Annotated in this window: 109 protein-coding genes (1 of these 109 only partly in view); 50 read left to right on the forward strand and 59 right to left on the reverse strand. The window is 71.6% G+C overall.

The window, feature by feature from the left end:
- Positions 1-14: 14 nt before the first annotated feature.
- Both ABH940_RS06840 and ABH940_RS06845 read right to left on the reverse strand, forming a co-directional pair.
- Positions 15-1172, reverse strand: coding sequence for a sigma 54 modulation/S30EA ribosomal C-terminal domain-containing protein (locus tag ABH940_RS06840; RefSeq protein WP_370104704.1), 1158 nt, complete (start codon positions 1170-1172; stop codon positions 15-17).
- A gap of 166 nt (positions 1173-1338) precedes the next feature.
- Positions 1339-1662, reverse strand: coding sequence for a hypothetical protein (locus tag ABH940_RS06845; protein WP_370104705.1), 324 nt, complete (start codon positions 1660-1662; stop codon positions 1339-1341).
- Positions 1663-1805: 143 nt separating this feature from the next.
- Between ABH940_RS06845 and ABH940_RS06850 the strand changes: the two genes are divergently transcribed.
- The 8 genes from ABH940_RS06850 (at position 1806) to ABH940_RS06885 (ending at position 8679) form a co-directional block, all read left to right on the forward strand.
- Entirely contained in the window at positions 1806-2600 is a 795-nt protein-coding gene (locus ABH940_RS06850) for a response regulator transcription factor (protein ID WP_370104707.1), read from the forward strand.
- On the forward strand, positions 2597-4027 hold the full coding sequence (locus ABH940_RS06855; RefSeq protein WP_370104709.1) for an ATP-binding protein: 1431 nt from the start codon (positions 2597-2599) through the stop codon (positions 4025-4027). Before ABH940_RS06850 ends, ABH940_RS06855 begins: the two co-directional genes overlap by 4 nt.
- Positions 4028-4174: 147 nt before the next feature.
- Positions 4175-4651: a hypothetical protein gene (locus ABH940_RS06860; RefSeq protein WP_370069307.1), complete on the forward strand. Its 477-nt coding sequence runs from the start codon at positions 4175-4177 to the stop codon at positions 4649-4651.
- The gene (locus ABH940_RS06865) at positions 4648-5598 is read left to right on the forward strand and encodes an FAD:protein FMN transferase (RefSeq protein ID WP_370069305.1); all 951 of its coding nucleotides are present in this window, start codon (positions 4648-4650) and stop codon (positions 5596-5598) included. The genes ABH940_RS06860 and ABH940_RS06865 overlap by 4 nt, the downstream gene beginning before the upstream one ends.
- The gene (locus tag ABH940_RS06870) at positions 5595-6341 is read left to right on the forward strand and encodes a ferric reductase-like transmembrane domain-containing protein (protein WP_370104711.1); all 747 of its coding nucleotides are present in this window, start codon (positions 5595-5597) and stop codon (positions 6339-6341) included. Before ABH940_RS06865 ends, ABH940_RS06870 begins: the two co-directional genes overlap by 4 nt.
- Entirely contained in the window at positions 6338-7717 is a 1380-nt protein-coding gene (locus ABH940_RS06875) for an NADH-ubiquinone oxidoreductase-F iron-sulfur binding region domain-containing protein (RefSeq protein ID WP_370104713.1), read from the forward strand. Before ABH940_RS06870 ends, ABH940_RS06875 begins: the two co-directional genes overlap by 4 nt.
- A gap of 5 nt (positions 7718-7722) precedes the next feature.
- A complete protein-coding gene (locus ABH940_RS06880) occupies positions 7723-7947 on the forward strand; it encodes a ferredoxin (protein ID WP_370104877.1) in 225 nt (74 codons plus the stop codon).
- 126 nt (positions 7948-8073) lie between these two features.
- Entirely contained in the window at positions 8074-8679 is a 606-nt protein-coding gene (locus ABH940_RS06885; RefSeq protein ID WP_370104714.1) for a hypothetical protein, read from the forward strand.
- 61 nt (positions 8680-8740) lie between these two features.
- On the opposite strand, the gene ABH940_RS06890 is transcribed toward ABH940_RS06885, so the two are convergent.
- On the reverse strand, positions 8741-11266 hold the full coding sequence (locus tag ABH940_RS06890) for a glycoside hydrolase family 3 N-terminal domain-containing protein (RefSeq protein ID WP_370104717.1): 2526 nt from the start codon (positions 11264-11266) through the stop codon (positions 8741-8743).
- Between the two features lie 314 nt (positions 11267-11580).
- On the opposite strand from ABH940_RS06890, the gene ABH940_RS06895 reads away from it, so the two are divergent.
- Positions 11581-12177, forward strand: coding sequence for a GNAT family N-acetyltransferase (locus tag ABH940_RS06895; protein ID WP_370104719.1), 597 nt, complete (start codon positions 11581-11583; stop codon positions 12175-12177).
- Positions 12178-12218: 41 nt separating this feature from the next.
- Here ABH940_RS06895 and ABH940_RS06900 read toward each other — a convergent pair whose 3' ends face one another.
- From ABH940_RS06900 to ABH940_RS06910, 3 genes are read right to left on the reverse strand one after another with little or no spacing between them, the layout of a single operon-like run.
- Positions 12219-12410: a hypothetical protein gene (locus tag ABH940_RS06900; RefSeq protein ID WP_370104720.1), complete on the reverse strand. Its 192-nt coding sequence runs from the start codon at positions 12408-12410 to the stop codon at positions 12219-12221.
- 30 nt (positions 12411-12440) lie between these two features.
- Positions 12441-13616, reverse strand: a complete 1176-nt coding sequence (locus ABH940_RS06905; RefSeq protein WP_370104722.1) for an acyl-CoA dehydrogenase family protein — start codon at positions 13614-13616, stop codon at positions 12441-12443.
- The gene (locus ABH940_RS06910) at positions 13613-14434 is read right to left on the reverse strand and encodes a TIGR03084 family metal-binding protein (RefSeq protein WP_370104724.1); all 822 of its coding nucleotides are present in this window, start codon (positions 14432-14434) and stop codon (positions 13613-13615) included. Before ABH940_RS06910 ends, ABH940_RS06905 begins: the two co-directional genes overlap by 4 nt.
- A 181-nt stretch (positions 14435-14615) precedes the next feature.
- Here ABH940_RS06910 and ABH940_RS06915 point away from each other — a divergent pair, with 181 nt between their 5' ends.
- Positions 14616-15014 carry a hypothetical protein gene (locus ABH940_RS06915; RefSeq protein ID WP_370104726.1) on the forward strand — a complete coding sequence of 133 codons (399 nt, stop codon included), beginning with the start codon at positions 14616-14618 and terminating at the stop codon, positions 15012-15014.
- A 15-nt stretch (positions 15015-15029) separates the two neighbouring features.
- On the opposite strand, the gene ABH940_RS06920 is transcribed toward ABH940_RS06915, so the two are convergent.
- The gene (locus tag ABH940_RS06920) at positions 15030-15665 is read right to left on the reverse strand and encodes a TetR/AcrR family transcriptional regulator (RefSeq protein WP_370104728.1); all 636 of its coding nucleotides are present in this window, start codon (positions 15663-15665) and stop codon (positions 15030-15032) included.
- 51 nt (positions 15666-15716) lie between these two features.
- Positions 15717-16163: a MarR family winged helix-turn-helix transcriptional regulator gene (locus tag ABH940_RS06925; protein ID WP_370104730.1), complete on the reverse strand. Its 447-nt coding sequence runs from the start codon at positions 16161-16163 to the stop codon at positions 15717-15719.
- A gap of 105 nt (positions 16164-16268) precedes the next feature.
- Here ABH940_RS06925 and ABH940_RS06930 point away from each other — a divergent pair, with 105 nt between their 5' ends.
- Both ABH940_RS06930 and ABH940_RS06935 read left to right on the forward strand, forming a co-directional pair.
- Positions 16269-16934, forward strand: coding sequence for an NAD(P)-dependent oxidoreductase (locus ABH940_RS06930; protein ID WP_370104732.1), 666 nt, complete (start codon positions 16269-16271; stop codon positions 16932-16934).
- A 30-nt stretch (positions 16935-16964) separates the two neighbouring features.
- Entirely contained in the window at positions 16965-17522 is a 558-nt protein-coding gene (locus ABH940_RS06935) for a DinB family protein (protein WP_370104734.1), read from the forward strand.
- A 30-nt stretch (positions 17523-17552) separates the two neighbouring features.
- Here the strand turns inward: ABH940_RS06935 and ABH940_RS06940 are convergent, their stop codons facing one another.
- Complete coding sequence (locus ABH940_RS06940) at positions 17553-20495, reverse strand: penicillin acylase family protein (protein WP_370104736.1); 2943 nt, start codon at positions 20493-20495, stop codon at positions 17553-17555.
- Positions 20496-20817: 322 nt separating this feature from the next.
- On the opposite strand from ABH940_RS06940, the gene ABH940_RS06945 reads away from it, so the two are divergent.
- The 4 genes from ABH940_RS06945 to ABH940_RS06960 are packed head-to-tail and all read left to right on the forward strand — an operon-like array spanning position 20818 to position 25153.
- Positions 20818-21645 (forward strand): acetoacetate decarboxylase family protein, encoded by an 828-nt coding sequence (locus tag ABH940_RS06945; protein ID WP_370104738.1) that lies wholly within the window; start codon positions 20818-20820, stop codon positions 21643-21645.
- The gene (locus tag ABH940_RS06950; protein WP_370104740.1) at positions 21646-22536 is read left to right on the forward strand and encodes an SDR family NAD(P)-dependent oxidoreductase; all 891 of its coding nucleotides are present in this window, start codon (positions 21646-21648) and stop codon (positions 22534-22536) included.
- A 23-nt stretch (positions 22537-22559) separates the two neighbouring features.
- Positions 22560-23888, forward strand: coding sequence for an amidohydrolase family protein (locus ABH940_RS06955; RefSeq protein ID WP_370069271.1), 1329 nt, complete (start codon positions 22560-22562; stop codon positions 23886-23888).
- Positions 23885-25153, forward strand: coding sequence for an amidohydrolase family protein (locus ABH940_RS06960; RefSeq protein ID WP_370069269.1), 1269 nt, complete (start codon positions 23885-23887; stop codon positions 25151-25153). Before ABH940_RS06955 ends, ABH940_RS06960 begins: the two co-directional genes overlap by 4 nt.
- 3 nt (positions 25154-25156) lie before the next feature.
- Here the strand turns inward: ABH940_RS06960 and ABH940_RS06965 are convergent, their stop codons facing one another.
- The 4 genes from ABH940_RS06965 to ABH940_RS06980 all read right to left on the reverse strand — a co-directional run bounded on the left by ABH940_RS06965 (position 25157) and on the right by ABH940_RS06980 (position 28042).
- Positions 25157-26041 carry a sterol desaturase family protein gene (locus tag ABH940_RS06965; RefSeq protein WP_370104742.1) on the reverse strand — a complete coding sequence of 295 codons (885 nt, stop codon included), beginning with the start codon at positions 26039-26041 and terminating at the stop codon, positions 25157-25159.
- A gap of 42 nt (positions 26042-26083) precedes the next feature.
- Positions 26084-26650 carry a tetratricopeptide repeat protein gene (locus ABH940_RS06970; protein WP_370104744.1) on the reverse strand — a complete coding sequence of 189 codons (567 nt, stop codon included), beginning with the start codon at positions 26648-26650 and terminating at the stop codon, positions 26084-26086.
- Positions 26651-26718: 68 nt separating this feature from the next.
- Positions 26719-27546: an exodeoxyribonuclease III gene (locus ABH940_RS06975; protein ID WP_370104746.1), complete on the reverse strand. Its 828-nt coding sequence runs from the start codon at positions 27544-27546 to the stop codon at positions 26719-26721.
- Positions 27547-27610: 64 nt separating this feature from the next.
- Positions 27611-28042: a nuclear transport factor 2 family protein gene (locus ABH940_RS06980; RefSeq protein ID WP_370069261.1), complete on the reverse strand. Its 432-nt coding sequence runs from the start codon at positions 28040-28042 to the stop codon at positions 27611-27613.
- A 171-nt stretch (positions 28043-28213) separates the two neighbouring features.
- On the opposite strand from ABH940_RS06980, the gene ABH940_RS06985 reads away from it, so the two are divergent.
- Positions 28214-28801: a TetR/AcrR family transcriptional regulator gene (locus tag ABH940_RS06985; protein WP_370104748.1), complete on the forward strand. Its 588-nt coding sequence runs from the start codon at positions 28214-28216 to the stop codon at positions 28799-28801.
- 48 nt (positions 28802-28849) lie between these two features.
- Here ABH940_RS06985 and ABH940_RS06990 read toward each other — a convergent pair whose 3' ends face one another.
- The 5 genes from ABH940_RS06990 to ABH940_RS07010 all read right to left on the reverse strand — a co-directional run bounded on the left by ABH940_RS06990 (position 28850) and on the right by ABH940_RS07010 (position 32652).
- Complete coding sequence (locus tag ABH940_RS06990; protein ID WP_370104750.1) at positions 28850-29773, reverse strand: ABC transporter permease; 924 nt, start codon at positions 29771-29773, stop codon at positions 28850-28852.
- A 106-nt stretch (positions 29774-29879) separates the two neighbouring features.
- Complete coding sequence (locus ABH940_RS06995) at positions 29880-30926, reverse strand: SMP-30/gluconolactonase/LRE family protein (RefSeq protein WP_370104752.1); 1047 nt, start codon at positions 30924-30926, stop codon at positions 29880-29882.
- A gap of 187 nt (positions 30927-31113) precedes the next feature.
- Positions 31114-31605 carry an SRPBCC family protein gene (locus ABH940_RS07000; RefSeq protein ID WP_370069253.1) on the reverse strand — a complete coding sequence of 164 codons (492 nt, stop codon included), beginning with the start codon at positions 31603-31605 and terminating at the stop codon, positions 31114-31116.
- A complete protein-coding gene (locus ABH940_RS07005; protein ID WP_370069251.1) occupies positions 31602-32036 on the reverse strand; it encodes an ArsR/SmtB family transcription factor in 435 nt (144 codons plus the stop codon). The genes ABH940_RS07000 and ABH940_RS07005 overlap by 4 nt, the downstream gene beginning before the upstream one ends.
- 103 nt (positions 32037-32139) lie before the next feature.
- Positions 32140-32652, reverse strand: a complete 513-nt coding sequence (locus ABH940_RS07010; RefSeq protein WP_370104754.1) for a MarR family winged helix-turn-helix transcriptional regulator — start codon at positions 32650-32652, stop codon at positions 32140-32142.
- 129 nt (positions 32653-32781) lie between these two features.
- Here ABH940_RS07010 and ABH940_RS07015 point away from each other — a divergent pair, with 129 nt between their 5' ends.
- On the forward strand, positions 32782-33540 hold the full coding sequence (locus tag ABH940_RS07015; protein ID WP_370104756.1) for an SDR family NAD(P)-dependent oxidoreductase: 759 nt from the start codon (positions 32782-32784) through the stop codon (positions 33538-33540).
- On the opposite strand, the gene ABH940_RS07020 is transcribed toward ABH940_RS07015, so the two are convergent.
- On the reverse strand, positions 33494-33913 hold the full coding sequence (locus tag ABH940_RS07020) for a GNAT family N-acetyltransferase (protein ID WP_370069355.1): 420 nt from the start codon (positions 33911-33913) through the stop codon (positions 33494-33496). The genes ABH940_RS07015 and ABH940_RS07020 overlap by 47 nt on opposite strands.
- 292 nt (positions 33914-34205) lie before the next feature.
- Between ABH940_RS07020 and ABH940_RS07025 the strand changes: the two genes are divergently transcribed.
- Both ABH940_RS07025 and ABH940_RS07030 read left to right on the forward strand, forming a co-directional pair.
- Positions 34206-36500: an ATP-binding domain-containing protein gene (locus tag ABH940_RS07025; protein ID WP_370104758.1), complete on the forward strand. Its 2295-nt coding sequence runs from the start codon at positions 34206-34208 to the stop codon at positions 36498-36500.
- Positions 36501-36832: 332 nt separating this feature from the next.
- Positions 36833-37621 (forward strand): thioesterase II family protein, encoded by a 789-nt coding sequence (locus tag ABH940_RS07030; RefSeq protein ID WP_370104761.1) that lies wholly within the window; start codon positions 36833-36835, stop codon positions 37619-37621.
- 31 nt (positions 37622-37652) lie between these two features.
- Here the strand turns inward: ABH940_RS07030 and ABH940_RS07035 are convergent, their stop codons facing one another.
- Positions 37653-38222 (reverse strand): TetR/AcrR family transcriptional regulator, encoded by a 570-nt coding sequence (locus ABH940_RS07035; protein WP_370104763.1) that lies wholly within the window; start codon positions 38220-38222, stop codon positions 37653-37655.
- Between the two features lie 102 nt (positions 38223-38324).
- Between ABH940_RS07035 and ABH940_RS07040 the strand changes: the two genes are divergently transcribed.
- Positions 38325-39236 carry an alpha/beta hydrolase family protein gene (locus ABH940_RS07040; RefSeq protein WP_370104765.1) on the forward strand — a complete coding sequence of 304 codons (912 nt, stop codon included), beginning with the start codon at positions 38325-38327 and terminating at the stop codon, positions 39234-39236.
- A gap of 97 nt (positions 39237-39333) precedes the next feature.
- Here ABH940_RS07040 and ABH940_RS07045 read toward each other — a convergent pair whose 3' ends face one another.
- From ABH940_RS07045 to ABH940_RS07055, 3 genes are all read right to left on the reverse strand, one after another.
- Entirely contained in the window at positions 39334-40257 is a 924-nt protein-coding gene (locus ABH940_RS07045) for a carbohydrate ABC transporter permease (RefSeq protein ID WP_370069237.1), read from the reverse strand.
- Positions 40254-41162, reverse strand: coding sequence for a carbohydrate ABC transporter permease (locus ABH940_RS07050; protein WP_370104767.1), 909 nt, complete (start codon positions 41160-41162; stop codon positions 40254-40256). Before ABH940_RS07050 ends, ABH940_RS07045 begins: the two co-directional genes overlap by 4 nt.
- Positions 41163-41243: 81 nt before the next feature.
- On the reverse strand, positions 41244-42557 hold the full coding sequence (locus ABH940_RS07055) for an ABC transporter substrate-binding protein (RefSeq protein WP_370104769.1): 1314 nt from the start codon (positions 42555-42557) through the stop codon (positions 41244-41246).
- A gap of 391 nt (positions 42558-42948) precedes the next feature.
- Here ABH940_RS07055 and ABH940_RS07060 point away from each other — a divergent pair, with 391 nt between their 5' ends.
- Positions 42949-45078 carry an alpha-galactosidase gene (locus ABH940_RS07060; RefSeq protein ID WP_370104771.1) on the forward strand — a complete coding sequence of 710 codons (2130 nt, stop codon included), beginning with the start codon at positions 42949-42951 and terminating at the stop codon, positions 45076-45078.
- Between the two features lie 185 nt (positions 45079-45263).
- On the opposite strand, the gene ABH940_RS07065 is transcribed toward ABH940_RS07060, so the two are convergent.
- From ABH940_RS07065 to ABH940_RS07085, 5 genes are all read right to left on the reverse strand, one after another.
- The gene (locus ABH940_RS07065; protein WP_370069229.1) at positions 45264-45380 is read right to left on the reverse strand and encodes a GMC oxidoreductase; all 117 of its coding nucleotides are present in this window, start codon (positions 45378-45380) and stop codon (positions 45264-45266) included.
- 225 nt (positions 45381-45605) lie between these two features.
- The gene (locus tag ABH940_RS07070; protein ID WP_370104773.1) at positions 45606-46451 is read right to left on the reverse strand and encodes an isocitrate lyase/phosphoenolpyruvate mutase family protein; all 846 of its coding nucleotides are present in this window, start codon (positions 46449-46451) and stop codon (positions 45606-45608) included.
- A gap of 273 nt (positions 46452-46724) precedes the next feature.
- Positions 46725-46961 (reverse strand): hypothetical protein, encoded by a 237-nt coding sequence (locus tag ABH940_RS07075; RefSeq protein ID WP_370104775.1) that lies wholly within the window; start codon positions 46959-46961, stop codon positions 46725-46727.
- Positions 46962-47140: 179 nt separating this feature from the next.
- Positions 47141-48391, reverse strand: a complete 1251-nt coding sequence (locus ABH940_RS07080; RefSeq protein WP_370104777.1) for a styrene monooxygenase/indole monooxygenase family protein — start codon at positions 48389-48391, stop codon at positions 47141-47143.
- 225 nt (positions 48392-48616) lie between these two features.
- Positions 48617-48928, reverse strand: a complete 312-nt coding sequence (locus ABH940_RS07085; RefSeq protein ID WP_370069221.1) for a hypothetical protein — start codon at positions 48926-48928, stop codon at positions 48617-48619.
- A 145-nt stretch (positions 48929-49073) separates the two neighbouring features.
- Between ABH940_RS07085 and ABH940_RS07090 the strand changes: the two genes are divergently transcribed.
- A complete protein-coding gene (locus tag ABH940_RS07090; protein ID WP_370069219.1) occupies positions 49074-50357 on the forward strand; it encodes an FUSC family protein in 1284 nt (427 codons plus the stop codon).
- Positions 50341-50889, forward strand: coding sequence for a MarR family winged helix-turn-helix transcriptional regulator (locus ABH940_RS07095; protein ID WP_370069217.1), 549 nt, complete (start codon positions 50341-50343; stop codon positions 50887-50889). Before ABH940_RS07090 ends, ABH940_RS07095 begins: the two co-directional genes overlap by 17 nt.
- A 57-nt stretch (positions 50890-50946) precedes the next feature.
- On the opposite strand, the gene ABH940_RS07100 is transcribed toward ABH940_RS07095, so the two are convergent.
- Entirely contained in the window at positions 50947-51177 is a 231-nt protein-coding gene (locus ABH940_RS07100; protein ID WP_370069215.1) for a DUF2277 domain-containing protein, read from the reverse strand.
- 125 nt (positions 51178-51302) lie between these two features.
- Between ABH940_RS07100 and ABH940_RS07105 the strand changes: the two genes are divergently transcribed.
- Positions 51303-51491 carry a hypothetical protein gene (locus tag ABH940_RS07105; RefSeq protein WP_370069213.1) on the forward strand — a complete coding sequence of 63 codons (189 nt, stop codon included), beginning with the start codon at positions 51303-51305 and terminating at the stop codon, positions 51489-51491.
- Between the two features lie 95 nt (positions 51492-51586).
- Here the strand turns inward: ABH940_RS07105 and ABH940_RS07110 are convergent, their stop codons facing one another.
- On the reverse strand, positions 51587-52198 hold the full coding sequence (locus tag ABH940_RS07110) for a hypothetical protein (RefSeq protein WP_370104779.1): 612 nt from the start codon (positions 52196-52198) through the stop codon (positions 51587-51589).
- A gap of 377 nt (positions 52199-52575) precedes the next feature.
- On the opposite strand from ABH940_RS07110, the gene ABH940_RS07115 reads away from it, so the two are divergent.
- Positions 52576-53088 carry a DUF6069 family protein gene (locus tag ABH940_RS07115; protein ID WP_370069209.1) on the forward strand — a complete coding sequence of 171 codons (513 nt, stop codon included), beginning with the start codon at positions 52576-52578 and terminating at the stop codon, positions 53086-53088.
- A gap of 34 nt (positions 53089-53122) precedes the next feature.
- On the opposite strand, the gene ABH940_RS07120 is transcribed toward ABH940_RS07115, so the two are convergent.
- Both ABH940_RS07120 and adh read right to left on the reverse strand, forming a co-directional pair.
- Positions 53123-53536, reverse strand: coding sequence for a DUF779 domain-containing protein (locus ABH940_RS07120; RefSeq protein WP_370069207.1), 414 nt, complete (start codon positions 53534-53536; stop codon positions 53123-53125).
- The gene (adh, locus tag ABH940_RS07125; protein WP_370104879.1) at positions 53536-55053 is read right to left on the reverse strand and encodes an aldehyde dehydrogenase; all 1518 of its coding nucleotides are present in this window, start codon (positions 55051-55053) and stop codon (positions 53536-53538) included. The genes ABH940_RS07120 and adh overlap by 1 nt, the downstream gene beginning before the upstream one ends.
- A gap of 397 nt (positions 55054-55450) precedes the next feature.
- Between adh and ABH940_RS07130 the strand changes: the two genes are divergently transcribed.
- Positions 55451-57970 (forward strand): alpha-amylase family glycosyl hydrolase, encoded by a 2520-nt coding sequence (locus ABH940_RS07130; protein WP_370069205.1) that lies wholly within the window; start codon positions 55451-55453, stop codon positions 57968-57970.
- A 367-nt stretch (positions 57971-58337) separates the two neighbouring features.
- Here the strand turns inward: ABH940_RS07130 and ABH940_RS07135 are convergent, their stop codons facing one another.
- On the reverse strand, positions 58338-59519 hold the full coding sequence (locus tag ABH940_RS07135) for a helix-turn-helix domain-containing protein (RefSeq protein WP_370104781.1): 1182 nt from the start codon (positions 59517-59519) through the stop codon (positions 58338-58340).
- A 211-nt stretch (positions 59520-59730) separates the two neighbouring features.
- Between ABH940_RS07135 and ABH940_RS07140 the strand changes: the two genes are divergently transcribed.
- A complete protein-coding gene (locus tag ABH940_RS07140) occupies positions 59731-60873 on the forward strand; it encodes a 3D domain-containing protein (protein WP_370104783.1) in 1143 nt (380 codons plus the stop codon).
- A 65-nt stretch (positions 60874-60938) separates the two neighbouring features.
- Here the strand turns inward: ABH940_RS07140 and ABH940_RS07145 are convergent, their stop codons facing one another.
- The gene (locus tag ABH940_RS07145; protein WP_370104785.1) at positions 60939-61619 is read right to left on the reverse strand and encodes a response regulator transcription factor; all 681 of its coding nucleotides are present in this window, start codon (positions 61617-61619) and stop codon (positions 60939-60941) included.
- Positions 61616-62824, reverse strand: a complete 1209-nt coding sequence (locus tag ABH940_RS07150) for a sensor histidine kinase (RefSeq protein WP_370104786.1) — start codon at positions 62822-62824, stop codon at positions 61616-61618. Before ABH940_RS07150 ends, ABH940_RS07145 begins: the two co-directional genes overlap by 4 nt.
- 167 nt (positions 62825-62991) lie before the next feature.
- Between ABH940_RS07150 and ABH940_RS07155 the strand changes: the two genes are divergently transcribed.
- The 5 genes from ABH940_RS07155 to ABH940_RS07175 all read left to right on the forward strand — a co-directional run bounded on the left by ABH940_RS07155 (position 62992) and on the right by ABH940_RS07175 (position 68391).
- Complete coding sequence (locus ABH940_RS07155) at positions 62992-63924, forward strand: ATP-binding cassette domain-containing protein (RefSeq protein ID WP_370104788.1); 933 nt, start codon at positions 62992-62994, stop codon at positions 63922-63924.
- Between the two features lie 32 nt (positions 63925-63956).
- Positions 63957-65471: a hypothetical protein gene (locus ABH940_RS07160; RefSeq protein ID WP_370104790.1), complete on the forward strand. Its 1515-nt coding sequence runs from the start codon at positions 63957-63959 to the stop codon at positions 65469-65471.
- Positions 65468-66214: an ABC transporter permease gene (locus ABH940_RS07165; RefSeq protein ID WP_370104792.1), complete on the forward strand. Its 747-nt coding sequence runs from the start codon at positions 65468-65470 to the stop codon at positions 66212-66214. Before ABH940_RS07160 ends, ABH940_RS07165 begins: the two co-directional genes overlap by 4 nt.
- Positions 66215-66492: 278 nt before the next feature.
- Positions 66493-67410, forward strand: coding sequence for a polysaccharide deacetylase family protein (locus ABH940_RS07170; RefSeq protein WP_370069189.1), 918 nt, complete (start codon positions 66493-66495; stop codon positions 67408-67410).
- Positions 67411-67542: 132 nt separating this feature from the next.
- A complete protein-coding gene (locus ABH940_RS07175; protein ID WP_370069187.1) occupies positions 67543-68391 on the forward strand; it encodes an SAM-dependent methyltransferase in 849 nt (282 codons plus the stop codon).
- A gap of 50 nt (positions 68392-68441) precedes the next feature.
- Here the strand turns inward: ABH940_RS07175 and ABH940_RS07180 are convergent, their stop codons facing one another.
- Both ABH940_RS07180 and ABH940_RS07185 read right to left on the reverse strand, forming a co-directional pair.
- Positions 68442-68816, reverse strand: a complete 375-nt coding sequence (locus tag ABH940_RS07180) for a DUF4267 domain-containing protein (RefSeq protein ID WP_370069185.1) — start codon at positions 68814-68816, stop codon at positions 68442-68444.
- 45 nt (positions 68817-68861) lie between these two features.
- Positions 68862-69290 carry a zinc-binding dehydrogenase gene (locus tag ABH940_RS07185; protein WP_370104794.1) on the reverse strand — a complete coding sequence of 143 codons (429 nt, stop codon included), beginning with the start codon at positions 69288-69290 and terminating at the stop codon, positions 68862-68864.
- Positions 69291-69425: 135 nt separating this feature from the next.
- Here ABH940_RS07185 and ABH940_RS07190 point away from each other — a divergent pair, with 135 nt between their 5' ends.
- The 5 genes from ABH940_RS07190 to ABH940_RS07210 all read left to right on the forward strand — a co-directional run bounded on the left by ABH940_RS07190 (position 69426) and on the right by ABH940_RS07210 (position 78776).
- On the forward strand, positions 69426-71159 hold the full coding sequence (locus ABH940_RS07190) for a ricin-type beta-trefoil lectin domain protein (protein ID WP_370069181.1): 1734 nt from the start codon (positions 69426-69428) through the stop codon (positions 71157-71159).
- Between the two features lie 152 nt (positions 71160-71311).
- Positions 71312-74293, forward strand: coding sequence for a glycine--tRNA ligase (locus ABH940_RS07195; RefSeq protein ID WP_370069179.1), 2982 nt, complete (start codon positions 71312-71314; stop codon positions 74291-74293).
- Between the two features lie 90 nt (positions 74294-74383).
- Positions 74384-75025 (forward strand): class I SAM-dependent methyltransferase, encoded by a 642-nt coding sequence (locus ABH940_RS07200; protein WP_370069176.1) that lies wholly within the window; start codon positions 74384-74386, stop codon positions 75023-75025.
- A 243-nt stretch (positions 75026-75268) separates the two neighbouring features.
- Entirely contained in the window at positions 75269-76504 is a 1236-nt protein-coding gene (locus ABH940_RS07205; RefSeq protein ID WP_370104796.1) for an MFS transporter, read from the forward strand.
- Between the two features lie 55 nt (positions 76505-76559).
- Complete coding sequence (locus tag ABH940_RS07210; RefSeq protein ID WP_370104798.1) at positions 76560-78776, forward strand: SpoIIE family protein phosphatase; 2217 nt, start codon at positions 76560-76562, stop codon at positions 78774-78776.
- Positions 78777-78846: 70 nt separating this feature from the next.
- Here ABH940_RS07210 and ABH940_RS07215 read toward each other — a convergent pair whose 3' ends face one another.
- Positions 78847-80106, reverse strand: coding sequence for a GAF domain-containing protein (locus ABH940_RS07215; protein WP_370104800.1), 1260 nt, complete (start codon positions 80104-80106; stop codon positions 78847-78849).
- A gap of 604 nt (positions 80107-80710) precedes the next feature.
- On the opposite strand from ABH940_RS07215, the gene ABH940_RS07220 reads away from it, so the two are divergent.
- Both ABH940_RS07220 and ABH940_RS07225 read left to right on the forward strand, forming a co-directional pair.
- On the forward strand, positions 80711-82471 hold the full coding sequence (locus ABH940_RS07220; RefSeq protein WP_370104802.1) for a SpoIIE family protein phosphatase: 1761 nt from the start codon (positions 80711-80713) through the stop codon (positions 82469-82471).
- Between the two features lie 30 nt (positions 82472-82501).
- Complete coding sequence (locus ABH940_RS07225) at positions 82502-83050, forward strand: GNAT family N-acetyltransferase (protein ID WP_370104804.1); 549 nt, start codon at positions 82502-82504, stop codon at positions 83048-83050.
- Here ABH940_RS07225 and ABH940_RS07230 read toward each other — a convergent pair.
- From ABH940_RS07230 to ABH940_RS07265, 8 genes are all read right to left on the reverse strand, one after another.
- On the reverse strand, positions 83020-83562 hold the full coding sequence (locus tag ABH940_RS07230; RefSeq protein WP_370104806.1) for a hypothetical protein: 543 nt from the start codon (positions 83560-83562) through the stop codon (positions 83020-83022). The two genes, ABH940_RS07225 and ABH940_RS07230, sit on opposite strands and share 31 nt — an antisense overlap.
- Positions 83563-83668: 106 nt before the next feature.
- Positions 83669-83905, reverse strand: a complete 237-nt coding sequence (locus ABH940_RS07235; protein ID WP_370069162.1) for a hypothetical protein — start codon at positions 83903-83905, stop codon at positions 83669-83671.
- 126 nt (positions 83906-84031) lie between these two features.
- The gene (locus tag ABH940_RS07240) at positions 84032-84214 is read right to left on the reverse strand and encodes a YegP family protein (protein WP_370069160.1); all 183 of its coding nucleotides are present in this window, start codon (positions 84212-84214) and stop codon (positions 84032-84034) included.
- 175 nt (positions 84215-84389) lie between these two features.
- A complete protein-coding gene (gene purB, locus ABH940_RS07245; protein ID WP_370069158.1) occupies positions 84390-85820 on the reverse strand; it encodes an adenylosuccinate lyase in 1431 nt (476 codons plus the stop codon).
- 24 nt (positions 85821-85844) lie between these two features.
- A complete protein-coding gene (locus ABH940_RS07250; RefSeq protein WP_370104808.1) occupies positions 85845-86726 on the reverse strand; it encodes a TetR/AcrR family transcriptional regulator in 882 nt (293 codons plus the stop codon).
- A gap of 111 nt (positions 86727-86837) precedes the next feature.
- The gene (locus tag ABH940_RS07255) at positions 86838-88409 is read right to left on the reverse strand and encodes an MFS transporter (RefSeq protein ID WP_370104810.1); all 1572 of its coding nucleotides are present in this window, start codon (positions 88407-88409) and stop codon (positions 86838-86840) included.
- A gap of 122 nt (positions 88410-88531) precedes the next feature.
- A complete protein-coding gene (locus ABH940_RS07260) occupies positions 88532-88978 on the reverse strand; it encodes a DUF3037 domain-containing protein (protein WP_370069152.1) in 447 nt (148 codons plus the stop codon).
- Positions 88978-89721 (reverse strand): HipA family kinase, encoded by a 744-nt coding sequence (locus ABH940_RS07265; protein ID WP_370104812.1) that lies wholly within the window; start codon positions 89719-89721, stop codon positions 88978-88980. The genes ABH940_RS07260 and ABH940_RS07265 overlap by 1 nt, the downstream gene beginning before the upstream one ends.
- Before the next feature lie 151 nt (positions 89722-89872).
- On the opposite strand from ABH940_RS07265, the gene ABH940_RS07270 reads away from it, so the two are divergent.
- The gene (locus tag ABH940_RS07270) at positions 89873-91231 is read left to right on the forward strand and encodes an NAD(P)/FAD-dependent oxidoreductase (RefSeq protein WP_370069148.1); all 1359 of its coding nucleotides are present in this window, start codon (positions 89873-89875) and stop codon (positions 91229-91231) included.
- A 166-nt stretch (positions 91232-91397) separates the two neighbouring features.
- Positions 91398-92936 carry a glycoside hydrolase family 47 protein gene (locus tag ABH940_RS07275; RefSeq protein ID WP_370069146.1) on the forward strand — a complete coding sequence of 513 codons (1539 nt, stop codon included), beginning with the start codon at positions 91398-91400 and terminating at the stop codon, positions 92934-92936.
- A 23-nt stretch (positions 92937-92959) separates the two neighbouring features.
- Here the strand turns inward: ABH940_RS07275 and ABH940_RS07280 are convergent, their stop codons facing one another.
- From ABH940_RS07280 to ABH940_RS07290, 3 genes are all read right to left on the reverse strand, one after another.
- Positions 92960-93451, reverse strand: a complete 492-nt coding sequence (locus ABH940_RS07280; protein WP_370069144.1) for a hypothetical protein — start codon at positions 93449-93451, stop codon at positions 92960-92962.
- A 174-nt stretch (positions 93452-93625) separates the two neighbouring features.
- Positions 93626-94273 (reverse strand): maleylpyruvate isomerase family mycothiol-dependent enzyme, encoded by a 648-nt coding sequence (locus ABH940_RS07285; protein ID WP_370069142.1) that lies wholly within the window; start codon positions 94271-94273, stop codon positions 93626-93628.
- The gene (locus ABH940_RS07290; RefSeq protein WP_370104814.1) at positions 94270-94773 is read right to left on the reverse strand and encodes a hypothetical protein; all 504 of its coding nucleotides are present in this window, start codon (positions 94771-94773) and stop codon (positions 94270-94272) included. The genes ABH940_RS07285 and ABH940_RS07290 overlap by 4 nt, the downstream gene beginning before the upstream one ends.
- A 177-nt stretch (positions 94774-94950) precedes the next feature.
- On the opposite strand from ABH940_RS07290, the gene ABH940_RS07295 reads away from it, so the two are divergent.
- The 4 genes from ABH940_RS07295 to ABH940_RS07310 all read left to right on the forward strand — a co-directional run bounded on the left by ABH940_RS07295 (position 94951) and on the right by ABH940_RS07310 (position 99294).
- Complete coding sequence (locus ABH940_RS07295; RefSeq protein WP_370069138.1) at positions 94951-96222, forward strand: hypothetical protein; 1272 nt, start codon at positions 94951-94953, stop codon at positions 96220-96222.
- A 17-nt stretch (positions 96223-96239) separates the two neighbouring features.
- On the forward strand, positions 96240-97214 hold the full coding sequence (locus ABH940_RS07300; protein WP_370069136.1) for an RNA polymerase subunit sigma-70: 975 nt from the start codon (positions 96240-96242) through the stop codon (positions 97212-97214).
- Positions 97215-97286: 72 nt separating this feature from the next.
- Positions 97287-97886, forward strand: coding sequence for a maleylpyruvate isomerase family mycothiol-dependent enzyme (locus tag ABH940_RS07305; protein WP_370069134.1), 600 nt, complete (start codon positions 97287-97289; stop codon positions 97884-97886).
- Between the two features lie 160 nt (positions 97887-98046).
- On the forward strand, positions 98047-99294 hold the full coding sequence (locus tag ABH940_RS07310) for a flavin-containing monooxygenase (protein WP_370104816.1): 1248 nt from the start codon (positions 98047-98049) through the stop codon (positions 99292-99294).
- An 86-nt stretch (positions 99295-99380) separates the two neighbouring features.
- Here ABH940_RS07310 and ABH940_RS07315 read toward each other — a convergent pair whose 3' ends face one another.
- The 4 genes from ABH940_RS07315 to ABH940_RS07330 form a co-directional block, all read right to left on the reverse strand.
- Positions 99381-99746: a hypothetical protein gene (locus ABH940_RS07315; protein WP_370069130.1), complete on the reverse strand. Its 366-nt coding sequence runs from the start codon at positions 99744-99746 to the stop codon at positions 99381-99383.
- Between the two features lie 223 nt (positions 99747-99969).
- On the reverse strand, positions 99970-101511 hold the full coding sequence (locus ABH940_RS07320) for an APC family permease (RefSeq protein WP_370069128.1): 1542 nt from the start codon (positions 101509-101511) through the stop codon (positions 99970-99972).
- A gap of 118 nt (positions 101512-101629) precedes the next feature.
- Positions 101630-102985 (reverse strand): aspartate aminotransferase family protein, encoded by a 1356-nt coding sequence (locus tag ABH940_RS07325; protein ID WP_370069126.1) that lies wholly within the window; start codon positions 102983-102985, stop codon positions 101630-101632.
- A gap of 35 nt (positions 102986-103020) precedes the next feature.
- The gene (locus tag ABH940_RS07330; RefSeq protein ID WP_370104818.1) at positions 103021-104520 is read right to left on the reverse strand and encodes an aldehyde dehydrogenase; all 1500 of its coding nucleotides are present in this window, start codon (positions 104518-104520) and stop codon (positions 103021-103023) included.
- Between the two features lie 128 nt (positions 104521-104648).
- Between ABH940_RS07330 and ABH940_RS07335 the strand changes: the two genes are divergently transcribed.
- Positions 104649-105254, forward strand: coding sequence for a TetR/AcrR family transcriptional regulator (locus tag ABH940_RS07335; RefSeq protein ID WP_370069122.1), 606 nt, complete (start codon positions 104649-104651; stop codon positions 105252-105254).
- Here the strand turns inward: ABH940_RS07335 and ABH940_RS07340 are convergent.
- From ABH940_RS07340 to ABH940_RS07350, 3 genes are read right to left on the reverse strand one after another with little or no spacing between them, the layout of a single operon-like run.
- Positions 105232-106419, reverse strand: coding sequence for a M20 family metallopeptidase (locus ABH940_RS07340; RefSeq protein WP_370104820.1), 1188 nt, complete (start codon positions 106417-106419; stop codon positions 105232-105234). The genes ABH940_RS07335 and ABH940_RS07340 overlap by 23 nt on opposite strands.
- Positions 106419-107096 carry a DUF1028 domain-containing protein gene (locus tag ABH940_RS07345; RefSeq protein WP_370104822.1) on the reverse strand — a complete coding sequence of 226 codons (678 nt, stop codon included), beginning with the start codon at positions 107094-107096 and terminating at the stop codon, positions 106419-106421. The genes ABH940_RS07340 and ABH940_RS07345 overlap by 1 nt, the downstream gene beginning before the upstream one ends.
- The gene (locus ABH940_RS07350; protein WP_370069115.1) at positions 107093-107566 is read right to left on the reverse strand and encodes a RidA family protein; all 474 of its coding nucleotides are present in this window, start codon (positions 107564-107566) and stop codon (positions 107093-107095) included. The genes ABH940_RS07345 and ABH940_RS07350 overlap by 4 nt, the downstream gene beginning before the upstream one ends.
- A 160-nt stretch (positions 107567-107726) precedes the next feature.
- Between ABH940_RS07350 and ABH940_RS07355 the strand changes: the two genes are divergently transcribed.
- Positions 107727-108638, forward strand: coding sequence for a LysR family transcriptional regulator (locus ABH940_RS07355; protein ID WP_370104823.1), 912 nt, complete (start codon positions 107727-107729; stop codon positions 108636-108638).
- Positions 108639-108680: 42 nt separating this feature from the next.
- On the opposite strand, the gene ABH940_RS07360 is transcribed toward ABH940_RS07355, so the two are convergent.
- Entirely contained in the window at positions 108681-109625 is a 945-nt protein-coding gene (locus tag ABH940_RS07360; RefSeq protein ID WP_370069111.1) for a cupin domain-containing protein, read from the reverse strand.
- A gap of 112 nt (positions 109626-109737) precedes the next feature.
- On the opposite strand from ABH940_RS07360, the gene ABH940_RS07365 reads away from it, so the two are divergent.
- On the forward strand, positions 109738-110589 hold the full coding sequence (locus ABH940_RS07365) for an NmrA family NAD(P)-binding protein (RefSeq protein ID WP_370069109.1): 852 nt from the start codon (positions 109738-109740) through the stop codon (positions 110587-110589).
- An 83-nt stretch (positions 110590-110672) separates the two neighbouring features.
- On the opposite strand, the gene ABH940_RS07370 is transcribed toward ABH940_RS07365, so the two are convergent.
- Entirely contained in the window at positions 110673-111323 is a 651-nt protein-coding gene (locus tag ABH940_RS07370) for an FMN-dependent NADH-azoreductase (RefSeq protein WP_370104825.1), read from the reverse strand.
- Positions 111324-111442: 119 nt separating this feature from the next.
- Here ABH940_RS07370 and ABH940_RS07375 point away from each other — a divergent pair, with 119 nt between their 5' ends.
- A complete protein-coding gene (locus tag ABH940_RS07375; RefSeq protein ID WP_370069105.1) occupies positions 111443-111829 on the forward strand; it encodes a winged helix-turn-helix transcriptional regulator in 387 nt (128 codons plus the stop codon).
- On the opposite strand, the gene ABH940_RS07380 is transcribed toward ABH940_RS07375, so the two are convergent.
- A protein-coding gene (locus tag ABH940_RS07380; RefSeq protein ID WP_370104827.1) for a pirin family protein crosses the window boundary here: on the reverse strand, positions 111826-112585 show its 3' portion. The gene runs 8 nt beyond the window's last position; only the last 760 of its 768 coding nucleotides appear in the window; its start codon lies off the right edge, out of view; its stop codon occupies positions 111826-111828. The two genes, ABH940_RS07375 and ABH940_RS07380, sit on opposite strands and share 4 nt — an antisense overlap.

Raw genomic sequence — 112585 nt, forward strand, 5'->3', positions numbered from 1 at the left:
GCCCTCTGGTCCGGTCAGCTCGGCTTCACCCCGCGCACCAGGCCAGCGCCGAGCAGCGCCTCGTGTGCCTGGCGGACCCCACGCCGGACCCGCTGCGGATCCGGCGGGCCGCCCGGGGTCTCCTCCAAGCCCTCCACGAGTTCGAGCAGCGCCTCGCCCAGGGCCTGTGCCCGCACCTCCAGCCGCGCGACCCGCTCGTCCAGGGTCGTCGCCTCCACTGCTGTCGGCACTGCCGTGTCCGTCACCGGCTCCGGCTCCGTCACCGTCACCGTCGCCGTCGCCGTCGCCGTCGGCTGCGGCTGCGGCTGCGGCGGCCGCTCGTCCGCACCCGTCGCGTCCGCGCCTGTCGCGTCCTCTCCGATCCCCGAACCCGCAGGGCTGATCAGGCCGTAGTGTCCGTCGTAGCGCGCGTAGAGGACGGCCCCGCGACCGGAGGCCGGGTCGGCGAAGAAGAGGAAGGGGTGGTCCGAGGCGTCCAGGCTGGCCCTCGCCTCCGCGACAGTCAGCACCGGCGCGGCGCTCTTGAGCACCGTGACCTGGACCGTCGGCGGGATCAGGCCCTCCGGGTCGGGAGCGACCTGGGCCAGCCGGAACGGGCCGGGGCCGAAGCGGTAGAGCACGCTGTCCTGGCCGCTGCCGGACTCGGTGAAGAGGTGGAAGTCGAAGTCCATCGTCTCCAGGGTGAACGCCGCCTGGTCGATGGACTCGCGCACCAGGGCGACGTCCTTGTGGCGGCTGATCACACGCTGGTCGGCGGGCAGTTGCACCCTCGTGGGGCGGCGCAGCGGCTCGATGCCCTGGCGCCAGTCGGTGATCCCGGAGCGGTCGCTGTCCGGGGCGGCGTGCCCGCGCCGGGCCCACTCCATCCGGGAGAGCTGGATGTCGAGCCGGTCGCGCAGCACGGCGATCGCCTCGGCCATGGTGTCGGCGGCGACCTGGGCGCGGACGGTGCCGCCCTCGACGGCCAGCACCGCCTCGGCCATCGCGGGTCGGCCGGTGGCCTGGCGCGTCCGGCTCAGCCGGACGTCAGCCGCGCGCGCGTGCTCGCCGGTGTCGTTCAGCAGCTCCTGGACGGTCGCGCGGGCCAGCTCGGTCGTGGCCGAGGACAGCTCGCCGCCCAGCACCGTCACCTGCAGATCGGGCGAGAGCCCGCTCGGAACGTCAGTGGTCATGTCTCTTCGCTCCGCTCGTCGCCGGGGCCGTCACCTTCGACGGTAAGGCGGGATGGCCCCCACGTCGCACCGGCAAGGTCCCTAACCGGCCAAACTCCGACCATTGCCCCGACATTGCCCGGCCACTACCCGACGCCTGCCCGGCCACTGCCCGACGACGGAGCGGTCAGGACGCCCCGGAGTTGGTCTGTGCCGGGCCGCCGTTCCCCTGCGACGGCGGCTGCACGCTGCCGCCGCCCGTACTGCCGACGCTCCCCCCGGTGTTGCCCGTGTGCGAGCCGCCGCCACCGTCGTGCGAGGGGACGAGCTTGCCAAGCGCCGAGAGATTGGGCAGGTCATGGGCGTAGCCCAGGCCCAGGAGCAGCGCGGCGGCGGTGGAACCGATCGCGGTCCAGCGGGTCACACCGCTCACCCGATGCAGTCCGATGGTGCGGCGACGGGCCCGCTCGCTCGCGGACACGGGCCCGGACCCGGGTATGGCTGCGTTCATCGCGGCCCCCTCACCTCTGCTCTCTTCAGTGTGCTTGAGTGACCGTCAACCTGAGGTTCGAACCGGCTTCAGATCCGGTAAAGAACCCCGGACCGCGACCACCGGGGGCACTCGCGCCACTCCGAGAGCTCTACGCTGAAGCAATGGCACAGGTAACCGATCCGGCAGCAACGGCGGCGCCTCTCTCCGTGCTGGTGGTCGAGGACGACCAGGGCATCGCCGACTCCCTGGTGCGCGGGCTGAGCAGGGCCGGCTACGCGGTCCGTTGTGTCGGCACCGGCATCGACGCGCTGGCAACACGGCCGGTTCCCGACGTGGTGCTGCTCGACCTCGGCCTGCCCGACATCGACGGCGTCGAGGTGTGCCGACGGATGCGCCGCCAGTCCGACGCCGCGATCATCGTCGTCACCGCGCGCGGCGAGGAGGCGGACCGGGTCGCCGCGCTGGACGAGGGGGCGGACGACTACCTGGTCAAGCCCTTCGGGCTGGCCGAGCTGCTGGCCCGGCTCCGGGCCGTGCTGCGGCGGACCCGCCCCACCGGCGCCGAGCTGATCGTCCACGGCCCGCTGACCGTCGACCCGCGCACCCGCCGGGTGACCGTCGGCGGCGAGGAGATCGCGCTCACGCCGAAGGAGTTCGACATCTTGCACTGCCTGGCCGTCGACCCGGGCCGGGTGGTCACCCGTCAGGAGATCCTGGAGCGCGCCTGGGACGCCCACTGGTACGGGCCGACCAAGGTGCTGGACGTCCACATGGCCGCGCTGCGCCGCAAGCTCGGTGTGCCCGGCCTGGTCGAGACCGTCTACGGACGCGGCTTCCGTCTCGGCAGCGACTTCACCACCGCCCCTGACCCCGACACCGACTCCAGCACCGGCCCGGACTCCAGCGCCGAACCCGGCTCCAGCACCGACGCCGACGCCGACAGCGCGACCTCGTGACCCGGCGGATCGCCCTCAGCGTGCTGGCCCTGGTGGTCGCGCTGCTGGTGCTCGCGGTGGTCCCGCTCGGCATCTCGATGACCCAGCGGGAGAACGACTCGTTCCGCGAGGAGACCGCCGCCAAGGCCAGGACCATCGCCTCCGCCGCCGAGGAGCACCTCTCCGACAACCGTCCGGACACCGACGCCCGCGAGCAGATCGAGGCCGCGACCGACGCGGGCGACTGCGCCCAGGTCTACGACGCGCACGGCGCGCTCTTCCTCACCACCCCGTGCAAGGCCGGGCCGCTCCCTGCGGGCGCGGTCGCCGAGGTGCAGCGGACCGGGCAGTCGCAGACGGTCCAGGACGACAGCCGGATGGCGATGGTGGTCCCGGTCGGCGACTCGGTGCCCGCCTCGGGCGTGCTGGTCTTCTCCCGGTCGACCGACGACCTCAACGACCAACTGCTCGCCATCTGGGGCTGGCTCAGCCTGTGCGGGCTGGGGGCGCTGGTGGCGTCGATGCTGGTGGCCACCCGGCTGGCACGCTGGGTCGGCCGCCCGCTGGTCTCGCTGGACGACGCGGCCGCCCGGCTCGGCGAGGGCGACCTGACCGCGCGCGCCGAGGTGACCCAGGGGCCGCCGGAGGTCCGACGGCTCGCGGCGACCTTCAACTCGATGGCCGCCCGGACCGAGAACCTGATCCACGGCCATCGTGCGGTGATCGCCGACGTCTCCCACCAACTGCGCACCCCTCTCACCGCGCTGCGCCTCCGGCTGGACCTGCTGGCCGCCGACGCGGCCGCCGATCCCGAGGGCGAGGACGACACCGCGCACGAGCTGGCCGGAGCGCAGGAGGAGATCGCCCGGCTCTCCCGGATGGTCGACGGCCTGCTCGCGGTGGCGCGCGCCGAGAACGCGGTGCCGCGCCAGTCCTCGGTCCGGGTCGACCAGGTGGTCGCCGACCGGATCGCCGCCTGGCAACCGGTCGCCGACGAGCGCGAGACCCGGCTGCGGCCCCGTGGCGGCCACGGCGTGATCGTCTCGCTCGGCGAGGGCGACCTGGAGCAGATCCTCGACAACCTGATCGCCAACGCCCTGGAGGCGGTGCCGGCCGGCGGCTCGGTCGAGCTGGTCACCTCACGGGACGCGGAGCGCGGTGAGGTCCGCCTCTCCGTGGTCGACCACGGCCCGGGGATGGACCAGGACGCCCGCGAACGTGCCTTCCGTCGCTTCGACTCGGGCCGGGAGAGCGGAACCGGACTGGGCCTGGCGATCGTCCACCGCCTGGTGACCGCGAACGGCGGCAGGGCCGAACTCGAGCAGACGCCCGGCGGCGGGCTGACCGTGCACCTGCTCCTCCCCGCCGCCCCGCCCGAGGCGCGCGCCCCGCGCCGCGACCGACGTCCGCCGCGCAGCGGGCTGTCAAACCCAGGCCCGAACGGATGATCCCCGTCACCTTCCGGGCCGTGCGGGAGCTGCGCGAACGTGGACCCTTGCCAGTTCTTAGTAATTCCTGAACCGGAATCCGACCTCTCCCTGGGCACGCTGGACGAGCAGACCGCCCCACCCTCACCTGTCCAGGAGGAGTCAAGGATGGACTCGACCGAACATCCGGCCGCTGCCGACCGCGCTCGTTCCCATCGCCGGGACCGTTCCGTGCGTCGGGTCGGAGCCACCACGCGCTGGGTCACCGTGGCCGCAGCCGCCGGCTCCGTCGCGCTGGCCACCGGCTACGCCTCGGCCTCGACGCCCGCCGCCGGGGCGCACAGCAGCACGGCCGCGCCGAGCCCGGACGCCTCCCACGTCGCCCACACAGCGAAGCCGTCCGCGAAGCCGAGCCCCACCCACACGGTCGCGCCCAAGCCGAAGCCCCACATCACCCCCACGGTGGCTCCCCACACCGTGGCCCCGGCGCCGGTGCAGCAGCCCACCACCGCGCCCGCCCCCGCCTACACGCCGCCGCCCGCTCCGGCGCCCGTTCCCACCACTGCGGCCCCCGTGCCGACCCAGGCGGCCCCGCCGCCCGCACCCGCGCCCGCGCCGTCCCAGACCACGACGGGCGGTTCATGACGATGCTCGCCCAGGAGCCCGGCCAGGCCGTCTTCCCGGTCTTCGGTACCAGCGGACATCTGCTGGTCAGCGACCCGGGGCTGCTGCCCGAGGCCCTGGTCAGGCTCCAGTCCGAGCTGGCCGCGATCGACGTCGCGTGCAGCCGCTTCCGTCCCGACGCCGAGCTGGCCCGGGCCAACGCCATGGCCGGGTCGACCGTCGTGGTCGGCCCCCTGCTCGCGGAGGCCCTGGACGTGGCCTGGCGCGCGGCCGAGGAGACCGGCGGGATCGTCGACCCCACCGTCGGCGCGGCCGTCCGCGGCCTCGGCTACGACCGCACCTTCGCCTCGCTGCGCCCGGAGCAGGTCGGCGCGGCCACGACCACGCCCGCACCGGGGCTGGCCGGCATCGAGTGGGAGCCCGCCCGGCGTCGGCTGCGACTGCCCGCGGGCGTCGCGCTCGATCTGGGCGCGACCGCCAAGGCCTGGGCCGCCGACCGCTGCGCCGCCCTGCTCGCGCAGAGCACCGGGTGCGGCGTGCTGGTCAACCTCGGCGGCGACCTGGCCGCCACCGGGCCCGCGCCCGAGGGCGGTTGGCGGGTCGGTGTCGCCGACGACCACCGCGCGCCGCAGCCCGACTCCCCCGTCGTGGCCGTGGAGCGCGGCGGACTGGCCACCTCCGGCACCGCCGTCCGCGCCTGGACGCGCGACGGCCGCCGGGTGCACCACATCGTCGACCCGCGCACCGGCCGTAACCCGCAGCCGTGCTGGCGCACCGTCACGGTCGCGGCTCGGTCCTGCGTCGCCGCCAACACCGCCGCCACCGCGGCACTGATACTCGGCCCCGAAGCCCCCGACCGGCTGCGTGAGGCCATGCTCCCCGCCCGACTCGCGCACGAGAACGGCGACGTCGTCCGCGTCTGCGGCTGGCCCGCGGACGCGCCCGCTCCCCGGCGAGGTGCCGCATGAACCCCGCGCTGACCCCTGCTCTGCACTCGGCCCTGCTGGCCGCGTCCAGCGGGCCCAGCCCGCTCTGGTACGCCACCCGCGCGGGCGGCACCATCGCGCTGGTGCTGCTGACCGCGACCCTGGCCCTCGGCATCGCCGTCGGCGGACGCCACGAGCCGCGAACCTTCGCCCGGTTCGAGGTGACCTCGCTGCACCGCAACCTTTCCGTGCTGACCCTGGTCTTCCTCGCCATCCACATCGTCACGGCGATCCTGGACACCTTCGTACACCTCGGCTGGTGGATCACCCTGGTGCCCTTCACCTCCGGGTACCGCACTCTCTGGCTCGGACTCGGCACCGTCGCGTTCGACCTGATGCTCGCCGTCGCGATCACCAGCGCGACCAGCGGCATCCGGCTGCGCATGGGTCAGCAGCGCTGGAAGGCGGTGCACTGGCTCGCCTACGGCTCCTGGCCGATCGCGGTCTTCCACGCCGCCGGCACCGGCACGGACACCACGTCCACGCTCCAACTCGCCCTGTACGCCGTCTGCCTGGCCGTCGTCATCGCCGCCGTCTGGTGGCGGCTGTACCGCGCCGGGCCCGCACACCGCGCCCTGCGCCTCTGGACGGGCGTGGCAACCCTGGCGGTCCCCGTCGCCCTCGCCGCGTTCCTGCACGTCGGCCCGCTGGCCCCCGGCTGGTCCCACCGCGCCGACGCATCCGTAAGTCCCGTGGCAACCATGGAAGGAGCCGTGACCCGATGACCGCAGAAGCCGCCTACGACTCCTACGACTCCGTCGACGCCACCCGGGCCCTGCCGCTCGCCGACGGCTCCCGGCCCGGCCCGCACGGCACCCGGCTCTTCTCCGGCTGGTTCACCGACGGCCGCCCGGCCGACCTGACGGACCATCTGGACCGCTACGGTCCGCCGCCGATCGAGCGCGCCGCCGGACGCCACGGGCACGAGTCCGCGCTGATCCGCGCCGCCGAGGCGGCCGGGCTGACCGGACGCGGCGGCGCCGCGTTCCCCACCGCGATCAAGATGCGGGGCGTCGCGTCCGGTCGCGGTCCGGCCGTGGTCCTGGCCAACGGCATGGAGAGCGAGCCGGCCAGCTCCAAGGACCGGACGCTGCTCCAGCTCGCCCCTCACCTGGTCCTGGACGGGATCGCGCTGGCGGCCCAGGCGGTCGGCGCCGACGAGGCCCACCTCTGCGTGGCCCGTCCCCGTACCGGGCAGATCCGCGAGCTGCGCGCCGCCCTGGCCGAGCGCGCGCAGCGCGGCCTGGACCGGATTCCGGTACAGCTGCACGAGCTGCCGCACCACTACGTCTCCAGCGAGGAGACGTCCCTGGTCAACTGGCTCAACGGCGGCGACGCCCGGCCGATGTCCACGCCCCCGCGCCCGTTCGAGAAGGGCGTCGGCAAGCGCCCCACGCTGATCGACAACGTGGAGACCCTGGCCCACCTGGCGCTGATCGCCCGTTACGGCCCCGAGTGGTACCGGGAGGCGGGCGCACCCGACGCGCCCGGCACCACGCTGGTCAGCCTCTCCGGCGCGGTCCGGCACCCCGGCGTCTACGAGGCCCCGATGGGCGCCACCATCGGCCACCTGCTCAACCACGGCGGCGGCCCGAGCGGCCCGCTCTCCGCGATCCTGGTCGGCGGGTTCTTCGGCAGTTGGCTCCCCGCCCGGACAGCTGCGGAGACCCGGTTCACCAAGGAAGACCTGTCCGCCCTCGGCGCGGGCCCCGGCGCCGGAATCCTGGTCGCCCTGCCGCACCAGGCCTGCGGACTGGCCGAGACCGCCTCGATCCTGAGCTTCCTGGCCAACAACAGCGCCCAGCAGTGCGGCCCCTGCCGCTTCGGCATGCCCGCCGTCGCAGACGACTTCGCGACGCTGGCCTTCGGCGAGGCGGATCCGTCGGTCCTGATGCGGCTGGAACAGCGCGCCGGTCTGCTCGCCGGACGCGGGGCCTGCCGCCACCCCGACGGGGCCTCCCGCCTCGCCGCCACGGCGCTGCGGACCTTCGCCGCCGACGTGCAGAACCACCTGCGCTTCGGCCCCTGCCCCGGCACCAACCTGCCCCCGGTGCTCGACGTCCCGGACAGCCCTGTCCCCGACCCGGAGGAGTGGAAGTGAGCGTCATGCCGTTCACGCGGTCCCGTGAGCTGACCCTGCGCATCGACCGGATCGCCTGCGAGGGCCACGGAGCCTGCGCCGAACTGCTGCCGGAGCTGCTGTCGCTGGACGAGTGGGGCTACCCGATCGTCCACTCCGCGACCGTCCCGCCGGAGCTGTCGGCGCACGCCAAGCGCGCCGTCGCCGCCTGCCCGGTGCTGGCGCTGCGGACGGACCGCTCCGCGCGCTGAGCCGGCCCGTCGGATAACCTGCCCGGGGGCCTCCGGGGCCTCCGTGGCCTGAACGAGTTCTTAGTCATCGATCATGCAGACTCTCCCCGACAGGCCCGCCGTAGGCCCGTCCGGAAGGAAGCACCGGTGACCACTGCAAGCGTCGCGCCGTCCCGCCAGGAGCAGCGGCAGTCGCACGGCCCCGAGGGCAACGCCCAACTGACCGGTGCCGTGGGGACCGTGCTGCTGGTGCTCTTCGCCGTGCAGGGCTTCACGATCCTGTCGCTGACGCAGCTGCTGCCGGTGCACTTTTTCTTCGGCATGCTGATCATCGGCCCCGTGCTGCTGAAGATCGGCACCACCGGCTACCGCGCCTTCCGCTACTACACCGGTGCGCCCGCGTTCCGCCGCCACGGCGCCCCGCACCTGGCGCTGCGGCTGCTCGGCCCGCTGCAGATCCTGATGTCCGTCGCGTTGCTGACGACCGGCATGACGCTGGCGCTGGTCGGCCCGGGCACGCTGGCCCAGCAGGTGCTCTTCCTGCACAAGGCCTCGTTCTGGCTCTGGGTCGGACTGACCTCCATCCACGTGCTGACCCACCTGTGGCGGCTGCCCCGGCTGGTCGGCTCGGAGCTGCGCCGCGACGCCGTCCCCGGGCGCGGCCTGCGCTGGACCCTGCTGGCCTCCTCGCTGGCCACCGGCGCCCTGATCGCCCTCTGGGGCCAGCACCTGGTCACCAACTGGGGACGCTGAGCCGACACCGCAGAAGGCCGCCCCCGCTCGACGCGGGGGCGGCCTTCTTGCTTCACCTGGGTCAGGAGACCGTCAACGGTGTGGAGAGGGCGACGTCGTACGGCGTCGTGTCGTCGTTGTCGATCTGCACCTGGTAGGCGCCCGGCTGGACGGTCGGCGCGGCGGCAGAGTCGATGTCGCCCTGGCTCACCGCCAACTGCCGCAGGTCGAAGCTGATCCGGACGGTCTTCGACTGCCCGGCGGCCAGGTCGACCCGGGTGAAGCCGACCAGGCGCTGCGGCGGGGCGATGGTCTGGTCACTGACCGGCTGCGCCACATAGAGCGGCACGATGTCGGTCCCGGCCCGACTGCCCGTGTTGCTCACCGTCACCGTCGCGGTGACCTGGCCGCCGCGCGCGGATGCCGTCGGCGCCACGCTCAGGTCCTTGACCGCGAAGCTCGTGTAGGAGAGGCCGTAGCCGAACGGGTAGAGCGGATTGTAGGCGTGGCCCGCCCCCGAACCGGTGCCCGGGAGTTGGTCGAAGAACTTCGGCTCGTCGCCGAGCGGCGAGGGCGCGGTGCCGTTGAAGTCACCGCCCACCGTGGTCGCGTCCGAGGCCCAGGTGATCGGCAGCTTGCCGCTCGGGTCGATCGTGCCGAACAGTGCCTGCGCCACGGCCTGACCGGCCTCGGTGCTGCCCTGGAAGTCCATCAGCACGGCATTGGCGTTCTCCGCCGGGCCAAGGCCCAACGGTCGTCCGGCGATGACGACGACGATGACCGGCTTGCCGGTGGCCTCCAGCGCGGAGATCAGCGCCTTCTGGTCGTCGGCCAGCGCCGGGGCCGGGTTGTCGCCGAGCCCTTCGGCGTAGGCCTTCTCGCCGACGGCTACCACGTACGCACTGGTGCTCGACGAGTCGGCCACGGCAGTCGCCTGGTCGGGCGCGTAGACGGCGTTCGGGTCCATCGACTTGATGCCACCCAGCACGGTCGTCCCGGGCGGGATCTGGTTCGGGTCGCCCATGCAGCAGACGTGCCCGGCCCCGGCGACACCCTGCCAGCTGACGCTCCATCCGCCGAGCTGGTTGGTCATCGAGTCGGCGCTGGGCCCGGTGACCACGATGTGGCTGCCTGCGGCCAGCGGCAGCGCGTTGTTCTGGTTGCGCAGCAGGACCAGCGACTCCTGGGCCGCCTTGAGGGTCTGGTCACGCCCGGAGGTGACGGCGGCGTCGGCGGACGACGCGTCGACGCAGGGGGCGTTCGCGTCCGTCAGACAGGGCAGGTCGAAGAGACCCAGCTTGAACTTGAGCGTGAGGATCCGGCCGACGGCCTGGTCGATCCGATGCTGGGAGATCCGACCGGTCCGCACGTCCTGGAGGATCGCCTGCTGCCACGAGGCCGGGTCGTTGACCTGCATACTCATGTCCACACCGGCGTTGACCGCGGCGGCGATGGCGCCGGGCAGGTCGGCCGCGATGTGGTACGTCGTCTGCAGCGCGGTGACGTCCTGGTAGTCGCTGATCACGACCCCGCCGAAGTGCATCTGGTTCCGCAGGATGTCGGTGAGCAGGTAGTGCGAGGAGGTCGCCGGGACGCCGTTGATCGAACCCGAGTCGACCATCACGGTGTCGGCGCCCGCGTCGATGCCCGCCTCGTAGGAGGGCAGGATGGTGGACTGGAGGTAGTTGAGGGGCAGCAGCGCCTCGTCCCGGTCGTGGCCGTTGATCGACTGCGAGTAGCCCGCGAAATGCTTGACGGTCGCGCTGACCGGCAGCGAGCCCTTGGGGCCGGGGGCCTGCATGCCCGTGATGTTCGCGGCGCCCATCGCCTCGGCGAGTGCCGGCTCCTCGGACCAGGTCTCGTAGGTGCGGCCCCAGCGGGGGTCGCGGGCCAGGTCCTGGACCGGTGCGAAGTCCCAGTTCCAGCCGGTGGACCGAAGCGCGTTCGCGGTGACCTGGCCGCCCGCCTGGGCGAGCGACGGGTCCCAGGTCGCGCCCATGCCGAGCGACTGCGGGAAGAGCGGCGCCTGGTACGGGTGCCCGAAGCCGTGCACGGCGTCGACCCCGAAGAGCAGCGGCAGGTGCAGCCGCGAGTGCTGGATCGCGTAACTCTGGATGATGTTGTACTCGTTGGCCCAGTCGTAGCCGGTGTTCCCGGTCCCGCCCTTGCCGGTGGTGTCGACCGGGTCGTTGGTGCCGCCCGCCAGCACCGAGCCCACGTTCTGGCCGACCAGGATCTTCTGCATGCAGGACGGGTTGGGCACGTTGAAGCCGTTGTCGGCGCAGGTGGCGCCGTTCGGGTCGGTCAGCGTGGTGACCAGCTGCTGGTCCATCTGCCCGACCTTCTCCGGCAGCGTCATGGCGTGCAGCAGCGCGTCCACGCGGGTGGCGACGGGCAGGGACCGGTCCAGCCACGCGGCGGAGCCCGACGCCGAACCGGCGCCCGGGGCGCCCCGGCCGGCGGAGGCGGCGGAGGCGTTCCCGCCGGCGGTGAGCAGCGGGACGGCCAGGGCGACCGCAGCGGTCGCCGTGGCAGCCGCCAACAGTCGGGGATGGCGGGTGGCACTGAAGAGCTGGGCACTGAAGCTGGAGGATCTGGGGATCGTCACGAGGACTCCTGGTTCGGGCCGTTCGGCTTCGATCGGAAGGGAGCGCTCTCTCACAGGCCGTCAGGCATGCCCCACCACCGCGCGGCGCGGGCATGCGTTCAACTGATGACGCCTCACATGGAGCCACTGATGCGGCACGAGCGTCAAGACTGCTTACAGCGTTGACTTCTTGAACGCAGGTGCCCTCCTGGGCGCCGACGCCGTCATCTCGTCAAACACAGGGACGGCTCAGCCGAGCGCGCGCGATCGCTCCCCGACGACGGGCGACCCCCGGTAGGGTCAGTTCCTTCCGCCCCCACGAAAGGCCCGCACAGGTGTCCTCCACCCGGCCGTGCTCCACTCCGGAGTCCTCCACGGAGTCCTCCACGCGGCTCCGCCTGCGCGCCGAGGCCGACCTCGACGCCTGCGTGCGCGTGCTGGCCGAAGTCCACGAACGCGACGGCTACCCGCAGGACTGGCCCGACCTCCCGGCCGCCTGGCTGACGCCGCGTCGGATGCTGACGGCCTGGGTGGCGACGGTCCCTACGCCTCGCGGCGATAACGGTACCGTCAACTGCGGTGCTGGAACCGGGATCGCGGGCCATGTCGCGCTCTCCGCGAGCGGGCCGGGCGACTCCGCACCGGCGCTGTGGAGCAGGGCGACCGGCCGTCCCGAGGCCGAGGCGGCCGTGGTCAGCCGACTCTTCGTCGGCCCCGCCGCGCGCGGACTCGGCACGGGCGCACTGCTGTTGACGCGGGCGACCGAGGAGGCGCGCCGTCGCGGTCTCGCGCCGGTCCTCGACGTGGTGACCACCGGCGCCTCCGCCGTCGCCCTGTACGAACGCGCGGGCTGGTCCCTGCTCGGCACGGTCGACCAGCAGTGGGGACCGGACCGCCTTGTCCCCGTCCACTGCTACGCCGCACCCGCGTGACGGCTTCTCAGCTTCTCCGCTTCTCGGCGCGTCGGCGGTCCTCAGCCGAGGCCGTCCGGACCCTGCAGCAGTTCCGCGATGCGCGCGTCGACCTGCTGCCGGTCGTAGCCACGCCAGGCCACGTCGAACGCCGGCGGCTGCCCCTGCGCCTCCCCCTGCGCCGGAAGGTCACCGCGGGCGAGCGCCGCCAGGAAGGTGTCCACCTGCGCACGCGCGTATCCCCGCCGCACCACGTCGAAGCCCGTGCGGACAGCGTAGTGCGCTCAGCCGCTGTACCCGAGACGCTTCGCCGCGAGTCCGGTCAGGATCTCGTCCGCGCCGCCTCCGATGGCGAGGATGCGGACGTCGCGGTAGTGGCGCTCGATCTCCGACTCGCGCATGTAGCCCATGCCGCCGTGGAGTTGGAGGGCCTCGTGGACCACCCACTCCGCGGTCTCCACCGCCGTGTTCTTGGCGAAGCACGCCTCGGTCACCACGTCCTCGCCCGACCCGTCGCCCGACCCGCCGCCGGCCCCGCCGCCCGCGATGTGGCGTTCCGCCACATGGTGGGTGTAGACGCGGGCGACGTCGATCCGCCGCGCCATCTCGGCGAGCGTGTGCTGGACGACCTGACGGGAGATCAGCGGACGGCCGAAGGTGTGCCGCGCCCGGCACCAGTCGACGGCCAGGTCGAGCGCACGCTGGGCATGCCCGTACGCCTGCGCCGCGAGCGCGAGCCGCTCGGTGACGAACTGCGTGGCGATCTGCACGAACCCGCTGTTCTCCGCCCCCACCAGGTTGGCCACCGGCACCCGCGCGTCCGTGAAGGACAGCTCAGCCGTGTCCGAGCAGCGCCAACCCATCTTCTCCAGCCGCCGGGTCACCGTGAATCCCGGCGTGCCGCGCTCCACCACCAGCAGCGAGATCCCGTGCGCGCCCGGTCCGCCGGTGCGGACCGCGGTGGTGACGAAGTCGGCCCTGCAGCCGGAGGTGATGAAGGTCTTGGCCCCGTTCACCACATAGTGGTCGCCCTCCCGGCGCGCGGTGGTGCGAATCGACGCGACGTCGGAGCCGGCGTCGGGTTCGGTGATGCCCAGCGCACCGATCGCCTCCCCCGCCAGCACCGGCCGGACCCAGCGGTCGAGTTGGGCCGGGTCGCCCGCCGCGACGAGGTGCGGCAGGGCAATGCCGCCGGTCAGCAACGACGCCACCAGCCCGCCCGAGCCGCCCGCGCAGAGCAGTTCCTCGGTGACGGCCAGGGCGTCGAGCAGATCCCCGCCTCCGCCGCCGAGCGCGGTCGGCAACGCGACGCCCAACAGCCCGATCGCGGCGGCCTTGCGGTGCAGCTCGCGCGGGAGTTCGCCGTCCTGCTCCCACCGGTCGAGCTCGGGCAGGACCTCGGCCTTGACGAAACGCCGTACCAGCGCCCGCAGTTCGCTTCGCTCAGCGGTCTCGGTCACGACTCCTCCCGCATCCTGGTCGCGTCCATGCCCGTCACACCGCGTCCGGCTCCGGGCGGTCCGGCGAAGGCCTGGGCGATCCGCAGCCAGGTGGCGGCGTCCGGGCCGACGGCCCGCAGATCGGTGTCGGCAAGGGCCCTGCGCTGGGTGACCAGCAGGCAGAAGTCCAACGCGCTGCCGCTCACCCGCTGGTCGGCGCCCTCCGGCCCGTAGCCCCAGACGCTCCCGCCCTGGCCGCCCGGCGCGCGCAGCTCCACCCGGAACTCGGCGTCCGGCGGCGTCAACCCGTGCACGGCGAAGGCGAAGTCGCGGGTCCGGACGCCGAGTCGGGCGATGTGGCGCAGCCCGTCGGTGGGTTCGCGGACCAGGCCCAGCGCGTCGTGGACGTCCTGGCCGTGCGCCCAGGTCTCCATCAGCCGCGCCGTGGCCATGGACGCCACGCTCATCGGCGGCCCGTACCAGGGCAGTCGCAGCTCCGGCGCGGCGTCGGACAGCGCCCGCGACAGTTCCTCGCGCCCGGCACGCCACTGCGCCAGCAGCCGCTCACGCGGCCGGGCGGCCCACTCGCGCGCACATGCGTCGACGTACGCGTCACCGGCCTGCAACGCGCGGACGCGCTCCTCGGCAAAGGCCTCCGGCGTCCGGACGGCGAGGAGCGCCTTGGCGTCCGTCCAGGCCAGGTGGGCGATCTGGTGGGCGACGGTCCACCCCTCCGCCGGGGTGGGCGTGGCCCAGTCGGTCTTCTCGTCGGCCACCACGGCGTCGATACGCCGTGACTCGGTGTCAAGGTCGGCCAGGATCGGCCGTGGGTCCGCCATGGATCGTCTCCCACTGCTGCGTTCCGGACAGCTCGCGCGTCGACGATGACACGGCGTCAGAAAAGAATCAATGACGCCTGATTGTTTTGCCACCCCGGCACAACCGGGAAATCCGTGAGCGCCGAGGAGGTATCCGCCGTCCGAGTGGTTGCCGGAGCAGACCCGGCTCGTTGTTCCGAGTATGAACACGGACGCACCGGAAGCCGGCCCTGCAGTCGCGGGCGAAGAAACGTTCCAGCAGACGTGGCTGCCAGGCCGCGAACCGGAGTCCGCGCAGCATCCGCGGCCGGCGCTCGCAGCTGCTCCAACACCCACTCCAACACTGGAACCGAAACTGGAGCCGGAGCCGATCTACGCCGACCTGTCCCGCGTCTGGGTGCGCGAGGGCCGGACCGTGCCCGGGGTCCCCGACCAGGAGTGGCAGCATCTCGCCCGCGCCGCGCCGCGCTTCTTCACCCCGCCGCTGTCGTCCGGCCTGCTCCCCGGCCCGCGGAGCGAGTCCTCGGGCCGCCATCGCCGCGACCCGGACAGCGGCGACGGCGGCGAGCAGCATGAACGGCGCGAGCAGCAGGACGCCTGAGAGAGCGCCCAAACCTCACGCGCCGCTCCCCCAGAGCGACGCGACGACCGCGCGGGTCGTCACCCGGAAGAGCCGGTCCACGTCCGGCGGTTCGGCGAAGGCCCGGGCCAGGCCGGGGTCCTGCTCGGCGGTCGCGTCGTCCCACAGGTCCGGCTCGCCGGGATGCTGCACCGGCGCGCGCTCGCGGTTGCGCTCCACCAGGACGAAGCCGACGACGTGGAACTGGACCGCTCGCACCGCCTCCGCCGCAGCGGCCCCGCGCAGCCCCGCCGCGTGCGCCTCATGGGCGAGGGCGCGCTGCGCGGGGAGCATCATCCGCTCGGTCAGCCCGCGTTCGTGCACCAGCGCGATCAGATGCGGGCGGGCGCGCAGCTTCCGGCGCAGCTCCAGGGCGACGGACTCGGCCCGAGCGGCGGGCGTGGCGCCCTCGGCGCGGATCCGGCCCATCTCGCGTACAGTCCGGGCGACCAACTCGTCCAGCAGCGCCTCGCGGTTGCCGACATGCCAGTAGATCGCGGTCACGGCGCAGCCGAGTTCGGCGGCGAGCCGTCGCATGGTCAGCGCCGCGGGCCCCTGGGCGCGGACCAGGTCCGCAGCGGCGTCCAGGACCGCGTCCTTGCTGAGCCTGCCGAGCCGCTCGTTCACCACCACGTGTCCCTCACCTCCCCTTGGGTCCCCTGGGGGATCAAAACTGACGCACCATCAATTCTCCTCCTCCAGCGCCGCCGTGGCCGACCTCCCGGCATCGGCGACCCGCTCCAGGAACTCCGCGATCACGCGCAGCTCCTCGGCGTCGTAGTCGGAGCAGATCTGCCGCACCGCTCCGTTCATGCCCGCGAACTGCTGGAACACCTCCCCGCCGCGCTGTGCCAGCGCCCGGACCAGCACCGCCCGCCGGTCCTCCGGCGCACGCTCGCGCACGATCCAGCCGTCCCGTTCCAGCCGGTCCAGGATCCCGGTGACGGTGGCCGGATGCAGGCCCGCCGTCCGAGCCAGCGCGCCGGGACCGATCGGGCCGAGACGACTGATGAGGTCCAGGCAGTCCATGTCGACATCGCGCAGCCCGAGCCGCCCGCTGACCCGGCGGTTCAGCTGCGCCAGCTGGATCCCGAGCTCGCGCAGGCTCTCGGTCACGTCACGACGGACCACGCCGCGCCCCTCTGGTCGAGATGTTTTGGAATCCATATGATATCGTCTCCATAGAGTACGGCGTACAAAGTAGACCCTACCCACGCCCACCCCAGGGAAGACGCCATGAAGCTCGTCATCGTCGCAGCGACCGGCGGCATCGGCCGCCAGCTGCTCGCCCAGGCCCTCGCCGCAGGACACCAGGTCACCGCCGTGGTCCGCACCCCGTCCAAGCTCGACGCCGACGTCCCGGCGGTGACTGTCGACCTCTCCCGCCCGGATCCGGAGGCCCTCCGCACCGCCGTGACCGGCGCGGACGCGGTGCTCTCCGGCCTCGGCGCCCGCACCAAGGCCGACCACGGCGTCGCCACCCGCGGGACGGTCGCACTGGTCGACGCGATGCAGACCGTCGGCACGCAGCGCCTGGTCCTGGTCAGCGCCGCCCCGATCGGCACGGTCCCGTCCCCCGCCCGGCCGAACCCACCGCGTCACGACCCGGGCGACGGCCTCTTCATGCGTCATCTGCTCAACCCCATGGTCAAGCAGGCGTTCAAGGGCCACTACGCCGACCTGGCCGCCATGGAGGACGCCGTCCGCGCCTGCTCCCTCGACTGGACCCTCATCCGGCCGCCGCAGCTCACCGACGGCCCCCGCACCGGCGACTACCGCACCGCCCTCGGCCGCAACCTCAAGGGCGGCACCAAGATCTCCCGCGCCGACGTCGCCGACCTGATGCTCCGCACGCTGACGCGACCGGAGTCCGTGCGGCAGGTTGTCGGGATCGCGTACTGACGGGCCGTCAACCTGGCCTAGTCTCGGGAAATGACACAAGGCCCTATCCCCCAAGGCCCGATCACCCGCGATGTGCTGATGACCCTGGACGAGGCGCGGGATCGCATCCTCGCCCGCCTCGACGGGCTGAGCGACGCGGAGTACCTGTGGCAGCCCGTCCCCGACTGCCTGACCGTCCGTCCCTCCGACGACGGGGGCCGCTTCCGCGCGGATCCGCGACCGGGGCGGGACGTCACGCCCGCGCCGTTCAGCACCATCGCCTGGCGGATCTGGCACATCGGCGCGGACTGCCTGCGCGGCTACGACCGGTACTTCAAGGGCGGGTTGGTCGTTCCGGCGGACGACAGCCGGGACTGGCCCGGCACGGCTGCCGAGGGCATCGCCCTGCTGGCCGAGGACTGGGGCCGGTTCCGGGCCCGGGTCGCCGCGACGCGCGACGCGAGGCTGGTCGAGCCGATGGGACCGATCGCGGACCCCTACGGCGCGGACAGCTACCTCGCGCTCGCCCTGCACGCCCTGGACGAGGTCGCGCACCACGGCGCCGAAGTGGCCGTGCTGCGCGACCTCTACCTCCACGGACTGCGCTGATCCCTGCTGCTCACACCACCTGACTATGCGTCAGCGATGCGAGGTGTACTGCACCACCTGCTGGTAGGTCGGGCGGTTCTGCCAGTTCATGTTGGGGTCGGTGACGCCGCCCAGCGGGCGCTGGACGATGGAGTCGGCGCACCACTGGTCGCCCGCCGCGCAGGTGCTGTCGGCGGGGTAGACCTGGGAGGCCGGTTCGGCCGCCGCCTGCTGAAGGGTCATCAGCAGCAGCTGCCGGCACTGGGCCAGGTCGCCGCCGCCGCAGTACGGGCGGGCGAGCGGGTCGGCCGGGTGCTGGCCCAGGACCGTGCGCAGGTCCAGGTCGACGTAGGACCACCAGCCGAACTGGAACGACGAACCCTTGTGCGGGATCGACTGGCTGGCGTCCGACGGACCGTCGGACGGGCCGGTCTGGCCGCCCGAGGGCGACTCGTTGATCTGCAGTGCGCCGATCATCGCGTTGAACAGGTCCTGGCCCATGTCGGGTTGGAACTCCGCCTGTACGAACAGCGGCCACCAGGCGTCGAAGGTCTGGATCGTGGAGGCGTCCGCGTAGGTGTGGCTGCCGGCCGACGTCTCCCTGCGCTGCGCGCCGCCCGCCAGCCATGCCTGCAGCTGCGCGACCAGGGCCTTCTGGGCGGGGTCGGTGACCGGCGCGCTGTTGATGACGGCCAGCAGCTCGGGCAGCACGTCCTCACCGCGCAGGTCGGTCACGGCCGCGTTCTCCATCGCCTGGGTCAGCGTGGCGCGGGTGATCTTCTTGCCCTGCTCGGCCCCCGCGACGAGCGCCCGCACCCGGCTGTCGAGCAGGTTGGCCCGGTGGACCGGCCCGTCACCGAAGTTGGCGGAGGCGTAGCCGGTGGCCTGCTTGTTGTTCCAGGAGACGTAGTAGTCCTGGTCGACGCTCTGCGGGTGCTGCACGGGCGGGGTGTAGGCGGCGGTGTACGCGGCCGGGTCGAAGTCCGTCCAGGCGTACTGTGGCGTGCCCCAGGTGGGCAGGTCGGCCGCGACGGTCGCCGGACGCACCGGGTTCAGGCCGGAGTTGTAGTAGGCCGTGTGCGCGTCGTCGACGTAGAACCAGTTGAAGGTGAAGTCGATGTGCTGCGCCGCCTGTTGGAAGGTCTGCGGTGAGTCCACCGCGCCCGGGTCGTTGAGCATCTGGAAGCCGATGATCGAGTCGGCCTCGTGCATGTACGTCGAGCGCAGCGAGGTGTACGCGACCGGGACGCCCTGCACCGTCGCCCGCGAGGCGACCAGGCCGTACGCGGTCCGGTACATGATGAGCTTGTACGAGCCGGCGGGCGTGCTGTCGGCGAGGGTCGGACTCCAGGAGTCGTCGCGCTCCAGCGGGGTCATCGGCGTGCAGACGCCGTTGTCCAGGTACGCCATCGAGTCCTTGGTGGCGGGCGTGCCGTTCGTGTTGCAGAGCTTGACCGCGTAGGTGTCGGTGATGTCCTGGCCGGCGCTGGTGGCGCTCCAGGAGTAGTCCTGGCCACGGCCGAGCTCCACGTAGAAGCTGAGCCCGGCGAAGGACGCGCCACGGGCGCTGATCCCCGGACCCTGGATCTCCTCCAGCATCAGCAGCTGCGGCGCGAAGTAGCCGGTCTGCGGGCCGAAGACGGCGACCGGGTGTCCGTCGTCGGTGTACTTGCCGGAGACGACAAGGGCGTTGGACATGCCGTGCTTGGCGGTGAGCAGGTTGCCGGGCACCACGCCCTGGTCGAACACCCCGGCCAGCGGCCGCAGTCGCGCGGGCGCCTTGGCCGCCTGCGCCTTGTCCTCGCTCTTGACCGCGGCCTTCGCCGCCGTGGTGGCCGCGGTCGTACCGGAGCTCGACGCCGCTGATCCCGTCGGGTCGAAGACGAGCTGCTGCGGGGTCACCGAGCCCGGGTCCGGCATCGCGACACCCTGCGGCTTCGGCGGATCCTGGCCGTAGTTGTAGCTCTGGCCGTCGTGCAGCGTGGTCACCGCGCTCGACGCCTCGCGCTCACGGAACGAGTTCCAGACCTGGTCGCCCTCCGTGGCCCCGTACTTGGCGTCGGCGGCCTCCTTGACCAGCGCGGACTGGATCTGGTTTCCGCCGCCCGAGCCGAACAGCGCGCCGATCACCGAGGACAGCGCCACGAGATCGGTCAGCTTGAACGGCTGGATCGCACCCTGGTTGGTGATCGCGTTGACCTGCCCGGTCAGGTCGTACTCGCCGGGAAAGGTACGGGAGTTGTAGGCCTTGGTGATGTACGCGTTGATCCCGTCGACGTACGCCTGCGCGTCGGCCAGCGCCTGCTTGCCGCGCGGGCCCTGGTTGGCCACGGCGTCGATCTGCTGCTGCAGTTCGCTCTCGGTGTAGGGGGCGGCCTGCCAGAAGCTCTGCTCCAGCTGCCGGTTGGCGAGCGCGCCACCGGCGAAGCTGCTCAACTCCCCGCGTCCGACGTGCCGGAACAGGTCCATCACCCACAGCCGGTCCTGCGCTGCGGCGTAACCCGCGCCGTACTCGGTGCCGTAGCGCGTGGTCCCGTATATGTGCGGCGTGCCGGTCGACTTGTCCCGGACGATGGTGACGTCGGTGCGCGGCTTGATGCTGCTGTCGACCTGACCCGGCGGGACGCCGAAGGACGAGTCGTTGAAGTAGCTGCCGAGGTCCGCGTCGGTGAGTCCGGTGTAGTCGTCCACCAGCGCGGCGTAGGGAGCGAGTTGGTCGTCCGTATGAGCGGGTCTGGTGCCGAACGCGCGGTTGCCGATGATGTCCAGCAGCGTCGCGTTGCCGTTCTCTCCCGGCGGCAGGATGTCGTTGCACTGCCCGCCGCAGTAGTCGTACGGGACCGTGGCCGCCGAGGTGCGCTGGGCCGTGTTCGGCGCCGTGCCTTCAGCCCCGGCCGTTCTGGCCACCGCTCCGGACGGCAACGCCAGCGCCACCGCGGTGACCAGTACGGCCACCGCGGCGACGGGTCGGGACCGCAGGAGGAATCGCCGCATGTCCGCTCCCTTCCCTTGCGTGAGCCCAGCTGATCCGGGTGATCAAGCTGGTCGAGTGGCCCTGACAGTAGGTCAGTTACTGACCGGTCAGGAAGGTGTCGGACAGCAGCATTTTTTCCTGCTCATGCCAGGGAGCCGGCCCGCTCCGCCGCCGAAACAGCCTCCGACTTGGTCAAATGACCCACTCTCGCCGGGATGTGGCGGAGCGAACAGTTACGCCGTCGTGACCCTTCCCCCTTCGCGCGGTTCGGAGTAACACCGTTACAGAGCTCGCCGAGGTGCTGAACTCGCCGAGCGGAACCCAGCGAAGGGACGGCACGCCATGGCACGCGTTCGTTACGGCCCGCGCACCGAGGCCGAGATTCAGGCAGCACGGGACGCCCGGTCCGTCCTCCCCGACATCTGGTCCACCGGTGTGGTGGCCGTCTGGGAGACGGACCCCGACGTGGTGGCGCAAGTGCTGCCCGCGCCGCTCAAACCCGGCGAGCGGCCGTTGGTCCGGGTCAACATCAGCCAGGTGGACATCTTCGGCTCGCCGCTCGGCGCCGGGTCGTTCGCCGTCGCCGCACAGCACGGCGCGCAGAGCGGCTGGTACCCGCTGGTGATGCCGATGACCACCGAGCGCGCGCTGACCGGCGGCCGGGAGGTCTTCGGCGAGCCGAAGAAGCTGGGCGAGGTGAGCGTCGCGCGCGACGGCGAGGCGGTCGTCGCCCGACTCGGCCGCCACGGCGTCGACTTCGTCGAGGTACGCGGCCGGGTCACCGGCGCGCTGCCGCTCCCGGAGGAGACCGAGAAGGTCGACTTCTACTTCAAGTTCCTGCCCGCCGTCGACGGCGACGGCTTCGACCTGGACCCGGTGCTGGTCCACTGCACCCGCACCGAGCGCGTCCGCAGGCTGGAGGCCGTCGACGGGGAGGTGATCCTGCGCGAGTCCGCCTTCGACCCGGTCGCCGACCTGCCGGTGCGGCGGCTGCTGGAGATCACCCTCGGCGAGAAGACCTCCGACCAGCGCGGACGCGTCGTCGAACGGGTCAGCCCGCAGGCGCTGCTGCCCTTCGTCCACCAGCGCTACGACGACCCGGCGCAGGTGCTCGACTCGGTCACGCCGCCTGCGGCCGCCCCGCCCCCAGCCACGACTGAGGAGGTCTGAATGGAGCTGACACCGGGTCAGGTCGCTGTCGTCACCGGCGCGGCGAGCGGCATCGGGCTGGCGATGGCGCAGCGCTTCGCCGCCGAGGGCCTGCGCGTCGTGCTCGCCGACGTCGAGGAGGCCGCGCTGGACAAAGCCGTGGCCGGACTGCGCGAACAGGGCGCGGAGGCGGTCGGGCAGCTCACCGACGTCTCCGAACGCGACAGCGTCGAGGCGCTGGCCGAGACCGCGTACCGGGCGTTCGGCGCGGTCCATGTGCTCTGCAACAACGCGGGCGTCGGCTCCGGCGCCGAGGGGCGGATGTGGGAGCACGAGCCCAACGACTGGAAGTGGGCCTTCGCCGTCAACATCTGGGGCGTCTTCCACGGCGTCCAGGCCTTCGTGCCGCGCATGCTCGCGGGCGGCGAGGCCGGACACGTCGTCAACACCTCCTCCGGCGACGGCGGCATCGCACCGCTGCCGACCGCGTCCGTCTACGCGGTGACCAAGTCGGCCGTGGTCACCATGACCGAGTCGCTCTACGCGCACCTGCGCGCCGAGGGAGCGCCGATCGGCGCGTCCGTCGTCTTCCCCGGCCCGCACATGCTGCGCACCGGACTGTGGGAATCGCACCGCAACCGCCCCGACCGCTACGCCAAGCAGCGCCCGCGGAAGACCCCGTACCGCAGCCTGGCCCAGTGGGAGGCTGCGATGGAAGCCGCGGGGCAGACGATCGAGTTCACGCCCGTCGAGGACGTGGCCGCCACCGTCGTGGACGGAATCCGCGCGGACCGGTTCTGGATGCTGCCGCCGAGCGAGCACAGCGACCGTCAGATCCGGGCCCGCTCGCAGTCGATGCTCGACCGCAGCAACCCGGCCTACCTGGAGAAGTTCGTCCTCGGCGACGACTGACAGCTCGCTGAAGCGGAGGAAGCGTGACCTACGACGACCCGTATCCGTACGACGACCCCTATCTGATCATCTCCTCGGACTGCCATGCCGGGCTGCCGACCGAGGAGTACCGCCCGTACCTGGAGACGGCCCACCACCGCGCCTTCGACGAGTTCCTCGCCCAGGCGGAGGCGCGCCGCGAGGAGGCGACCCGACTGGGCGTCCGAAACGAGGCCTTCGCGCAGAAGTGGTTCGAGGACCACGAGGAGGGTCTGCGCGGCGGCTGGGACGCCGTCCAGCGCGACAAGGAGCTGGACGGCGACGGCGTCGCGGGCGAGGTGGTGTTCCCGGACGCGGACGCCGTCGACTCGCGCACCGCCGCGCCGTTCGGCGTCGGTCTCGGCCTGAGCGGCGACCAGGACCCGGTACTCGGCATGGCCGGGGCCCGCGCCCACAACCGCTGGCTCGCCGAGTTCGTCCGCGCCGGCGGCAGCCCCGAACGCCGTTGCGGCGTGGCGCTGTTGCCGATCACCGGCGACCCGGACACGGTCGTGGCCGAAGTCCGCCGCGCCCACGCCGACGGGCTGGGCGCGGTGATGATCCCGGCCATGTGGGTGGACCAGGCGCCCTACCACGACCGGCGTTACGACCCGGTCTGGGCCGTCTGCGAGGAGCTGCGGATGCCGGTGGTCACCCACTCCGGCGCGGCGCCGCGCCACGAGTACGGCGACCATCTGGGCATCTACGTCACCGAGGTGACCTTCTGGCCGTCCCGGCCGCTCTGGTTCCTGCTCTGGTCGGGCGTCTTCGAGCGGTTCCCCGGGCTCCGGTTCGGCGTCGCGGAGTCCGGCTGCTGGTGGCTGCCCAACCTGCTCTGGTTCATGGACCGGCTCTACCTGGGCGCGCACGGCGGCAAGAAGCTCTCGCCGTTCTCCGAGCTGACCATGGCCCCGAGCGCCTACGTCGACCGCAACTGCTTCATCGCCGCCACCAACACCAAGCGCCGCGAACTGGCCCACCGCTACGAGATCGGCGTGGACAACATCTGCTGGGGCAGCGACTTCCCGCACCCCGAGGGCACCTGGCCGAACACCCGGCAGTGGATGCGCACCACCTTCCACGACATCCCGATCGCCGAGACCCGACGGATGCTGGGCGGCAGCTGCGCGGAGATCTTCGGCTTCGACACGGCGAAACTGGCCCCGATCGCCCGCCGGATCGGCCCGGCCCCGGCCGAACTCGGCCAGCCCGAGGACCAGTCCGCCGCCGAGGCCGCCTGGGCTCCGGCCAAGGCGGTCGGCCGGCACTGGCTGACCGGCCACGACTTCCCGTTCCTCGGCACGACCGCCCCGACGGAGGGGAGGACGCTGTGACGGCGTCGTCGGAGCAAGGACCCGAATCGCCCGTACCAGGCCCCGAGCGCTACACCGTCGTCTCCGCCGACTGCCACGCGGGCGCGGACCTGCTCGACTATCGTCCCTACCTGCCCGGTGCGCTCCACGAGGAGTTCGACGCCTGGGCCGCGCGCTACGTCAACCCGTTCACCGACCTGATGGCCCCCGAGGCCGCCCGCAACTGGGACTCCGACCGCCGGCTCGCCGAGCTGGAGCAGGACGGCATCGTCGCCGAGGTGGTCTTCCCCAACACCGTCCCGCCGTTCTTCCCCAGCGCCTCGCTGAGCGCCGTCCAGCCCACCGCCGAGGAGTTCGACCTGCGCTGGGCCGGACTGCAGGCCCACAACCGCTGGATGGCGGACTTCTGCGCCCAGGCACCGGGCCGCCGGGCGGGGACCTTCCAGATCCTGCTGAACGACGTCGACGAGGCCGTCGACGAGGTACGACGCTGCCACGCTGCCGGCCTGTCGGGCGGTCTGCTGCTGCCGGGCGTGCCGCCGGGCTCGCCGGTACCGGAGCTCTGGTCGGACGTCTACGAGCCGCTCTGGGCGGTCTGCGCCGAGCTGGGCGTCCCGGTCAACCACCATGCGGGCTCGGCCAGTCCGGAGCTGCGCGAGGAGCCGGCGGCGCGGGCCGTCTTCATGGTGGAGACCACCTGGTTCTCGCACCGGGCGCTGTGGCATCTCGCCTTCGCCGGGGTGTTCCACCGGCATCCGCAGCTCCGGCTGGTGCTCACCGAGCAGGGCTCCGGCTGGATCCCCGGCGTGCTGGACATGCTGGAGTACTACCACCGGCGGCTGGTCGGCGCCTCCACCCGGGCGGCCACGGCGGAGTCCAAGTTCGGCGCGGGACTGGCCGAGCTGATGGGCGACGGCCCGCGCACCGCGTGGGAGCGCAACTGCTATGTCGGCGCGAGTTTCATGCGGGCCCACGAGGTCCCGATGCGCGACCGGATCGGCCTCGACAAGATCATGTGGGGCAGCGACTTCCCCCACGACGAGGGCACCTACCCGTACACGACGGAAGCGCTGCGCGTCGCCTTCGCGGGCGTGCCGCACGACGAGGTCGCGGCGATGGTCGGCGGCAACGCCGCCCGCGTCTACGGCTTCGACCTCCCGGCGCTGGACGCGCTCGCCGCCAAGGTCGGCCCGCTGGCCTGTGAGGTCGCCCGCCCGCTGACCGAGATCCCGCCGGGCGCGACCAGCCCGGCCTTCGCCAAGGGTTCGTCCGTGCGGGTGTGGTGATGTTCAGTCCGTCGGCAGCAGGGCGGCGGCCGGTACGAGCGCTTCGGTGGCGCTGCCGGCCGGCCGCCAGCCCGGCCCGCGGAACAGGTAGCCGAGGCGCTCGCGCCAGCCCCCGGCGGCGGCGATGTCCTGGCCGATCGAGAGGTACTCGTGCGTCGCCACCCGCAGCGGGTTGAACGTCGTGATGTTCTTGGTCAGCCCGTAGACCGGCTGACCGGCCTCCTCGGTGAACGACCCGAAGAGCCGGTCCCAGACGATCAGGATGCCGCCGAAGTTCCGGTCCAGATAGCCGCCTTGGGACGCGTGGTGGACCCGGTGGTGCGAGGGCGTGTTGAACAGCAGCTCGACCGGCCTCCCGAGCTTGCCGATCCGCTCGGTGTGGATCCAGAACTGGTAGACCAGGCTGACCGAGGAACAGAACGCCACCGCTGCGGGCGAGATGCCGAGCGCGATCATCGGCAGGTAGAAGACGCCGAAGGTGAGGTCGGTCCACGGCTGCCGCAACGCCGTCGACAGGTTGTAGTGCCGGCTGGAGTGGTGCACCACGTGCTGCGCCCAGAGCAGCCGCACCCGGTGCTGGCTGCGGTGCGACCAGTAGTAGCAGAAGTCCTGCGCCAGAAGCATCAGCGGCACCGTCGTCCACCAGTGGACGCCGACCCGCAGCGGCGTCAGCGCGTAGACGAGGGTGTACAGCGCGAAGGCCGGGATCTTCCAGAGCAGGTTGGTGAGGAGACTGCCCAGTCCCATGCTGATGCTGGTCGCGGTGTCCCTGGTCGCGTAGCCCTGCTCGTCCTCGTCCGGACGGACCAGGAAGGAGACGATCTCGATGATCGTCAGCAGCAGGAACGCGGGTATGGACCACAGCACGGGATCAGGCAGATTCGGCATGCGGGCAGCGTAGGGGCGCCGACCTGCGCTGACCAGAGGTCGTTACCCGTCGGTATCCGACGCCGTACCGTCGTCGCCCTCGACCAGCAGCCGGGCGTAGTTCGCCATGGACCGCTGGTAGCGCGGCAGATGGGGCGCCAGCGCGCCGACGGCCAGGGACACCGCCTCACGACCCCGGCCCACCTCCACCAGGCACAGCGCGAGCGTCGCGGCGACGGCGTCCTTCAGCACGGCCGCGTCCGGGTCGTGGTTCTCCCGTTCGGCGGTCAGCCGCTCGATGGCCTCCTCGACACGGCCGATGTTCCGCAGCGAGCTCGACATCTGCACCACCGCCCGACGCCGCCGCATCCCGGCCAGGCCACGCTCCAGAGACTCCCGGTAGAGCGGCACGGCCTTGTCCGAGTGGCCGGTCGAGTCCCAGGCGCAGGCCCGCTCGAACGACGCGACCGGATCGCCGGCGGGCAGTTCGTCGGCCAGCCTGTCGATCCGCTCCCGGAACTCCGCCTCGGCCTCGCGCGCGTAGTAGCCGTCGATCTCGGCCCACGCCTCGTTGCTCCGGCGCTCCCAGTCGTTGACGTCGAGCGCACCCATGTGGATCTTGTCGGTCATGCCCGGAAGCCTGGCACAGCCGGACCGGGCAAGGCGAACGCGGTTGCCGGGGCACCCAGTGATCAGGGTCAGAGCGACAGGTCCACCACGACCGGGGCGTGGTCCGAGGTGCCCTTGCCCTTTCGCGCCTCGCGGTCGACGTAGGAGTCGCTGACCGCCCCGACGAACGGCTTGTTGCCGTAGACCAGGTCGATCCTTATCCCGAAGTTCTTGGGGAAGCTCAGCTGACGGTAGTCCCAGTAGGTGTACGGGTGGTCGTACTTGAGCGGGCGGGGGAACACGTCCGCCAGACCGACGTCCTGCAGGTCCGTCAGCGCGGCACGCTCCGCGGCCGTCACGTGCGTGGCGCCGTCGAACTTGGCGATGTCCCAGACGTCCGCGTCGGTCGGCGCGATGTTGTAGTCGCCGAGCACGGCGAACGGCCGGTCGCCCGCCGCGTCGGCGACCACCGCGTCGCGCAGTGCGCCGAGCCAGCGCAGCTTGTAGGCGTAGTGGGGGTGGTCGACCTCGCGACCGTTCGGCACGTAGACCGACCAGACCCGGACCGGCCCGCAGGTGGCTGCGACGGCCCGCGCCTCGACCTCCGGCTCGGCCGGGATCAGCGAATCCTCCGCGGCGGCGGCCGGGTCGAGGTAACCCGGCTGGCCCGGCAGGTCGCGGACCACGTCCTCGATGCCGATCTTCGAGAGGATCGCCACGCCGTTCCACCGGCCCGTGCCGTGCGCGGCGGTCTCGTAGCCCAGCTCGGCGACGGCGTCGTAGGGGAAGGCGTCGGTGGCGCACTTCAGCTCCTGCAGGCAGACGACGTCCGGCTGCGCCGAACGGAGCCACTCCAGCAGCTTCTCCAGCCGGGCGTTGACGGAGTTGATGTTCCACGTGGCGATACGAACGGTCATGGCCACAACCTACCGTCCGCCACCGACAGCGCCGCCGAAGCGGCCCCATCCCCGCGCCGGGCGACTACATCTGCATCGCCTGCGGCAGCAGCGACGCCAGGAACTCGCCCTCCAGCGGGTTCCCGTAGTCGCGCGAGGAGACGACCAGACCGTCCACCACCCGGATCACGTTGACGAAGCCCAGCGTGAACTCCGTGCCGTCGGCGCTCGTGCGGCCGTGGACACGGAACTCCGCGATAACGACCTCCGGATCGACGGTCTCGTGCAGCGCCACGACGTCGACCGCGTCGTAGCTCCACAGACCCTCGACGGCCTTCATTCGGCTGCGCAGCGTCTCACTCCCCTCCGTCCGCCAGGGGAAACCCGGCCGGACGAACGGCATCTCCACGACGACGTCCGGCGCGTAGAGGTCGGCGAGGTCGTCACGGCTCCCCTCGACCGTCGTACGCAGCAGCAGTTCGACGGTCTCGCGGGCGGTGCGGTGCTGGTTCGACATGGATCTCTCCCCTGTGGGACGGGCGCACGTACGGGTAGGACGCGCGCACGGCAGACGGAACCAGGGCTGGGTCGTAGAATCGGAACGACCGCCCCGCTTCGACTTTACGGAACGCACGCCCCGCTTGTCCACGGAAGTTCCGGACGGGCGCGGCACGGAACAGGAGCCCCCATGGCCGAGAGCCGCCCGCTGCGCGCCGACGCACGCCGCAACCGCGCCAAAGTGCTGGCCGCGGCGAACGAGGTCTTCGCCGCCGAGGGCCTGGCCGTGCCGTTGGACGAGATCGCCCGCAGGGCGGGAGTCGGCGCAGGCACGGTGTACCGGCACTTCCCCACGAAGGAGGCCCTCTTCGAAGCCGTCGTCTCCGACCGGATCGAGTCGTTGACTGCCGTGGGGCGCGAAGCGCTGGCGTCGCTCCCGGAAGCGGGTGACGCTGCCGCGACCGAGCAGGCTTTCTTCCGCTTCCTGGACGTGATGGTGACCGACGCGGGCAGCAAGATGGACCTCGCCGACGCGCTCACCGGCGCCGGGGTCGACCTGCAGCAGTCCACCCTCGCCGTGGCCGCCGACCTGCGCGCGGTGCTCACCGACCTGCTCCGGCGCGCGCAGGCGGCGGATACGGTCCGCACCGACATCGACCTCGCCGACCTGCACGCCCTCGTCATCGGCGCGGTCGCCGCGGAGCGCTCCCGCGCAGGGCACAGCGGTCTCGCCAGACAGGTCATCTACGACGGCCTACGGACCGCTCCGCGCCCGTAGTCATGCCGACGCGTCGTCATGCCCACCCGTCGTCATCCCCGCCCGTCGTCATCCCCGCCCGTACTCCTCCTCCGCGCGCCAGAAGTGCACGTACCCCACCACGCCTGCGACGACCGCCCAGCCGAGGGCGAGCAGCCAGATGTGGTGGGTCAGGCTGCTGGCCTGGACGGAGTCCATCAGCGCGTAGCGCATCAGCTCGTTGAAGACCAGCGCGGGGTTGACGTTGAGCAGGGTCCGCACCGCCTGCGGGAGGTGCGCGCCGACGGTCTGGACGCTCCAGAAGACGCCGGACATGTACATCCACGTACGGATCACGAACGGCATGAGCTGGGAGAGATCCGTCGTCTTGGAACCCCAGCGCGCCAGCAGCATCGCCAGCCCCGCGTTGAAGACCGTCTGCAGCACCAGGACCGGCAGGACCAGCAGCCACTTCAGGGTCAGCGGCTCGCCCGTGGAAAGGATGATGAACGCCAGCACGACCATCGAGACCACCAGCTCCTGGAGCTGAACGATGGTCAGCGCCAGCGGCAGGCAGGCCCGGGGGAACTGCAGCGCCCGGATCAGCCCCAGGTTCCCCGAGATCGCCCGCGTCCCGGCCAGCACCGCCGACTGGGTGAACTGGAAGGTGAAGATGCCGGTGCAGAGATAGGCGATGTAGTTCTGGATGCCGCGGTTGGTATGCAGCAGCATGCCGAAGACCAGGTAGTAGACGGCCGCGTTGAGCAGCGGCGTCATCACCTGCCAGATCTGGCCCAGCCGCGCCGAGGTGTAGGCGGCCGTCAGCCGAGCCGTGGCGAAGGCCAGCACGAAGTGGCGGCGTGACCACAGCTGCCTGCTGTACTCGACCAGCGGCGGACGCTTTCCGCTCAGCGCCAGACCGTACTTCGCGGCGAGCTCGCCCGGGGCCAAACCCGCGTCGGGGTCGCCCGGACTGTCCGCGTCGAGCGTCGCGCTGACGACTCCTTCGCTCACCCCCCGACGTTCTCACGCGTCACGTGAGGTCGCCCGGCACAAGAGCCGTACGTGGGTCAGCGCCGCACGTGGGTCAGCGCGGACGTCGGTCAGCACCGCACGTGCGTCAGAGCCGCACGTGGGCCAGGTCGATGGTGGCGATCGACGGCTCGGTCAGCGAGCCGAGGTAGAGGCGGCCGTCGTGCTCCGCCACGCCGGTGACGGCGCGGAAGGCCGGGGTCGGCCCCTGAAGGTCGTGGACCACTCGTCCGGACGTGTCGACGGCCATCACCCAGACGGTGGACTTGGGCCCCGGCAGCAGCGCGTCCGGAACGCGCCAGAGCGCCTGACGCGCCGCCGGATGCATGCGGTGCAGCGTGTCCAGCAGGGGGTCGCGCGGCGCGACCATCGCGATCCAGAGCAGCCCGTGGGTGCCCGCGCCGAGGTTGTCCGGGAATCCGGGGAGGTCGATCAGGGTGTCCCGCGTGCCCGCCCGCTCTCCGGTGAGCCAGTACCGCGACACCCGGTACGCACCGGTCTCGGCGACGGCCAGGTACGACTCGTCCGGACCGAACGCCAGCCCGTTGGCGAACTGCAGCCCGTCCAACAGCACTTCCGGCTCGCCGTGCCCCTTGCCGTGCCCTTTTCCGCCAGAGGCACGCAGCCGCAGCAGGCGACCGGTGCCGGAGTGTTCCAGCAGGTCACCACGCCAGTTGTCGATGACGAAGCGGCGACTGGACTCGGTGAAGTAGACGGTCCCGTCGGCGGCGCAGACCACGTTGCTGACCAGCTTCAGCGGGACGCCGCCGATCCGGTCGGCCAGCGTCTCGACGGTTCCCTTGTCCGGGTCCACGCGAAGCAGCCGTCCGCCGCGGGCGTCGCAGACGAGGACCCGCCCGTCCGGCAGCGCCTCGAGACCGGCCGGGCGGCCGGGGGCGATGTCGGCGAGCGTCACCGCCTCGCGCCCGTCCGGGCTGAGCCGGAGCAGCCGCCCGTCGGCGACGCCGCAGAGCACCCGGCCCTGGACGTCGACCACGACGTCCTCCGGTCCCAGCCCGGACAACGGGATCAGGTCGACCGGGGGCAGCGACCGCTGGTGCTTCCACGCCCGCGCCCGCCCGCTCCGACGCGGCGGCGTCCACACCTCGGGACGGATCGGCGGCCGATGGGCCATGGCGGCGAACCCCCTGCCAGAGTCTCAGCACCCGGCTCCACGGCACGCGCGCTGCTGAGGCCTCATCATGCCGCGCGGCGAGCCGGTACGGAACCACCGCAGGTCAGGCGGCATATGCGACCAGCCCCTCACGCACCGCGATCCTGCTCCGCCCGATACCCGCCGTCGCGGGGCGGTCGGGCATCCTTCAGCTCAACGTGGACAGCACCGTGTCGAGGCGTTCGTATCCCTCGACCACTCCGCGCTCCATTCCGCTGGCCAGGATGCCGTCCCGGGCGGCGAAGGAGTCCGCAACGGAGAGGATGGTGACGCGGGTGCGGTCGTCACCGAGGTCCTCGAAAGTCGCCGTACCGAGGGTGACCCCGTCCGGAACGCCCTCGTAGGTGAAGGTCTGGACGATGCGCGTCTCGGGCCGGACCTCATGGAACGACCCGTAGAAGGACGCGACCTCCTGACCGTCGCGCAGTTGGCGGTAGCGGTAGCTGCCGCCGGTGCGCAGGTCCCAGGAGTCGAACTTGGTGGTGAGGTCCTTGGGGCCGAGCCACTGACCGACCAGCTCGGGCTCGATCCAGGCCCGGAAGACCCGGGACCGCGGCGCGTCGAACTCACGGGTGATGCGGATGGTCGGCACCTCGGGGTCGGCCTCGATCACGGTCTGAGGAACCGGTCGCGTCGTCATGGCAATGCAACTCCTTCGTCGTACGGATCCGTTCGGGCTTTCCGCTCTGTACGTCGTGCCTGCTCCGCACGCTGTGGCTGTGCCGGGCGGTGCGTCGGCGTCGGGGCCTCGACGTCCATGGCGGCGAGGACGGCGTCCAGGCGGTGGAACCGCTCCTCGGCGTTGCGCCGGTAGCGGTCGACCCAGGCAGTCATCTCCGCGAGCACAGCCGTCTCCAGATGACATGGGCGGCGCTGCGCGTCGCGGCTCCGGCTGATCAGCCCGGCCTCCTCCAGCACCTTCACATGCTTGGAGACCGCCTGAAGTGACATCGCGAACGGCTCGGCCAGCTGGCCGGGTGTGGCGTCACCGAGGGACAGCCGGGCCACTATGTCCCGTCTGGTCGGATCGGCGAGCGCGGTGAACGCCCGGGAGAGCTGATCGTCGGCCACCACTGTCCTCCAGGCGCCTTCTCAACCGATTGGTTGAGAACAACGCTACGCCGCTCCCCGAGTTTGTCAACCGATTGGTTGAGAAAGATGCCCGAGGCTGCGCTCAGGACTCCGACGGACCCTCGACCTCGCCCACCCCCTCACCCGCGCCCTCGCCCTCACCCTCGCCCTCGACATTGGCCGTGAGGCGGCGGAGGAGATCGGCTAGCAGGCCGCGCTCCAGATCCGTCAGACCGTCGTTGAGCCGCTCGTCGAAGGCCGTGGCCACCTCGCGCATCCGCAGGAACGCCGCCTCGCCCTCCTCCGTGAGACTGACGACGTGGATGCGGCGGTTGTCCGGATCGCGATGACGGGAGATCAGTCCCCGCTTGTCGAGCGCATTGAGGTGGTGGGTGAGCGTGGCCTCGCGCAACCCGACCGCCTGGGCCAGCTCACGCTGGGTGCCCGGACGTCGGATCTTGAGGTTGAGGAGGATCAGCCACACCGGCAGCGATCCCCCGGCCCGCTCCAACGCGTCGTCGAACGCCCGGCTCACCACTCGGGCCGCCTGCCCCAGCTGGAGCCCGGTGGGCGTGTGCATCGGCGGCGTCGGCTGAGGCGGTTGCAGGCTCTCCATGGCGCGAGCCTAGCAGGATGCATAGACGCCGAACCCTTTGACTTCGAAGCATGAGAGGTCTACGTTTGCCGGAGAAGGCAGCGAAAGGGACCTCGAGAGCCAGCAACACCGAGAGACCGTGAGGGAACCGTGAACGCACTGCAGAACCGCATCGCCTTGGTCACCGGCAGTTCCCGGGGCATCGGGGCAGCCATTGCCGAACGCTTCGCCGCCGAGGGTGCACGCGTGGTCGTCCACGGACGCGACGTCGAGGCGCTCGAAGCCGTCCGTGCCAAACTCGCCGCCACCGGAGCCGAGGTGCTGGCCGTGCCCGCCGATCTGACCCGGTTCGACGAGATCGAGGCCCTGCGCGCCCGAGTGGAGGCCGAGTTCGGCCCCGTCGACGTCCTCGTCACCAACGCCGGCGGCAACCCCGTGCCGCCCGGCCCGATCGAGCTGATCAGCGAAGAGGGCTGGCGCGCCAGCATCGACGCCAACCTCACCAGCACCTTTCTCACCGTCAAGAGCTTCCTTCCGGGCATGAAGGAGCGCGGCCACGGCAGCATCGTCACTCTGTCGTCCGCAGCCGCCCGTCGTCCGACGCCGCACTCCCCCGCCGCCTATGCAGCGGCCAAAGCGGGTGTCGAGTTGCTCACCCGGTCCCTCGCCACGCAGGCCGGCCCGCACGGCGTACGGGTCAACTGCATCGCCCCGGAAACGATCCTGACGGAGCGCAACCAGCGCCAGATACCCGCCGAGATTCAGCGCACCATGGTCGACGCCCATCCGGTCCGCCGCCTGGGCACCCCGGAGGACGTCGCTCAGGCCGCGCTCTTCCTCGCGGCGGAGTCGGCGTCGTGGATCAGCGGCGTGGTGCTGGACGTGGCGGGAGGCTCGGTCCTGGCGTGAGCCGTGCGAGGTGCTCCTCGCGGGTAATCGCGTGGACCACGACGGACTGCCCCCAGCCGGCGTACTCACCGACGTCGCAGGTGATCACCGACAGCATGCCGTAGCCGTTCTCCGCCCAGCCCGGCCGCGCCCGCGCGACGATCCCGGCCGTGGCTTCGCGGTCCACCGGCCCGATTGAACCGTCGCCGATGTAGCGCATGACGTCGGGGACGGTGTTCATCTCCGACAAAGGCTCGATGTCCGCCTCGGTCGGCGGCCGGAGCAGGAGTCTGGCGGTGGTCAGCGTATCCGAGCCGGAAGACGAACCCTGGGACTTCAGGGAATCACTCCACCTATGGACGCCATCTCCGTCTTCACACCCGCCCCCGAACATCGAGGCGTCGATACAAACGGTGACACCGCACCAGCCCCAACCCGAACCCCAGCGGTAACCCAAGGAGTGAAAAACCCCAGCTCAGACCCGACTTAAGGCACTCCCTACCGCCCAACACCCGGCGCAGCCGCACAAACAAAAACCGGGATGCTTGGCATCCCGGCAAAAGGCTCGTATATTAGAAAATCCGTGTCGCAATCGCCAAGCGTACTCGCAAAGCAATGCCCACGGATCATTACAGCTTCACTATATCCGAGCGGGAGCAGAATTGTCAAACGCGCCGAACGAAGAAATGGGCCGAGAGCAGGATTTCCTCGACCTGCTCCGGGCGCGCGTCGTCGCGCTCGAGACGGCGGCCGGGCAGGCCGTCAGCGCCGCGCTTCGGCAGGACGTGATCTCCGCGCAGTCGCGGCTGGAGCGGGATGTGATGGTGGCCGAGCAGTCGGGGCTGTTGGCGGCGCTCGCGTCCGGCGAGGAGGGGTTGTGCTTCGGCCGGCTGGTGTTCCGGGACGGGGGTGACCACCACATCGGGCGGATCGGGATCCGCGCGGACGACGCCGAGCGGACACCGCTGGTCGTCGACTGGCGGGCCGACATGGCGAGGCCCTTCTACCTCGCCACCGGGCACACGCCGATGGGGCTGCGCCGCAGGCGGCACATCACGACGCACCGCAACCAGGTGACCGCGCTGCACGACGAGATCCTCGACCTGGAGGACACCGAACGCACGGGGTACGAGGGCTCCGATGCCGACGCGGTGCTGCTGTCCGCGCTGGACGCGGCCCGTACCGGGCGGATGCACGACATCGTGCAGACCATCCAGTCCGACCAGGACAGGATCATCCGCGCGCCGCACCAGGGTGTCATGGTCGTCGAGGGTGGTCCGGGCACCGGCAAGACGGCTGTGGCGCTGCACCGCGCGGCGTATCTCCTCTACGCACAGCGCGAGTTGCTCGCCCGCCGGGCCGTGCTGATCGTCGGGCCGAACGCCGCCTTCCTCAGCTACATCGGGCAGGTCCTTCCGTCGCTCGGCGAGACCGGAGTCCTGCTGGCGACACCGGCCGAGCTCTACCCGGGCGTGGTCGCGACGGGGACGGACACGCCGCCGGCCGCGGCCGTCAAGGGCGGTGCGGGGATGGCCGACGCCCTCGCCGCGCACCTGCGGGACCTGCAACGGCTGCCCGAGTCGGCCGCGTTGGTGATCGAGCACGAGGACGGCGTGCTGCTCCTGGACCGCGAGATCGCCGCCGTCGCGCGCGAGCGTGCCCGGGCAGCGCAGCTGCCGCACAACCTGGCCCGGCCGCACTTCGCCTTCTCCGTGATCGACCAGCTCACCGCACAGATCGTCGAGCGGATCGGCACGGACCCCTACGGCGGGCCGAACCTGCTCGGGCCCGACGACCAGGCGCAGCTCGGCAAGGCCGTCGCCACCAGCTCCGCCTTGCATGCCGCGATCGACGAGCTGTGGCCGCTGCTGACGCCGGAACAGCTGGTCGCGGACTACCTCAGCGATCCCACCCACCTCCCGCAGCGAGAAGCCGCGGCGATCCGGCGGCCGGACCCGACCGCTTCCATCCCGCCGCAGGAGCCCGACTGGACGCCGGCCGACGTCGCGCTGCTGGACGAGGCGGCGGAGCTGCTGGGCGACGACGACTCGGCGCGGCGTGCCGCCGAGGAGGCGCGGCGACAGGAGGAGATCGCATACGCGCAGGGCGTGCTCGACCTCTCCTACGGCTCGCGGACGCAGGAGTTCGAGGACAAGGACGAGGATGACTCCGAGGTGCTGGCCGCGCACGACCTGATCGACGCGGAGCGGCTGGCCGACCGGCAGGAGGAGCGGGACCACCGCAGCGCGGCGGAGCGCGCGGCGGCGGACCGGACCTGGGCGTTCGGGCACATCATCGTCGACGAGGCGCAGGAACTGTCGCCGATGCTGTGGCGGTTGCTGATGCGGCGCTGCCCCACCCGGTCGATGACCCTGGTCGGCGACCCGGCGCAGACCTCCGAGCCGGGTGGGTGCGGCAGTTGGGACGCGGCGCTGACGCCGCACGTCGGGGACCGGTGGCAGCGGGTCGTGCTGGACGTCAACTACCGCACCCCGGCGGAGATCATGGACGTGGCCGCGCGGATCCCGCAGGCGACGGACCCGGGGTACACGCCGCCACGCTCGGTCCGGTCCACGGGTGTGCCGCCGCGCGCGGAGCATGTCGCGGACGCGGCGGCGTTGCCCGCAGCCGTGGCGCGGGTGGTCGCGGCCGAGCAGCGGGCGCTGACCGGCGCCGAGCGCCGCCTCGCGGTGATCGCCGCGCCCGAGCACCATGCCGCGCTGCTCACGGAGTTGCCCACGGCGTCGGCGGCGACCGGGTCGCTGGAGGTGACACCGGACCTGACGCAGCCGGTGGTGCTGCTGACTCCGGGGCAGGCCAAGGGGCTGGAGTTCGACGCGGTGGTCGTGGTCGAGCCGGGCGGCTTCGGGGCGAACGAGCTGTACGTGGCTCTGACCCGCGCCACGCAGCGACTCGCCGTCGTTCATGCCGAGCAGCTTCCGCACGCCCTCGCACCGGCCCTGGCGGAGGCGACGGTCTGACGCGGCGCGGGCGCGGACGCGGCGCGGGCGCGGACGCCGCATGTGAAGGGTCGTCACGTGTGCAAGGTATTCATGAGCGGGAAACAGTGCGGTGACCCGGAGTTCGCGACCACCGATCATGATCGTGGCGAGTCCGGGCGCGGCAAGACCCGTTCGAGGACGCGGAGGGCACCCACCTGGTGGCCGGGAACCGGTGACCAGTGACGGCTTGACCGGCGACCCGTAGCCAGTCACGTTACGCTGCCCCACGGCGGGCCGGGGCCTCGGCCTCGGCCCGCCGACTGACGACAGCTCCCTACCGATGCAGCCGACCATCACCCCGAGGTCCCCGCATGACGACGACTCCCAGCACCGCCACTCCCTGGCTGCACGTCACCACCCCGCGGCCGGACGCCAGGCTGCGGCTGGTGTGTCTGCACCCGGCCGGGGCGGGGCCGATGTTCTTCCGCAGCTGGGACGCCGTGCTGCCGCAGGACGTCGAGGTCGCGGCGGTCCACCTGCCGGGGCGGGAAAGCCGGTTCGCCGAGACGCCCGTGCCGGACTACCAGCAGGCGGTCGCCGCCCTGCACGCGGCGCTGCGTCCGGTGCTGACCGACGCCACCCCCTACGCGCTGTTCGGACACAGCATGGGCGCGCTCCTGGCGTACGGACTGGCGGTCGCGGCGCGGCGCCACGGTGACCCCGAGCCGGTCCGACTCTTCGTCAGCGGGTCGGCGGGCCCGGGCGTGCCGCGTCGCCGCAGGGGGCGGCACACGTGGACCGACGCGGAGCTCGTCGACGACCTGCGCGCGATGGGCGGCACCCCCGAAGAGGTGCTGGCCGACCGGGAGTTGCTGGAGCTGATCCTGCCGCCGCTGCGCGCCGACTACGCGCTCTGCGACACCTTCGAGTCCTCCCCGACCGCGGCGGCCTTCGGCGCGGCGCGCGTCCTCACCTGCCCGGTCTCGATCCTGGGCGGCGAGGACGACGAGTACACGGCCGAGGACCTCGCCCACTGGTCCACGGTGACGAGCGGACCGTCGGTCCAACGGGCCTTCCCCGGCGGGCACTTCTTCCTCACCTCCCCCTCCGCCGACGCCGTGCACGCCACGGTCCGCGCAGATCTCGGGCTCGGCGGGTAGCACCCGGCCAGGCCCGAGCCGGGTTCTGTCGCTATGCCCTGCGACGGCATCCGGCGAGGAGGGTGGCGACCATCTGCTTGGCGTCGGCCTGGTCGTAGTCGGGACCGGTGATGCAGAGGTTTCCGATGGCACGCATGAGCGTGTAGGCGGTGACGCCGGGGCTGAGTTCGTCGGCGGCGACGCAGGCGTCGAGCAGCGTTGCGCAGGCCGGGACCAGGGTGTCGAGCATGAGGGCGTGGAGGTTCTCCAGCCCTGGATCATCGGACCCCAGAGCGGCACCCAGGCCGTGCTTGGTCACCAGGAACTCCACGAACGCGTCCGCCCAGCGGGCCAGGGCGGTGAACGGGGAGGCCGACTCCTTCAGGAGCTGGGACGCGAGCGCGGTGCAGGTGTCGATCTGATGCCGGTAGACGGCGGTGACGAGGTCCGCCCGGGTCGGGAAGTTCCGGTAGATCGTGCCGACGCCGACGCCGGCGCGTTCGGCGATGTCTCGGATGGGGGCCTGGACGCCCTGGTCCACGAAGACGGCCGCTGCGGCCGCCAGCACGCCGCTTCGGGTGCGCTGTGCCTGTGCCTGGCGTACTCCGACCGGTTCGGACATGGATCCTCCCGTTGCTCGCGGAACAATGTTCCGCTAGATTGGCGGAACGGCGCTCCGCCAAAGTATGGCAGAGCGATACCGTGGAGAAAGCGCAGGTCCCCCATGTCTTCCCGCCACCTCGACCAGCGGATCGTCTCGGTCAAGCCCATCACCGTTCCCGCGCCCGGCCGCAGCGTCGACCTGCTGGTGAAGGTCACCGCTCCGCTGTCGGGCCAGAACCTGCCCGTCATCGTGTTCTCCCACGGCAACGCCTGGTCCCTGGACGGATACGAGCCCCTTGTCGACCGGTGGGCCGCAGCCGGATTCATCGTGGTGCAGCCCACCCACCTGGACTCCCGGCGCAACGGCATCGGGTGGGACGACCCGCGCTTTGCCACCATCTGGCGCGTCCGGATCGCCGACCTCCACGCGGTCCTCGACGGCCTCGGCGACATCCTGCTCCAGGCCGGCGGCCTGGACACCCGCGTCGACCGTGAGCGCATCGCGGTCGTCGGCCACTCCTGGGGCGCCCAGACCGCCGGCGCGATCCTCGGCGTGCGCGTGCTCGACGCCGACGGCGTTCCCGGAGAGGACTTCTCCCACGCTGCGGTCTCGGCCGGCGCGCTGATCGCCGTGACCGGAACGGGCGACACGCTCACCCCGTTCGCCGCCGAGCACCTTCCGTTCATGAGGCCGAACTACTCCACCATGGCCACCCCGGCTCTGGTCATCGCGGGTGGCAAGGACCAGTCGCAGCTCTCCACCCGGGGGCCGGAGTGGTTCACCGACGCCTACCACCTCAGCCCGTCCCCGAAGAGCCTGCTCACCATCGCCGAGGGCGAGCACACCCTGGGCGGCGTCGCCGGCGAGATGGCCGCCGAGACCACCGACGAGGACCCCGCCCGCGTCGCCCTCGTCGCCGACGCGATCTCCGCCTACCTCCTCGACGCCTTCAAGCTCGGCGACGCCGCGTGGACCGCCCTCAACGACGCTGCTGCGACCGGCGACGGTGCCTGGAGCATCTCCAGCAAGTGAACCCGGCCGGACGGCGCCGTCGGCCGAGCCGAGGGCGGGCGGCGTTGACCCGACTGCGGCCGGCAGCCCTGGTGATCGGCATGCGGGAGAGGACGCGTCAGCCCTTGGCCGAGCCGAGGGTGAGCCCGGAGACGAACTGCTTCTGCAGCGCGAAGAACACCACCAGCGTGGGCACCGCCACCATCAGGGCCGCCGCGGAGATGAGGTTGTTGTTGACGAAGAACTCCCCGCTGAGGTTGTTGAGTGCCGCGGTGATCGGCCGGTTCGCTCCGGTCTGCATCAGGACGGTGGCCCAGAAGAAGTCGTTGTAGATCCAGGTGAACTCCAGCGTCGCGAGCGCGCCGAGCACGGGCCTGCAGAGCGGCATGATGATCTGCCAGTAGTAGCGCCAGCTCGACGCGCCGTCGATGATGGCGGCCTCGCCCAATTCGGCGGGCAGGGTGCGCATGTAGTTCGACATGACGAAGGCGCAGAAGCCGGTCTGGAAGGCGACGTGGACCAGGATCAGTCCGACGAACGAGTCGTCGAGCTTCCCTGAGCTCGCCAGCCAGGTGGGCAGCGGGACCAGCTGGTAGAGCTTGTAGAGCGGGGTGATCAGGGCCTGCTGCGGAAGCAGGTTGCCGGCGGTGAAGAGCATCAGCAGGGCGACGTTGATGCGGAAGCTGTAGCGGGAGACCACGAAGGCCACCATGCTTGCCAGCCAGAGCGTCAGCACCAGGGCCGGCACGGTGATGATCAGCGAGTTCAGGAAGTACTGCGGCAGCTGTGCCTGCGTCCAGGCCGCGGTGAAGTTGCCGAACCCGTAGTGGCCGCCGACGGAGACGTAGCCGAGCCGCTGCGTGTCCGCATAGGGGCGCAGGGCGGTGTAGAAGGCATAGAGCAGCGGGGCGATCCACACCAGGCAGGTGCCCGCGAGAAACACGTGCAGGGCGATCCGTGCGGCGCGCGTCCGGCGGACGGGCTTGGCGCCGTCCCGCTCGGACGCAGCGCGGCGGGGTGAGGAGAGCAGGCTCGTGGTCACGTCCGGGAGTCCTTTCGGAACACGGTCACCAGGTACGGGACGATGAAGGCCATCGAGATCACCAGGAGGATCGTCGCCAGCGCGGAGCCGAAGCCGATGCGGCTCGCCTCACCGATGATGTTGTCGGTGACCAGGACCGAGAGCAGTTCCAGCCCGTCGGTGCCGCGGTTGATCACGTAGACGATGTCGAACGCGCGCAGCGACTCGATCACGGTGATGACCAGCACCACCACGTTGATCGGTCGCAGCGCCGGCCACACGACGTGCCGGAAGGTCTGCCACCCGCTCGCCCCGTCCAGGGAGGCGGCCTCCTTGAGCGAGGGGTCCACGGACTTGAGCCCGGCCAGATACATGATCATGACGTAGCCGGTCTGCCGCCAGCAGGCCATGACCAGTACGGCCCAGATGTTGAGGTTCGGGTTGCCGAGCCAGTCGATGACCGAGGAGCCCTGGGTGTGGCCGGTGAGGCTGTTGATGAGGCCCTGTGTCGGCGAGAAGATCAGCTCGGTCATGAAGCCGACCAGTGCCAGCGACAGGACGACCGGCATGAACAACACGCTCTGGTAGAGCCGGGAGAACCGGATCTGCTTGTCCAACTGCACGGCGAGGAAGAGGCCGAGTGGCGCCGGCACGCAGAAGAAGACCACGAGCCAGAGCAGGTTGTGCTCCAACGCCGGGTGGAAGGGCGGGTAGATCGAGAAGATGTCCCGGTAGTTCTGCAGCCCCACCCAGTGGATGTTCTGCACCCCGCCGATGCCGGGCCAGCTGGCGAAGGAGAGCACGACGGAGGCCAGGGCGGGCAGCCAGACCAGCGCCACGGTCAGGATCGTGGGTACGCCCGCCATCAGCGTCAGGGTGGTGCGGTCGCGCGCGGACAGGCGCCGGCCGCGTTGGCGAGTGGTCATGAGCGTCTCGTTTCGGTGCCGGGTCGGACGAGAGATGGCGGCCCGGGCGCAGGGGCCGCCATGGTGCGGGTCGTCGTCCCGTCAGCCGTTGCTCGCCCAGATCGACTTGGCCTGCTTGTCGATGGAGGAGATGATCGAGCCCACGTCGCCCGGGTTGTTGAGGAACTGCTGGATCGCCGGGATCATCACCGGGTCGGCGAAGTCGGGCCGGGTGTCCCGGTCCATGAACTGCGAGATGTTGGCGGCCTTCTGAATCAGCGCCACCGAGGCGGTCTGCGCCTGGGTGTACTTCGCCGTGTCCACGCCGTTGGCGGTGGCGATGTCGGCGGGGTTGCTGCCGAGCCAGAACTGCTGCGACTTGGCGGTTCCCAGGTACTGGAGCAGCTTGACGGCGCCGGTGTGGTTCTTCGGAGAGGCGCTCATCATGAAACCGTCGATCGGGGCCTCCACGCTGTCCTGACCGTGTTGCGGGTCGATCTCGGGGAAGGCGAAGAAGCCGAGGTCGGCCGCCTTGGCACCGGTGAAGATCGTGCCGATCTGGTCGAGACCGAGCACCATCATCCCCGCCTGCTGGCCCAGGAGTTGCTGGGCTCCCTCCTGCCAGGTCAGACCGAGCGCGCCCGGGGAGTAGTACGGCAGCAGCTGCGCCCACTGGTCGAACACGGCCTTGACCTGCGGCGTGTTCCACTGGTCGCCCTTGCGCATCAGGTTGATGTGGAAGTCGAACCCGTTCATGCGCATGTTCAGGTAGTCGAACGTGCCCATGGCGGGCCAGCCGTCCTTGTCCGTGAAGGCGATCGGGATCAGGCTGTCGCTCTTCATCTTCTTCGCCAGCGCGATGAACTCGTCCCAGGTGGTCGGCTCGGTGTAGCCCTTGGCCTGCCACAGGCTCTTGCTGTAGTAGACGGCCCACGGGTAGTAGTCGAAGGGCACGAAGTAGTAGTGGCCGTCGCTGCCCTTGCTCTGCGCCTTCATGGCGTCGGTGTAGTTGGCGCCGATGGTCGCCCACACGTCGTCGACCTCGTGCAGCAGGCCCTGCCCGGCGAAGAACTGCATCCGCTCACCAGCGAACCAGTTGAACACGTCCTGCGGGTTGCCCTGCAGGTACGTCGAGATGTTCTGCTGGAACGTGTTGTGGTCCACCCAGTTGACATCGACGCTCAACCCGATGTCCTTCTTCGCCTGGGCGAACAGTGACTGGTAGGCGCCCTTCGGCTCCGGGACCGCGGCGTTCGAGCCGAAGGTGACGGTCTTGGCGTCGGTGGCGGTCGTGGTGCCGCCACTCGCACACGCCGCCAGGAACGGGGCCAGACCTGCGGCGCCGGCTCCCAGGGCTGCGAAGCGAAGCAGCGAGCGTCGAGACAGACCGTCGAGTTCCGCAGAAGAACGCGCCACAACCACTCCCAGGGAATCAATTTCCAACAAGCCCGAACATCGGGTCGAGATGCAACCAGTCTCCCGACTCCGCGTCAAGGAGATTCACAAGACCTCCCGTCCTTGCCGGTTGCCGAAGGCTCGGCGGTCCGGGGACGAGAATCCGCCGCAGGGAGCCTTGACTGTGCGAGCCGATGTCGCTGAAATGCACCTCGCGTTAGGTTTCGTTTAGTCCTGTTCATTTGTGTCTCAAGTCCGAGCCGGAGGTCAATCCACCGTGACCTGGTCGAGCCGCACCACCCGAACAGCACCGGCAGATCCTCGGAGCCACCCGCGCCAACGGCGCCGCAACCTCGCACGGACGCTTGGCGCTTGCCTCCTTGCGCTCGCCCTGCCGACCGTCCTTCCGGTCGTGTCAGGTACGGCGCCGGCTGCCCAGGCCGAGGCGAACGGCGTGGCCGCCACGCCGCCGATGGGATGGAGCAGTTGGAGCTTCGTCCGACGAAGTCCCACCGAGGCGAACATCGAGGCCGAGGCCAAGGGCATGTCCACCAGCGGCCTGGTGTCGCACGGCTACAGCTACGTCAACGTGGACGACTTCTGGTACCTCAACCCGGCGACAACCGTGGACAGTTACGGCCGCTGGGTGACCGACGCCAGCAAGTTCCCCGACGGCATGGCGTCGGTGGCGAGCTACGTGCACGGCCTGGGCGAGAAGTTCGGCATGTACCTCACCCCGGGCATACCCGTGGCCGCCTACCAGCAGAACACTCCGATCCAGGGCACGAGTTACCACGCCCAGGACATCGTCTCGAACACCAGCAGCTATGAGACCAACTACAACTACGGCAACGGTTCGATGTACTACATCGACTACAACAAGAACCCCGCCGCCGCCCAGGCGTACCTGAACTCCTGGGCCGACCAGTTAGCCTCCTACGGCGTCGACTACCTGAAGATCGACGGCGTCGGCGACTGGGACGTCGCGGACATCCAGCACTGGTCCCAGGCGCTCAACCAGACGGGCCGCCCCATCCACCTGGAGCTCTCCAACAACCTGGACGTCAACAACGCGGCCACCTGGAAGCAGTACGCCAACGGCTGGCGCATCGACGGCGACATCGAGTGCTACTGCGGAGCGGGCGGCTCCTCCTACCCGCTCACCGACTGGAACAACGTCGCCGGCCGCATCAACGACGTCGCCCGGTGGACCCAGGACGCCGGGCCCGGCGGCTGGAACGACCTCGACTCGCTCGAGGTCGGCAACGGCAGCAACGACGGCCTCACCGTCGACGAACGCCGCACCCAGATGACCCTGTGGGCCGTCGAAGGAGCACCGCTGCTCCTCGGCACCGACCTCACCGCCCTCGACCCGACCGACCTCGCCATGCTGACCAACGACCGGGTCATCGCCGTCGACCAGGCCGGCAACCCGGCCCGCCCCGTGGACCGGACCACCCAGCAACAGGTCTGGTACGCGGCCAACCCCGACGGCAGCTACACCGTGGCCCTGTTCAACCTCGGCGGCAGCACCGCGAGCGTCACGGCCCACTTCGCCGACCTCGGGTTCAACGGAACCGCCGACGTCCAGGACGTCTGGAACAACACCGATCTGGGCAACTCCACCGGATCCTTCTCCGCGAGCCTGAACACCCACGCCTCGATGCTGCTGAAGATCACGCCTGCTTCCGGTGACGCGTTCGCCGCGATGCACTACAACATCGTCAACGCCTCCAGTGGCCGGTACCTGGACGTCTCCGGCGCCTCCACCGCCGACGGCGCAACCCTGGTGCAGCAGACGGCGGATGGCGGAACCGACCAGCAGTGGCAGCTGGCGGGAGCCGGCAACCAGCTCTACCGGATCGCCGACGTCAACAGCGGCGACCTGGTCGACATCCCGGGCGGCACCGGCACCAGCGGCACCCAGCTGGTGCAGCGCCACGACGACCACAGCTCGGACTCGCACTGGACCTTCACCCCGACCGGCAACGGCACCTACACCATCGCCTCCGCCCTCGACGGCCAGGTCCTCGACACGAACGGCAGCGCGGTCGTCCAGAACCCCGCCTCCGGCGCCGCCACCCAGCAGTGGAAGCTCGTGCCCGTCCTGGTGGCCGGAGCCCAGTACCGCCTCGTCAACGGTGCCACCGGCGGCAGGATGGACGTGAACAGCGACTCGACCTCCGACAACGCCACGGTCCTGCAGTGGTCGGACAACAGCCAGACGGACCAGCTGTGGGCCTTCCGGCAGCAGTCCGACGGCAGTTACACCGTCGTCAACGACCACAGCGGCCTGCTCCTCAACATCCCCGGGCCCACCACCACCCAGGGCACCCAGCTCATCCAGTACCACGACGACGGCAACAGCAACTCCCGCTGGACCCTCGTCGACGCCGGGCCCAACCTGGTCCAGCTCAAGAGCTCTTACGACGGCCAGCTCGTCGACCTCAGCAACAGCTCCCTGAACCTGGGCGCACCCGTGCTCCAGTGGCCGTCCGACGGCGGCGCGAACCAGACCTGGACCCTGACCGCGCCCAACTGAACCCGCCCACTCGCTGTCGGAACAGTCACCGCGCCTGCAGGCGCACGGCGGCCAGCCTGGGGATCAGGGTGGTCGCCGTGCCGCCGAGGACGGCTGCGCACTCCGGGGCGGTGAGCTCGGGACTGGTCTCGATTCGCCCGCGGGTGGAGACGGCGAGGTCGCGAACGTCATGGCGATCCCCCTGGTCAGTGGGCGTAGACGCGCTGGTGGACGTGCTCGGCCAGCATGATGGTGGTGACGTTGGTGACGGTGGAGGGCACCTCCGGGATGATCGAGGCGTCCACCACGCGCAGCCCGCTCACCCCCTTGACGGCACTCCCTGCGTGTGAGTCTTCTGGATCCACGAGAGCCCGCCGCTGACGGGAAGTTGCCTGGCAGCCATGGCGATGCTCCCGTGCCGGGTAGCTTCACTGCACGCTTCAACCATGACACGCTTGACTTGAAGGTTCAAGTCAAGCGACGGCGTCCGGCGGCGAACCTCCGCCTGGTGCAGCTTCGGTCCGCCGACGTCCGGGAGACCAGCGCGATCAGCCCAGCAGCAGGCTGTTCAGCTGGGGGTGGTTCAGGCTCGTCTCCACCTGCTCCGGGTAGCTGCCGGTGGTCAGCAGGGCCTGGGCGAGGCGAGCGGTGTGGGCGTAGGCGGACTCGGCGATGGCCGCGCCCGCGCTGACCCGGGCTGCGCCGGCGGCAGCGAGGGCGGGGATCGGGAGGGTACCCGGGGCCACGCTGACGTTGAGCGGGACCTTCACCGCCTCCACGACGGCGGTGATGCTCTCGGCGCTCAGCGCGCCCAGGAGGAAGACGCCGTCCGCGCCCGCCTCCGTGTAGGCGGTGGCGCGGGTGACGACCTCGCGGAACCAGTCCTCGGGGTCGGGGTCCTGCATCCGGAACACGTCGATCCGGGCGTTGACGTAGAGCGGCACCCCGGCGGCGTCCGCCGCGTCCCGGGCGGCGGCGATCCGGGCCGCGCCCTCGGCGACGGGCCCGAGCGCGTCCTCCAGGTTGACGCCGACCACGCCGGCCGCGAGCACGCCGCGGATGGTCTCGGCGACACCCTCGGGGTCGTCGGCATGGTCGGTGTAGCCGCGCTCGATGTCGGCGGTGACCGGGATGTCGACGGCTCCGGCGATCCGGGCGATCGCGGCGAGCCCCGTCGCGCGGTCCAGGTGGCCGCCGTCGCCGAAGCCGAGGCTCCAGGCCACTCCCGCACTGGTGGTGGCCACCGCCTTGGCTCCCGCCTCGACCACCAGCGCCGCGGACGCTGCATCCCAGGCGTTCGGCAGGATCAGCGGCCTGCCGGGGACGTGCAGGGCGCGGAACGCCCGGGCCTTCTCGACCAGAACTGCCGTGCCGGTGTCAGTTGTCGTCGCCATGCGGCCATCAGATCACAGAACGCGGGCCCGGAGCGGGCCACACGATCATTCCGTCGGGGTCCGATTCGCCGCCGCACCACCCGCGTGCGAACGTCCCGCGCCCGACGGCCACCGGTGGGCGGCACGGGCGCGGGACGTTCATGGCCCCGCAGGTCACGGCGGGTCGGACCGCACCGTGACGCACTGCGTCAATGCGCTTGGGCGTCCCTGCGCTGTTCCATGCGCGCTATGCGCTATGCGCCAGGACTCCGAGCGGAGTTGATCAGCGTCGGCTCAGTTGTGGCCGAAGCGCTTCTCCTTCTTGTGGGACGGCATGCGCATCCCACCCTCCGGCATCGGCGACGACGTCATCATCGGCTCACCGGAGTGGGCCTTGTCGTCCATCATCGCGGCCTTGCCGTGCTGGTGCCGGTCCGGCACCGCCTGCGGCGCGTGCTCGCCGTGGGCCATGGCGGCCGGCTTCTGCTGGCCGGACTTCTGCTTGCGGGGCTGGTTCTTGACCTTCGACATGGTGTGTACTCCCGAATGGGGTGAGGCGCCGTGCCCGGTGCACATGGGACCGGACAATGAAGCGGCGCGCGCTCACCACGATTACAGGGGCCACCGCGCTCCGCATCCCGAACGGATGCGGAGCGTCACCTTTGCAGGTCAGGACCGTTGAAGCCAGGGTGAATCGGCGCGGAGCGCACTCAACTCCCGGACACGGAGGCGAGGTAGGCGCCCGCTGCCTCCGGGGTGAAGAACCAGGACGGGAAGTCCTCGGGGCTGTCGAAGCCGTTGGCGAACCGGTGCGCGACGGCGGGGAGTTGACCGGCCGCGCCGATCAGCTGCAGCACGTGCTCCGGCGGCGGGGCCAGCATCGCGTTGGTCCACGCCGTGACCGGCTCACCGGTCTGCGTCCAGAAGGCGTCGAAGGCGCCCTGCAGGAACTCGCGGTCGAAGGGGCGGTCGCCGTGGGCGCGGATCGACGCGAGGTAGCTCGCGGCGCACTTGGAGGCGGTGTTGGAGCCCTGACCGGTGATCGGGTCGTTGGTGACGACGGCGTCGGAGACGCCCAACACCAGTGTGCCGCTGGGCAGTTCCCCGACCGCGCGGCGCACGGTCGGGGTGAGGCGACCGGCCAGGGTGGCGCGCTCGTCGGTCAGTTCCACGCCGCCACGGGTGCGCTCGTACTCCCACGGGACGTAGGTGCGCATCAGGTCGAGGATCGTGTCGAGCTGCTGCTGCGGGGCAAGTGGCGCACTGGCGTCCTGCTGGAAGACGTCGACCGGACCGCCGGGGACGCCCTCCCAGAAGAGGATGTCGCACGCGCCGGAGTGGGTCAGCGCCGGGATGACGAAGAGCTCGCCGACACCGGGAACCAGGTTGCAGCGCACGGCGGCGAAGTCGTGCTCCGGGCGCGGCCCGAGGCCGTGCACGTAGGCGAGGGCGAGCGAGCGCTGCGGGGCGGTGTAGGGCGAGCGCGCGGGGTCCCGCTCGAGCAGGGCCGACAGGTCGCCCTTGCCCGTGGCGAGCAGGACCAGGTCGTAAGCGGGGGCGACGGAGTCGAGGGAGGCCGCGGTGACCGTCTCCACGACGACCTTGCCGCCACGCTCCGCGAACAGCTCCAGCCAGCGCGGCATCTTGATCCGCTGGTCCACCGAGCGGCCGGGAGCGTCGAGGCGGCCGACCCAGTCGATCACCCGGGCCGCCTCGGGGCCGCTGACGGAGACGCCGAGCCCCTCGACGGTGGGGGCCTCGTCAGCCCAGAGGTCCAGGCCGAGCGCGGCCTCGTGGGCGAGTGCGCCGCCGAACATGCACTGCGTCGACAACACCCGCCCCTCGCGGACCCGTTCGGCGGTCCGGTCGGTGGTCACGGTGACGTCGTGGCCGTCGGCCTGGAGGCCGAGGGCGAGTTGCAGTCCGGCCTGGCCGGCGCCGACGACGAGTATGTTCGCCACGGAGAGGCTCCTGATCGCGGGTGTGGTGGGACGGTCTCGGATACAGCGGCATGCGGATGCGTACGGGTACGAGTACGGGTACGGCGGCTGAGCAAAAGTCAGACACCCTGCTGGTGCAGGGTGTCTGAGATTCGTCGTCACCTTATCCGGTGGCTGTTCGAGCGGAACCTCTCCGGCCGACTCCGCGACCTGTCACCGTAGGCCGGGCGGCCGGGCGGCCCGGGGTCACCTCCCGCTGAGCGCCGAGTGCTGTTCCGCGCCGCGGTGCCGGTGGCCAGGGACCAGGTCGTGCGCGGCGGCCAGCGGGGACTGCCCGCGACTGCGCCTCGCACCGCCGGCGTGGTGGGCGAACGGGGTGGCCATCGGCCCGGCTCCGGCTGTGCGGGGCATGCCCGACCCGGCAGCGGGCATCCATTCCATGGCCCCCGGCTCCATGGCTCCCGACATACCAGGCATGCCCGGCATGGCCATCATTCCCTTGCGTCGCAGCAGGTCCTCCGCGTCGCGACGCAGCTTCTTGGACTGGTGAGCCGCCATGACGGCGCTCCCTCCTGGTCCGCGCCCCGGCCGCACACGACACGCGGGGGGCTTATGGGGTAGTTCGACCAGTTTAGGGAGTCGCGCCGCCAGGGAGCCACGCGGAATATCTTTCACGAGTAAAACACCTGCTAATATTCATGGCATGGTCGGCTTCCCTTCCCTCCCCCTGCGCGGAACTCTCCGCCTGCGTCCCGCCGTCGGGCCGTGGCACCGTCCTGCCCTGAGCGTCGCGGTCGCGACGCTGCTGCCGAACCTGCTGCTGCTCGTCCTCGGGCGGCTCGACCTGGTGCTCTACACCTCCGCCGGAACGATGTGCGCACTGTTCACGCACGCCCTCCCGTACCGGGAGCGGGCACGCGCGCTGGCCTGGGTGGTGCTGGGGATGGCCGCGACGGTGGGCGTCGCGCTGACCGCCGCCGCGACAGTGCGGTCGACCGTCGTGCTGATCGCGCTCGCCGCGCTGCTCGCCTGCCTCCACAAGCTGCTCTGCGACGCGACGCGGCTCGGGCCACCCGGCAACGTGATCTTCACCTTCGTCGGGGCGTCGGCGTTCTTCGTACCGCAGCGACTCGGCGAGATCCCGGCGCATCTCGGGCTGGTCCTCGTCGGCGGCGCGGTCGCCTGGGCGGTCTGCCTGGCTCCGGCACTGGTCAAGCCGCACGGTCCGGCGCTGACGCTGGGCGTCCCGCGTGCGCCGCAGGGCCTGGGCAGCCTGCTGCCGCTGGCGGTCAGGGTCGGCGTGAGCTGCGCGTTGGCCGGGTGGGCCTCGCTCGCGGCCGGGGTCGGGCACCCGTACTGGGCCGTGGTGACGGCGGCGGCCGTCCACCGCGCCAACACCAGCGTCTCCTGGCAGCGCGCGCTGCAGCGGACCGTCGGCAGCCTGCTCGGCCTGGTGCTCTTCACCGCGACCGTGCCGCTCAGCCGGGCCTCGGGTTACGGCGCGCTGGTCGCACTGCTGCTGATCGGCGGGTGCCAGATCGGCGCGGAGGCGACGATCACCCGCAACTACTGGGTGGCGCAGGTCTTCGTGACGCCGATGGCACTGCTGCTGGTCTCGATCGGCGACCTGGCCGGCACCGGATCCGCCGAACCCGTGAGCGCGCTGGTCGGCGACCGTTGGCTGGACACCGTGCTCGGCGCGGCGTTCGGCATCCTCAGCGCGGTGCTGGTCACCAACCGCCGTGCCAGCGACCGGCTGGCGCGGGCGCTGCGGCGCACCGAGGCGGCGGTCGCCGCCGTACCGCAGGTCAGCCGGGTCCGGCTCGCCGACTCCCTGCACGAGCTGCGTGAATCCGCGGACGGTCATGCGGGAGAGTGGTGGCAGCGACCGATCGCGATCGAGGAGGTACAGCGCGTGGAACGCGAAGGACACCGGGTGCTCGCCCTGCTGGGAGAACGGGAGTCCGCCGATGTCCGAGCTGCCTGACGGGACGGACGCACACGGGGAGACCCGTGGCGAGGACATCGTCACCGGCGTCATGCGGCAGTGGCGGGCCGTCCACCCCGACCTGGACGTGGAGCCGATGGGCTTGGTCGGCCGGATCAACCGCTGCGCCGCGCTGCTGCAACAGGCCTCCGACGACCAGCTGCGTCACGAGGAGCTGACCCGCGCCGAGTTCGATCTGCTCGGGACGCTGCGCCGCTCGGGCCGATCACTGACCCCGGGCGAGCTGGTCCGCGAGACCTTCGCGTCGGGCGCGGCGGTCACCAAGCGGCTGCGCCGCCTTGAGGAGCGCGGCCTGGTCGAGCGCCGGTCGGACGGCCGTGACCGCCGCGTCGCCCGCCTGACGCTGACGGAGGCCGGTCAGAAGCTGACCGACCGCATTCTGCCCGCCCAACTCGCCTTCGAGCGCTCGCTGTTCTCCGGCCTCCCGGCCACCGAACGTGCCGGGCTGGCGGACGGACTGGCCGACCTGCTGCTCCTGCTGGAAGGCCGCCTCGCGCGTACCCTGGGCTGAGACCGTTACGGCCGGCCCTGAGCCATAAGACAGGCCCCCTGAGCCATGAGACAGGCCCTAAGCGTCGGCGGCGGCACGGGGCGCTCCGCGGACCACCAGGGTGTCGAGGAGGTCGCGGGTGGCCGTGGCAACGGCCTCGACGGCCTCGTCGAAGACCTCCCGGTTGTGCGCGGCCGGGGCGCGGAAGCCGGAGATCTTGCGCACGTACTGCAGCGCGGCGGCGTGGATGTCGGCCTCCTGTGGATCAGGGGTGACCGGGGCGCGGAGGGTCTTGATCGATCGGCACATGCATCCAGCGTAGGACGTGCCTGTGACAGTCCGAGAAGGCCGGAAACGGTGGCGTGCGGGTGGGGCGTCGGCGGCCTACAGTGCAGGGAGTAGGACGACGCGTACGCACCGGCCAGGAGGTACAGATGTCCCAATCCGAGGATGAGTCGCGACCGACCCCGGACCGGCTGCTCCACACCGGGGCCGAGCACCCCGTCGACCCCGAGGACATGGTCCGCGCCAGCGGTCGGGAGCCCACGCCGGAGCTGATCGAGAAGGCGCGCAAGGCCCTCGAGAAGGAGGGGGCGGCGGCGGTCGAGCGCCTGCTGCCCTGACGGTGCCCGCGGCACACCGGGTGCGGCGGCCGACCGGTCCAGTCGCTCGCCGCACCCCGGTCGCGGCTGCGCGCCCCTAGGCCCTGTACCTCGCGCTACGCCGCGCTGAAGCGGATGGCCACCGGGCGGCCTCGGGTCGACCCGGCGGGACGGGTCTGCGCGTGCCGCTTGACCAGGCCGCGGTTGGCCGCGCTGTGGAGCACGAAGCGCAGCCAGTCCGCGTCCGCCCCGATCAGCGCCGCGATCTCCGGCGCGCTCCAGCGCCGCTGCGGCTCGCCCGCCAGCACCTCCATCGCGCGGTCCAGATGCCGCCCCGGCCGCTCGCGCGACGCGCCGTCCGCCACGCTGCCACCCGCTCCACCGGTGATCGACCGGCCGGTGATCGACCCGCCGGTGGCCGAGCCGTTGACCCCGCCCCCGTTCGACGCCGACCGTGCCGATCGTGCCGGCCCACGCATCGACCCGCGCCCCGGCGCGGGGACGCGTGGCCGGGCCAGCAACGCGGCATGCGGCTCGTCCTCGGCCGGCTCGCGGCCGTCGAGCAGGGCTTGCAGCCGGTCCTGCGCGCCCACAATGCGCGTCAGTTCCCGGACGATGCTGTCCAGTTGTTCCAGCCGGAGCTGCTCGATCCGCACCCTGTCCTCGAAGATGGCCAAGCAGCTGACCGGATCGGCTACCATGTCGGCAGGTGTCAGGTCCGCGATCACGGCCGTGACGCTAGCGGCCCATGGAGGCAGCGGGCCAGCGAGCCCGGCCCCTTCCACTCAAACGAAGGAAATGGCGAAACCTCGGTGGGGACTTGGTGGGGACAACCCCCTGCCGAATCCACCGGTCGGCGGGAGAGCCACAGCAGCGGCCCCGGCGGCGAGATCGCCGTGGGGCTGGCGACCCGGCTCCCGGTGTTCGCGGCCGCACTGCTGATTGCACGTCAGATGTGGGCGGGCCGAAGCTGGTAGGCAGCGGGCATCCGCACCCCGGTGGCCGCGATCGTTGCGAAACCTCCCCAAAGGGCACGCTTCGCCTGCAATCCCCGCTGTTAGCGTGGCTGGCCGCGCCGCCCATACCGACGGAGGAGAGCCCCCAAGTGACCCATCCCTATCCCGAGGACGACGGACCGCGGATCGATGCCGGACGCCTGTGGGGCGGCGGCATCGCGACGGCCGTGGTGGCGGGGCTGCTCACCGAGGTCGGCATTCTGATCGCGCGTGGAATGCTTCACCTCGCCATCCTCGCTCCTCAGGGCGAGGGCCTGTGGGGCGACGCCAGCACCACCAGCTACGCGGTGGCCGCGGGTGTCGTCGCCCTGGTCGCGACCGGCCTGCTGCACTTTCTGCTCTCGACGACGCCGAGCGCCACGGTCTTCTTCGGCTGGATCATGGCCCTGCTGACCGTCGTCGCCGTCATCATGCCGTTGAAGGTCGTCGGCACGAGCACGGAGGTCATCGCGACGGTCACACTCAACCTCGTCCTCGGAGTCGTGGTCACCCTGCTGCTGATCAGCGCGGCCCGCGGAGCCCAGGAAACCGCGCGACGACGCCCGTACGCCCAGCCCCAGGGCCGTCCCCAGCCGCAGCGCTACGACGCGCGCGAATGGTGACCGGTCTGTGACCGGTCCGGCGGCGGGTCTGCGGTCATGACTCGGGCGGGTCGGCTCCGGTAGGCAGCCGTGGTTCGGCTTCGAGGCGGGCGAGTTCGGCCTCGGTGAGCAGCCGGGAGCGGATCAGGAAGCGGACTCCCTCCGGGGCCTCGACCGAAAAACCGCTGCCTCGGCCGGGCACGACGTCGACCGTCAGATGCGTGTGCTGCCAGTACAGGAACTGATCGGCGCTCATCCAGAACGGGGTGTCGCCGTCGACCTGCCCGAGCAGCACGTCCTGGCCGCCCACGCGGAACTCCCCGCGCGGGTAGCACATCGGCGAACTGCCGTCGCAGCAGCCGCCGGACTGGTGGAACATCAGCGGGCCGTGCTGCCGCGCCAGCCGCCGCAGGAGCACGGCGGCCGGCGCGGTCAGCTCCACCCGCGCGGTACGCGGGCCGGGGGCCATCAGAAGAAGCCGAGCTTCTTGTCGGAGTAGCTGACCAGCAGGTTCTTGGTCTGCTGGTAGTGGTCCAGCATCATCTTGTGGTTCTCGCGCCCGATGCCCGACTTCTTGTACCCGCCGAACGCGGCGTGCGCCGGGTAGGCGTGGTAGCAGTTGGTCCAGACACGGCCCGCCTTGATGGCCCGGCCGAAGCGGAAGGCGGTGTTTCCGTCGCGGGACCAGACGCCCGCGCCGAGGCCGTAGAGGGTGTCGTTGGCGATCCGCAGCGCCTCGTCCTCGGTGTCGAAGGTGGTGACCGAGACGACCGGACCGAAGATCTCCTCCTGGAAGATCCGCATGTCGTTGCGGCCCTTGAAGACCGTCGGCTCGATGTAGTAGCCGCCCTCCAGTCCCGGGACCTTGCGCGGACCACCGCCGGTCAGCACCTGCGCACCCTCCTGCACACCGATGTCCAGGTAGGAAAGGATCTTCTCGTACTGGTCGTTGCTGGCCTGGGCGCCGATCATCGTCGCCGGGTCCAGCGGGTCGCCGCCCACGATCGCCTCGGTGCGGCGGAGGCAGCGTGCCATGAACTCGTCGTAGATCGAGGAGTGGACCAGCGCCCGCGAGGGGCAGGTGCAGACCTCGCCCTGGTTGAGCGCGAACATCACGAAGCCCTCGACGGCCTTGTCGAGGAAGTCGTCGTCGTGGGCCATCACGTCCGGCAGGAAGATGTTCGGGCTCTTGCCGCCCAGCTCCAGCGTCACCGGGATGATGTTCTCCGACGCGTACTGCATGATCAGACGCCCGGTCGTGGTCTCACCGGTGAAGGCGACCTTGGCCACGCGCGGGCTGGACGCCAGCGGCTTGCCTGCCTCGACGCCGTAGCCGTTGACGATGTTGACGACACCGGGCGGCAGCAGGTCGGCGATCAACTCCATCACCACCAGGATGCTGACCGGGGTCTGCTCGGCCGGCTTGATGACCACACAGTTACCGGCCGCGAGCGCGGGGGCGAGCTTCCATGTCGCCATCAGGATCGGGAAGTTCCACGGGATGATCTGCCCGACCACGCCCAGCGGCTCGTGCAGGTGGTATGCGACGGTGTCCTCGTCGATCTGGGAGATGCTGCCTTCCTGCGCCCGGATCGCGCCCGCGAAGTAGCGGAAGTGGTCCACCGCGAGCGGCAGGTCGGCGGCCAGCGTCTCGCGTACCGGCTTGCCGTTCTCCCATGTCTCCACGACGGCGAGGCGCTCCAGGTGCTGCTCGATCCGGTCCGCGATCCGGTTCAGCGTGTTGGCACGCTCCGTCGGGGACGTCCGCCCCCACGCCTCCGCCGCGGCGTGGGCGGCGTCCAGCGCCCGCTCGATGTCCGGCGCGGTGGAGCGGGCGACCTGACAGAACGTCTCACCGGTCACCGGTGTCGGGTTGTCGAAGTAGCGGCCCTCCGCCGGAGCGACCCAGTCACCGCCGATGAAGTTGTCGTACCGGGGCCTGAAACTGACGATGCTGCCCTCGGTCCCGGGCTGGGCGTAGACCATCGCGTCCTCCTCGTCGAGCACGTCCGGTGAATCCGGTGAATCCGGTGAATCCGGTGAGTCGCCGCACACTCTCGCCGACGGAGGTTGGCAAAAGGTTGGCGCCGCGTCCCACGCGTCCGGCGCGTCAACTCCGGGGAACTGCCGCGGTGAACGCGTGGGCCTGGGCCGACGGTGGCTGCCAAGGCGGCTGGAAGCCTGGTCCGCAAGTTGCAGAAAATGCTTTCAGAAGCCTTGACGCCGCCACCGCAGGGCGGGATTGTCATGGTCCGACGCACCGTGCCCGGGATGCGCGGTGCCTCGGCCTGACCAGGAGGCTTCCCCGCCGATGCGCCTGACCCATCGAAAGACCAGCTGCCGAAGGACCCGCCCCCGAAGGACCACGACAGCCCTCCGCCGGATGGCGGCGCTCGCCGCCGCACTCGCGTTGCTCGGCGGCGGGGCCGTGACCCGGTCTGCGCCCGCGCATGCCGACGCACCCGCGGAGGTGAGTCTGGGGGGGACGTTCGACACGGCGATCGGCTGCTCCGCCACCTGGCAACCCGCCTGCGCGCAGGCGCAGATGACGCTCGCCGCGGACGGCCGGTGGAAGGCGTCGCTGGACCTGCCCGCGGGGAGCTACTCGTACAAGGTCGCCATCGACGACGCGTGGACCGTCAACTACGGCGCGGGCGGGGCGCCCGGGGGCGCGAACATCGAGATCACCGTCCCCGCCGGCGGGGAGGCGGTCGCGTTCGTCTACGACCCGGACACGCACGTCGTCACCGACAACTCGGCCATGCCGGTCGTCACCGCCACCGGCGACTGGCAGACCGCAGCAGGCTGCAGCGCGACCTGGGACGCCACCTGTGCGGGCACCACGATGACGGATCCGAACGGCACCGGGGTCTCCACCTGGTCCACCACCGCGATCCCGGCCGGGACCTGGAACACCAAGGTGACCCTCGGACAGTCCTGGACCACCAACTACGGTGCGGGCGGCGCCGCCAACGGTGCGAACATCCCCTTCACCGTGCCGGCCGACGGGGACACCACGACCTTCTCCTACAACGAGGCCACCCACCTGCTGACCGTGGTGAGCAACTCGGGCAGCACCGCGCCGCTCGACACCCTCGGTGCGCTGTACACGTCGACCGCGACGACCTTCCGCATCTGGTCGCCGGACAGCTCCAATGTCACCCTCAGCGTCAGCGGCAGCAGCTACACCCTCACCCCGACCACACTCGCGGGCTACTCCTCCGTCTACCAGACCGTGGTCACCGGGAACCTGCTCGACCAGGACTACCAGTTCTACGTCAACGGCGTTGCCGTGCCCGACCCGTACGCGCAGATGGTGGTGCCGAACACCACCGAGGGCGTCGTGGTGGACACCGCCGCGGTGACGCCGACGGACGGGGGCTGGGATCCGCGACCCGCGCTGGTCAACCGGACGGACGCGGTCGTCTACGAGTTGAGCGTCCACGACTACACCGTCGACCCGAGTTCGGGCGTCGACCCGGCCAAGCGCGGCAAGTTCCTCGGCCTGGTCGAGAACGGGACGACCTACGACGGCGTCAGCACCGGGATCGACCACCTCAAGCAGCTGGGCGTCACCGCGGTCCAGATCATGCCTGCCTTCGACTTCGGCAGCACGGTGCCCAACTGGGGCTACGACCCGGTCGACTACAACGTTCCCGAGGAGCAGTACTCGCAGTTCACCGCGCCGGAGGACCGGATCCGCGAGTTCAAGGACATGGTCAACGCGTTCCACAAGAACGGCATCCGCGTGATCATGGACGTGGTCTACAACCACACCTACAGCAAGAACGTCTTCGGCAACATCACCGGCAAGTACTACACGTCGACCGACCTGTCCGGCACCGGCAACTCGATCGACGACGGCAACCCGATGGTCAGTCAGATGATCCAGGACTCGCTCGAACACTGGGTCCGCGACTACAACGTCGACGGCTTCCGGTTCGACCTGGCGGGCGTCCACTACTACAACAACGTCTACAACTGGACGAACTACCTGGAGACCACCTACCCCGACCGCGACCTGATGTTCTACGGCGAGCCGTGGAACGGCGGGGCCAGCGACCCGAACGAGCCGCAGAAGGTGCGCTACGGCAACATGCCCGCTCTCGCGCCGGTGCACTTCGGGGCCTTCAACGGCGTCTACCGCGACGCGATCCGGGGCGGCACGGACGACAACGTGATGGCGTACATGGGTGACAACGGCAATCCGTCCGCCATCGCGTTCGGGATGACCGGCTCACCGACCGACGCCGACAGCACCACGCCCGTCTCCTCCAACCTGTGGACCCCGGCGTTCGCGCTCAATCCCGAGCAGACGATGAACTACGTCTCGATCCACGACAATCTCAACCTCTACGACAAGATCACCTACTCCGGGGCGACCGGCGGAGCGTCAGGAGCGGCCGGGGCGATCGACAGACTGGCCGTCGGCACGATCCTCACCTCGCAAGGCGTTCCGGTGATCGCCGAGGGCGACGAGTTCCTGCGCTCCAAGGTGGTGAACGGCGACTACACGACGGCGATGAACTCCTACAACGCCCCGGACCCGGTCAACGCGATCCACTGGGGCGACCTGGTCACCAACGCCTCGATCGACAGCTACTACCAGGCCGCGATCGCGCTGCGGAAGGCCACCGCCTCGCTGCGGCTGACGACCTGGTCGGCCGTCAAGAACCAGATGACGACGCAGGTCAACGGCTCCGTCGTGGTCGCCGAGACCAGCGACAACCCGGCCGCGCCGACGACCTACGACACCGTGGTGGTGGTCAACCCCACCACCAGCGCCTACAACGTCACGCTGCCCGCCGGGACGTGGACCAAGGTGCTCAACTCCCAAGGGGCCACCTCCGCGACCGACACCTCGTGCGACCCGCAGGCGGTGACCGTCTTCACGGCGAGCTGAGGCACTGCCCGGACCGTCGGCGGACCGCCTCCGCGAGCTGCGGGGGCGGTCGGCCGCCGGTGGGCGTCATGCGGCCTGCCCGTGCTCGGCCTGACGGTGACGGTTCCGCATGACGCGCACGTCGGTGAGCCGGGACAGGTCGCCGCTGAGGAGGGCGGCGCGCGCCTGCTCGCGGAGTCGGCCACACTCTTCGCAAAGCGGGCCGGGTCGCTCCCGCCACCCGCCCGTATCGTCCGCACGCTCCATCGCCGCCTCCTCGTCCTGGCCGATCAGCGGCTTTCGTCCGCCGCGCTGTCGACGCTATGGGGGTGATGGGCGTCAGTCATTGGCACTTTGGTGCGTGATCGACCAGAAGTGCCACCGGGCGTTACAGCGGCAGTTGCACCGCTTCCGCAAGGGCGCGCATGTCCGGAGTGAGCGTGCGGCGGCGCGCGATCACCAGTCCCAGGATGTCGCGGGCGTAGCGCTGGTTGGGCAGCCACTCCGGGGCCTCGTGGCTGATCTGCGTGAGGACGGAGACAGCCTCCCCGTACCGGCGGAGTCTGGTGTGAGCGTTGGCGACGTCGAGCAGGTGCCGGTTGCGGTTGTTGGACGTCGGGCGCAGTCCGCCCGTCGGGAGGCGCGCGGCCAACTGGAGCACGAGGTCGGGCTTGTCGTCGATCATCGCGTTCTCGGCGCGCTTGAGCTCAACGGTGAGCGGGCCGAAGGTTTGCAGGAAGTCGTGCTTGGGCGCGTACTCGCGTCCCATCGCGAGGGCTGCGGTCCTGGCGTACCTGAGGGTGTCGTCCGCCTCGCCCTCGCGCGCGTCGCGGATGGCCGCGGCTGAGGCGCGCAGCAGCAGCCAGCCCCAGGCGCTCAGCTCGGCCGGCGTGGCCTTCGACAGCCGCGGCTCGGTCTCGTCAGCCCACTGCGTCGCCAGTTGACGCGCGTCAGCCAGTCGTCCCCTGCGCAACAGCAGCCAGCACATGGTGCTGACCGTCGTCGCTGCCTGCACGCGGTCCGGCGCTTCGTCCAGGGCGCGCTCCAGTGCTTCCTCGGCGGCGTCGAACTGCCGCGTCTGGGTGAGCAGCCAGCCCGTGAGGTGCAGCAGGCGCGCCCGTACCGCCCGACCCTCCGGGCCCATGCCGGCGACCTCGTCGGCGTCGCGCAACAGCGTGGGCAGCAGCTTGCCCAGCTCGGAGAGCCGGTCCCCCGAGAACAAGGGCAGTGCCGCGTCGAGCGTCGCCTGCACGCCTACGACGGTCGGAGCCTCGTTCATGTCGCCGGGCCGCTGCGGCGGGCCGAGCAGGGCTTGCCGAACGGGTGCCCACCGGTCCACGGTGGCGGTGCCGGCTGTCTCCTCGTGGGCGTCGACGATCAGGCGCGTGGTCGGTACGCGAAGCGTGACGGCCAATTGCCGGACCGTCTCCAGCCGTGTGTCCTGGCGCTCGCCCTGTTCCAGCTTGCGGATGAGGGACAGCGAAACGCCGGACTCGGCGGCCAGCTCACGCTGCGTCAGCCCGCGCCGCTTGCGGATCTCCCGCAGCCGTTCGCCCACGTTCGCACCCATGCCTCCGAGCGTACGCGCGCTCCAGACGGCGTGGAACCGATCAACGCGCTCGCCTGCTCCGCCCACGAATTGGTCTAGACGTTATTGGTCTGAACCTATTGACGACGACTCAGCACATCCGGTTCACTGGGCGCAACGCCGGGAGCGATGTACATGCCATGCAACCCGCCGCCCGCCCTCCCCCACACCTCGCCGAGAAGGAAGCACAGCCATGCCTCCACTCATCACGCGCGCGCGGTTATGGTTCGCCGCGATGGCCGCAGCCGCCGTGGTCGTCGCCCTGTCCTCCCTATTGCTCGGGTCGCCCGCATCGGCCAGCACCACCACCCGGCAGCCGCAGGCGGCGAGCTCACTGCCCGCCTGCCCGTTCTGGGCCTCAGGGATCACGCCGCCGCCCCGGACCACCACCCCCTGGGTGCCACCGCTGCAGACCGCCTCCGCCGTCGACTTCTCCACCCGGCCGGCCGCGCCCACGATCAGCGGCACACTGACGAACGGTCAGGTCACCGTCACCGTCAACCCGGTGCCGAACGCCGTGGCCTACAAGGTGTGGCGCGACGGCGTGGACATCGGCTACATCAGCTACTGGGGCCAGACCGGCCCGCTGACCGTCACCGACACCGCGCCGTGCGAGGGCGCGTACTACGACGTCGTGGCGATGTACGACACCAGCAACTCGGACGCCTCGCTCGGCCAGCTCTCCGTTCCGTACTGGCTCGGCGCGGACGGGACGCTCGCTCCGGGCGCGGGTGACGTGCCGGTGGGGACGCAGATCCCCATGATGGTCACCTCCTACGACAACACCGGCCAGACGGCCTCCGGATACAACTCCCAACTCGGCGTCTGTGCAACCGATCCACGGGTGATCCCGTGGGGCACCTACTTCACGGTTCCGGGCTACGGCACCTGCTACGCCGCTGATCTCGGCACCTGGATCCAGAACGACACCGTCGACGTCTGGCTTCCGGGCGACCAGGCGAACAACTGGGGTGTGCAGGACCGGACAGTCACGGTGATCGCCGATCCGTACGCGAGCGGAGGCGGCTCGCCGAGCCCCTCGACATCGGCGTCGGCGTCCGCATCGGCGTCGGCCTCACCGAGCCCGTCGGCCAGCCCGTCCGCGTCCGTGAGCCCGTCCGCGTCGCCGTCGGCCAGCGCTTCGCCGTCCCCCTCCCCGACATCGAGCGGTGCGGCAACCTGCGCGACGGCGTGGAGCGCCTCCACCACGTACGTGACAGGTGCCGTGGTCTCCTACAGCGGCGAGAACTACACCGCGAGTTACGGCTCCACCAACGCCGTGCCGGGTGCCGCGACCTCCTGGGCCGTGTGGACCGCCGACGAGCCCTGCACCTAGCGACCCAGCCGGCGACGGAGCAGCGACTGCCTACGACTGCAGCAGGCGCTGCTCCGTCGACCACGTCACCGACCCGGACTGCCCGGCCCGTCCGCGATCCGGTAGCCGACCGTGGGGACGGTGGTGATGACCGGCGGATCGCCGAGTTTGCGGCGGAGTCGGCCGACGGTGACGGCGACCGTGTTGGTGAACGGGTCGGCGTGTTCGTCCCAGACCTGTTCGAGCAGGGCTTCCGCGCTCAGGAACGCGGGGCTGGCCTGGAGCAGTGCCACCAGGACCTCGAACTCCTTGACCGAGAGGTCCAGTCGGCGCCCGTCGCGGGTCGCGCTGCGCCGGACCGGGTCGAGTTCGATGTCGGCGGCGCGCAGCAACCGGGCCTTCGCATAGGGGCGGCGGCGCGCCAACCCACGGAGCCGCAGCACGAGTTCGGGGAAGTGGAACGGCTTGACGAGGTAGTCGTCCGCGCCCAGGCCCAGGCCGCCGACGCGGTCGGCAGCGGAGTCCGCGGCAGTCAGCATCAGCACCATCGGCCGCTCGTCCCGCTCGGTGATCATCTGGCACAGGGTGTCGCCATGCAGGCCCGGCAGGTCCCGGTCCAGGACCACCACGTCGTAGCCGTTGACGTCCAGCTTGGCCGCCGCCTCCAAGCCGTCATGGGCGACGTCGACAGCCATCCCCTGGTCACGCAGGCCCTCGACGACGATCTCCGCCAGCGCGCGGGCGTCCTCCACCACAAGCACCCTCATGGCGCGTCCGCCTCCTCGACCTTGGCCTCCACCTCGACCTCGACCTCGACCTCGACCTCGACCTCGGCGGGCAGGGTGACGACGACGCGAAGACCGCCGCCGACCCGTGCCGTGAGCTCCAGTCGGCCGTCGTGCGCCGCGGCGACGGCCGCGACGATCGCCAGCCCCAGCCCCGATCCGGTGGTGTCCGTTCGCCCCGGCCCCGCTCGCCGGAACGGGCGGGTGAGTTCCGCCACCTGATCCTCCGTCAGTATGGAACCACCGTTCTCGACGACGAGTTCGACCTCGGTCCCCGCCTCACTGACGGCGACGCGGACCCAACCGCCCGGCTCGTTGTGGACGACCGCGTTGTCGACCAGGTTCTCCACCAACCGCCGCAGCAGCGTCCGGTTTCCGCGCACCAGAGCGCCGGGCGCGGCATCCAGCACCTGATCGACGGAGAGTCCCCGCGCGGCCAGCGCCTCCTCGGTAAGGTCGTTCAGCGGGACGGACCCCGGCTCCGGCAGGTCGTGCTGGGCGCGGGCCAGGGTCAGCAGCCCGTCCAACAGCCGGTCGACCTGGTCGAGTTCGGTCCGCACCCGGCCCGCCAGGACGCGGGTCTGCTCCGGCAGCGGGCCGGGCTTGGCCAGCGTGACGTCCACCGCCGCACGCAGGGTGGCCAGCGGGGTGCGCAGTTCGTGCGAGGCGTCGGCCACGAAACGCCGCTGTGCGGCAAAGGAGTTCTCCAGGCGGGAGAGCAACTCGTCGACGGTGTCGCCCAGGTCGCGCAGTTCGTCGTGCGGGCCGTCGACGGCGAGGCGCTCGTGCAGGCTGTCGGCGGAGATCCGTCGGGTGGCGGCGGTCATGGCGCTCAGCGGGCGCAGCACCCGACCGGCGGCGTACCAGCCGAGCAGCAGCGAAAGCAGACCCATCACCAGCAGTCCGACCGCCGAGCCGAGCAGCAACTGCTCGTTCTGCCGGGCCTGCGCCTGCGCGAGCTGGTGCTGAAGGCTCGCGATCCGTGCCAGCGCCGCAGCCGACGCGCCGTACAACGCGCCACCGGAGCCGGGCCCCGGCCCGACGTCGACGGAACCGCCCGCGAAGGCGGCGACCACGGCCAGCGTCGCGGCTCCGGAGGCCAGGAACAGCCCTGCGTACAGGTAGGTGAACCGCCAACGCACGCTGCGGCGACGCGGCCCACGCCCGGACACTCCCTCGTCCCTCACCAGCGCTCCTCACTCGTTCACGGTCACGGTCACGGTCACGGTCACGCCTGATCAGGCTAGGCGAGCCGACCTAACAGCGGCATGACAGCGGCCGTTCCGGCCTTGTCATGCGCGCTCGCGCAGCCTGGCGACACCGAGTACGGACGGACGAGTCGGAGAGGTGACCGATGGACGGCGGGATCGAGATCGAGGGCCTGCGCAAGCGCTTCGGCGCGACCCAGGCGCTGGACGGGATGAGCTTCGTGGTGCGGCCGGGCCGGGTGACCGGCTTCGTCGGGCCGAACGGAGCGGGCAAGTCCACCACGATGCGCGTGGTGCTGGGGCTGGACGCGCCCGACGCGGGCCGCGCGCTGGTCGGCGGGCATCCGTACCGGAGTCTTGCGGAGCCGCTGCGCCGGCTCGGCTCGCTGCTGGACACGGGTGCGCTGCAGCCGAGCCGCACCGCCCGCAACCATCTGCTCTGGCTCGCTCACACACAGGGCCTGCCACAGAGCCGGGTCGACCACGTGCTCGGCCAGGTCGGGCTGGCCGACGCGGCGCGGCGCCGGGCGGGTGGCTTCTCCCTGGGGATGCGGCAGCGGCTCGGAATCGCGGCCGCGCTGCTCGGCGATCCACCCACGCTGATGCTGGACGAGCCCTTCAACGGCCTGGATCCGGAGGGCATCCGGTGGATCCGCGCGCTGCTCGTCTCGCTGGCCGCAGAAGGTCGCGCCGTGCTGGTGTCCAGCCATCTGATGAGTGAACTCGAAGGCGTCGCCGACCGCCTGGTCGTGGTCGGTCGAGGGCGTGTCGTCGCCGACACCGGCGTGCGCGAGCTGCTGGACGGCGTCGCCGCGGGCCGGGTGATCCTGCGGACCACCTCCCCGACGGCGGCTGCGACGGTCCTCGCCCGGGCCGGGGCCACCGTGCGGCCGTCCGGGCCGGACGCGCTGACCGTCACGGGTGTCAGCGGCGAGGCGATCGTCTCCCTGCTCGCCGGCAACGGTGTCTCCTTCGCCGAACTGTCGGCGCACCGGGTCACCTTGGAGGAGGCCTACCTCGAACTGACCAGGGAGGCCGTGCAGTTCCGCGCCTCGTCCGACCCGGAGGCCGGGCGATGAGGACGACGAGGGAGGTCAGGAAGATGAGGCCGATGAGGTCGATGAGAACGCTCCATGCGGAGTGGACCAAGTTCCGCACCGTGCGCGGCTGGGTGCTCGGCTGCGTCGGCGCGGCGCTGGCCACGGTGCTGTTCGTGCTGATCGGCACGGTCTCGTCGAACCAGCACCCGGGCGGCGCCGCCGCGCTCCCGGTCGGACCGGGCGGGGAGGCGGTCGACGACAGCTACTCCTTCGTCCACCGCACGCTGACCGGCGACGGTTCGCTCACCGTGCAGGTCACCGCACTCACCGGCGTGCTCAGCGACCCGAACGGCGGCCCTGGTCGCACGTCACCGGGCGTCACGCCGTGGGCCAAGGCGGGGATCATCGTCACGCCGAGCCTCACGCCGGGCTCCTCGTACGTGGCGGTGACGGCGACCGGCGCCCACGGCGTCCGGATGCAGGACGACTATGTCCACGACCGCGCCGCCGACCTGACAGGTGTTCCGTCCCCGGCCACACCGCAGTGGCTGCGGCTGGTCCGGGCCGGGCGAAACGTGACTGGCTACGACTCGACGGAAGGCACCCACTGGACCGAGATCGGCACCGCCTCGGTCCCGGGGGGCGCCGTCCAGGCGGGGCTCTTCGTCACCTCCCCCGCCGCCGTGCAGACGGACGGAGGCGGCGGCAGTTCCCCCGCCACGGCAACGGGCACCTTCGGTCGGCCCGCGCTCACGGGAGCGTGGCAGGGCGGCTGGGCCTACGCGCAGGTCGGCCAGGACGCGGGCGCCTCCGGCAGCTACGTGCCCGGAACGACCGGGGGCTACCGCGCGAACGGGGACGGGGCCGGGGTCGGCTTCAGCATCACCGGCGCGGGCGACATCGCGCCGGTCGTCGGCGGACCGGCCGGTGGTCCGGCGTTCACCGTCGAGACGTTCCTGGTCGGTACCTTCGTCGGTCTGATCGTGCTCGGCGTGCTGGCCGCGCAGTTCGCAGCCGCCGAGTACCGACGCGGACTGCTCGGCCTCACTCTGGCCGCCACCCCGAAGCGAGGCCGGGTGCTGGGTGCGAAGGCCGTCCTGGTCGCTGCGGTCGCCTTCGTGGTCGGCGCAGGTGCGGCCGCAGTGACCCTGCCGTTGGGCGAAGCACGCGCTCACGCCGTGCACTTCGCGGTCCTGACGGTGCCGGCGGCGGAGCAGCTGCGAGCCGTACTCGGGACCGGCCTGCTGCTGGCTGCGGCAGCGGTCCTGGCGCTGTCGCTCGGCGTGCTGCTGCGCCGCAGTGCCACGGCGATCACGGCCCTGGTCGCGGTGACCGTCCTGCCCTACCTGCTGGCGCTCGGCGGCATGCTGCCGACCGGTCCGGCCCAGTGGCTGCTCCGCCTCACCCCGGCGGCCGGCTTCGCGGTCCAGCAGGCCCTGCCGCGCTACGAGCAGGTGCTCTCCGTCTACACCCCGGCCAACGGCTACTTTCCGCTGCCGCCCTGGGGTGGGTTCGCGGTACTCGCCGGGTGGGCACTCGCCGCCCTGGCCGCCGCGGCGTTCGTGCTGCGCCGGAGGGACGCATGAACACCGTCGTGCTGGGGCGTGCCTGCCGCGCGGAGTGGACCAAGTTGCGGACGGAGACGGGCTTCCAGTGGCTGCTGGTCGGCCTGGTCGCGGTCACGGTGGCCGTGGGCGCGGCGAGCTGTGACGGGGCACGGAGCGTCGGAGACCCCGCACGGCTCGCGCTCAGCGGGGTGACAGCGGGTCAAGCGGTGGCCGTGGTCCTGGCGGTGCTGAGCGTGAGCGGCGAGTACGGCAGCGGGCTGATCCAGCTGACGCTGTCCGCGGTGCCCGCGCGGACGACGGTTCTGGCCGCGAAGGCGGCGGTGCTGAGTGCGACCGTCGCGGTGACGGGCGGCGTCGCGGTCCTCGGGTCGCTGCTCCTCGGCCACCTACTGCTGGCGGGCGGACCTGCCCTCACCGACGGGTCCTCGCTGCGGGCTGCCCTCGGGTCCGTCCTCTACCTGGTCCTGGTCACGCTGTTGGCGCTGGGCGTCGGCTTCGCGGTCCGGGACGGCGGGGTGGCGTCGGGCACGGTGCTGGCGCTGCTGTACCTCTTTCCGCTGCTCACCCACGTCGTGACGGATCCCTGGCTGCAACGGCAGTTGGCCCGCGTCGGCCCGATGCCCGCCGGGCTGGCCGTGCAGGCGACGACCGGCCTCGACAGGCTGCCGATCGGTCCGTGGACGGGGCTGGGCGTGCTGGCGCTCTGGACCGGCGCCGCGCTGCTGCTCGGCGGTGCGGTCCTGCGGCGGCGCGGCGCCTGAGACGCACGTCGTGGCCCGCAGAACCCACTGCGGGCCACCACGCTGCGACAGGCAGGAATTCACGTTCGTCAGTTCCCATTCTCGCGCCGTTCCCGATCGGCACCAGCGTGGCGGCTTCCTCTGTACACCCGCAGTTCAGCCGGCCGTCAACCGCGTTCAGGCCGTGTCCGGCGGGCGGATGGCACCCTCCGTCGGGCCGGAGCAGCAGCAGTCGTGACAACACCGACCGGCCGAGTGCGAGTTGATCACCGGTCGGGCCGCCTGACATGCTCAGACCTGTGACGGTTTCACCTGCCTCGTCTTCCTCGTCTGTCTCATCCACCTCTACCTGGTCCACCTCTACCTGGACCCGTCGGCGTCTGCTGGGCGGCGCGGTCAGCCTCGCCGCCCTGGGATCGTTCGCCACCGCGTGCGGTGGCAACTCCTCCTCGCCATCGGGTGACGCGGCGAGCGCATCCACCGCGCCGTCCGCGAGCCCGTCCCTCCCCGTCGGCAGCTCCGTGGACGCAGAGCTGATCGCCCGTCGCTATCCGGGGCTCAAGCCCTTCGCGCCGGCTCCTCCGCCGCCCGCCGTCAAACCGATCACGCTCAGCCTGGCGCACCCGCAGGTCTTCTCCCGGGTGCCGATCACCGAGAAGGTCGTCTTCGTCACCATCGACGACGGCCTGGAGAAGGACCCGGCGTTCATCCAGATGGTCAAGGACTTCCAGGTCCCGCTGACCGTCAGCCTCGCCGACACGCTCATCAAGGACGACTACCGGTACTTCGCCCAGCTGCACGCGACCGGGTTCGTGTCGATCCAGAACCACACGCTCACCCACCCCCTGGACATGCCACGCCTCTCCGCCGAACGGCAGTTGGCGGAGATCGCCGGGCAGCAGGAGAAGCTGCGCAAGGAGTACGGCGTGGCGCCGTACCTGTTCCGGCCGCCGGGCGGCAACTACGACACCGCGACCGTCACGGCGGCCAGGCAGGCGGGCCTGCGGGGCATGATGCTGTGGAAGGAGTCGATGGAGATCCACGACATGCAGTACCAGGACCCCGCCCACCGGCTCCACCCCGGCGACATCATCCTCTGCCACTTCCGCGGACCGGCCCAGCTCAAGGGCGAGACCATGGTCCAGATGATGGCCAACCTGTACCGGCACATCCAGGCCCAGGGCTTCACCGTCGCCGACGTCACCGACTACGTCTGACCCGTCTGACCGGATAACTGACGGCACGTCCGATTGCCGGGCCGGACCAACCGCTCGCGCAGGCGTAGCATGCTGCCGACGACGGGCATGATCGACTCGACGGCGGACCGGCGGATCAGGAGTTGGCGCACGATGACGCACAGTCAGGATTGGATGCGGGCAACCGCACCGGAGACCGCGCCCGCGCCGTCGCTGCGTCCGGAGGTGCCGCACTCCGCGCGCATCTACGACTTCTTTCTCGGTGGCAAGGACAACTTCCCCGCCGACCGGGCGGCCGCGGTGGAGATCGCCCGGGTGTGGCCCAGCCTGCCCGTGTCCATGCGCGCCAACCGGCAGTTCATGCGGCGCGCCATCCACCGACTGGCCGCCGAGCACGGCGTCCGCCAGTTCCTCGACCTGGGCACCGGGCTGCCGACCGAGCCGAACGCCCATCAGGTCGCCCAAGCCGTGCACCCGGACGCCCGAGTGGTGTACGTGGACAACGACCCGCTCGTGCTCGTGCACGCCCGGGCCCTGCTCACCGGCACCCGCGAGGGCCGGATCAGCTACATCGACGCCGACCTGCACGACACCGAGGCGATCCTCGCCTCGCCGCAGCTGCACCGGATCCTGGACCTGACGCAGCCGGTGGCGGTCAGCCTCTTCGCCATCCTGCAGTTCGTCACCGACGAGGACGCCGCCCGCGCCATCATCCGGCACCTGGTCGCCCCGCTCGCCTCCGGCAGCTTCCTGGCGCTGTCCACGGTCACCGCGGACAGCAACCCGAAGGAGGTCGAGGAGGGCCTCGCGGTCTACGCCGCGCGCGGCATCCCGGAGCGCGCCCGCACCAGGGACGAGGTAGCGGCGCTCCTGACCTCCGCCGGTCTTGAGGTCCTCGACCCCGGCGTGCAGCTGGTGCACCGCTGGCACCCGGACGAGGAGTCCGCCGCTCTGCTCGACGCACACGTCCAGATGCACGGCGCGATCGCCCGCAAGCCGTAACGGCCCAGAAGTCCCCCGAAGTCCCGGCCCTCGCGCCAGGAACCGGCGAGTCAGACCAGCAGACCGATGCCGGTCGCCAGCATCACCAACGCCGTTGCGGCGTGGACGCCGTACGCGATGGCCTTCGGCCCACCGCTGCGCAGCACGACCACCGCGTCTCCGGCGGGTATCGCGGCGAACACCAGCATGTACCAACCCAGCACTGACGTGGTCGAGACGAGCATCAACACGAATACGAACACCCCGGGCACGATCTCGCGCAGACCCTTCACGCGCAGCCAGGGCCAGAAGGCGGGGTCGTCGGCCGGTGCGTCGGGAATGCCGAAGCCGGCGGCGGTCCGCGGCCTGGTGACGGCATTCCCGCCCATGAGGATGAGGGCCGCGCCGATCAGGCCGGCGAGGACAGTGGCACTGGTGGTGAGCATGGGCTGTCCTGTCCGTTGAGGGAATCATTTTTGACGAATCGGTTGTCAAGGGACAAGAACGATCCGGCCGCGGACGCCGCCCTTGGCCATCGCCTGGTAGGCACCGGCTGCTTCGTCGAGCGGCACGACCGCGTGGACGCGAGCCGGGAGTTCCCCCGTGGCCACCCGTGCGAGCAATCCGGCGAGCAGCGCACCGTCGGGATGGGCGAACACGACCTCGACGGCGATGCCGCGCTCCTCGGGAAGTCGCGCGGCCGGCTGCACGCCGACGAAGCGGCCACCGTCGCGCACCGCCCGTAGGGCCTGCTCCTGCAGGGCTCCGGCGTCGGCAACGGCATCCCAGTCCCGCTCCTGCCCGAGATCGGTGGCGAAGTCGACGCCGAGACCCCGGACGAACGGCTCGTCGGCCGCTCGGGCCAGCCCGGTCACCCGCCAGCCGCGGTCCTGGGCGAGCACGGCGACGTGCGCGCCCACGGCGCAAGTGGCCTGGCGTGTCCGGCGGTTGATCCCGCGCGCCCTCGACCTGTCCCAGCTCTTGCCGCCTGACAGCGCATTCGCTTTCATGTTCATGACCAAGTGAACATGAGTGAGCAGAAAGGAGCCTGATCCATGCGCACCTTACGCATCCGCGCGGCACGCGCCGCGCTCGGAGCCGCGCTCGCGCTGACCGGGGCCCTGGCGGGCGGCGGTGCCGCGCAGGCGTCGACCACGGCGACCTCCGGCGACGGCGCGGCGCTCGCGGTCACCCCGCCGATGGGCTGGAACGACTGGGCCCACTACCAGTGCGGGGTCAGCGAGGCGGTCGTCAAGGCCAACGCCCAGGCCCTGGTCAGCTCGGGCCTGGCCGCCAAGGGCTACAACACGGTCACCGTGGACGACTGCTGGCTGGCCTCCAGCCGGGACGCCAACGGCAACCTGGTCGCCAACCCGACCCTCTTCCCGGACGGCATGGCCGCGCTCGGCAGCTACCTGCACGGCCTCGGCCTCAAGTTCGGGATCTACGAGGACGCGGGCTACCAGACCTGCGGCGGCTACCCGGGCAGCGGCGTCCCCAACGGCGGCGGGGCCGACCACTTCGCCCAGGACGCGAAGCTCTTCGCCTCCTGGGGCGTCGACTACCTCAAGCTGGACGGCTGCAACCTCTACCAGGCCAAGGGCCAGACCCAACTCCAGGCCTACCAGGGCGCGTACGCGGCGGAGAACGCCGCGCTCAAGGCGTCGGGCCGGGACATCGTCTTCTCCGAGTCCGCGCCCGCCTACTTCCAGGGCAGCGCAGAGCGCGGCACCCCGGACTGGTACAGCGTCCTCGGCTGGACCGGCCAGTACGGCCAACTCTGGCGCGAGGGATGGGACATCGCCACGTACGATGCCAGCAACCCGACCGCGGACCGCTTCTACAGCGTCCTCGACAACTACGGCTACGACCGCTGGCTCGGCCGCTATGCCGGGCCCGGCGACTGGAACGACCCGGACTTCCTGATCGCGGGCGACTCCGGGATGACCCCGGACGAGTCCCGCAGCCAGATCGCGCTCTGGGCGATGCTGAGCGCGCCGATGATCCTCTCCTCCGACGTGTCCTCACTGTCCGCGCAGTCGGTCGCCGACCTGGGCAACAGCGACGTCGTCGCGGTGGACCAGGACCCGTTGGGCAAGCAGGGCGCGGTGCTCTCCTCCGACGGGACCACCGACATCCTGGCCAAGCCGCTGGCCAACGGTGACCGCGCGGTGGCCCTGCTCAACCGCGGCGGAACGGCCGAGACGGTCACCACCACGACCGCCGACGTCGGCTTCACCGGCGGCAGTGGCTGCACCTGGTCGGTCAAGGACCTGTGGACCGGCACCAGCACGACCAGCACCGGCGCCCTCACCGCGACCATCCCCTCCCACGGCACGGCGATCCTCCGCGTCAGCCCGGCCTCGGGGTGCGGGGCCACCGTCCCGACGGGGCAGCTCGTGGGCAACGGCAGCAAATGCGTCGACGACTCCGGCAGCGGCACCGCCGACGGCAATCCGGTCATCCTGTACAGCTGCACCGGCAATCCCAACCAGCGCTGGCAGTTGGCCCCCGACGGCGCCGGCAGCTCCGACGTCACCGTTCGCACGCTCGGCAAGTGCCTCTCCGTGCAGAACGGCGGCACCGCCGACGGCACCGCGGTCGTGCTGGCGACCTGCACCGGCGCACCGGGGCAGACCTGGAGCTACCAGCAGAACGGCAACCTGGTCGACACCCACTCCGGCCTCTGCCTCGACGTCAACGGCGGTGGCACCGCCGACGCGACCCCGCTCGACGCCTGGCCCTGCGGCAGCAACCAGCTCAACCAGATCTGGTCCCTGCCGGTCTGACCCACCTCGCGCGCGAACCCCGAGGTCGGTGACCGGCCGTAGTCAATACAATCACGGGACCGTCGGCTTTCCGGGGCCGCACTCTGCCGCAACGCAGGGTGCGGCCCCGGAAGGCCAGTTCACCAACTTGTGGGGTTGCACCAATGCTGACGATGCAGGAAGCTCTGCTCGCCCTCAACACGTACTGGTCGAAGCAGGGGTGTCTGGTCGCCCAGCCGATGAACAGCGAGGTCGGCGCCGGAACGCTCAACCCAGCCACCTTCCTTCGGGTCCAGGGCCCGGAGCCGTGGCGGGTCGCCTACGTCGAGCCCAGCGTGCGCCCCGACGACTCGCGCTACGGCGAGAACCCCAACCGCCTGCAGACGCACACGCAGTTCCAGGTGATCCTCAAGCCCGAGCCGGGCAACGCGCAGGAGCTCTACCTGGGCAGCCTCAAGGCGCTCGGCATCGACATCGAGGCGCACGACGTCCGCTTCGTCGAGGACAACTGGGCCTCGCCCGCGCTCGGCGCCTGGGGGCTCGGCTGGGAGGTGTGGCTGGACGGCCTGGAGATCACCCAGTTCACCTACTTCCAACAGGCCGGCGGCCTGACGCTGGACCCGGTGTCGGTGGAGATCACCTACGGCCTGGAGCGCATCCTGATGGCCCTTCAGGGGGTCAGCCACTTCAAGGACATCGTCTACGCGCCCGGCGTCACCTACGGCGAGGTCTTCGGCCAGGCCGAGTACGAGATGAGCCGGTACTACCTCGACGACGCCGACGTGGACACCAACCGCGAGCTCTTCGAGGCCTACGCCCGCGAGGCCCGTCGCCTGCTCGACCTGCGGCTGCCGGTCCCGGCCTACTCCTACGTGCTCAAGTGCTCGCACTCCTTCAACGTGCTCGACGCCCGCGGCGCCATCTCCACCACCGAGCGCGCGCGTTCCTTCGCCCGGATGCGCGGCCTCGCCCACGAGGTGGCGCAGCTGTGGGCCGAGCGCCGCGCCGAGCTGGGCCACCCGCTGGGCACCGGAGCGGGCGCGGCCGACGCCGCCACCCAGGACACCGCCGAGCCCGTTCCCGCCCCCGGCACGGACGGACGACGGACGCTCGCCTTCGAGATCGGCTTCGAGGAGCTGCCGCCCGCCGAGGCCGACCGCGTCGTCGACCAGGTACGGGAGGCCATTGAGACCGGGCTCGGCGCGACCCGGCTCGGCCACGGCACCCTGCACGTCGCGGCCACCCCGCGCCGCGTGGTGGTGACCTTGGAGGGCGTCGAGGCCACCGAGCCCGACCACGAGCAGTCCGTGCGCGGCCCGCGCGTCTCCGCCGCCTACGACGCCGAGGGCGCGCCCACGCCCGCGCTGCTGGGCTTCGCCCGCAGCCAGGACGCGGACCCGGCCGAGCTGACCCGCGCCGAGTTCGGCGGACGCGAGCACGTCGTGCTGACCCGCCCGGTCCGCGGCCGGTCGGCCGAGGAGGTGCTCGCGCAGGTCCTGCCCGCCGTCGTCTCCGGCCTGCGTGCGGAGAAGAACATGCGCTGGAACGCCTCCGGCCTGTCCTTCAGCCGCCCGATCCGGTGGATCCTGGCCCTGCTCGGCGACGAGGTCGTGCCCTTCGAGGTGTCCGGCCTCGCCGCAGGCCGCACCACCCGCGTCCACCGCACCGCCGAGCAGCCGGTCATCGAGGTCCCCGCGGCCGACGGCTATCTGGAGCTGCTCGCCCGCCACGGCATCGTCGCCGACACCGCTGCCCGCCGCGCGGCGATCGGGGCCGCCGCGACGCGCCTGGCCGCCGAGGTCGGCGGCGTGGTGGACCTCGACGCCAACCGCGCGCTGGTGGACGAGATCGCCAACCTGGTCGAGTACCCGACCCCGATCCTCGGCACCTTCGACCGCAAGTACCTGGAACTGCCGGACCAGATCCTCACCACGGTCATGCGCAAGCACCAGCGCTACCTGCCCGTCCTCGACGCCGAGGGCAAGCTGCTGCCGTACTTCGTGACGGTCGCCAACGGCGCCTGCGACCAGGACGTGGTGCGGCGCGGCAACGAGGCCGTGCTGCGGGCGCGTTACGAGGACGCCGCGTTCTTCTGGCGCGCCGACCTGGACACCCCGCTCGCGTCGATGCAGGAGCGGCTCGAACTGCTCACCTTCGAGGACAAGTTGGGCTCTATGGCCGACCGGGCGCAGCGGATCGCGTCCACGGCCACCGAGTTCGCCTCGCAGCTGCCCATCGGGGCCCGCGACCTGATCACCCTGGAGAAGGCCGCCGGGCTGGTGAAGTTCGACCTCGGCTCGCAGATGGTCACCGAACTCTCCAGCCTGGCCGGGGTCATGGCCGAGGTCTACGCCCGGCAGGCGGGCCAGCCCGAGGAGGTCGCCCAGGCGCTCTTCGAGACGGAGCTGCCCCGCCACTCCGCCGACCGGCTGCCGGAGTCGACAGCGGGCGCACTGCTGGCCCTGGCCGACCGCGCCGACCTGCTCGCCGGCCTGCTGCCCCTGGGCGGCGCGCCGACCGGCGGTTCCGACCCCTTCGGCCTGCGCCGGGCCGCACTCGGCGTGGTCAACATCCTGCGCGCCCACCCGGCGCTCTCGCCGTTGACGGTCTCCGGCATGCTGCGGATCGCCGCCGAGCGGCAGCCGCTGGACGTCACCGCCGAAAGCCTTGACGAGGCCCAGCAGTTCGTCGTCCGCCGGTTCGAGCAGCAGCTGCTGGAGGCCGGACACGCCGTCCAGGACGTCCGCGCGGTCCTGCCGCAGGCGGACCGTCCGGTGCGGGCCGCCGGGCGACTCGCGGAACTCGAAGCAGCCCACGGCACCGCGCCGTTGGCGCTGGCGACCGCCGCGGTCCAGCGCGTGCTGCGCATCGTCCCGACCGGAACGGAGCCCACGCCCGACCCCGCGCTGTTCTCCGCCGGGCCCGAGCACGACCTGCACCAGATCGTCCTCAAGCTGCGCACCATCCTGGGCGACCAGCCCGACCTGGCGGCGTTCCTCCAGCAGAGCAGCCCGCTGGTGGAGGCGGTCGACGCCTTCTTCGACGGCGTCATGGTGATGGACCAGGACCTCACCATCCGCGCCAACCGCCTCGCCCTCCTGGCCACCGTCCAGCAACTCGTCAGCCCCGTCCTCGCCTGGACCGAGCTCAAGTGACGCGCGGCCGTTAGCGCCGATGCCGTTCCGTCCTCTCCGCGCGGACGGGACGGCAACAGGCGCCACGGTGAGAGCACTACCGTGTCTGCCATGTGGACGGACGACTGGCTGACCGACACCCGCACCTCCTACGACACCGTTGCAACGGACTACGCGGACCTGATGCGCGACTCCCTCACCCAGGGCCGCTACGTCCGCGCCGCCCTGGCACTGTTCGCCGACAGCGTGCGGGCGGCAGGCGACGGGCCGGTGGCGGACGTCGGCTGCGGCCCCGGGCACGTCACCGCCCACCTGCACGGCCTCGGTCTCGACGCCTTCGGCATCGACCTCTCCCCCGGCATGGTCGACGTCGCCCGGCGCGACCACCCCGGCCTGCGGTTCGACGTGGGCTCGATGACGGAACTCGACCTCGCCGAGGCCTCGTTGGCCGGCCTGCTGGCCTGGCAGTCACTGATCCACATCCCCGACGACCAGGTGCCGGTCGTCCTCGGGCAGTTCCGTCGGGCGCTACGTCCGGGCGCGCCACTCCAGCTCCTCTTCCACATCGGCGACGGCGCGCGGACGAAGACCGAGGGCTACGGCGGCCATCCGATGCGGGTCCAGGTCCATCGCCGTCAGCCGGAGCAGGTGACGGCCTGGCTGCGCGAGGCCGGTTTCGCGGTCGAGGCTCAGCTGGTGCTGGGGCCGGGCGAACAGTCGTCGCAGGCGGTTCTCTTCGCACGGCGTAGTTGAGGGGATGCCGGGCGCAGTTCCATCGTCGGAACAGACGATGCGTCAGTTCGTGGCCGTACGTGGTTCATAGGGTCCTCCAACGCTGGCCGGAGAGCCGCCCGACCCCCGGATCCGCGTGCGAGACTCCGGCTCTCTCGATCCGTTGGGGTGGCAGTGAGCGGAGAAAAGGCCCTTCTACCGAGCCCGGTCCAGAGCCCGTGCGCGAGCCCGAGCCCGGTCGACGGCGCGCCGGACGAGGCTGGCGTGCGCGAACTGCTGGTCCTCACCGGGCCGTGGCTTCCGGTCACCTCGTTCCTCGCCAGACTGCCGGCGGCCCTCGCCCCGACCGGCACGCTCATCATGATCACGGCCGGCTCGGGCATCGGGAACGCGAGTCTGGCGGCCGGGCTCCTCTGGGTGGGTCAGGCCGTCGGCGGCCCGCTCATCGGCCGGATCGCCGACCGCCGGGGCCATCGGGGCACCCTCGTCACGGCGTCCCTGGTCAACGCCGTGGCCACGGCCGCCCTGGTGGCCGCCGTGACCACCGGGCGGTCGCTCGCCGTCGAGGCGCTCTGTTCCCTGGCGGCCGGGCTGACCGTCCCTCAGATCGGGCCTCTCTCCCGGGTCCGCTGGGTCGCGCTGGTCGCAGGGCTCCCCGGCGAACGTCAACTCGTGGCCCGCGCCCTGTCGTTGGACACCCTGTTGGACGAACTCGGCTTCATGGTCGGCCCCGCGCTGGCAGGCGTGCTCGCCGTCGGCACCCATCCCGCCGCCGGCGTGGCCCTCGCCGCGCTGCTGACAGCCGTGGCCGGAACGGCCTTCGCGCGGCATCGGTCCGCGCCCGGCCCGTGCGCGCGCTCCGGGAGCGGCAGCGGACCGCGTCTCCTCTCGACGCCCCTGGTCGTGCTGCTGGCCCTGGCGCTGCTCCAGGGGATGGTCTGGGGTGCCGCCAACGCCGGGGTGAACGCCCTCGCCAGGACACTGGACGATCCGGGGATGGCCGGACTCGTCTGGAGCAGCATGGCGGTGACCAGCAGTGTCGCCGGTCTGGTGGTGACACTCCGCCGGAGCGCGGTCCGGCTCACCTCGCTGCTGCGCGTCGCGGTCGTGGGCCAGGCGGTGCTGGCCCTGCCGCTCCTCTCCGTGCACGGGCTCCCGGCGGCGGCCCTCGCCGTGGCGGCGGTGGGGGTGGCCGTCGCACCCCATCTGATCGCTATCTTCGGGCTCGCCGAGACCGTGGCACCGGCCCACCGGATGGGCGAAGCGATGACCCTGCTCGGCAGCGGTCTCATCGTCGGCCAGGGGACCGCCGCCGTGGCGGCCGGACGACTCGCCGCGACCCACGGATACCCGGCGGCCCTCGGCACCGCCTGGGCCGCCTCCGTCGTCGCCGCGGTCGTCGCCCTGCTTCTCGTGCGCCGGGCACGCTTCGATCCGCCCGCCACACCGGGACCGGCTGCGGTGGCGAAGGGCTCGGACACCGTGGTTTCATCGCCATGAGCCCTGGCCCGCTCCATCCGGCCCGCCGAGCAGCATGCGCAGGAGACGTGGCGACGTGACCAGATCCCCCCAGGAGGCCGGAGCGTCCGGTCCCGGGCTGGACGAGGCAGTGCTCGGTGCGCTCTTCACCCAGTCCCCGGTGGGGCTCCAGGTCTACGATCCACGGCTGCGCTTGCTCCGGGCCCACACCACGACACGGTTCCGCAGCGACCTCCCGGTCGAGGAACTGCTGGGCCTCCCGATGGCGGAGGTGCTGAACGCCTTCCACGTCGAGGACGTGGAGGACCTGATCGCGGGCTGCCGGGAGGTGCTCGCCACGGGCACTCCGGTGCGGGAGCGTCGGGTGCGGCTGCACGACCCGAACCCGGCGGCGCCGGTCCGGGTGGCCTCGGTGTCCAGCTTCCGGCTGCAGAACGCCGACGGCACCGTGCTCGGCGTCGCCGCCGCGATCGTCGACATCACCGAGCGCGTGCGCGCCGAGGAGCGGCTGGAGCTGCTGGACCTGGCCGCCAACACCGTCGGCACCACCCTGGACCTCTTCCGGACCGCCGAACAGCTCGGCGACGTCGTGGTCCCGCAGCTCGCCGACACCTTCTCGGTGCACGTCTTCGACGCGGTGCTGCGCGGCGAGGCGCCCCCGTCGGACACGGACCTGCCGACGCTCCCCCTCCGCCGCGCCGTCTTCCGCCGCGCCGACACCCGGGCGCAGCAGGCGCCCAGGACCACGGTCACCCGCAAGGACGAGGTCGGCGAGTACCTGGCCGGCAGCCCGTTCCACCGGGCGCTGACGGAGCTGCAGCCGCTGCTGATCGACCGTCTGGACCCCGACTCGCAGCCGTGGCTGGACCCGGACCGGAGCCGGCGCGACGAGCTGCTGCTCGCCTCCGGCGCGCACTCGATGATGGTGGTGCCGCTGCTGGCCCGTGGCGTGGTGCTCGGTCTGGCGTCCTTCTACCGCTGGCGCAGCCCCGCGCCGTACGACCACGACGATCTGACGCTGGCCGAGCAGCTCACCTCGCGGACGGCGTTGTCCATGGACAACGCCCGCCTCTACAGCCGGGAGCGGTGGGTCGCGGGCGTCGTCCAGCACACCGCCAGGGACACGGGGACCTACTCCCAGTCCGCCGTCGAGGCCGCGCAGGCCTACCGCCCGGCCGGTGCCGCGGACGTCTGGTTCGACGTGCTGCCGCTCTCCGGCGCTCGAGTCGCCCTGGTCGCCGGGGAGGCCCTCGCGCCGACCGCCAACGCGGCCGCGGCCCTGGGCGAGCTCCGCGCGGCGGTCGCGGCCCTGTCCGAGCTGGACCTGCCACCGGACGAGCTGCTGACGCGGCTTCAGGACATCGTCAGCCGCAACACCCGCGGCGGCGGCCCCGCCGATGCGGGAGCGGATGCGGGAGCGGATGCGGGAGCGGATGCGGGAGCGGATCCGGGCCGGCCCGTCCCGGCCGCCTGCCTGTACGCGGTCTACAACCCGGTCAGCCGGCGCCTGCGCGCGGCGAGCGCCGGCTATCCGGCCCCGGTGGTCGTCACCCCGGACGGAGCGGAGCTGCTCGACGTCGACCCCGGCCCGGCGCTGGGCCAGGGGGTCGGCGACTACGCCGTCGCCGGTCGCACGCTCCCGGAAGGCAGCCTGGTCGTCCTGCGGAACGGCGCGCTCGCTCCCCTCGACCGGCGCGACGGGATTAGCGGCGGGATTGGCGGCGTTGACGGGAATGACGCGAACACCGCCTCGGCCTACGCCGACCTGCTCGGCCCGGCGCTCGCCGACACACAGCTCCCGCTGCGCGACCTGTGCGTGACCGTCCTCGACGCCCTCGCCCCGCATTCCCCGCACGAAACGCGCCAGGACGCGGCCGTCCTGATCGCGCGGCCCCGCGCACTCGGGCCGGACCGTGCCGTCACCTGGGAGCTGCCGAACAGCTCCGAGTCGGTGGGGCAGGCACGCGCGCTGGCGACGGCGCAGCTGACTGACTGGGGTCTGACCGAGCTGGTCGACGACGTGGCCCTGGTCGTCAGCGAGCTGGTCACCAACGCCGTCCGGCACGCAGACGGTCCCGTCCTGCTGCGGCTGATCCGCGACCGCGCGCTGATCTGCGAGGTCAGCGACGACAGCAGCACCGCGCCGCACCTCCGCCGCGCCCTGGACACCGACGAGGGCGGACGTGGCCTGTTCATCACCGCCCAGCTCTCCGAACGCTGGGGCGTCCGCCCGGCCCTGCGGGGCAAGGCGATCTGGGCGGAGCTGCCCCTGCCCGCGCCGCCCTTGGGGTGAGTTCGCGGCCGGGCCCTCTCCCGGCTTTCCCGCCGCGGTCGCCGCCACTGACCCCGCCTCACCCGCCTGCTCACCCTCCCGCTGCACGCAGCCGCGCGGCGGCGATGCCGCGGCGGGGGTCGTGGCTGTCGAGCAGGGCGAGCGCATGGCGGTGCAGGGCAGCGTCGTAGCGGGCGTGGTGGCCGAAGTCGAGGGCCAGCGCCGGGTCGACGGCGCTGAGCACCACCTCGCGCAGCGCGACGTGCAGGTGGTCGCGCCACTCGACGACGCCGGGAGCCTCCGAGCGCGGCAGCAGCGGTCCCGAGTAGGCGGCGACGGCCGCCGCCGGATCGGCGCGTCGGAGGGCTGCCACGACCTCGACGGCGTCGCAGGCCAGCGCTGCGGTGAGCGCGTAGCGGCGGGTCGCGATCCCGCCGCCCAGTGCGCTGCGCAGATGGGAGACCTCGGCTTTGAAGGTCGAGGCGGACACCGAGCGGTCCCCGTAGAGTGCGTCGTGCAGCCGCTCCGGCGTGAAGCCCTCGGGCTCCAGCGCCAGCAGCGCGAGTATCTCCAACTGGCGTGGGCGCAACGGTAGTTCTACACCAGCGCGGTGCAGCGCGGGCGTCTCGCCGAGGGCCCGCAGGCGGAGCGTGGCAGCACGGGCTCCCGGCTCGTCCTCGCGCAGCCGCTCCTCGATCCCGGCGGCCAGCAACCGCACCGTGGACAGCGCCAGCGGGTGCGACCGGTCCCAGGTCGTCGACAGGTCCAGCACGCCGAGGACCCGGCCCGCCGCGTCGCGGATCGGCGCGCAGTAGCAGACCCAGCCGTGCAGCGCGGCCAGGTAGTGCTCGGCGGAGAAGACGGTGGCGGCCTGTCCGCGCAGCAGGGCCATCGACAGCGCGTTGGTCCCCATCGCCTGCTCGTCCCACCGGCCGCCCGGCGCGAAGTTGAGCTTCTCCGCCTGCGCTCGCATGTGCCGCCCGCCGCAGGTCCACAGGATGGTCCCGGACTCGTCCGTGACCGCCGCGACGAAGCCCGCGTCGTCGGCGATCCGGCGCAGCTCGTCCGCGACGGCCGTGATGGGCTCGCGCAGCCGCGAGTGCGCCCAGAGCGAGCGGGCCGCGTCCGCGTCACCGACCGGTGCCTCCACGCAGGCCCGGTCCACGCTCGCCCCGCTGCGCGCCCACGACTCGGCCACCTCGACGCGTAGGCTCTCGGCCTTCTCCTCCGGTCTGGCCAGCCCGGACCAGGCACGCTCCAACTCGGCACGGCGCCGCCGCAGTCCGGCCGCCGTCGCCACCTGTCCGGCCGTCCCGGCCGACCTGCCCGCCCGCACGCGTCCAGCACTCACGTCATCCATTTACAACGCCCCGGCCGTGCCCGACAAGGGAGCCTGCAAGGCGACTGCTCCCGCCCGCCCTGCCTGGACGCGTGGCCAGTATCCGTCACGACAGCTGATTCCGAAGAGATATGACGTCCCATCACTCCAACGAGTGGTTCGCAGACGACTCGGCCCACGCCGCGTGCCATGGGGTTAGCGTCGGGACAGAGCCCGCCGGGGCAGGGCGGGTTCAGATGCGGGTGCAGGTACAGGAACGCAAGGAGCTGGCGCTGACTGCGGGGAGGGTGCCGTGATGGTGACGTCCTGGGTGCACGGTCGGCGGTCACGCCCCAAGGACCCAGCTACCCCTGGTGACGCAGCGAGCGTCTGGGCGCTCCTGGGAGCCGATAGCCGCTCGGCCGCCGCCCGCGACCGGTCCCGGCGGCAGGCCCTGGGCCGCGCCCGGGGCGCACCGTACGGCCGCGCTTTAGGCCAGGCCCTCACCGACGAGCCGGTGCGTCCGATCGGCGCCGCCCGCGTTCGCCCACCCGACCCTCCACCCGCAGCGCTGGAGGCACCGCCAGAGCGGGCCGGGCAGGCGAGGCAGGCACGGCAGGACGGGAGGGCAACGAAGATGGCCGGGACCACCGCAAGGGCCGACGACGACACCCACGGCATCACCACCAGCAACACCGGCGCCACCCACGCGCAACTCGCGGTCGCCGCGCGGAACCGGCTCGCACTGCTCTGGGAGGCCGGGGTCCGGATCGGCACCACCCTCGACGTGGCGCAGACCGCCGAGGAGCTGGCCGAGGTCGCACTGCCGGAGTTCGCCCAGTACGCCACCGTCGACCTGGCCGAGTGGGTCCGCGCGGGCCAGGAGCCCCCGCCCGCCGAGACCGGCGAGCCCCTGCACCGCGCGGCGACCCGGACGATCCGCGCGGGCGGGCCGCTGCTCCCGCTCGGTGCCGAGGTCGCGTTCGCGAAGGAGGGGGCGCAGGCCCGGGCGCTGCGCGTCGGGCGGGCCGTGCTGGACGAGTGCTCGGAGCGCGTCACCGGCGCCGAACCGGGCCTGGCTGCGTACCGGATGGCTTCCGTCATCGCCGTCCCACTGCGGGCCAGGGGCACGGTGCTCGGCGTGGCCTCCTTCTACCGCTCTCGGGACGCCGGGCCGTTCCGCGCGGACGACCTGCGGTTGGCCGAGGAGCTGGCGCAACGCGCCTCCGTCTGCCTGGACAACGCCCGCCGCTTCACCCGCGAGCACTCCCTCGCACTGACCCTGCAGCGCAGCCTGCTGCCGCACGCCCTGCCCGCACTGCCCGCTGTCGAGGTGGCCCATCGCTACCTCCCGGCCCAGGAGGGCGTGGGCGGCGACTGGTTCGACGTGATCCCGCTCTCCGGCGCGCGGGTCGCCCTGGTGGTCGGGGACGTCGTCGGCCACGGCCTCCACGCCGCCGCCACCATGGGCCGGTTACGCACGGCGGTGCGCAACTTCGCGGCGCTCGACCTGCCGCCGGAGGAGCTGCTCGGCCATCTCGACGCCCTGGTCGACACCATGGACCGGGAGCTGGACGGCGATCCGGACGCCGGTCTGCACAGCGGCATCGGCATCATCGGCGCCACCTGCCTCTACGTCATCTACGACCCGGTGAGCGGCAGTTGCACCATGGCCGGGGCGGGGCACCCCGCCCCCGCGCTGATCCTGCCGGACGGGACGGTCCGCTTCGCGGAGGTGCCCTCGGGTCCCCCGCTCGGCCTGGGCTCGACGCCGTTCGAGGCGATCGAGCTGCCGCTCCCGGAAGGCTCCCGGATCGTCCTCTACACCGACGGCCTCATCGAGGACCGCGGCCAGGACATCGACATCGGCATGGCCAGGCTGGGCGCGTCCCTCGTCGGACGCGACCGCTCGCCCGAGGAGCTGTGCGCGTCGGTCCTCTCCCGGCTGCTGCCGCAACGGCCCAGGGACGACGTGGCGGTGCTGGTGGCCCAGACCCGCGGCCTGGACGACGACCGGGTCGCCCGCTGGTCCGTCCCGCTGGAGCCGTCCGCCGTCGCCGGGCTGCGGGCCGAGGTGTCCGCGCGGCTCACCGGCTGGGGCCTGCACTCGCTGGCGACCACGGCCGAACAGCTGGTCAGCGAGCTGGTGACGAACGCGATCCGACATACCGACGGCCCGGTCGAGCTGCGGCTGCTCCGCGACCGCTCGCTGATCTGCGAGGTCGCCGACGGCAGCGGCGTCTCCCCCCGACTGCGCCGGGCCCGCAGCGAGGACGAGAGCGGACGTGGCCTCTTCCTGGTCGCGCAGCTGGCCTCCCGGTGGGGCACCCGATTCACCGACGACGGGGGCAAGGTGATCTGGGCCGAGCTCACCACGCCCGGCGGCGCGGCCGGATGAGCCCGTGTCCGCGTCCGGCTAGGGTGAGGCATGCCCGAAATGATCTCCACACCGCAGCCGAGCCCCTGGCCGACCCGTGCCGAGGCCGTCGACGGCTCCGACGCCGCGGCCGTCCGCCGGGTCAACCTCGCCGCGTTCCCGACGCGCAACGAGGCGGACCTGGTCGACGCGCTGCGCACGGACGCCCGCGCCTGGCTGCCCGACTCCTCGTTCGTCGCCGAGGCCCCGGACGGGACCGTCGTCGGACACGCCCTGCTGACGCGCTGTCATGTCGACGGCGCCCCGGCGCTGGCGCTCGCCCCGGTGGCCGTGCTGCCGCAGCGGCAGCGTCTCGGTGCGGGCACGTCGGTGGTCCACGCGGCGCTGGACGCTGCGCGCAAGGCGGGCGAGCAGCTGGTCCTGGTGCTCGGTCACCCCGCGTACTACACGCGGTTCGGGTTCGTGCCCGCCTCCGGCTACGGCATCAAGCCGCCGTTCGACGTCCCGGACGAGGCGATGATGGCCCTCGCCCTGGACCCGGGCCGCCCGGTCCCGACCGGATCGATCCGCTACGCCGACGCGTTCGGCGTCGAGGACTGAGCGCTCCCGGAAGCGGCAGCCGCCGCGGCCGGAGCCGTCGCAGCAGCAGAAGCCGCCGCAGTAGCCGGAACCGCGCCGGGCACCGCTGTGGGAACCGCAGCCGGAGTCGTCCCGCCCACGAGCTCGTGCGTGGCGGAGCTGGTGTCCACAAAGAGCATGCCGAAGGCCGTGGCCATGGCCACGAAGGCGTCCGAGGCATTGACATGCCGGCCACCGTCGACAACCAGCGCGGCGGCGTCCACCAGCAACGCGACGCAGCCGATGACCGCGTGGGCGGCCCACACCCCGTCGATGACGGGCGGGTGCGGCTGCGTCAGGCCCTTCTGGGCCTGTTTCGACGTGGCCGGGTTGATCACCGCGCCCATCAGGCCCGCGGCCAGAGCCGTGAAGACCTTGGCCACGCCCGAGAGGTCGATCTTCTCGGTCTCCCAGGCCACCCCGGCCATCGCCGCCATCAGTCCCAGATAGGCCACCATCAGCGCCGCGCGCGACCACATGGCCGGGTTCCTCACCGCATGCTCCCGTCGACTCCCCTGTCGTACATGCGTCAGAGAATCGACCACACCGGACTTTTCGGCAAGTCCGGCCGGGTAACGATGTGGGCGAGGTGACCGCCAGTCAGACCTGCGGCGGGAACTCCGCCTCGATCACCTCGGCGGAGTCGCCCTCGAACTCGAAGTTCTCCAGCGGCACGCCGTAGCGGCGCGCGATCTCGTAAAGGTCGTGGCGCTCGGTGATCACCGTCTCGTCGCCGACCGGGTTGTTCAGCGCGTCGAACACCTGGGCGACCACCTGGCGGGGGTCGATCTCAATCTTGACCCAGACCCGCACCGATGTACCGGACTGTCCCGTCATGATCCAATCATCCGTCCGCAAGGCCCTCGGTTCCAGTCGGCACGCCGGGCGCGCGCCCGCGCTCCCGTCCCGACGGCGGGCGGAGGCGCGGGCGTGGGCGCGCAGGCCGCTGCCACGCCGGCTCGCCTAACCGGCCGCCTCGACCAGCTTGGCGTAAGGCGCGTTCTTGCGCACCGCCTCGATGCTCTTCTCGCACGCCTCACGGCTCTCGAAGGCCTCGCTCAGGGCGATGACCTCGCCGGACGCCGACTTCAGCGTGAAACGGAACTCCTGCGCCTTGTCCTGGTGGACCTCGAACTTGCCGGGCATCCCCGCACTCCTTCGCTCTTCGTTCGACTCGACCTCGCCGTCCGCCCACCAGAACGACGTGAATCAGTCACTCTTCGTGGCGAATCGGCTACAGCCGAAGCTAACGCCGATCGCCCGCGTCGGCATCTGGAGCGGAGCGACGCGGGCGATCAGGAGGCGGTGAGCCGTCGGCCCGTCAGAGAATGGCGCCGGGGCGGTACTTGGCGGCCTCGGGGTAGCGGGCGGCGACCTCCTCGACGCGGCGGACCACCTCGGCGACCTGGCCGGACGCGGCGCCGGTGAAGGAGAGCCGGTCCGCCAGCAGCGCATCCAGACCGGCCCGGTCCAGCGGGATCCGCTCGTCCGCCGCCAGGCGATCCAGCAGCTGGTTCTCGCGGACACCCTGGCGCATGGCCAGCGCGGAAGCGACGGCGTGCTCCTTGATCGCCTCGTGCGCGGTCTCCCGGCCGACGCCGGCGCGCACCGAGGCCATCAGCACCTTGGTGGTGCCGAGGAACGGGAGGTAACGGTCCAGCTCGGCGGCGATGACCGCCGGGAAGGCGCCGAACTCGTCCAGCACCGTCAGGAAGGTCTCGATCAGGCCGTCGAAGGCGAAGAACGCGTCCGGCAGCGCCACGCGGCGCACCACGGAGCAGGAGACGTCGCCCTCGTTCCACTGGTCGCCGGAGAGCTCGGAGACCATGGAGGCGTAGCCGCGCAGGATCACGGCCAGGCCGTTGACGCGCTCGCAGGAGCGGGTGTTCATCTTGTGCGGCATGGCGGAGGAGCCGACCTGGCCCTCCTTGAAGCCCTCGGTGACCAGCTCGATGCCGGCCATCAGCCGGATCGTCTTGGCCAGGCTGCCCGGCGCACCGGCCAGCTGGACCAGGGCGGTCAGCACGTCGTAGTCGAGCGAGCGCGGGTAGACCTGTCCGACGCTGGTGAACGCGTGGTCGAAGCCCAGGTGGGAGGCGACGCGCTGCTCCAGCTCGGCCAGCCTCTGCTGATCGCCGCCGAGGAGGTCGAGCATGTCCTGGCTGGTGCCGACCGGACCCTTGATCCCGCGCAGCGGGTAACGGGCGATCAGCTCCTCCAGCCGGGTGAAGGCGACCAGCAACTCGTCGGCGGCGGAGGCGAAGCGCTTGCCCAGGGTGGTGGCCTGCGCGGCGACGTTGTGGGAGCGGCCGGTCATGACCAGCTCGCCGTGCTCGGCGGCGAGCGCGGCCAGACGGGTGAGCAGCGCGACCGTGCGGTCGCGAACGTGCTCCAGGGACTGGCGGATCTGCAGCTGCTCGACGTTCTCGGTCAGATCCCGCGAGGTCATGCCCTTGTGGATCTGCTCGTGCCCGGCGAGGGCGCTGAACTCCTCGATGCGGGCCTTGACGTCGTGGCGGGTGACCCGCTCGCGCTCGGCGATCGAGGCCAGGTCGACCTGGTCGACCACGCGCTCGTAGTCGGCGACGGCGCCCTCGGGCACGTCGATCCCCAGGTCGGCCTGGGCCTTGAGGACGGCCAGCCACAGCTGCCGTTCGAGGACGACCTTGTGTTCGGGGGACCACAGCCGCGCGAGCTCGCCAGAGGCGTAGCGGGCGGCCAGGACATCGGGGATGAAGGGCTTGGCGCTCACGCTGCGCCATTCTAACGGTCCAGCTCAGCGCCGCGCGGACCGGGCCGCCGGACCTGCGGTGTCGCGGACCACCCGGGCCTCGATGCCGTCGAGGGCGAGCTCCAGCGAGTCCGCGAAGTAGCGGTTCCGCTTGGCGGCCATCGGCTCGCCCTCGACGGGAGGGCTGATCCGGTCCGAGTTCTCGACGAAGGTCTCGTCGACGTGCGCCGCCAGGTCCCTGACCTCCTGCATGTACGCGTCCTCGGTCACCCCGGCGGCGCGGATGCGGATCATCTGCTGGCCCTCGGAGGTGGCGAAGCCGTAGACGAACTGGAAGACCAGCCCGAGCACGGCCACGTACTGCTCGGGTGGCAGACCGGTGCGCTCGATGGCGCTGATCGCGCTGGTGGAGAAGAACAGCGCGTTCGGGCCGAGCGGCAGCACCTCACCGGCGATCCGGACCGCCCACAGGTGGCGCTGGTAGAAGGCCCGGTACTCGTGCGCCATGGCCCGCAGGTGGTCGCGCCAGTCGGTCTCCTCGGTGAGCGGGGCGATCCGCATCTCGCCGAGCGCCTCGTCCAGGGCGAGCTCCAGCAGGTCGGACTTGTTGTCGACATACCAGTAGACCGACATGGGAGTGACGCCGAGTTCGGTGGCCAGGCGGCGCATCGAGAAGCCCGCCTCACCCTCGGCGTCGAGCAGGGCGATGGCAGCGCGGACGATCTTCTGCCGGGTCAGGCCGCTGGGGGCGGTGCCGCGCTTGCGCTCCTTGGGCGGCGCGGCCCAGACGCTGACGCTCGGCAACGCGGTCCGCCGCTTCGCGCTCTCCCGCGACGCACCGCCCTCAGCTGCGACGCCCTCCGACTCACTGTCGTCCTGCGCGCTGTCGTCCCGCGCGCTGTCCTCCTGCGCGCTCTCCTTCGCCATGCGGCGCCTCTGCCTTCCCTCGCCTGCCCCGGGCCGATCGATGTGCGGGCGGCGGCCGTCGGCCACGACAGGCCGCCTTTGCCCGCACATCGATCGTAGTCAGCGTGGGGCTCAGGCTGCCGGGGCGGGCTCCGGCTCGCGCGTCTCCGGCCGGCCGGGGACCGGGCCGCCGCCCACGGGAGCCGTGCCCGCCCGGCCGATCAGCCAGGCCGCGACCAGCCCGCCCACCAGCACCGCGATCGCACCGATCAACTGAGCATTCGTCAGCGAGTCGGCGAAGGCGCTGTGCACCTGGTGGGCCTTCGCGGGTCCGGCCGCGACCAGTGCGTCCGGCAGCGAGCGAGCGGCGGCCTGCGGCACGCCGGCGGGCAGCGAGGCCGCGAACCCGGCCGTCAGCACGGCGCCCAGGACCGCGACGCCCAGCGAGTTGCCGAGCTCGCTCATCGTGCCCATCAGCCCGGAGCCGATACCGGCCCGTTCCGGCGGGATCGACGACATCACGGCCCCGCCCATCGCGGGCTGGGCGCACGCGATACCCGCGCCCATCAGCACCAGGCCGAGGAGGATGCCCGGGTAGGACCCGCTGTGCCCGAGGACCGCGATGGCCGCGAGACCGCCCGCCATCAGGGTCAGCCCGACGGCGATGGCGACGGGCGGCGCCAGCTTGGTGGTCAGCCGCATGCCGGTGCCGGTCAGGTTGAGCAGCACCACGGTCAGCGCCATCGGCGCGGTGCGCAGCCCGGCGGAGAGCGGCCCGTAGCCGAGCACGAACTGCAGGTGCTGGGTCAGCAGGAAGAGCGAGCCGCCCATGCCGAAGGAGACCAGCACCCCGCCCGAGACCGCGCCGCGGAAGCGCGCGTTGCGGAAGAACGACATGTCCAGCAGCGGATGCGGCGTGTGACGCTCCCACAGCACGAAGCCGGTCATCACCACGACGCAGACCGCGGCGGGGAGCAGGGTGCGGCCCGAGGTCCAGCCGTAGCCGGGGCCCTGGATGATCGCGTAGACGCCCGCGACCAGGCCGACGGTGGACAGCGAGGCGCCCAGCAGGTCGGGACGGTCGCCACGTGGGTCCTTGGACTCGGGCACCAGCCGGGCGACGGCGATCAGCCCGAGCACGCAGACGGGCAGGTTGACCAGGAACACCGACCCCCACCAGAAGTGCGCCAGCAGCAGCCCGCCGATCACCGGGCCGAGGGCGAAGCCCAGCGAACCGACGCCCATCGCCGCGGCCATGGCCTTGGGCTGCTCCTCCGCGTCGAAGGTGCGGACCACGATGGCGATGCTGGTGGCGAGCAGCATGCTGCCGCCGATGCCCATACCCGCGCGGGCGGCGATGAGCTCACCTGCGGTCGACGACAGCGCCGCGCCCGCCGAGCCGAGGCCGAAGAAGACCAGGCCGAGCAGCTGCGTCCGCTTGCGCCCGTAGCGGTCGGCGAAGCCGCCCGCGGCGATGAGCAGGCCCGCCTGGGCCAGCGAGTAGGCGCCGATCACCCACTGGGTCTGTGAGGTGGTCGCGCCCAGCTCCTTGGTCAGGGAGGGGACGGCGACGTTGAGGATGGTGTTGTCGAGGATCACCACGAGCTGGACCAGGCAGAGCACTGCCAGGATCACCCAGCGGTCCGGTCTGCGGTGGGCGCCCGCCCCTGCGGTCCCCACCTGATCCGGTTGACTGACGGACACTGCGGCCACCCCTTCTACGGCGTACAAGACTTCTACACTGTAGAAGAACGGGCACGGCAAACGCCACGGATTATTTCCGGCATCGCGACCCCGGCTCTGACCTGGTCTTCTACCCGGCCCGCCTACCTGACGAGCAGCTCCAACAGCCGCTCCGCCTCAGCCGCCGGGTCGGCGGAGAGGCCGCAGTGGACCGGGCCCGGCTGGACCACGGTGCTGCGCGGCGCGGTCAACCAGCGGAAGCGGCGTCCCGGCTCCTCGCCCTCGGCCTGCCCGGCCGCCGCGCCGCCGGCGCAGATCCCGGCGACGGCGTCCAGCGCCGCCCGCACGCCCGCCACGTCCGCGTCGGGGTCGAGCGCCAGCAGCCGCGCCTCGTCCAGGTGCACGGCGGCCCGCAGCACGCCCGCCTGGCGGCTGTAGACCAGCACCCCGGCGTTGATCTGCTCGCCGCGCTCGACCCGCGGGACCACCCGCACCAGCGCGTACTCGTAGACCAGCTTCTCGCCCAGTTCGGGAACCGTCCGCCCGGGAACCCGCCCGGACACCGTCCCGGAAACCGTCTCGGGAACCATCAGAACCACTCCTTCGAGGCCCGCACCCGCGCCGTCAGCTGCGCGACATACGCCGCGCGGACCTCGTCCGGGGAGCCGAAGCCGGGCTCGTCCGCCAGCCAGACGTCCGGGACCAGGGCCAGGACCTCGGTCAGCAGTGCCTCGGTGACCTGCGGCGCGAGCGCGGCGTCGGCTGCGGCCAGGTCCGGCCCGAAGGAGCGCAGCACATGGTCGGACGCGTCGTAGGCCTTCTGTGCGGAGGCTGCCGCGCGCGGCCAGTTGTGATGGAAGATCAGGCTGGCGCCGTGGTCGATCAGCCACAGCTCGCCGCCGGAGACCAGCATGTTGGGGTTGCGCCAGGAGCGGTCCACGTTGCCGATCAACCCGTCGAACCAGACCACGCGTCCGGCCAGGGCCGGGTCCACCGGGAACGCCAGCGGGTCGAAGCCGAGCGCGCCGCTCAGGAAGGCCATGCCGAGGTTGGTGCCACCGGACGCCCTTACCAGGTCCTGGACCTGCTGGTCAGGCTCGCCCACGGCAACCCTCGGGTCCACCTCCAGCCGCACCAGCTCGGGGACCCTGAGCCCCAGCCGTCGGGCCAGCTCGCCCGCGACGACCTCCGCGACCAGCGCCTTGCGCCCCTGCGCGGCCCCGACGAACTTGGCGACGAAGAGCGTCCCGCGCTCCGACTCGACCAGGCCCGGCAGCGAGCCGCCCTCCCTCAGCGGCGTCACATAACGATCCGCCGACACCTCACGCAACATGCGCCCCACCCTATCCAGCAGCGGGCCCGAGCCCGGCCACAGCGGCCTCGTGCCGGTCGGACGACCGTTCCTGTCCGACCGGTGGCGGGCACTCCTGGTCCGTGCGAGTGTGGCCAGGAATGGTGACCTCGACCGTCAAGGGATGGGCACGATGGAACGACCCAGGATCCTCGTGGTCGGCGGCGGCTTCGCCGGCGTCGAGTGCGCACGGCGGCTGGAGCGGCAGCTCGCGCCGATCGAGGCGGAGATCGCGCTGATCGCGCCGTTCAGCTACGAGCTCTATCTCCCGCTGCTGCCGCAGGTCGCGGCCGGTGTGCTCACGCCGCAGTCGGTCGCGGTCTCGCTGCGCCGGATGCTGCGGCGGACCCGGATCATCCCCGGCGGAGCGGTCGGCATCGACCCCAAAGCCAAGATGGTGATCCTCCGCAAGATCACCGACGACCTGGTGGCCGAGCCCTATGACTACCTGGTGCTGACCCCCGGCAGCGTGACCCGCACCTTCGACATCCCCGGCCTCGTCGAGCACGCGCGCGGCATGAAGACGCTGGCCGAGGCGGCCTACGTGCGCGACCACGTGATCGCACAGCTGGACCTCGCCGACGCGGCCACCAGCCAGCAGGAGCGGATCTCCCGGCTCCAGTTCGTGGTGGTCGGCGGCGGCTACGCCGGCACCGAGACGGCGGCCTGCCTGCAGCGCGTCACCACGTCCGCGATCCGCCGCTACCCGAGGCTCAACCCGAACCTGATCAAGTGGCACCTGATCGACATCGCCCCGAAGCTGATGCCCGAGCTCGGCGAGAAGCTGGGCGACGACGCGATGGAGATCCTGCGCAAGCGCGGCATTGAGATCTCGCTCGGCGTCTCGGTCGCCGAGGTCGGCGACGAGTCGGTCAAGCTGACGGACGGCCGGGTCATCCCCTCCCGGACGCTGATCTGGACCGCGGGCGTCGCCGCCAGCCCGCTGGTCAACACCCTGGACGCGGAGACGGTCCGCGGTCGGCTCGCGGTCACCGCGGAGATGCGGGTGCCGCAGTTCGAGAACATGTTCGCGCTCGGCGACGCCGCCGCCGTCCCCGACCTGGCCAAGGGCGACGGCGCGGTCTGCCCCCCCACCGCGCAGCACGCGCAGCGTCAGGGCAAGGCGGTGGCCGACAACGTCATCGCCCTGATCCGCGGCCACGAGCTGAAGCCGTACTTCCACAAGGACCTCGGCCTGGTCGTCGACCTCGGCGGCGCGGACGCGGTGTCCAAGCCGCTCGGCATCGAGATGCAGGGCGTCGCCGCGCAGGGCGTGGCGCGCGGCTACCACCTGATGGCGCTGCGGACCAATGTCGCCAAGGTCCGGGTGATGACGAACTGGCTGCTCAACGCGACTGCCGGCGACGACTTCGTGCGCACCGGCTTCCAGTCCCGGCGGCCCGCCCGGCTGCGCGACTTCGAGTACACGGACTCGTATCTGACCAAGGACCAGATCCGGGAGTACACGGCGGAGTTGGAGGCCAGGAAGTAGGGCCTTCCTACGAGCGGACGCCCTGGGCGGCGGGTTGTGACCTGCGCCGTCCAGGGCGCGCCAATTCTGGCATGGGCATGCAGTCATGTCACCCGTCCTGGCGCACTTCGACGCGACACGAACGGCGCTACCGGCCTGACAGACAGAAGGTCATAACTTTGCGTGCATGTCCGACGACTTCACGCATGCGCAGTCCCTGCCGCGTCCGTCCCTGCCTTCGCGCCGTCTGCTGCTCGGCTCGGCCGCCGGGGGCGTCCTGCTGGGCGCTGCCTCCTCGGTCCTCGCCGCGCCGGCGTTCGCCGTCGGACGTCCGATCCCGGCCCGCCCGACGCCCGGCGCCGCCAGGCGCCCCGTCAAGCCTGTGGCGGCCAAGCCCGGTGCCAAGCGCCCCGCCGTGCCCGCCGTGCCCGCCGACGCGCAGGCCGCCGCGGCGATCAAGGCGGAGTACCTGCACGGCTGGAACGGCTACTGCGCCAAGGCCTGGGGCCACGACGAGCTCATGCCGCTCAGCGGCGGGCACAACGACTTCTTCGCCCCGGGCCACACCTTCGGGCTGTCCATGGTCGAGGCCCTCGACACCCTCTACGTGATGGGCTGCGACGCGGAGTTGGCCCGCTCGCAAGCCTGGGTGGAGGCGCACCTGGACCCGACACAGGACGTCGACATCCACGTCTTCGAGGCGGTCATCCGCCTGGTTGGCGGCCTGCTGGCGAGTCATCTGGCCACCCGCAGCAAGGCGTTGCTGACCCGCGCCCGCGAGTTGGCCGACCGGCTGCTGCCCGCGTTCACCTCCTCGCCGACCGGCATCCCCTACACCCACGTCAACCTGCGTACGGGTCAAGTGCAAGGCCGTGAGGTGCCGCTCGCCGAGGCGGGCACCAGCATGATGGAGTTCGGCCTGCTCTCCCGACTCGTGGGCGACTCCCGTTACTACGACGCCTCGTTGCGCGCCTACCGGGCCGTGCTGGCCAGGCGCAGCGCGCTCGACCTGCTCGGCACCACCATCGACGCGGAGACGGGCCGTTGGCTCGACCGCACCTCCATCGCACCCAACCCGCCCGCCGACTCCTTCTGCGAGTACCTGTGGGGCGGCGGCAAGTTGCTGAACGATGCCCAACTGACGCAGTGGTACCGGATGTTGACCCGGGCGGTGCAGACGCACCAGACCGACGTGCGCGGCGGACTGCCCTGGTACCACCCGGTCGACGCCACCACCGGCGCCCGCACCGGCGGCACGGTCCAGTCCGAACTCGCCTCGTTCTACGCGGGTCTGCTCGGCAAGGGCGGCGATCTTCCGCGCGGCGAGGCCTACTTCCGCTCGTGGACCGCCGTCCTGGATCGGCACCCCGTGCTGCCGGAGACGATCGACTACGCGACGTTCGGCGTCGTCGACTGCGGCGCCCAACTGCGGCCGGAGTACGCCAACTCCGCGTTCGACCTGTGGCGGCTCACCCGTGACCCCGGCTACAAGGCGGCGGCCTGGCGGTGGTTCGAGAACATGCGCACGCACCATCGCGTGGCGGGCGGCTACACCGTCATCGACGACATGCGCCCCGCCCGGCCGGTGCTGGGCGACCTGACGCCGGGTTACTGGTTCGCGGAGAACCTCAAGTACCTGTGGCTGATGTTCTCCGGCACGCCGCGCTTCGACTACCGGACCGGCATCCTGTCCACCGAGGGGAAGATCCTGGCCGGGGTGCGGTAACGATTCCGGGCGTCCCCGCCCGGTCAGACGCCCCCGCGCGCGGAGCCCTCCGGCCAGACCCGGACCACCGCCAGGCCCGCCGCCCGACTGCGCCGGACCACGTCCCCGGTGCCGCCGGGACCGGCGGGCGGCTCGCCGTCCCAGACCGCGACCACCGTGTCGGCGCGGCTGAGCAGCACCTCGTTGGCCGCCTGGTACGCCTCCTCGGAGACCTGGGCGTAGGAGAGCTCGTGCACCTCCGCAGCGGCCAGGACCAGCCGGTCGAAGGTCTCGGCCTGCTCGGCCCGCACCTTGTTCTCCCGGTAGTGCCGCGACGGCAGCACGACGACCAACCTCCCCCCGGCGTCGACGAGTTCCTCGGCGAAGATGGTGTCCGCGCCCCTGGCCAGACAGGAGAGCCCGGTGAGCGGCCCCCGTTCGGCGAGGGAGGCCAGCAGCTTGCGCAGTTCGATCCGGACCAGCTCGGCGGTCCGCTCGGTCAGGTTCCTGTGCCCGGTCACCGCGAGCGTCACCACGGTCTCCCCTTCGTCGACGCCGCCACCGGGGCCCGGCTCGCGCGGTCCGCTCCGTTCCTTCGGCTCCCCCGTCGCCGCGACTCCTCGGTCCGCCGCGGGGCCCCCTCTTCACCTATGCCCGGCCGGTCCGGTCGGGATGCGGTCGCTTTCGGCCGTGCGGGAGCACGACGGGGCTCAGCAGCGCTCGCGCAGGGTGGCGACGCCTTCACCGTCGAGTTCGTCGCAGTACGACGCGCGGCCGGCCATGGCCATGATGAGCGCCAGGGTCGTGCCGGACACCTGCGGCCCGTCGCCGGCGGCGAAGGGGCCGTCGGTGGCCGTCAGCCGCAGGCCCTCGGCGCGCGTCTTGGAGAGGACGGGCATGTCGGAGCCCGCGTAGTACTCGGCCACCGTGGTCAGGGTGGCGACGGGATAGGCGCGCTCGATGCCGAGCGGTCGGCGGATGTCCTCGCCGTGCACGATGTTCTCGCCGAGCATCGCCACTTTCGAGAGCGGCGGCTTGGTCGTTCCGCTGATCACCCGGCGGAACCGCGCGAGCGTCTCATCCGGAGTGGCGCCCAGCTGCTCGGCCAGCCGCACGGCGACCTGCCGGTCGAAGTCGAAGCGGCAGCGGATCACGCCCACCATCCACCGCACCGGGTTGAGGCTGGCCCCCGCCGTCAGGTGCGCGAGCACCTCGCGGACGGTGAGCCCCTCGCAGAGCGACGGGACGGCCCACTGCTGCTCGGTCAGGTCCGCGAGGTCGGCGGCCAGGGCGGCCCGCTCGGCGTGGATCAGCCGCCAGACGTCGGTGGGCGGTGTCGGCTGTACCGGCGGTGTCATTCGGCGCTCCGGAGCTGCGCGACCTGCTGGACGTGCTGGAGTTGCTCGAACTTGTCGAACATCGGCCGGGCGAGGCGGTGGAGGGACGACGGCTCGGCACCTACGTGCCACCACTGGCACGCGCCCTTCCAGGTCATCCTGTTCCCCTCCGGCACGGGGACGTCGAACGCGAGTTGCAGCACCTCGTCGCCGTCCGGCGTCGTGTAGCCGGCGGAGGTGGCGAACTCGGCGCTCCAGGAGCGCAGGCCCAGATGCTCGTTGCAGAGCCAGTCAAGAGTGAGCGCCACGTTCTCGGTGGGACGGACCTCGGCGACGGGAAGGGCCCAAACGTCGTCGCCCTGGTGGTCGAGCAGGAGCACGTAGTCGTCGGCGTCGCCCGGGTGCACCAGGGCGACGACCTGGAACCGGGTGATGCCGTCGCGACGGGCGCGCTCGACCAACTGCTGCGTGGTACGGAGGTCCGGCTCGGCGAGAGGCGACAGCTGCTCAGTCTGGTTCACAGGTCAAGAATGCCAATCCGGGATGTCGCCCGCGGACCCGGCTCCGCCAAACGGACCGCCTCCACTCTCCACATTCGGCACATTCGGGTCATTCATGGATATCACGCAGCGTGGCGTCCGCAATGGTGGGAATCACCACATGATCGGACAGCAGCAGGACGCAGACAGGAGGCCCGCATGGAGCCCGTCGGTCGACGCACGATCCTGACGGCCGCCTGCGCGTCGGCCGCCGCCGCGGCCGCCGGGCTGGCCGGCTGCTCGAACGGGGCGTCTACCCCCACACGGCGGCTGTCGTGGGGCCGCGCTCCGTCGGCGGCGGACCACGCCGACCGCGCGGGCAGCGGGCAGGAGGACCAGGCGCGGCCGGTGACGTTGATCGGTGACGGTTCGATGGCGGACACGGGTCCGCAGCCGTTCCAGCCGGTGCCGGAAAAGTTGCAGCCGGGCCAGCGTCCGCCGCAGTTCGTGGTCTTCAGTTGGGACGGTGCGGGTGAGGACAGCAAGAAGCTGTTCTCGCACTTCCGTGGAGTGGCGCAGGAGGTGAAGGCGACGATGTCGTTCTTCCTCTCCGGGATCTACGTGCTGCCGGAGGGCAAGAAGGACCTCTACCTGCCGCCGGGCCACCGGCCGGGCGCGTCGGACATCGGCTACCTGGCCGACGACCACGTGAAGATGACGCTGGACCAGGTGCGGGGGGCGTGGCTGGAGGGCCACGAGATCGGCACCCACTTCAACGGCCACTTCTGCAGCCCCGCCACCGGCGTGGGCACCTGGACCCCGGCGCAGTGGCGCAGCGAGCTGGAGCAGGCCATCGGCTTCGTCGAGACCTGGAAGACCAACACCGGCCGCGCCGAGTTGGAGCCGCTCCCGTTCGACTACCGCAAGGAGCTGATCGGCGGCCGGACGCCCTGCCTGCTGGGCCAGAAGCACCTGCTGCCGACCGTGGCCGCGATGGGCTGGAAGTACGACGCGAGTTCGCCGGGCGGGCTGCAGATGTGGCCGGGCAAGACGGCGCACGGGCTGTGGAACTTCCCGCTGCAGTCGATCCCGTTCCCCGGGCACAGCTTCCAGGTGCTGTCGATGGACTACAACATGCTCGCCAACCAGACCGGCGGCACTCCCAACGGCAATCCAGCCAAGCGTCCGTACTGGCAGCAGCAGTCGTACCTCTCCTACATGGCGGGCTTCAACCGGGCGTACACCACCAACCGGGCGCCGTTCTTCATCGGCAACCACTTCGAGAGCTGGAACGGCGGCATCTACATGAAGTCCGTCGAGCAGGCCCTGCGCGACATCGCGGGCAAGCCCGACGTCCGGCTCGTCTCCTTCCGGCAGCTCGTCGCCTGGCTGGAGGCACAGGACCCGTCCGTCCTGGCCAGACTGCGCACCCTCCGCGTCGGCCAGAAGCCCGCCGACTGGCGCGAGTACACCACCCCGCAGCCCGTGTGAATCGGCAGGATGGGCACATGTCCACCGAAGCAGCGCTGGAATCGCTCCGCACGCCGTTGACCGGCTACTGCTACCGCCTGCTCGGAGCGGCCACCGAGGTGGACGACGCGGTGCAGGAGACGATGATCCGCGCGCACCGGAATCTCCACCGCTACGACCCGGGGCGCGCGAGCCTGTCCACCTGGGTGCACACGATCGCCACCAACGTCTGCCTGGACCTGCTGCGCGGGGCGCGCCGCCGCGCGCTGCCCTGGGACCTGGGACCAGCCGCGACCGGCGGCGCGTTGGGGACGCCACTGCCGTCCGACCGGTGGGTGGAGCCGATGGCGGACTCCCGGCTCGACCGGGCGGCGGATCCGGCCGAGCTCGCGGTGCGCCGGGAGTCGGTCCGGCTCGCCTTCGTCGCGGCGCTGCAATGGCTCCCGCCGAGGCAGCGCGCCGCGCTGGTGCTCCGGGACGTGCTGGGCTTCACCGCCGAGGAGACCGCGCAGGTCCTCGACACCTCGCTCGCCGCCGCCAACAGCGCCCTGCAACGGGCCCGCGCCACCCTGGAGAAGCACCGCCCGGACCCGACCGACGCGCCCGACCCCGACGACCCGGCGCAGCGGGACCTGCTGCGCGGCTACGTGGACGCGTTCGAGGCCCACGACGTGGAGCGACTGGTCGGACTGCTCGCCGACGACGTGCGCTCCGGCATGCCGCCGTTCCTGTGGTGGCTCGACGGACCGCAGAGCATCGGCACGGCCATGACCTTCGGGGCCGACGCCTGCGCCGCGGACCGCCTGGTGCCGGGCGCGCCCGCGAACGGCTCCCTGACGCTCGGTCAGTACCGGCCGGACGCGGACGGTGTCCTGCGTCCCTTCGCGCTGCTGGTGCTGGAGCTGCGCGGCAACCGGGTGGCGGAGTGCGTCACCTTTCTCGCCTTCTTCGGCGCGGGCGAGCGGTTCGCGGAGTTCGGCCTGCCGCAGCTGCTGGAGACTCCCGTCGTGTGAAGCGATGAGTTCCGGCCTCCCGCGACGTAGGAGCAGTGACCGACACTTCTTCCGCAACGGGAACGAGAGATCATGAATCCGGACGTGAACCGCAGCGACACCGACCCTCGCGCCGAGACCTGTGCCGAACGTGAACGGCTGGCGGACCTGCTGGGAGGCCTCACCCACGAGCAGTGGGACGCCCCGTCGCTGTGCGCCGGCTGGCGCGTCCGCGAGGTCGTCGCGCACATCACCATGCCGTTCCGCGTCAGCACGCCGCGCTTCCTGGCGGGGCTCGCGGCGCACCGCTTCGACTTCAACCGCTACGCGGACGCGGCGGCCCGCCGCGACGGCGACCGGATGGGCGACGCGGACCTGCTGCGCGCCTTGCGCGACAACGTCCGCCATCCCTGGCAACCCCCGGGCGGCGGCCCGGCCGGGGCGCTCAGCCATGACGTGATCCACGGCCTCGACATCACCGAACCCCTCGGCCTGCCGTCCGCCCCGCCGGAGCGGATCGCGACCGTCCTGGCCCAGGCCAAGCCCCATGCCTTGGCCTACTTCGGCGTCGACCTCAGCGGCGTCACGCTTCGGGCCACGGACGCGGACATCGCTCTGGGCACCGGCGACCCCGTGGACCTGCCGGTCAAGGACGTCCTGCTGACCGTGACCGGCCGACGCCCGCTGCGCTGACGGTGTGCCCGCTCTCTTCATCTCCAAATCAGATGTCCTACAACGAAAACCTCTATTGGACAGAACTTCGAAGGGCGACCGAGGATTTCTCGTGCGGTAGCACGGTCGGTCGACGCGACTCCGGACCACCGGAAGGTCTGCCGCATGAGCGGAGGTTGAGATGCCGAGTGAAGAGACCGAAGTAGTCGTCGTCGGGGCCGGCCAGGCAGGCGTGGCGATGAGTGAGCACCTGGGGGCCCACGGCATCCCGCACCTCGTCCTGGAGCGGCACCGGATCGCCGAGCGGTGGCGCTCGGAGCGGTGGGACTCCCTGGTCGCGAACGGGCCTGCCTGGCACGACCGGTTCCCGGGGCTGGAGTTCCACGACGTCGCCCCCGACGCCTTCGCATCGAAGGAGCGGGTGGCGGACTACTTCGCCGCGTACGCCGAGAAGATCGGAGCCCCCGTCAGGTGCGGGGTCGAGGTGACCTCCGTGCGCAGGCACGCCGGGCGGCCCGGCTTCCGCGTCGAGACGTCGGAGGGCGCCATCGACGCCCGCTACGTCGTGGCCGCGACCGGGCCGTTCCAGCGGCCGGTGATCCCGCCGATCGTCCCGGACGGCGCGGTCCCGGTGCAGATCCACTCCAACGGCTACCGCAATCCGGAGCAACTGCCCGAGGGCGCCGTGCTGGTGGTCGGCGCCGGATCGTCCGGGGTCCAGATCGCCGACGAGCTGCGCCGGTCCGGCCGCCGCGTCCTCCTCTCGGTCGGCCCCCACGACCGTCCGCCGCGCGAGTACCGCGGCCGGGACTTCTGCTGGTGGCTCGGCGTCCTCGGACTCTGGGACGCGGAGACGCCGCCGCAGGGCGCCGAACACGTCACCATCGCGGTCAGCGGCGCCCGTGGCGGCCACACGGTGGACTTCCGTGCCCTGGCCGCCGACGGCATCGAGCTCGTCGGTCTGACCGCGTCCTACGACGACGGTGTGCTGCGCTTCGCGGCGGACCTGGGCAGCAACATCGCGCGGGGCGACGCCACGTACCTCGCGCTGCTGCGCGCGGCCGACGCATACGTCGAGCGCAACGGTCTCGACCTGCCGGAGGAGCCGCAGGCCCACGTGCTCGGGCCGGATCCGGACCGCGTGACCGACCCCCTGCCGGAGCTCGACCTGGCCGAGGCCGGGGTCACCTCGATCGTCTGGGCGACCGGCTACGCCACCGACTACAGCTGGTTGGAGGTCGACGCCTTCGACGAGAAGGGCCGCCCGGAGCAGCGGCGCGGCGTATCCGCCGAGCCCGGCGTCTACTTCCTGGGCCTGCCCTGGCTCTCCCGCCGCGGGTCGAGCTTCATCTGGGGCGTCTGGCACGACGCCCGTTACGTCGCCGACCACATCGCGACCCAGCGGGGTTATCTCGCGCAGGAGAGTTGACGCACACCCGCACGGGCGCGTGTGCCCGGCGAGCGGTAGAGCCGCTCGCCGGGCACACGGTGGTCAAGCCCCCGGAACCGAGGGGATCAGGGGCACTTGGGGATGGCGCCGTTGTGGAACGCGGCGGCCCCGTCGAGGTAGGGCCCGAAGACCCACCCCTCGATGTAGGTCTCTCCGGTCGGGTAGACCTCCGCGTCCGCGTGGTACCAGACGTCGCCGGAGCTGCCCACGTTGCCGCCGGCGGTCCAGCAGTTGACCTGGACCGCGTCACCCGCGTGCAGGTCGGGCGCGACCTTGCTGGAGCTCGCGTTGGGCGCGGAGTAGACGCCGACGTTGGAGTTCACGCCGATGAAGTCGTCTGCCTGGGCGGTTCCGCCCGCGAAACCGACGGCGGCAGCCGCTGCGAGGAGCACCGCGCCGGACGCGGCGGTCCGCTTGAACCATGTACCCATGTTTCCCCCTTGCTTGAGTGGACTTCGGAATTCCGACCGAGGGCCTTGGTGATCGGCCGAGCGCAGCTCTGCGCACCAGCCCGCCGGACGTAGATCCACGATCGACTGTCGGTACCCCCGCTGCCAGGCCTTTGCACGAGCGTGCAAAAGCTCTGAGACCGGCTCGCCGGCCAGGGGCCGAAGTCCGTACCAGCGCGCTGCATCAACGAGATGGCGATGTACATCAACTGACGTGACTCCGCGTCGGGAGCGCCGCGTCGTCGGCGGCCAGGGCCTGCGGGGCGCGGCGGTCCAGGCGGGCGGCGGTGACGCGACCGAGGACGCCGAGGGCGAGCAGGACGGCCACCGTGCCGAGCGTGAACGCCTCGAAGACCGTGCGGGAGACGCCCCAGGTGCCGGTGAAGTCGTAGCCGACGCCCAGCACCTTCTCCAACACCCCCGGAAAGAGGGCGATCCACGAGCCGAGCACGATCCAGGCGTAGACCAGGCTGAGGCTGATCCGGAAGCCCCAGGTACCGAAGGGCACCCGGTACGGGCGCTGCACCTCGGGGTGGTTCCTGCGCAGGGCGCCCAGGGCCGGGATGACGGCGAGGTAGGAGAGCAGCAGGGTGGTGACCGCGACCGTGAGGACGACCTTGAAGTCGGCCGCGGCCGTGCCCTGGACCAGCAGGGTCGCGGCGAGCATGAAGACGGTCGCGGTGACGCCGGAGACCAGGTTCATCCGCACGGGAGTGCCCAGGCGCGGGTGGAAAGCGCCGAGCCCCCGGCTGAAGAAGCCGCCGTCGGCCGCTGCCATCGCCTGCATCCGGTCGCTGACGATCATCCAGGCGCTGCCCTGGGTCATCAGCACGAAGACGAACAGGACGGCGACCACCGTCAACAGGGCATGCCCGGCGCTGCCGTAGCTGCCGAAGACGAGCGAGGCCGCGTCGAGGAAGCCGGCCACGCCGGTGATCTGCTTGGCGGGCACCACGGCGAGGATCGCGAAGACGGGCAGCAGGTAGCAGCAGGCGGCGACGCCGCCGGAGACGCCGATGGAGACGGGGACGTCGCGCTTGGGGTTGCGCATCTCCTCACCGGCGGCATTGGGGGCCTCGAAGCCGACGTAGGCGAAGAGCAGGATGGGCACCAGGGCGAGGAACCCGCCGGTGGTGGGCGCGAACCCGGTGCCTGACAGGCCGTCGAAACCGTGCTGGACGCCGTAGACCATCGCGGTCACGGTGACGGTCAGCATCACACCGACCTTGGCGATCGCGCCGACGGTGGTGATCCACTTGCCGCGCCTGAGCGAGACCACGGCGGTGAGGATGGAGATCCAGATGAAGACCAGCTTGAAGGCGTAGTCGGCCACGGTGCCGGTGCCGAGGTGGGTGACGTGCCCGTCCCAGGCCGCCGCGGCGGCGAAGACCAGCGAACCTCCCAGCCAGACCGGGTTGGTGACCCAGTAGAACAGCGTGGTCAGCGCGGCGGCGGTACGGCCGTAGGCGAGTCTGACCCACACGTACGGGCCGCCCTCCTGCGGGAACGCGGCACCGGTCTCAGCGAAGAGCAGGGCGTAGGGGACCAGGAAGAGCAGGCCGAGCAAGGCGGTCCAGGTGACGGCCTCACCACCGCCGGTGGCGATCTGCCCGATCACGTCGGCGGAGATCACGGCGGCGACGCCGAGCGCCATGATGTCGAAACGGCCGAGGCTGCGGTGCAGGTTCGGCACGGAGTCGGCTCTGTCGTCCGGAAGCTGGCCGTCCGGCACGGGAGTTGTGGGCACGAGGACTCCTCGGGGGTGTGGGGAGAGGGAGTTGTGCAGCACGGGGTGAGCGGGCCGGGCCGTTCCGGAGCGCACGGTGGGGGTGCTGAAACGGCCCGGCCCGACAGTTGACTCTTCGTCAGTTGCGCAGTTCGCCGTTCGGCTGGACGCGCTCCAGGACCTGGCGCATGGCGGCGACGGTCTCCTTGGCCTCTCCCTCGGTCATGATGAGCGCCGGGGAGAGGACCAGGCTGTGCGCGCAGTCGCGGACGATGACGCCGGTCTCGCGGCGGATCACGTCCGGCAGCAGTGGCTGGAGCATCGGCAGCGGCTCGCGGGTCTGCCGGTCGGCGACCAGCTCGACGGCGAGCATCATCCCGACGGAGCGGATCTCGCCGACCACCGGCAGGTCGCCCAACTGGGCTGTAAGCTCCCGGTGCAGGAAGCCGCCGATCTCGACGGCGCGGACGAGCAGGCCCTCGCGCTCGATGATGTCCAGGTTCGCGAGGGCGACGGCGGCGGCCACCGGGTGGCCGTTGTAGGTGTAGCCCATCGGGAAGCCGTGGTCGGCCAGCAGCTCCTCCGCAACGTGGTCGCCGACCAGCAGCGCGCCCAGCGGGATGTAGCCGGAGGTGATGCCCTTGGCGGTGACGATGATGTCCGGGCGGACGCCGAAGTGCAGCGCGGCGAACCACTTTCCCACTCGGCCGTAGGCGGTGACCACCTCGTCCAGGATCAGCAGGATGCCGTGACGGTCCAGCACTTCGCGCACCCGCGGCCAGTAGTCGGCCGGCGGAACGAGCATGCCGCCGACGCCCATGATCGGCTCACCGATCATCGCGGCGATGTTGCCGGGGCCGATCTCGGCGATCCGCTGCTCCAGCTCGGCGATCAGGAAGTCCGTCGGGTCCTGGCGCTCGAACAGCTCGCTGCGGTACGGCCACGGCGGGGTCAGGTGGGAGACGTGCGGCATCATCGGGGCGAAGCCCTCGTGGTAGACCGGGAAGCCGGTCGCCGAGCCGCCGCCGTAACCGATGCCGTGGTACGCCTTGTCGCGGGCCAGGATCCAGGTACGGGAGGACTCGCCGCGGCGGTGGTGGTAGTAGCGGGCCATCTTGATCGCGGCCTCGTTGCCCTCCGAGCCGCCGGAGGTGAAGTAGACGTGGTTCAGGCCCTCGGGCGCGATCGAGGTGAGCTTGGTGGCCAGCTCGATCGCCGGGTCGTTGGAGAACTCCCAGAAGCTGGTGAAGTACTCCAGCTTGGCCATCTGCTCGTAGGCGGCGCGGGCCACCTCCTCACGGCCGTGGCCGATCTGGGCGAGCCAGAGGCCGCCGGTCGCGTCGAGGTAGGAGCGGCCGTCCACGTCGGTGAGGCGGCAGCCGGAGCCCTCGGTCATCACGACGCGCTCGGTGACCGAGCCGGGCAGGTAGGGGTGGATGATCCGGGCCCGGTCGGCGTCGCGCAGCTGGTCCGGGGTCATCGGGGTGCGGCTCATGGCGGTGCTGCCTTTCTGTGGAAGCTGGGTGGTGCTCAGCCGAAGGAGATCCAGGTCGTCTTCAGGCCGGTGTACTTGTCGAAGGAGTGGAGCGAGAGGTCGCGTCCGAAGCCGGACTGCTTGAAGCCGCCGAACGGGGTCGCCGGACTCAGTGCGTCGACGGTGTTGACCGAGACGGTCCCGGCGTGGAGCGCCTCGGCGACGCGGTGGGCGCGCGCGAGGTCGCTGGTCCAGAGCGACGCGGCCAGCCCGTAGTCGGAGTCGTTGGCGATCCGCACGGCCTCCGCTTCGTCCCGGAACGGAAGGACCGTCAGCACCGGGCCGAACAGCTCCTCGCGGGCCAGCGGTGCCTCGGCCGGGAGGCCGGTGACGACGGTCGGGTCGACGAACGCGCCGATGCGGTCGGGGCGGGTACCGCCGTGGACCACCCGGCCGCCCTGGGCGCGGGCCGCGTCGACGGCCGCGAGCAGGCGCCGCGCCTGGGCCTCGTCGACCACCGGGCCGAGCCGGGTGGCCGGGTCGAGCGGATCGCCCGGCACGTAGGCGGCGGCGTGCTCGACGACGCGGGCGGTGAACGCCTCGGCGATGTCGGCGTGGACCAGCAGCCGGGTGTTGGCCGAGCAGACCTGGCCCGCGTTGAAGCAGAAGCCGAAGGCCGCGCGCTCGGCGGCGGCATCCAGGTCGGCGTCGGGGAAGACCAGGTTGGGGCTCTTGCCGCCCGCCTCCAGCCAGACCTGCTTGCCGTTGGACTGCGCGGCGTAAGAGAGGAAGAGCCGGCCGACGGCCGTCGAGCCGGTGAACGCCAGCACGTCCACGTCCGGATGCAGGCCGAGCGCGCGTCCGGCGGTCTCGCCGAGGCCGGGCACGACGTTGAGGACGCCCTCCGGGATACCCGCCTCGACCGCGAGCCGGGCCAGCAGCAGTACGGACTGCGGCGACTGCTCGGCGGGCTTGAGGACGACGCTGTTGCCTGCGGCGAGGGCCGGGGCCAGCTTCCAGGAGGCCAGGTCCAGCGGGAAGTTCCACGGCACGACCGCGCCGACCACGCCGAGCGGGACGCGGCGCACCAGCGCCAGATTGCCTGGCGCGGTGGGTGCGACCTCGTCGTAGAGCTTGTCGACGGCCTCGGCGTGCCAGGCGAAGCAGCCTGCCGCGCCGGGGACGTCGACAGCGAGCGCCTCGGCGACGGGCTTGCCCATGTCCAGCGAGTCGTACAGGGCCAGCTCGGGGCCGTGCTGCTCGATCAGTTCGGCGAGCCGCAGCAGCCGCCTCTTGCGCGCCTCGGGCGCCAGACCGGACCAGCGGCCGTCGGCGAAGGCAGCACGGGCCGAGCGGACGGCGGCGTCGACGTCCGCGGCGTCGCAGGCGGCGATCTCGGCGAGTGCCTTGCCCGTCGCCGGGTCGACATCGGTGAAGGTCGCGCCCGAGACCGCGTCGCGGTGCTCGCCGTCGACGAAGGCGCGGGTCTGCGGGGTGAGCGCGGCGGCTCGGCGCTGCCAGTCGGCGTGAGTAGGAGAGGGGGATGCGTCACTCATGGGAGGGGGTCCTCAGGTGTGCTCGCCAGTTCTTTGATGCGAGATTCAAACAATGGGCGAAGTCTGCGTCAATGATTACGGCGGATGATCGTTGAATTTTTTGATGCGAGTGTCAGAGAATGTCTGGCATGGCGCGACCGAAGAACCAGGAAGCCCGCCGCGGCGCACTGATCGATGCCGCCGGACGGGCCATCGCGGACCGGGGCATGGCCGGACTGCGGATCAAGGACATCGCCGCCGAGGCAGGCGTCTCGGCGGGGTCGGTCCTCTACTACTACCCGGAGCTCGACGACCTCGTCCTCGCCGTCCACCAGGACGCCGTGGAGACGTATCTGACGCAGCGACAGCAACACAGCGACAAGCCGGAGGGCCCGGTCGGGCGGATGCGCGCCGCGCTGGCCTCCGGGCTGCCGGAGGGACCCGACGACCCCGTGCACCGGCTGCTCTTCGAGCTGCACGGCGTCGCCGACCGCAGCGCCGCACACGCGGCGCTGATGGCTTCGCTGTTCGCCCGCGAGGTGGCCCTCTACTCGACGTTGCTGCAGGTCGGCGTGGCAGCGGGCGCCTTCGTGCTCGCCGCCGCGCCGGTGTCCGACCTGGCCCGCAACCTGGTCGCGATGGAGGACGGCTACGGGCTCCACATCGTCGCCCGCAACCCCGCCGTCGACCGCGCCACGGCGCTGACGCTGCTGACCGCCTACGCCCGGGCGATCACGGGTTGTCCCGACCTGTAGTCCCGTTCGCTACGCCCGCCGCGGCGAGATCGGCCGCCGTCAGCGCGAGCGCCTGCGCGCCCGCGAGCAGGGCCGCATCCGCGGCCGGGGTCGCGCAGGCGGCGGCGAACTCGCGCTGGTGGTTGACGGCCGGGAGCGAGTCGATGCCGATGTACGGGTGCAGCGCACGGACGACCCGGGAGACGTTGCCCATGTCGGTCGAGGCCCGGTTCATCCGCGCCGCCGGATCACCCGGCGCGGCGAAACGGCGGCCGAGCGACTCGGCGTTGCGGCGGTAGAGCGCGACCAGCTCCGCGTCGTTGCGGAACTCCGAGTAGGGCGGCGACTCCGGCTCGATCTCCAGCGCACAGCCGGACGCGAGCGCGCCGGCCCGGAAGCAGGCCTCGACCCGGCCCTGGACCTGCTCCAGCTCCGTAAGGCTTCCGGCCCGCACGTACCAACGCCCTTCCGTCCGTTCCGGGATGGCGTTGGGCGCCTCTCCCCCGCGCGTCACCAGCCCGTGCACCCGGGCGGTCTGCGGCAGTTGCTGGCGCAGCAGCCCGATGCCGACCTGGGCGACAGTGAACGCGTCGGCGGCGTTGCGCCCCTGCTCCGGGTAGGCGGCGGCGTGCGCGGCCCGCCCGGTGTACTGGACGTTCAGGTGGGCCACGGCGAAGGGCTCGGCCTCGGCGACGTCGACGGGGCCGGGGTGGACCATCATCGCCACGTCGACGCCCGCGAACGCGCCGCGCTCCATCATCAGGATCTTGCCGCCACCGCCCTCCTCGGCGGGCGTGCCGAGGACGGTGACGGTCAGTCCGAGGTCGTCCGCGACCCGGGCGAGCCCGGCCGCCGCGCCCACCGCCGAGGCCGCGATGATGTTGTGTCCGCAGGCGTGCCCGAGACCGGGCAGTGCGTCGTACTCGGCGCAGAGCGCGACATGCAGCGGCCCGCTGCCGAGGGTGGCGGCGAAGGCGGTCGGCAGGTCGCAGACGCCGGGCGTGACGGTGTAGCCGAGGTCGTCGAGGAGCGAGGCGGTCCAGCGGGCCGCCTTCTCCTCCTCCCAGGCCGTCTCCGGGTTGGCGTGCAGCCGGTGGGAGAGGGCGGTCAGCTCGGGTTCCAGCGTTCCGGCAGCGGCGCCGACGGCTGCGCGGACCGCCGGTCGGGCCAGCGCGCGGGCCGTCATCACAGGTCTCCGGGGACGCCGTAGCCGGGCGCCGACTCGGGTGCGAGGGCCCGCTGGACGTAGGCGTCCTGCTGCGGCTGCCACAGCCGCCACAGAGCGCCGAGTTCGGCGATCGGGTCGCCCTCGGTCCAGTCGACGCGCAGGTCGACCACCGGCCAGGGCACGGTGTCAGCGACCAGCAGCCCGGCCGAGTGCACCGGGCCCTCCTCGCCGCCGGCCGCGAGTCCGGCCGTCAGTGCGTCCAACAGCCGCTGGGCGAGCGGGAGTTCGGGCTGCGCGGCGAAGGCGTCGACCATGGCCCGCGTGACGCCGTCGGACGCCAGCATGTTGCCCGCGGCCACGCAGTCCGCACCGAGGGCCTGCGCACGGTTCCCGAGCGCGTGCTCGCCCGTGAAGGCAGCCGGGCTGCCGTCGGTGCCGACGGCGGTCAACTGGCGCCAGGCGACCAGGCTTTCGGTCTCGGCGGTGTGACGGACGGCGTCCTCGGCGCTGGAACCGGCCGCGATCAGGTCGAGCAGCCACGGGCCGAGCCGGGGGTCGGTGACGTTCTGCGTGCACACCGCCCCGACGCCCGCACGCACATGGGCGCAGCGGGAGGCGACGGCCGGGCTGGAGGAGGCGATCCCCACCCCGACCTGCCCGGTGCGGGCGCATCGGGCCGCGAGGGAGAAGGTCACAGCAGCTCACCCCGCTCGGCGGCCTTGGCGTGCCGGATCCCGGCGGCCTCGGCCCGGCGCGAGGCCGGGATGACGGCGGTGGCGTCGATCTCCACCAGCCACTCCGGGCGGGCCAGGGCGGCGACCACCAGGCCGGTGGAGACGTAGTGCACGCCCTTGAGCCAGCGGCCCATCACCTTGTAGACCGGCTCGCGGAAGCGGATGTCGGTCAGGTAGACGGTGATCTTGGTGATCTCGTCCAGCGCGCTGCCGGACTCCTCCAGCAACATGGCGATGTTGGCCATCGCCTTCTCCGCCTGCGCCTCGACGTCCCCGACGCCGACGTTCTCGCGGGTGTCCAGGTCCTGGCCGATCTGACCGCGCAGGTAGACCGTTCCCTCGACGACGACGGCCTGGGCCAGGTCGTTGGCAAGGCTCTGCTCGGGGTAGGTGGCGGCCGTGTTGAAGCGCCGCAGCCGGTGATGGACCATCAGTGACCGCTCCCGGGGCTGAGGTGGGGGTTTCGGCCGAAAGGGGCCGCAGCACCACTATGGAAGCGGCACTTCCTTTGGTAAAGCAGATCTTTTAGTGTTAGGTCATCTCCAATTCAGATGACCGAGCGGCCGGGAGGTCCGGAAAGTGGCAGCAGGCATGCCGGAACCGGCCCGGTTCACGCTGACGCAGTTGCGGTACTTCGTCGTGGCGGCCGAGGCGGGCAGCATGACCGCAGCCGCCGAGCGACTGCTGATCGCGCAGTCCGCCGTCTCCACCGCGGTCTCGAACCTGGAACACGAACTCGGCGTGCAGCTGTTCATCCGCCGCAAGGGCAAGGGCCTGGTGGCCACGGCCGCGGGCGAGCGCCTGCTGCTGCAGGCGCGGGAGCTGCTCACCCACGTGTCCGACGTGGCCGCCGAGGCGCGCGGCGGCGAGGGCGGGCTGACCGGGCCGGTGCGGCTGGGCTGCTTCGTCACCCTCTCCCCCTTCGTCCTCCCCGGCCTGCTGGCCGCGGCGGCGGAGCGCCATCCCCACCTGCGCGTCGAGGTCGTCGAAGGCGAGGCGGACGAGCTCGACCGGGCGCTGCGCACCGGACGGATCGACTTCGCGATCACCTACGACCTCGGCCTCGGGCTCGGCATCGTCCGCGAGACCGTCGCCTCGCTCCCGGCACACGCGCTCGTCGCCGCCGACCACCCGCTGGCCCGGCGCGGCAGCATCGACCTGGCGGAGCTGGCCCACGAGCCGTTCGTCCTGCTCGACCTGCCGCACAGCCGCGACTACTTCTGGTCGCTGGTCACCGCCACCGGCATCATCCCCGCGATCCGCCACCGCTCCCACAACTACGAGGCGGTCCGCTCCCTGGTCGCCCTGGGCCACGGCTTCTCCGTCCTGCACCAGCGCCCCGCAACTGACGACACCTACAGCGGCGCCCGCGTGTCCGTCCTCGCCCTGACCAACGAGCACCCGCCGCTCGACCTGGTCCTCGCCCGCATGGACGGCGTCCGCCAGACCGCCCGCGCCACCGCCGTCATGGACCTCGCCCACGAACTCCTGGCCCCGGCCTGACCGTTGGGGCCCGTCCTGGATGTGGAACCGGTTCTGCGCGCGTCAGTGGATCCGGTTGCCGCCCGGCTGGAGTTCCTGGGCGCGCACCGACTCCCGCTGCCGCCAGGCGCCGGGCGGTTCGCCGTGGTGGCGGCGGAAGGCGGCGGCAAAGGCGTAGGGCGAGCTGTAGCCGACGCTCCGGGCGATGCCCGCCATACCGAGCTCGCCGGTGCGGAGGTGCTCGCGGGCGAGGGCCATGCGCCAGTCGGTCAGGTACTGCATCGGGGTCTGGCCGAGCGCCTCGTGGAAGGTGCGGGCGAAGGCGGCCCGGGACAGGCCGCTGACCGCCGCGAGTTCGGGCACGGACCAGGGACGGCCGGCGTCCCCGTGCATGGCCTGGAGGGCGGGGCCGAGCCGGGGGTCGGCCGAAGCCCGGTACCAGCGCGGCGCGTTGGGGTTGCGGCGGAAGTCGTTACGCAGGGCGAGCACCAGCAGGACGTCGAGCAGCCGGTCGAGGACGGTGGCCTGGCCCGGTTCCGGGGTGGCGAGTTCGTACGAGAGCAGCGCGATCACCTCCCGCAGCGGATCGCCGACGGCCGCCTGCAGCGTCAGCACCTGGGGCAGCGCTTCGAGCAGCCCGTTGCCGATGTCGCCCGAGAAGCGGTAGGCGCCGCAGAGGAACACCGTCACCCCGGGGGCGTCCGACTCGGCGTCAGCGGCGTGCCGGGCGCGGAACTCCTCCGGTTCGAGGCAGTCGGCGCCCAGCTCGTGGCCGATCCGGTGGTCCGCGCCGCCACGGACGAGGGTCACCTCCCCGGGTACCAGCTCCACCGCGTGTCCCGGGTCGTCGGCGTCGAACCAGAGCCAGGCCCGGCCCCGGACGACGGTGTGCACGGAGAGCTGGATCGAGCCGGCCAGACGCAGCCCCCACGGGGGCTCGGCGACCGTCCGGGCGAACACCGCGCCGCCGGCGCGTGCCCGCGCAAGGTGATCACGCAGAAGGTCCATGCGACCAGTGTCGGCAGAACGATCGCCACCGGCAATCATCCGAGCGTTTGACGTAAAGAAGTAAGCGATTCACGCATTGATCCGCTCCTATGCGCTCTCTCACGATGGAGTCATGAACGGATCCTCACCGACCACCCTCGTCCTCGGCGGCACCGGGCGCACCGGCTCACTGCTGGCGGAGCGGCTCACCGAGCGGGGCCGGAACGCCCGCACCGCAGCGCGCAACGGCGCCGACGTTCGCTTCGACTGGGACGACCCGGCGACCCACGCCGACGCCCTGCGCGGTGTCGACAGCCTCTACCTCGTCACGCCCGTCCTACGGGTCGCCTACGCCGACCAGGTCGCGGCCTTTCTCGACCTCGCCGAGGCCGCCGGGGTGCGCCACGTCACCTACCTGGGCACCTACGGGGCCGACGACGTCCCGGCGCAGATCGACATCACGGCCGTCGAGGCCGACCTCGCCGCCCGATCGACCTTCACCCACTCCGTCGTGCGTCCCGCCTGGGTGATGCAGAACTTCAGTGACGCCCACCTGCCCGTCGTCGACGGCGCGATCACGGTCCCCACCGGCGACGGCTCCGAGGCGTTCGTCGACGCCGCCGACATCTCGGCCGTCGCGGCCGAGACGCTGCTCGCCCCCGAGCTCCACGCCGGGGCCCGGTACGCGCCCACCGGCCCGCGGGCGCTGACGGTCGGCGAGGTCACCGACATCATCACCGAGGTGACCGGACGGCCTGTCCGGCACCAGGACCTCGACGTCGAGACCTGGATCGGCGGCGCGGTCGCCGCCGGATTCGTGCCCGCCGAGTACGCGGTGATGCTCCGTTGGCTGACCGGCACCATCCGCACCGGCCACGGCTCCACGCCCAACGACGACGTCGCGCGGGTCACCGGCCAAAAGCCGACCACCTTCCGGGAGTTCGCGCAGCGCAACGCCCAGGTGTGGGCGACGACGGATCGCTAGCGCGCCCACTGTCCCTGCGAACGAAGAGATGCGCGGCTGCCGGGCAGCCGCGCATCTCTCAGCGATCTCGAGCGAGGACGACGTCAGGCGGCGACCAGCACGGCCAGCTCCTTGGCCTTGTCCGCGGCCTCGGCCAGGGCCTGCTCGCGCGACGCCTCGGCCAGCGGGATCAGCTCGGACATGGCCGGGTTGACCTTGGCCAGCGTCAGCTCGGGGATGATCACGTGCACGTCCAGCTGCATCAGCGCGCCGAGCACGCCCTGCAGGAAGGGCGCGGCGAAGTCCAGGCCCTCACGCGGGGTGCCGGAGCCGTAGGCGCCGCCTCGGGAGGCGACCACGACGACCTTCTTGCCGGCGACCGAGGAGTTCTCGCCGGCTGTGCGGCCCATGATGATCACCTGGTCCAGCCAGGCCTTCAGCGTGGACGGGATGCTCAGGTTGTACATCGGGGCGCCGATCAGGACCACGTCGGCGGCCTCCAGCTCGGCGGCCAGCTCGTTGCGCAGGGCCATCGCGGCGCGCTGGGCGTCGTCGTGGGTGGACGGGTCGGCGAAGGCGGCCCCGATGCCGACCGCGTCCAGGTGCGGCAGCGGCTCGGCGGCGAGGTCGCGGTAGACGACCGTGCCCTCCGGGTGCTGGGCGAGCCAGTTCTCCTGGAACGCCTGGGTCACCTCGCGGGAGGCGGAGCCGCCGGCCGGCAGAGCTGCGGAGTCGATGCGAAGCAGGGTGGCCATGGCCGTTCTCCTCGTCCGAAGACATTCAAAGTAAGTGAGTTGCAAACCCTTAGGGGCTTGTCTTCTCGCACTAGCTTACTTTTTCTCAGCAGCTTGGCAAGCGGCGGTAAGCTGGTGCCATGGCGGAGACAGCAGCGGCGACGGCAGCCGCCCAGGGGGAAGAGGCGTGCCTCAGCGCGGACGCCGCGGTCGAGCGCGTCTTCAAGCTGCTCGGCAAGCGCTGGACCGGGATCGTCATCGCCTCGCTGATGGACGGCCCCGTCCACTTCTCGCACCTGCGGCGCACGGTGCCCGGCATCAGCGAGCGCATGCTCTCCGACCGGCTCACCGAGCTCCAGGCGGCCGGGCTGGTCATCCGCGAGGTCCACGAGGGCCCGCCGCTCCGCGTCGCCTACCACCTCACCGCCCCCGGCCGCGCGCTGCGCCCCGCAATGGAGGAGCTGCGCCGCTGGGCCGAGACCCACCTCCCCGCCGACGGGGGCCCCTGCGGCGGCGGATGCGGTTAGAGCACCGCTGTCGCGTGCATCTCCCAGACGAGAATCTCGGACGGCTCGACCGCGACGACGCGCTGCCCGCCGGTGGCGGTGAATCGTGCCGCGTCGCTCTGGCCGAGGAGGCCCACTCCTTCGACCTCGACCGCGCCGGACGTGACGAAGAGGTGCAGGAACGGTGCCTCGGGCAGCGTGACCTGCTGCCCCGGGCGCAGTCGCGCCACGTGCAGGGCGGCGTGCCGGTTGCGGATCCGAATCGCGGTGGCGTCCCGATGCCGGTCCATGCCCGAGGCCACCGTGACCAGTGAGCCGCTCAACAGCTCGGCGTCGATCTCCAACTGCTCGTAGCCCGGCGTGACGCCGGCCTCGTCGGGCAGCACCCACATCTGGACGAAGTGCACCGGGGCGGTGGGGAGTTCGCCGGTCAGTCGGCAGCTGTCGTTCTTCTCCGAGTGCAGGATGCCGGTGCCGGCGCTCATCCGCTGGGCCAGACCGGGGTAGATCACGCCCGAGTGGCCGCCGGAGTCCTGGTGGACGAGCGACCCCTGGAGCACCCAGGTGACGATCTCCATGTCCTGGTGGGGGTGTGTCTCGAAGCCCGCGCCTGGCTGCACCAGGTCCTCGTTGTTGACCAGCAGCAGGCCGTGGTGGCTGTTGGCCGGATCCGGCCGACCAGTGCCGAACGAGAACGAGTGCTTGGAGTCGAGCCAGGACAGCCGGCTCGACTGCCGTGCGTCGGCGCGGCGCACCTCGATCGCTGGTATCAGTAGT

Origin of the sequence: Streptacidiphilus sp. BW17, assembly GCF_041262485.1 — a bacterium.
GTDB lineage: Bacteria > Actinomycetota > Actinomycetes > Streptomycetales > Streptomycetaceae > Streptacidiphilus.

Coding starts and splice junctions, on each gene's coding strand:
- ABH940_RS07160 (WP_370104790.1), top strand. CDS start 63,957: ATGAGGTCGATGAGAACGCTCCATGCGGAGTGGACCAAGTTCCGCACC.
- ABH940_RS06915 (WP_370104726.1), top strand. CDS start 14,616: ATGAACACGGACGCACCGGAAGCCGGCCCTGCAGTCGCGGGCGAAGAA.
- ABH940_RS07085 (WP_370069221.1), bottom strand. CDS start 48,928: ATGGCGGCTCACCAGTCCAAGAAGCTGCGTCGCGACGCGGAGGACCTG.
- ABH940_RS06910 (WP_370104724.1), bottom strand. CDS start 14,434: ATGGCGGACCCACGGCCGATCCTGGCCGACCTTGACACCGAGTCACGG.
- ABH940_RS07355 (WP_370104823.1), top strand. CDS start 107,727: ATGCCGGAACCGGCCCGGTTCACGCTGACGCAGTTGCGGTACTTCGTC.
- ABH940_RS07090 (WP_370069219.1), top strand. CDS start 49,074: ATGGTCGGCTTCCCTTCCCTCCCCCTGCGCGGAACTCTCCGCCTGCGT.
- ABH940_RS07040 (WP_370104765.1), top strand. CDS start 38,325: ATGTCTTCCCGCCACCTCGACCAGCGGATCGTCTCGGTCAAGCCCATC.
- ABH940_RS07155 (WP_370104788.1), top strand. CDS start 62,992: ATGGACGGCGGGATCGAGATCGAGGGCCTGCGCAAGCGCTTCGGCGCG.
- ABH940_RS07325 (WP_370069126.1), bottom strand. CDS start 102,985: ATGAGCCGCACCCCGATGACCCCGGACCAGCTGCGCGACGCCGACCGG.
- adh (WP_370104879.1), bottom strand. CDS start 55,053: ATGGTCTACGCCCAGCCCGGGACCGAGGGCAGCATCGTCAGTTTCAGG.
- ABH940_RS07105 (WP_370069213.1), top strand. CDS start 51,303: ATGTCCCAATCCGAGGATGAGTCGCGACCGACCCCGGACCGGCTGCTC.
- ABH940_RS07120 (WP_370069207.1), bottom strand. CDS start 53,536: ATGGCCCCCGGCCCGCGTACCGCGCGGGTGGAGCTGACCGCGCCGGCC.
- ABH940_RS07375 (WP_370069105.1), top strand. CDS start 111,443: ATGGCGGAGACAGCAGCGGCGACGGCAGCCGCCCAGGGGGAAGAGGCG.
- ABH940_RS07130 (WP_370069205.1), top strand. CDS start 55,451: ATGGCGGCGCTCGCCGCCGCACTCGCGTTGCTCGGCGGCGGGGCCGTG.
- ABH940_RS06965 (WP_370104742.1), bottom strand. CDS start 26,041: ATGCCGAATCTGCCTGATCCCGTGCTGTGGTCCATACCCGCGTTCCTG.
- ABH940_RS06870 (WP_370104711.1), top strand. CDS start 5,595: ATGAACCCCGCGCTGACCCCTGCTCTGCACTCGGCCCTGCTGGCCGCG.
- ABH940_RS07350 (WP_370069115.1), bottom strand. CDS start 107,566: ATGGTCCATCACCGGCTGCGGCGCTTCAACACGGCCGCCACCTACCCC.
- ABH940_RS07360 (WP_370069111.1), bottom strand. CDS start 109,625: ATGGACCTTCTGCGTGATCACCTTGCGCGGGCACGCGCCGGCGGCGCG.
- ABH940_RS07335 (WP_370069122.1), top strand. CDS start 104,649: ATGGCGCGACCGAAGAACCAGGAAGCCCGCCGCGGCGCACTGATCGAT.
- ABH940_RS07250 (WP_370104808.1), bottom strand. CDS start 86,726: ATGGCGAAGGAGAGCGCGCAGGAGGACAGCGCGCGGGACGACAGCGCG.
- ABH940_RS06935 (WP_370104734.1), top strand. CDS start 16,965: ATGACACAAGGCCCTATCCCCCAAGGCCCGATCACCCGCGATGTGCTG.
- ABH940_RS06970 (WP_370104744.1), bottom strand. CDS start 26,650: ATGACCGACAAGATCCACATGGGTGCGCTCGACGTCAACGACTGGGAG.
- ABH940_RS07200 (WP_370069176.1), top strand. CDS start 74,384: ATGTGGACGGACGACTGGCTGACCGACACCCGCACCTCCTACGACACC.
- ABH940_RS07075 (WP_370104775.1), bottom strand. CDS start 46,961: ATGTCGAAGGTCAAGAACCAGCCCCGCAAGCAGAAGTCCGGCCAGCAG.
- ABH940_RS07285 (WP_370069142.1), bottom strand. CDS start 94,273: ATGACACCGCCGGTACAGCCGACACCGCCCACCGACGTCTGGCGGCTG.
- ABH940_RS06865 (WP_370069305.1), top strand. CDS start 4,648: ATGACGATGCTCGCCCAGGAGCCCGGCCAGGCCGTCTTCCCGGTCTTC.
- ABH940_RS07370 (WP_370104825.1), bottom strand. CDS start 111,323: ATGGCCACCCTGCTTCGCATCGACTCCGCAGCTCTGCCGGCCGGCGGC.
- ABH940_RS07270 (WP_370069148.1), top strand. CDS start 89,873: ATGGAACGACCCAGGATCCTCGTGGTCGGCGGCGGCTTCGCCGGCGTC.
- ABH940_RS06840 (WP_370104704.1), bottom strand. CDS start 1,172: ATGACCACTGACGTTCCGAGCGGGCTCTCGCCCGATCTGCAGGTGACG.
- ABH940_RS06930 (WP_370104732.1), top strand. CDS start 16,269: ATGAAGCTCGTCATCGTCGCAGCGACCGGCGGCATCGGCCGCCAGCTG.
- ABH940_RS07145 (WP_370104785.1), bottom strand. CDS start 61,619: ATGAGGGTGCTTGTGGTGGAGGACGCCCGCGCGCTGGCGGAGATCGTC.
- ABH940_RS07030 (WP_370104761.1), top strand. CDS start 36,833: ATGACGACGACTCCCAGCACCGCCACTCCCTGGCTGCACGTCACCACC.
- ABH940_RS07035 (WP_370104763.1), bottom strand. CDS start 38,222: ATGTCCGAACCGGTCGGAGTACGCCAGGCACAGGCACAGCGCACCCGA.
- ABH940_RS06985 (WP_370104748.1), top strand. CDS start 28,214: ATGGCCGAGAGCCGCCCGCTGCGCGCCGACGCACGCCGCAACCGCGCC.
- ABH940_RS07300 (WP_370069136.1), top strand. CDS start 96,240: ATGTCCACCGAAGCAGCGCTGGAATCGCTCCGCACGCCGTTGACCGGC.
- ABH940_RS07175 (WP_370069187.1), top strand. CDS start 67,543: ATGACGCACAGTCAGGATTGGATGCGGGCAACCGCACCGGAGACCGCG.
- ABH940_RS07235 (WP_370069162.1), bottom strand. CDS start 83,905: ATGACGGGACAGTCCGGTACATCGGTGCGGGTCTGGGTCAAGATTGAG.
- ABH940_RS07305 (WP_370069134.1), top strand. CDS start 97,287: ATGAATCCGGACGTGAACCGCAGCGACACCGACCCTCGCGCCGAGACC.
- ABH940_RS07025 (WP_370104758.1), top strand. CDS start 34,206: ATGGGCCGAGAGCAGGATTTCCTCGACCTGCTCCGGGCGCGCGTCGTC.
- ABH940_RS07260 (WP_370069152.1), bottom strand. CDS start 88,978: ATGGTTCCCGAGACGGTTTCCGGGACGGTGTCCGGGCGGGTTCCCGGG.
- ABH940_RS07330 (WP_370104818.1), bottom strand. CDS start 104,520: ATGAGTGACGCATCCCCCTCTCCTACTCACGCCGACTGGCAGCGCCGA.
- ABH940_RS06995 (WP_370104752.1), bottom strand. CDS start 30,926: ATGGCCCATCGGCCGCCGATCCGTCCCGAGGTGTGGACGCCGCCGCGT.
- ABH940_RS07220 (WP_370104802.1), top strand. CDS start 80,711: ATGGCCGGGACCACCGCAAGGGCCGACGACGACACCCACGGCATCACC.
- ABH940_RS07050 (WP_370104767.1), bottom strand. CDS start 41,162: ATGACCACTCGCCAACGCGGCCGGCGCCTGTCCGCGCGCGACCGCACC.
- ABH940_RS06940 (WP_370104736.1), bottom strand. CDS start 20,495: ATGCGGCGATTCCTCCTGCGGTCCCGACCCGTCGCCGCGGTGGCCGTA.
- ABH940_RS07275 (WP_370069146.1), top strand. CDS start 91,398: ATGTCCGACGACTTCACGCATGCGCAGTCCCTGCCGCGTCCGTCCCTG.
- ABH940_RS07225 (WP_370104804.1), top strand. CDS start 82,502: ATGCCCGAAATGATCTCCACACCGCAGCCGAGCCCCTGGCCGACCCGT.
- ABH940_RS06880 (WP_370104877.1), top strand. CDS start 7,723: ATGCCGTTCACGCGGTCCCGTGAGCTGACCCTGCGCATCGACCGGATC.
- ABH940_RS07190 (WP_370069181.1), top strand. CDS start 69,426: ATGCGCACCTTACGCATCCGCGCGGCACGCGCCGCGCTCGGAGCCGCG.
- ABH940_RS06860 (WP_370069307.1), top strand. CDS start 4,175: ATGGACTCGACCGAACATCCGGCCGCTGCCGACCGCGCTCGTTCCCAT.
- ABH940_RS07265 (WP_370104812.1), bottom strand. CDS start 89,721: ATGTTGCGTGAGGTGTCGGCGGATCGTTATGTGACGCCGCTGAGGGAG.
- ABH940_RS07240 (WP_370069160.1), bottom strand. CDS start 84,214: ATGCCCGGCAAGTTCGAGGTCCACCAGGACAAGGCGCAGGAGTTCCGT.
- ABH940_RS07140 (WP_370104783.1), top strand. CDS start 59,731: ATGCCTCCACTCATCACGCGCGCGCGGTTATGGTTCGCCGCGATGGCC.
- ABH940_RS06850 (WP_370104707.1), top strand. CDS start 1,806: ATGGCACAGGTAACCGATCCGGCAGCAACGGCGGCGCCTCTCTCCGTG.
- ABH940_RS07195 (WP_370069179.1), top strand. CDS start 71,312: ATGCAGGAAGCTCTGCTCGCCCTCAACACGTACTGGTCGAAGCAGGGG.
- ABH940_RS06980 (WP_370069261.1), bottom strand. CDS start 28,042: ATGTCGAACCAGCACCGCACCGCCCGCGAGACCGTCGAACTGCTGCTG.
- ABH940_RS06875 (WP_370104713.1), top strand. CDS start 6,338: ATGACCGCAGAAGCCGCCTACGACTCCTACGACTCCGTCGACGCCACC.
- ABH940_RS07315 (WP_370069130.1), bottom strand. CDS start 99,746: ATGGGTACATGGTTCAAGCGGACCGCCGCGTCCGGCGCGGTGCTCCTC.
- ABH940_RS06845 (WP_370104705.1), bottom strand. CDS start 1,662: ATGAACGCAGCCATACCCGGGTCCGGGCCCGTGTCCGCGAGCGAGCGG.
- ABH940_RS07020 (WP_370069355.1), bottom strand. CDS start 33,913: ATGTTCGGGGGCGGGTGTGAAGACGGAGATGGCGTCCATAGGTGGAGT.
- ABH940_RS07095 (WP_370069217.1), top strand. CDS start 50,341: ATGTCCGAGCTGCCTGACGGGACGGACGCACACGGGGAGACCCGTGGC.
- ABH940_RS06950 (WP_370104740.1), top strand. CDS start 21,646: ATGGAGCTGACACCGGGTCAGGTCGCTGTCGTCACCGGCGCGGCGAGC.
- ABH940_RS07310 (WP_370104816.1), top strand. CDS start 98,047: ATGCCGAGTGAAGAGACCGAAGTAGTCGTCGTCGGGGCCGGCCAGGCA.
- ABH940_RS07295 (WP_370069138.1), top strand. CDS start 94,951: ATGGAGCCCGTCGGTCGACGCACGATCCTGACGGCCGCCTGCGCGTCG.
- ABH940_RS06975 (WP_370104746.1), bottom strand. CDS start 27,546: ATGACCGTTCGTATCGCCACGTGGAACATCAACTCCGTCAACGCCCGG.
- ABH940_RS07180 (WP_370069185.1), bottom strand. CDS start 68,816: ATGCTCACCACCAGTGCCACTGTCCTCGCCGGCCTGATCGGCGCGGCC.
- ABH940_RS07365 (WP_370069109.1), top strand. CDS start 109,738: ATGAACGGATCCTCACCGACCACCCTCGTCCTCGGCGGCACCGGGCGC.
- ABH940_RS06945 (WP_370104738.1), top strand. CDS start 20,818: ATGGCACGCGTTCGTTACGGCCCGCGCACCGAGGCCGAGATTCAGGCA.
- ABH940_RS07070 (WP_370104773.1), bottom strand. CDS start 46,451: ATGGCGACGACAACTGACACCGGCACGGCAGTTCTGGTCGAGAAGGCC.
- ABH940_RS07135 (WP_370104781.1), bottom strand. CDS start 59,519: ATGGGTGCGAACGTGGGCGAACGGCTGCGGGAGATCCGCAAGCGGCGC.
- ABH940_RS07010 (WP_370104754.1), bottom strand. CDS start 32,652: ATGGAGAGCCTGCAACCGCCTCAGCCGACGCCGCCGATGCACACGCCC.
- ABH940_RS07340 (WP_370104820.1), bottom strand. CDS start 106,419: ATGACGGCCCGCGCGCTGGCCCGACCGGCGGTCCGCGCAGCCGTCGGC.
- ABH940_RS07100 (WP_370069215.1), bottom strand. CDS start 51,177: ATGTGCCGATCGATCAAGACCCTCCGCGCCCCGGTCACCCCTGATCCA.
- ABH940_RS07000 (WP_370069253.1), bottom strand. CDS start 31,605: ATGACGACGCGACCGGTTCCTCAGACCGTGATCGAGGCCGACCCCGAG.
- ABH940_RS07165 (WP_370104792.1), top strand. CDS start 65,468: ATGAACACCGTCGTGCTGGGGCGTGCCTGCCGCGCGGAGTGGACCAAG.